112 protein-coding genes, 3 tRNA genes and 1 riboswitch (2 of these 116 running past the window's edge) are annotated in these 111,846 nt (G+C 69.8%); of the genes, 57 read left to right on the top strand and 58 right to left on the bottom strand.

What is annotated here, in order from left to right:
• The 9 genes from AB0I12_RS33300 to AB0I12_RS33260 form a co-directional block, all read left to right on the top strand.
• Positions 1-483: the 3' portion of a bifunctional polysaccharide deacetylase/glycosyltransferase family 2 protein gene (locus AB0I12_RS33300; RefSeq protein WP_359937272.1), read on the top strand. Its footprint begins 1,638 nt before the window's first position; the window shows 483 of its 2,121 coding nt (coding positions 1,639-2,121); the start codon falls outside the window, past its left edge; it ends in the stop codon at positions 481-483.
• Between the two features lie 9 nt (positions 484-492).
• Positions 493-1,263 carry a serine protease gene (locus tag AB0I12_RS33295; protein ID WP_359937269.1) on the top strand — a complete coding sequence of 257 codons (771 nt, stop codon included), beginning with the start codon at positions 493-495 and terminating at the stop codon, positions 1,261-1,263.
• Positions 1,264-1,377: 114 nt separating this feature from the next.
• Entirely contained in the window at positions 1,378-2,958 is a 1,581-nt protein-coding gene (locus AB0I12_RS33290; protein ID WP_359937266.1) for an FAD-dependent oxidoreductase, read from the top strand.
• A complete protein-coding gene (locus AB0I12_RS33285; RefSeq protein ID WP_359937263.1) occupies positions 2,955-3,608 on the top strand; it encodes a Rid family hydrolase in 654 nt (217 codons plus the stop codon). Before AB0I12_RS33290 ends, AB0I12_RS33285 begins: the two co-directional genes overlap by 4 nt.
• Positions 3,609-3,618: 10 nt before the next feature.
• Positions 3,619-3,981 carry a cupin domain-containing protein gene (locus AB0I12_RS33280; RefSeq protein WP_359937260.1) on the top strand — a complete coding sequence of 121 codons (363 nt, stop codon included), beginning with the start codon at positions 3,619-3,621 and terminating at the stop codon, positions 3,979-3,981.
• A gap of 9 nt (positions 3,982-3,990) precedes the next feature.
• Positions 3,991-5,295, top strand: a complete 1,305-nt coding sequence (locus AB0I12_RS33275) for a hypothetical protein (RefSeq protein ID WP_355699835.1) — start codon at positions 3,991-3,993, stop codon at positions 5,293-5,295.
• 75 nt (positions 5,296-5,370) lie between these two features.
• The gene (locus tag AB0I12_RS33270) at positions 5,371-7,140 is read left to right on the top strand and encodes a hypothetical protein (protein ID WP_359937257.1); all 1,770 of its coding nucleotides are present in this window, start codon (positions 5,371-5,373) and stop codon (positions 7,138-7,140) included.
• Positions 7,122-8,267, top strand: a complete 1,146-nt coding sequence (locus AB0I12_RS33265) for a DegT/DnrJ/EryC1/StrS family aminotransferase (RefSeq protein ID WP_359937254.1) — start codon at positions 7,122-7,124, stop codon at positions 8,265-8,267. Before AB0I12_RS33270 ends, AB0I12_RS33265 begins: the two co-directional genes overlap by 19 nt.
• A gap of 11 nt (positions 8,268-8,278) precedes the next feature.
• On the top strand, positions 8,279-8,827 hold the full coding sequence (locus AB0I12_RS33260) for a CYTH domain-containing protein (protein WP_359937251.1): 549 nt from the start codon (positions 8,279-8,281) through the stop codon (positions 8,825-8,827).
• 161 nt (positions 8,828-8,988) lie between these two features.
• On the opposite strand, the gene AB0I12_RS33255 is transcribed toward AB0I12_RS33260, so the two are convergent.
• From AB0I12_RS33255 to AB0I12_RS33215, 9 genes are all read right to left on the bottom strand, one after another.
• Complete coding sequence (locus AB0I12_RS33255; protein WP_359937248.1) at positions 8,989-9,765, bottom strand: ATP-binding cassette domain-containing protein; 777 nt, start codon at positions 9,763-9,765, stop codon at positions 8,989-8,991.
• Positions 9,758-10,735: an ABC transporter ATP-binding protein gene (locus tag AB0I12_RS33250; RefSeq protein WP_359937245.1), complete on the bottom strand. Its 978-nt coding sequence runs from the start codon at positions 10,733-10,735 to the stop codon at positions 9,758-9,760. Before AB0I12_RS33250 ends, AB0I12_RS33255 begins: the two co-directional genes overlap by 8 nt.
• A complete protein-coding gene (locus AB0I12_RS33245) occupies positions 10,732-11,670 on the bottom strand; it encodes an ABC transporter permease (protein WP_359937242.1) in 939 nt (312 codons plus the stop codon). The genes AB0I12_RS33250 and AB0I12_RS33245 overlap by 4 nt, the downstream gene beginning before the upstream one ends.
• Positions 11,657-12,634, bottom strand: a complete 978-nt coding sequence (locus AB0I12_RS33240) for an ABC transporter permease (RefSeq protein ID WP_359937239.1) — start codon at positions 12,632-12,634, stop codon at positions 11,657-11,659. Before AB0I12_RS33240 ends, AB0I12_RS33245 begins: the two co-directional genes overlap by 14 nt.
• 1 nt (position 12,635) lies before the next feature.
• Positions 12,636-14,417: a peptide ABC transporter substrate-binding protein gene (locus tag AB0I12_RS33235; RefSeq protein WP_359937236.1), complete on the bottom strand. Its 1,782-nt coding sequence runs from the start codon at positions 14,415-14,417 to the stop codon at positions 12,636-12,638.
• A 134-nt stretch (positions 14,418-14,551) separates the two neighbouring features.
• Positions 14,552-16,117, bottom strand: a complete 1,566-nt coding sequence (gene aceB, locus AB0I12_RS33230) for a malate synthase A (RefSeq protein ID WP_359937233.1) — start codon at positions 16,115-16,117, stop codon at positions 14,552-14,554.
• A 63-nt stretch (positions 16,118-16,180) separates the two neighbouring features.
• The gene (locus AB0I12_RS33225; protein ID WP_359937231.1) at positions 16,181-17,041 is read right to left on the bottom strand and encodes an LLM class F420-dependent oxidoreductase; all 861 of its coding nucleotides are present in this window, start codon (positions 17,039-17,041) and stop codon (positions 16,181-16,183) included.
• Positions 17,038-17,595: a TetR/AcrR family transcriptional regulator gene (locus tag AB0I12_RS33220; protein WP_359937229.1), complete on the bottom strand. Its 558-nt coding sequence runs from the start codon at positions 17,593-17,595 to the stop codon at positions 17,038-17,040. Before AB0I12_RS33220 ends, AB0I12_RS33225 begins: the two co-directional genes overlap by 4 nt.
• Positions 17,596-17,638: 43 nt before the next feature.
• Complete coding sequence (locus AB0I12_RS33215; protein WP_359937227.1) at positions 17,639-20,512, bottom strand: S8 family serine peptidase; 2,874 nt, start codon at positions 20,510-20,512, stop codon at positions 17,639-17,641.
• A gap of 105 nt (positions 20,513-20,617) precedes the next feature.
• Here AB0I12_RS33215 and AB0I12_RS33210 point away from each other — a divergent pair, with 105 nt between their 5' ends.
• The 7 genes from AB0I12_RS33210 (at position 20,618) to AB0I12_RS33180 (ending at position 27,747) form a co-directional block, all read left to right on the top strand.
• Entirely contained in the window at positions 20,618-23,158 is a 2,541-nt protein-coding gene (locus AB0I12_RS33210; protein WP_359937225.1) for a LuxR C-terminal-related transcriptional regulator, read from the top strand.
• A 103-nt stretch (positions 23,159-23,261) separates the two neighbouring features.
• Positions 23,262-23,921: a hypothetical protein gene (locus AB0I12_RS33205; RefSeq protein ID WP_359937223.1), complete on the top strand. Its 660-nt coding sequence runs from the start codon at positions 23,262-23,264 to the stop codon at positions 23,919-23,921.
• Positions 23,918-24,547 carry a DUF2306 domain-containing protein gene (locus tag AB0I12_RS33200; protein ID WP_359937221.1) on the top strand — a complete coding sequence of 210 codons (630 nt, stop codon included), beginning with the start codon at positions 23,918-23,920 and terminating at the stop codon, positions 24,545-24,547. Before AB0I12_RS33205 ends, AB0I12_RS33200 begins: the two co-directional genes overlap by 4 nt.
• The gene (locus AB0I12_RS33195) at positions 24,523-24,744 is read left to right on the top strand and encodes a hypothetical protein (protein WP_359937219.1); all 222 of its coding nucleotides are present in this window, start codon (positions 24,523-24,525) and stop codon (positions 24,742-24,744) included. Before AB0I12_RS33200 ends, AB0I12_RS33195 begins: the two co-directional genes overlap by 25 nt.
• A gap of 56 nt (positions 24,745-24,800) precedes the next feature.
• Positions 24,801-25,469 carry a Pr6Pr family membrane protein gene (locus AB0I12_RS33190; RefSeq protein WP_359937216.1) on the top strand — a complete coding sequence of 223 codons (669 nt, stop codon included), beginning with the start codon at positions 24,801-24,803 and terminating at the stop codon, positions 25,467-25,469.
• Positions 25,470-25,553: 84 nt separating this feature from the next.
• The gene (locus AB0I12_RS33185; protein ID WP_359937213.1) at positions 25,554-26,606 is read left to right on the top strand and encodes a glycosyltransferase; all 1,053 of its coding nucleotides are present in this window, start codon (positions 25,554-25,556) and stop codon (positions 26,604-26,606) included.
• Positions 26,566-27,747, top strand: coding sequence for a hypothetical protein (locus tag AB0I12_RS33180; protein WP_359937492.1), 1,182 nt, complete (start codon positions 26,566-26,568; stop codon positions 27,745-27,747). The genes AB0I12_RS33185 and AB0I12_RS33180 overlap by 41 nt, the downstream gene beginning before the upstream one ends.
• 4 nt (positions 27,748-27,751) lie before the next feature.
• Here the strand turns inward: AB0I12_RS33180 and AB0I12_RS33175 are convergent, their stop codons facing one another.
• On the bottom strand, positions 27,752-28,321 hold the full coding sequence (locus tag AB0I12_RS33175; RefSeq protein WP_355699815.1) for a TIGR03086 family metal-binding protein: 570 nt from the start codon (positions 28,319-28,321) through the stop codon (positions 27,752-27,754).
• 73 nt (positions 28,322-28,394) lie between these two features.
• On the opposite strand from AB0I12_RS33175, the gene AB0I12_RS33170 reads away from it, so the two are divergent.
• Together AB0I12_RS33170 and AB0I12_RS33165 are read left to right on the top strand one after the other, a co-directional pair.
• A complete protein-coding gene (locus tag AB0I12_RS33170; RefSeq protein WP_359937210.1) occupies positions 28,395-29,345 on the top strand; it encodes an aldo/keto reductase in 951 nt (316 codons plus the stop codon).
• Positions 29,342-29,686 carry a YciI family protein gene (locus AB0I12_RS33165; RefSeq protein WP_359937207.1) on the top strand — a complete coding sequence of 115 codons (345 nt, stop codon included), beginning with the start codon at positions 29,342-29,344 and terminating at the stop codon, positions 29,684-29,686. Before AB0I12_RS33170 ends, AB0I12_RS33165 begins: the two co-directional genes overlap by 4 nt.
• Positions 29,687-29,755: 69 nt before the next feature.
• Here AB0I12_RS33165 and AB0I12_RS33160 read toward each other — a convergent pair whose 3' ends face one another.
• The 8 genes from AB0I12_RS33160 to AB0I12_RS33125 form a co-directional block, all read right to left on the bottom strand.
• Positions 29,756-30,043 (bottom strand): hypothetical protein, encoded by a 288-nt coding sequence (locus AB0I12_RS33160; RefSeq protein WP_359937204.1) that lies wholly within the window; start codon positions 30,041-30,043, stop codon positions 29,756-29,758.
• Positions 30,044-30,056: 13 nt separating this feature from the next.
• Positions 30,057-31,202 carry a VWA domain-containing protein gene (locus AB0I12_RS33155; RefSeq protein WP_359937201.1) on the bottom strand — a complete coding sequence of 382 codons (1,146 nt, stop codon included), beginning with the start codon at positions 31,200-31,202 and terminating at the stop codon, positions 30,057-30,059.
• On the bottom strand, positions 31,199-33,364 hold the full coding sequence (locus AB0I12_RS33150) for a DUF5682 family protein (RefSeq protein ID WP_359937198.1): 2,166 nt from the start codon (positions 33,362-33,364) through the stop codon (positions 31,199-31,201). Before AB0I12_RS33150 ends, AB0I12_RS33155 begins: the two co-directional genes overlap by 4 nt.
• Positions 33,361-34,440, bottom strand: a complete 1,080-nt coding sequence (locus tag AB0I12_RS33145) for an AAA family ATPase (RefSeq protein ID WP_359937196.1) — start codon at positions 34,438-34,440, stop codon at positions 33,361-33,363. Before AB0I12_RS33145 ends, AB0I12_RS33150 begins: the two co-directional genes overlap by 4 nt.
• On the bottom strand, positions 34,437-35,876 hold the full coding sequence (locus AB0I12_RS33140; protein ID WP_359937193.1) for a DUF5691 domain-containing protein: 1,440 nt from the start codon (positions 35,874-35,876) through the stop codon (positions 34,437-34,439). The genes AB0I12_RS33145 and AB0I12_RS33140 overlap by 4 nt, the downstream gene beginning before the upstream one ends.
• Positions 35,877-35,901: 25 nt before the next feature.
• Positions 35,902-37,191 carry an SWIM zinc finger family protein gene (locus AB0I12_RS33135; RefSeq protein ID WP_359937190.1) on the bottom strand — a complete coding sequence of 430 codons (1,290 nt, stop codon included), beginning with the start codon at positions 37,189-37,191 and terminating at the stop codon, positions 35,902-35,904.
• Between the two features lie 163 nt (positions 37,192-37,354).
• Positions 37,355-39,673 carry an MFS transporter gene (locus AB0I12_RS33130; protein ID WP_359937187.1) on the bottom strand — a complete coding sequence of 773 codons (2,319 nt, stop codon included), beginning with the start codon at positions 39,671-39,673 and terminating at the stop codon, positions 37,355-37,357.
• 286 nt (positions 39,674-39,959) lie between these two features.
• Complete coding sequence (locus tag AB0I12_RS33125) at positions 39,960-40,811, bottom strand: LysR family transcriptional regulator (protein WP_359937184.1); 852 nt, start codon at positions 40,809-40,811, stop codon at positions 39,960-39,962.
• An 88-nt stretch (positions 40,812-40,899) separates the two neighbouring features.
• Here AB0I12_RS33125 and AB0I12_RS33120 point away from each other — a divergent pair, with 88 nt between their 5' ends.
• Complete coding sequence (locus AB0I12_RS33120; protein WP_359937182.1) at positions 40,900-41,811, top strand: TIGR03564 family F420-dependent LLM class oxidoreductase; 912 nt, start codon at positions 40,900-40,902, stop codon at positions 41,809-41,811.
• Here AB0I12_RS33120 and AB0I12_RS33115 read toward each other — a convergent pair.
• From AB0I12_RS33115 to AB0I12_RS33100, 4 genes are all read right to left on the bottom strand, one after another.
• The gene (locus AB0I12_RS33115; protein WP_359937179.1) at positions 41,790-42,506 is read right to left on the bottom strand and encodes an amidohydrolase family protein; all 717 of its coding nucleotides are present in this window, start codon (positions 42,504-42,506) and stop codon (positions 41,790-41,792) included. The two genes, AB0I12_RS33120 and AB0I12_RS33115, sit on opposite strands and share 22 nt — an antisense overlap.
• Positions 42,503-43,381: an SDR family oxidoreductase gene (locus AB0I12_RS33110; RefSeq protein ID WP_359937176.1), complete on the bottom strand. Its 879-nt coding sequence runs from the start codon at positions 43,379-43,381 to the stop codon at positions 42,503-42,505. Before AB0I12_RS33110 ends, AB0I12_RS33115 begins: the two co-directional genes overlap by 4 nt.
• A complete protein-coding gene (locus tag AB0I12_RS33105) occupies positions 43,378-44,109 on the bottom strand; it encodes an SDR family oxidoreductase (RefSeq protein ID WP_359937174.1) in 732 nt (243 codons plus the stop codon). Before AB0I12_RS33105 ends, AB0I12_RS33110 begins: the two co-directional genes overlap by 4 nt.
• 95 nt (positions 44,110-44,204) lie before the next feature.
• Positions 44,205-45,137 carry a LysR family transcriptional regulator gene (locus tag AB0I12_RS33100; protein ID WP_359937171.1) on the bottom strand — a complete coding sequence of 311 codons (933 nt, stop codon included), beginning with the start codon at positions 45,135-45,137 and terminating at the stop codon, positions 44,205-44,207.
• Between the two features lie 63 nt (positions 45,138-45,200).
• Between AB0I12_RS33100 and AB0I12_RS33095 the strand changes: the two genes are divergently transcribed.
• A complete protein-coding gene (locus AB0I12_RS33095; RefSeq protein ID WP_359937168.1) occupies positions 45,201-46,262 on the top strand; it encodes a serine hydrolase domain-containing protein in 1,062 nt (353 codons plus the stop codon).
• Positions 46,263-46,284: 22 nt separating this feature from the next.
• On the opposite strand, the gene AB0I12_RS33090 is transcribed toward AB0I12_RS33095, so the two are convergent.
• Positions 46,285-46,467 (bottom strand): hypothetical protein, encoded by a 183-nt coding sequence (locus AB0I12_RS33090; protein ID WP_359937165.1) that lies wholly within the window; start codon positions 46,465-46,467, stop codon positions 46,285-46,287.
• A gap of 129 nt (positions 46,468-46,596) precedes the next feature.
• On the opposite strand from AB0I12_RS33090, the gene AB0I12_RS33085 reads away from it, so the two are divergent.
• On the top strand, positions 46,597-47,088 hold the full coding sequence (locus tag AB0I12_RS33085) for a DNA polymerase ligase N-terminal domain-containing protein (RefSeq protein ID WP_359937162.1): 492 nt from the start codon (positions 46,597-46,599) through the stop codon (positions 47,086-47,088).
• Here the strand turns inward: AB0I12_RS33085 and AB0I12_RS33080 are convergent, their stop codons facing one another.
• The 5 genes from AB0I12_RS33080 to AB0I12_RS33060 form a co-directional block, all read right to left on the bottom strand.
• Entirely contained in the window at positions 47,089-47,736 is a 648-nt protein-coding gene (locus AB0I12_RS33080) for a nitroreductase family protein (RefSeq protein ID WP_359937159.1), read from the bottom strand.
• Positions 47,737-47,749: 13 nt separating this feature from the next.
• Positions 47,750-48,709, bottom strand: a complete 960-nt coding sequence (locus AB0I12_RS33075) for a penicillin-insensitive murein endopeptidase (RefSeq protein WP_359937156.1) — start codon at positions 48,707-48,709, stop codon at positions 47,750-47,752.
• Between the two features lie 79 nt (positions 48,710-48,788).
• A complete protein-coding gene (locus tag AB0I12_RS33070; protein ID WP_359937153.1) occupies positions 48,789-49,406 on the bottom strand; it encodes an L-threonylcarbamoyladenylate synthase in 618 nt (205 codons plus the stop codon).
• 11 nt (positions 49,407-49,417) lie between these two features.
• A complete protein-coding gene (locus tag AB0I12_RS33065) occupies positions 49,418-50,065 on the bottom strand; it encodes a class F sortase (protein ID WP_359937150.1) in 648 nt (215 codons plus the stop codon).
• A gap of 11 nt (positions 50,066-50,076) precedes the next feature.
• Positions 50,077-50,904, bottom strand: a complete 828-nt coding sequence (locus AB0I12_RS33060; protein WP_359937147.1) for a DUF4397 domain-containing protein — start codon at positions 50,902-50,904, stop codon at positions 50,077-50,079.
• A gap of 266 nt (positions 50,905-51,170) precedes the next feature.
• Here AB0I12_RS33060 and AB0I12_RS33055 point away from each other — a divergent pair, with 266 nt between their 5' ends.
• Both AB0I12_RS33055 and AB0I12_RS33050 read left to right on the top strand, forming a co-directional pair.
• Positions 51,171-51,887 carry a hypothetical protein gene (locus tag AB0I12_RS33055; RefSeq protein ID WP_359937144.1) on the top strand — a complete coding sequence of 239 codons (717 nt, stop codon included), beginning with the start codon at positions 51,171-51,173 and terminating at the stop codon, positions 51,885-51,887.
• Between the two features lie 4 nt (positions 51,888-51,891).
• Complete coding sequence (locus tag AB0I12_RS33050) at positions 51,892-53,370, top strand: MFS transporter (protein ID WP_359937141.1); 1,479 nt, start codon at positions 51,892-51,894, stop codon at positions 53,368-53,370.
• Between the two features lie 9 nt (positions 53,371-53,379).
• Here the strand turns inward: AB0I12_RS33050 and AB0I12_RS33045 are convergent, their stop codons facing one another.
• Both AB0I12_RS33045 and AB0I12_RS33040 read right to left on the bottom strand, forming a co-directional pair.
• Positions 53,380-54,087 (bottom strand): DNA alkylation repair protein, encoded by a 708-nt coding sequence (locus AB0I12_RS33045; protein WP_359937489.1) that lies wholly within the window; start codon positions 54,085-54,087, stop codon positions 53,380-53,382.
• Between the two features lie 14 nt (positions 54,088-54,101).
• Positions 54,102-54,845, bottom strand: a complete 744-nt coding sequence (locus AB0I12_RS33040) for an SDR family oxidoreductase (RefSeq protein WP_359937138.1) — start codon at positions 54,843-54,845, stop codon at positions 54,102-54,104.
• A gap of 197 nt (positions 54,846-55,042) precedes the next feature.
• On the opposite strand from AB0I12_RS33040, the gene AB0I12_RS33035 reads away from it, so the two are divergent.
• Positions 55,043-55,426, top strand: coding sequence for an STAS domain-containing protein (locus AB0I12_RS33035; protein WP_359937135.1), 384 nt, complete (start codon positions 55,043-55,045; stop codon positions 55,424-55,426).
• A gap of 43 nt (positions 55,427-55,469) precedes the next feature.
• Entirely contained in the window at positions 55,470-56,198 is a 729-nt protein-coding gene (locus AB0I12_RS33030) for a polyprenol monophosphomannose synthase (protein WP_359937132.1), read from the top strand.
• Here the strand turns inward: AB0I12_RS33030 and AB0I12_RS33025 are convergent.
• From AB0I12_RS33025 to AB0I12_RS33010, 4 genes are all read right to left on the bottom strand, one after another.
• On the bottom strand, positions 56,195-56,860 hold the full coding sequence (locus AB0I12_RS33025) for a hypothetical protein (RefSeq protein ID WP_359937129.1): 666 nt from the start codon (positions 56,858-56,860) through the stop codon (positions 56,195-56,197). The genes AB0I12_RS33030 and AB0I12_RS33025 overlap by 4 nt on opposite strands.
• Complete coding sequence (locus AB0I12_RS33020) at positions 56,860-57,924, bottom strand: hypothetical protein (protein WP_359937126.1); 1,065 nt, start codon at positions 57,922-57,924, stop codon at positions 56,860-56,862. The genes AB0I12_RS33025 and AB0I12_RS33020 overlap by 1 nt, the downstream gene beginning before the upstream one ends.
• A 97-nt stretch (positions 57,925-58,021) precedes the next feature.
• Positions 58,022-58,372 carry a metallopeptidase family protein gene (locus AB0I12_RS33015; RefSeq protein WP_359937123.1) on the bottom strand — a complete coding sequence of 117 codons (351 nt, stop codon included), beginning with the start codon at positions 58,370-58,372 and terminating at the stop codon, positions 58,022-58,024.
• Between the two features lie 17 nt (positions 58,373-58,389).
• Positions 58,390-59,340 (bottom strand): hypothetical protein, encoded by a 951-nt coding sequence (locus AB0I12_RS33010; RefSeq protein WP_359937120.1) that lies wholly within the window; start codon positions 59,338-59,340, stop codon positions 58,390-58,392.
• Between the two features lie 123 nt (positions 59,341-59,463).
• On the opposite strand from AB0I12_RS33010, the gene AB0I12_RS33005 reads away from it, so the two are divergent.
• The 7 genes from AB0I12_RS33005 to AB0I12_RS32975 all read left to right on the top strand — a co-directional run bounded on the left by AB0I12_RS33005 (position 59,464) and on the right by AB0I12_RS32975 (position 62,270).
• Complete coding sequence (locus AB0I12_RS33005) at positions 59,464-60,618, top strand: hypothetical protein (protein WP_359937117.1); 1,155 nt, start codon at positions 59,464-59,466, stop codon at positions 60,616-60,618.
• A gap of 167 nt (positions 60,619-60,785) precedes the next feature.
• Positions 60,786-60,858 (top strand) — tRNA-Glu (locus tag AB0I12_RS33000).
• 59 nt (positions 60,859-60,917) lie between these two features.
• Positions 60,918-60,994 (top strand) — tRNA-Asp (locus AB0I12_RS32995).
• A gap of 46 nt (positions 60,995-61,040) precedes the next feature.
• A tRNA-Phe gene (locus AB0I12_RS32990) sits at positions 61,041-61,113 on the top strand.
• A 111-nt stretch (positions 61,114-61,224) separates the two neighbouring features.
• The gene (locus AB0I12_RS32985; RefSeq protein ID WP_359937114.1) at positions 61,225-61,515 is read left to right on the top strand and encodes a DUF6247 family protein; all 291 of its coding nucleotides are present in this window, start codon (positions 61,225-61,227) and stop codon (positions 61,513-61,515) included.
• Positions 61,512-61,757 (top strand): hypothetical protein, encoded by a 246-nt coding sequence (locus AB0I12_RS32980; protein WP_359937112.1) that lies wholly within the window; start codon positions 61,512-61,514, stop codon positions 61,755-61,757. Before AB0I12_RS32985 ends, AB0I12_RS32980 begins: the two co-directional genes overlap by 4 nt.
• A 42-nt stretch (positions 61,758-61,799) precedes the next feature.
• Positions 61,800-62,270: a hypothetical protein gene (locus tag AB0I12_RS32975; protein WP_359937109.1), complete on the top strand. Its 471-nt coding sequence runs from the start codon at positions 61,800-61,802 to the stop codon at positions 62,268-62,270.
• A gap of 413 nt (positions 62,271-62,683) precedes the next feature.
• Here the strand turns inward: AB0I12_RS32975 and AB0I12_RS32970 are convergent, their stop codons facing one another.
• From AB0I12_RS32970 to AB0I12_RS32955, 4 genes are all read right to left on the bottom strand, one after another.
• Positions 62,684-63,301 (bottom strand): GNAT family protein, encoded by a 618-nt coding sequence (locus AB0I12_RS32970; protein ID WP_359937106.1) that lies wholly within the window; start codon positions 63,299-63,301, stop codon positions 62,684-62,686.
• 229 nt (positions 63,302-63,530) lie between these two features.
• Positions 63,531-63,896: a hypothetical protein gene (locus AB0I12_RS32965; protein ID WP_359937103.1), complete on the bottom strand. Its 366-nt coding sequence runs from the start codon at positions 63,894-63,896 to the stop codon at positions 63,531-63,533.
• Positions 63,897-63,948: 52 nt separating this feature from the next.
• Positions 63,949-64,716 carry a hypothetical protein gene (locus AB0I12_RS32960; protein WP_359937100.1) on the bottom strand — a complete coding sequence of 256 codons (768 nt, stop codon included), beginning with the start codon at positions 64,714-64,716 and terminating at the stop codon, positions 63,949-63,951.
• A gap of 1,222 nt (positions 64,717-65,938) precedes the next feature.
• Positions 65,939-66,253: a hypothetical protein gene (locus AB0I12_RS32955; protein WP_359937097.1), complete on the bottom strand. Its 315-nt coding sequence runs from the start codon at positions 66,251-66,253 to the stop codon at positions 65,939-65,941.
• A gap of 178 nt (positions 66,254-66,431) precedes the next feature.
• Between AB0I12_RS32955 and AB0I12_RS32950 the strand changes: the two genes are divergently transcribed.
• The 3 genes from AB0I12_RS32950 (at position 66,432) to AB0I12_RS32940 (ending at position 69,605) form a co-directional block, all read left to right on the top strand.
• Complete coding sequence (locus AB0I12_RS32950) at positions 66,432-66,869, top strand: hypothetical protein (RefSeq protein WP_359937094.1); 438 nt, start codon at positions 66,432-66,434, stop codon at positions 66,867-66,869.
• Positions 66,870-67,278: 409 nt separating this feature from the next.
• Positions 67,279-68,403 (top strand): helix-turn-helix domain-containing protein, encoded by a 1,125-nt coding sequence (locus AB0I12_RS32945; protein ID WP_359937091.1) that lies wholly within the window; start codon positions 67,279-67,281, stop codon positions 68,401-68,403.
• A complete protein-coding gene (locus tag AB0I12_RS32940) occupies positions 68,400-69,605 on the top strand; it encodes a hypothetical protein (protein WP_359937088.1) in 1,206 nt (401 codons plus the stop codon). The genes AB0I12_RS32945 and AB0I12_RS32940 overlap by 4 nt, the downstream gene beginning before the upstream one ends.
• Here AB0I12_RS32940 and AB0I12_RS32935 read toward each other — a convergent pair.
• The 3 genes from AB0I12_RS32935 to AB0I12_RS32925 form a co-directional block, all read right to left on the bottom strand.
• Positions 69,552-70,025 carry a GNAT family N-acetyltransferase gene (locus AB0I12_RS32935; protein ID WP_359937085.1) on the bottom strand — a complete coding sequence of 158 codons (474 nt, stop codon included), beginning with the start codon at positions 70,023-70,025 and terminating at the stop codon, positions 69,552-69,554. The two genes, AB0I12_RS32940 and AB0I12_RS32935, sit on opposite strands and share 54 nt — an antisense overlap.
• An 88-nt stretch (positions 70,026-70,113) precedes the next feature.
• Entirely contained in the window at positions 70,114-71,187 is a 1,074-nt protein-coding gene (locus AB0I12_RS32930) for a serine hydrolase domain-containing protein (RefSeq protein ID WP_359937082.1), read from the bottom strand.
• A gap of 166 nt (positions 71,188-71,353) precedes the next feature.
• Entirely contained in the window at positions 71,354-72,778 is a 1,425-nt protein-coding gene (locus tag AB0I12_RS32925; RefSeq protein ID WP_359937079.1) for an MFS transporter, read from the bottom strand.
• Positions 72,779-72,886: 108 nt separating this feature from the next.
• On the opposite strand from AB0I12_RS32925, the gene AB0I12_RS32920 reads away from it, so the two are divergent.
• Together AB0I12_RS32920 and AB0I12_RS32915 are read left to right on the top strand one after the other, a co-directional pair.
• The gene (locus tag AB0I12_RS32920) at positions 72,887-73,540 is read left to right on the top strand and encodes a TetR/AcrR family transcriptional regulator (protein ID WP_359937076.1); all 654 of its coding nucleotides are present in this window, start codon (positions 72,887-72,889) and stop codon (positions 73,538-73,540) included.
• A 79-nt stretch (positions 73,541-73,619) separates the two neighbouring features.
• Positions 73,620-73,805, top strand: coding sequence for a DUF1508 domain-containing protein (locus AB0I12_RS32915; protein ID WP_359937073.1), 186 nt, complete (start codon positions 73,620-73,622; stop codon positions 73,803-73,805).
• A gap of 63 nt (positions 73,806-73,868) precedes the next feature.
• Here AB0I12_RS32915 and AB0I12_RS32910 read toward each other — a convergent pair whose 3' ends face one another.
• Entirely contained in the window at positions 73,869-74,231 is a 363-nt protein-coding gene (locus AB0I12_RS32910) for a YciI family protein (RefSeq protein ID WP_359937070.1), read from the bottom strand.
• Positions 74,232-74,326: 95 nt separating this feature from the next.
• Between AB0I12_RS32910 and AB0I12_RS32905 the strand changes: the two genes are divergently transcribed.
• Both AB0I12_RS32905 and AB0I12_RS32900 read left to right on the top strand, forming a co-directional pair.
• Positions 74,327-75,289, top strand: coding sequence for a threo-3-hydroxy-L-aspartate ammonia-lyase (locus AB0I12_RS32905; protein WP_359937067.1), 963 nt, complete (start codon positions 74,327-74,329; stop codon positions 75,287-75,289).
• 271 nt (positions 75,290-75,560) lie between these two features.
• Positions 75,561-75,752, top strand: a riboswitch (cyclic di-AMP (ydaO/yuaA leader).
• Positions 75,752-76,612, top strand: coding sequence for an NlpC/P60 family protein (locus tag AB0I12_RS32900; RefSeq protein ID WP_359937064.1), 861 nt, complete (start codon positions 75,752-75,754; stop codon positions 76,610-76,612). Its footprint overlaps the riboswitch before it by 1 nt.
• A gap of 157 nt (positions 76,613-76,769) precedes the next feature.
• Here the strand turns inward: AB0I12_RS32900 and AB0I12_RS32895 are convergent, their stop codons facing one another.
• Genes AB0I12_RS32895 through AB0I12_RS32885 form a run of 3 tightly spaced genes read right to left on the bottom strand, consistent with a single transcriptional unit; the run spans position 76,770 to position 79,191 of the window.
• Entirely contained in the window at positions 76,770-77,258 is a 489-nt protein-coding gene (locus tag AB0I12_RS32895; protein ID WP_359937061.1) for a hypothetical protein, read from the bottom strand.
• A 38-nt stretch (positions 77,259-77,296) separates the two neighbouring features.
• Positions 77,297-77,953: a response regulator transcription factor gene (locus AB0I12_RS32890; RefSeq protein ID WP_359937058.1), complete on the bottom strand. Its 657-nt coding sequence runs from the start codon at positions 77,951-77,953 to the stop codon at positions 77,297-77,299.
• On the bottom strand, positions 77,950-79,191 hold the full coding sequence (locus AB0I12_RS32885) for a histidine kinase (protein WP_359937055.1): 1,242 nt from the start codon (positions 79,189-79,191) through the stop codon (positions 77,950-77,952). The genes AB0I12_RS32890 and AB0I12_RS32885 overlap by 4 nt, the downstream gene beginning before the upstream one ends.
• Positions 79,192-79,333: 142 nt before the next feature.
• On the opposite strand from AB0I12_RS32885, the gene AB0I12_RS32880 reads away from it, so the two are divergent.
• From AB0I12_RS32880 to AB0I12_RS32870, 3 genes are all read left to right on the top strand, one after another.
• A complete protein-coding gene (locus AB0I12_RS32880) occupies positions 79,334-80,218 on the top strand; it encodes an ABC transporter ATP-binding protein (RefSeq protein ID WP_359937052.1) in 885 nt (294 codons plus the stop codon).
• A 29-nt stretch (positions 80,219-80,247) separates the two neighbouring features.
• The gene (locus tag AB0I12_RS32875; protein WP_359937049.1) at positions 80,248-81,054 is read left to right on the top strand and encodes an ABC transporter permease; all 807 of its coding nucleotides are present in this window, start codon (positions 80,248-80,250) and stop codon (positions 81,052-81,054) included.
• 194 nt (positions 81,055-81,248) lie between these two features.
• Entirely contained in the window at positions 81,249-81,434 is a 186-nt protein-coding gene (locus AB0I12_RS32870; protein WP_355474918.1) for a DUF3073 domain-containing protein, read from the top strand.
• Between the two features lie 173 nt (positions 81,435-81,607).
• On the opposite strand, the gene purM is transcribed toward AB0I12_RS32870, so the two are convergent.
• Together purM and purF are read right to left on the bottom strand one after the other, a co-directional pair.
• The gene (gene purM, locus AB0I12_RS32865; protein WP_359937046.1) at positions 81,608-82,699 is read right to left on the bottom strand and encodes a phosphoribosylformylglycinamidine cyclo-ligase; all 1,092 of its coding nucleotides are present in this window, start codon (positions 82,697-82,699) and stop codon (positions 81,608-81,610) included.
• 27 nt (positions 82,700-82,726) lie between these two features.
• Complete coding sequence (purF, locus tag AB0I12_RS32860) at positions 82,727-84,286, bottom strand: amidophosphoribosyltransferase (protein ID WP_359937043.1); 1,560 nt, start codon at positions 84,284-84,286, stop codon at positions 82,727-82,729.
• A gap of 259 nt (positions 84,287-84,545) precedes the next feature.
• On the opposite strand from purF, the gene AB0I12_RS32855 reads away from it, so the two are divergent.
• Together AB0I12_RS32855 and AB0I12_RS32850 are read left to right on the top strand one after the other, a co-directional pair.
• A complete protein-coding gene (locus AB0I12_RS32855) occupies positions 84,546-85,529 on the top strand; it encodes a LuxR C-terminal-related transcriptional regulator (RefSeq protein ID WP_359937040.1) in 984 nt (327 codons plus the stop codon).
• Between the two features lie 18 nt (positions 85,530-85,547).
• Positions 85,548-86,537 carry a LuxR C-terminal-related transcriptional regulator gene (locus tag AB0I12_RS32850; protein WP_359937037.1) on the top strand — a complete coding sequence of 330 codons (990 nt, stop codon included), beginning with the start codon at positions 85,548-85,550 and terminating at the stop codon, positions 86,535-86,537.
• Positions 86,538-87,437: 900 nt separating this feature from the next.
• Here AB0I12_RS32850 and AB0I12_RS32845 read toward each other — a convergent pair.
• From AB0I12_RS32845 to AB0I12_RS32830, 4 genes are read right to left on the bottom strand one after another with little or no spacing between them, the layout of a single operon-like run.
• Positions 87,438-88,808 (bottom strand): NAD(P)(+) transhydrogenase (Re/Si-specific) subunit beta, encoded by a 1,371-nt coding sequence (locus tag AB0I12_RS32845; RefSeq protein ID WP_359937034.1) that lies wholly within the window; start codon positions 88,806-88,808, stop codon positions 87,438-87,440.
• Positions 88,805-89,110, bottom strand: a complete 306-nt coding sequence (locus AB0I12_RS32840) for an NAD(P) transhydrogenase subunit alpha (RefSeq protein ID WP_355699737.1) — start codon at positions 89,108-89,110, stop codon at positions 88,805-88,807. Before AB0I12_RS32840 ends, AB0I12_RS32845 begins: the two co-directional genes overlap by 4 nt.
• On the bottom strand, positions 89,107-90,228 hold the full coding sequence (locus AB0I12_RS32835; protein WP_359937031.1) for an NAD(P) transhydrogenase subunit alpha: 1,122 nt from the start codon (positions 90,226-90,228) through the stop codon (positions 89,107-89,109). Before AB0I12_RS32835 ends, AB0I12_RS32840 begins: the two co-directional genes overlap by 4 nt.
• Positions 90,229-90,271: 43 nt before the next feature.
• On the bottom strand, positions 90,272-91,606 hold the full coding sequence (locus AB0I12_RS32830; RefSeq protein ID WP_359937028.1) for a dipeptidase: 1,335 nt from the start codon (positions 91,604-91,606) through the stop codon (positions 90,272-90,274).
• Positions 91,607-91,725: 119 nt separating this feature from the next.
• Here AB0I12_RS32830 and AB0I12_RS32825 point away from each other — a divergent pair, with 119 nt between their 5' ends.
• Entirely contained in the window at positions 91,726-92,661 is a 936-nt protein-coding gene (locus AB0I12_RS32825) for a hypothetical protein (protein WP_359937025.1), read from the top strand.
• On the opposite strand, the gene AB0I12_RS32820 is transcribed toward AB0I12_RS32825, so the two are convergent.
• Complete coding sequence (locus AB0I12_RS32820; RefSeq protein WP_359937022.1) at positions 92,658-94,067, bottom strand: serine/threonine-protein kinase; 1,410 nt, start codon at positions 94,065-94,067, stop codon at positions 92,658-92,660. The genes AB0I12_RS32825 and AB0I12_RS32820 overlap by 4 nt on opposite strands.
• A 109-nt stretch (positions 94,068-94,176) precedes the next feature.
• Between AB0I12_RS32820 and AB0I12_RS32815 the strand changes: the two genes are divergently transcribed.
• The 11 genes from AB0I12_RS32815 (at position 94,177) to AB0I12_RS32765 (ending at position 105,115) form a co-directional block, all read left to right on the top strand.
• The gene (locus AB0I12_RS32815) at positions 94,177-95,394 is read left to right on the top strand and encodes a hypothetical protein (RefSeq protein WP_359937019.1); all 1,218 of its coding nucleotides are present in this window, start codon (positions 94,177-94,179) and stop codon (positions 95,392-95,394) included.
• A gap of 66 nt (positions 95,395-95,460) precedes the next feature.
• Positions 95,461-96,606 carry a hypothetical protein gene (locus AB0I12_RS32810; protein WP_359937016.1) on the top strand — a complete coding sequence of 382 codons (1,146 nt, stop codon included), beginning with the start codon at positions 95,461-95,463 and terminating at the stop codon, positions 96,604-96,606.
• A 55-nt stretch (positions 96,607-96,661) separates the two neighbouring features.
• On the top strand, positions 96,662-97,399 hold the full coding sequence (locus tag AB0I12_RS32805; protein WP_359937013.1) for a metallophosphoesterase family protein: 738 nt from the start codon (positions 96,662-96,664) through the stop codon (positions 97,397-97,399).
• Positions 97,400-97,416: 17 nt separating this feature from the next.
• Positions 97,417-98,547: a histidine kinase gene (locus tag AB0I12_RS32800; RefSeq protein ID WP_359937011.1), complete on the top strand. Its 1,131-nt coding sequence runs from the start codon at positions 97,417-97,419 to the stop codon at positions 98,545-98,547.
• 180 nt (positions 98,548-98,727) lie between these two features.
• Positions 98,728-99,942, top strand: coding sequence for a formaldehyde dehydrogenase, glutathione-independent (gene fdhA / locus AB0I12_RS32795; protein ID WP_359937008.1), 1,215 nt, complete (start codon positions 98,728-98,730; stop codon positions 99,940-99,942).
• Positions 99,943-100,035: 93 nt separating this feature from the next.
• A complete protein-coding gene (locus tag AB0I12_RS32790; RefSeq protein ID WP_359937005.1) occupies positions 100,036-100,227 on the top strand; it encodes a hypothetical protein in 192 nt (63 codons plus the stop codon).
• Between the two features lie 28 nt (positions 100,228-100,255).
• Positions 100,256-100,999: a LytTR family DNA-binding domain-containing protein gene (locus AB0I12_RS32785; RefSeq protein ID WP_359937002.1), complete on the top strand. Its 744-nt coding sequence runs from the start codon at positions 100,256-100,258 to the stop codon at positions 100,997-100,999.
• A 17-nt stretch (positions 101,000-101,016) separates the two neighbouring features.
• On the top strand, positions 101,017-101,397 hold the full coding sequence (locus tag AB0I12_RS32780) for a hypothetical protein (protein WP_359936999.1): 381 nt from the start codon (positions 101,017-101,019) through the stop codon (positions 101,395-101,397).
• Positions 101,398-101,418: 21 nt separating this feature from the next.
• Complete coding sequence (locus AB0I12_RS32775) at positions 101,419-102,957, top strand: cation acetate symporter (RefSeq protein WP_355699724.1); 1,539 nt, start codon at positions 101,419-101,421, stop codon at positions 102,955-102,957.
• A 182-nt stretch (positions 102,958-103,139) separates the two neighbouring features.
• Complete coding sequence (locus AB0I12_RS32770) at positions 103,140-103,472, top strand: DUF485 domain-containing protein (RefSeq protein ID WP_359936996.1); 333 nt, start codon at positions 103,140-103,142, stop codon at positions 103,470-103,472.
• 11 nt (positions 103,473-103,483) lie between these two features.
• The gene (locus AB0I12_RS32765; protein WP_359937486.1) at positions 103,484-105,115 is read left to right on the top strand and encodes a cation acetate symporter; all 1,632 of its coding nucleotides are present in this window, start codon (positions 103,484-103,486) and stop codon (positions 105,113-105,115) included.
• Between the two features lie 120 nt (positions 105,116-105,235).
• Here AB0I12_RS32765 and AB0I12_RS32760 read toward each other — a convergent pair whose 3' ends face one another.
• Genes AB0I12_RS32760 through AB0I12_RS32750 form a run of 3 tightly spaced genes read right to left on the bottom strand, consistent with a single transcriptional unit; the run spans position 105,236 to position 107,687 of the window.
• Entirely contained in the window at positions 105,236-106,729 is a 1,494-nt protein-coding gene (locus AB0I12_RS32760) for a CYTH and CHAD domain-containing protein (RefSeq protein ID WP_359936993.1), read from the bottom strand.
• Positions 106,730-106,749: 20 nt separating this feature from the next.
• A complete protein-coding gene (locus tag AB0I12_RS32755; protein WP_359936990.1) occupies positions 106,750-106,890 on the bottom strand; it encodes a hypothetical protein in 141 nt (46 codons plus the stop codon).
• Positions 106,887-107,687 carry a methyltransferase gene (locus AB0I12_RS32750; RefSeq protein ID WP_359936987.1) on the bottom strand — a complete coding sequence of 267 codons (801 nt, stop codon included), beginning with the start codon at positions 107,685-107,687 and terminating at the stop codon, positions 106,887-106,889. Before AB0I12_RS32750 ends, AB0I12_RS32755 begins: the two co-directional genes overlap by 4 nt.
• A 28-nt stretch (positions 107,688-107,715) precedes the next feature.
• Here AB0I12_RS32750 and AB0I12_RS32745 point away from each other — a divergent pair, with 28 nt between their 5' ends.
• Positions 107,716-109,236, top strand: coding sequence for a PLP-dependent aminotransferase family protein (locus AB0I12_RS32745; protein WP_359936984.1), 1,521 nt, complete (start codon positions 107,716-107,718; stop codon positions 109,234-109,236).
• On the opposite strand, the gene AB0I12_RS32740 is transcribed toward AB0I12_RS32745, so the two are convergent.
• The 3 genes from AB0I12_RS32740 to AB0I12_RS32730 form a co-directional block, all read right to left on the bottom strand.
• Positions 109,224-110,195, bottom strand: coding sequence for a hypothetical protein (locus tag AB0I12_RS32740; protein ID WP_359936981.1), 972 nt, complete (start codon positions 110,193-110,195; stop codon positions 109,224-109,226). The genes AB0I12_RS32745 and AB0I12_RS32740 overlap by 13 nt on opposite strands.
• 13 nt (positions 110,196-110,208) lie before the next feature.
• On the bottom strand, positions 110,209-111,495 hold the full coding sequence (locus AB0I12_RS32735; protein ID WP_359936978.1) for an MFS transporter: 1,287 nt from the start codon (positions 111,493-111,495) through the stop codon (positions 110,209-110,211).
• Positions 111,496-111,579: 84 nt separating this feature from the next.
• Positions 111,580-111,846 carry the 3' portion of a sterol carrier family protein gene (locus AB0I12_RS32730; protein WP_359936975.1) on the bottom strand. The gene runs 90 nt beyond the window's last position, so the window shows 267 of its 357 coding nt (coding positions 91-357); the start codon falls outside the window, past its right edge; it ends in the stop codon at positions 111,580-111,582.

Here is a 111,846-nt window from a genome sequence, read left to right as displayed (position 1 = left end):
GCCGTGGCGTGGACCGAGGCGCCGGCGTCACTGGGCGCACTGTGGCGGCAGCGGTACCGCTGGTGTTACGGGACGCTCCAGGCGATGTGGAAGCACCGCGGGGCGATGGTGCAGCGCGGCCGCGCCGGTAAGTTCGGCCGCCGCGGGCTGACGTACCTGATGCTCTTCCAGGTCCTGCTGCCGCTGCTGGCACCGGTTGTGGACGTGTTCGCGATCTACGGCCTGATCTTCCTCGACCCGGTTCGCGTCCTGTCGGTCTGGGCCGGGTTCGTGCTGCTGCAGTTGGCGATGGGCTTCTACGCGTTCCGCCTGGACGGAGAGCGAGCTGGGCCGCTGTGGACGCTGCCACTTCAGCAGTTCGTCTACCGGCAGCTGATGTACCTGGTCGTCATCCAGTCGGTCTTCACCGCACTGGCCGGCACCAGACTCCGTTGGCAGCGCATGGAGCGCTACGGCAGCCTGCAGGCTCCAGTCGTCCGCTAACCTACAGCGATGATCGTTTCACGGAGAGTGCAGGCGGTGCTGTTGGCCGCTGTCCTGCTAGTTGCCACCGCCGGAGCGAAGCCGGTGATCGTCGGCGGGACGGTGGCGAGCACTGCCGAGGCACCGTGGGCGATCGCCCTGAACAACACGCAGTCCGCGGCGTCGGGCGGCCGCTACTGCGGGGCCGCGCTGGTGGCGCCGAACAAGATCGTGACCGCGGCCCACTGCATGGACGAGGCGGTGTCGACGTACTACGCGGTCCAGGGACGGGCGGACCTCGCCGACGACTCGGTCGGGCGGGTGTCGGAGATCAGCAAGGTGTGGATCCACCCGGGCTACAACACGAAGGACAACCGGTACGACGTGGCGGTGCTGACGCTGGCGCGGCCTTTCACCGGCGTACCGGTGCTGCCGCTCGAGACCCGCGCGCGGGCGGATCGCGCGGGCGCCGTACCGACCGTCTACGGATGGGGCGACACGCAGGAGACCGGGCCGGACGAGACCCTGCAGAAGGCCGCCGTACCGGACCTCGGCGACAAGACCTGCCTCGCGAACAAGAGCTACGTGTCCAACGGGTACGCCGCCGCGACCAACGTCTGCGCCGGCTACCTCGCCGGCGGCATCGACGCCTGCCAGGGCGACTCCGGCGGCCCCCTCGTCCTCAACGGCCGCCTGCTCGGACTCGTCTCCTGGGGTCAGGGCTGCGCACAGCCCGGCAAGCCCGGTGTTTACGCCGAGGTCGCCGGGGTAGCGAGGGCGCTGCTCCAACAGGTTCGTTAATCAGAAACATACCTGTCGGTACGAGCGTCGATCCGTCACGATCCTGACACGCTCCGAAAACACCATGTCCTTACCTTTCTGGTCAGCTACCCCGTTGCCCAGTGAGGAGAAGGCATGGCGCAGACCAGACGTCAGTTCCTGCAGCAGGTCGGTATCACCGGTGGAGCGGGGGTGCTGTACTCCACCATGTCGGCGCTCGGCCTCACGGGCGTCGCCGAGACACCCGCGTACGCCGCCCCGTCGCGGGCCGATCTCAACGGCCGCGGCACCAAGCACGTCGTCGTCCTCGGCGCCGGGATCGCCGGGCTCACCTCGGCGTACGAGCTGCTGAAGGCCGGCTACCAGGTCACCCTGCTGGAGGCGCGCACCCGCCCGGGCGGCCGGAACTGGACCGTTCGCGGCGGCACCGTCGAGACCGATCTCGCCGGGAACACCCAGCGCGCGACGTTCTCCCCCGGCCAGTACATGAACGCCGGCCCGGGACGGCTCCCGCAGCACCACGTGACGCTCGACTACTGCCGCGAGCTCGGCGTCGCGATCGAGCCGTTCGTCAACCAGAACGCCGACGCGTACCTGTACCGCGAAGGCACCAGCAGCCTGTCCAACAAGGCGATCCGGCACCGCACCGCCAAGGCGGACGTGTACGGCTACGTCGCCGAACTGCTCGCCACCGCCGCCGACCAGGGAGCGCTCGACGCCAAGCTGACGGCGACCGACAAGCAGGCGCTGATCAGTTTCCTCAGCAGCTTCGGCTCGATCGGCAACAAGGCGTCCGGCTTCGCCTACACCGGCGCTGACGGCCGGCGCGGCTACACGGTCGAGCCCGGCGCCGGAATGGAAGGCGGCACGACGGCCGCGCCGTACGCGCTGAGCGACGTCTTCGCCAGCGGCGTCGGCAACTACTTCTCGTTCGAGTTCGGCTGGGACCAGGCGATGATGATGTTCCAGCCGGTCGGCGGGATGGACCGGATCCCGTACGCGTTCGAGCGCGCGATCGGCAAGGACAAGATCCGGTACGGCGCCGAGGTGACCGGGCTGACCAACACCGGCTCCGGCGTCCAGGTCACCTACAAGAGCGGCCCGCGGACCCGGATGCTGACCGCCGACTACGCGATCTGCACGCTGCCGCCGCACCTGGCCGCGAAGGTGCCGTCCAACCTGCCGGCGCCGATCATCGAGGCGCTCAAGTACGCCCGGCCGACGAACGCGGGCAAGATCGGCATCGAGTACGGCCGGCGCTGGTGGGAGGAGGACCACCGGATCTACGGCGGCATCACCAACAGCAGCCTCGACACCGTGAACACCTGGTACCCGTCGTACGGCTTCCACGGCGAGCGCGGCACCGTGATCGGCTACTACAACACCGGCGCCAACGCGAACCTGTACGGCGCGATGACACCGGCCGGCCGGCTGGAGCGCGCGCTGATGCAAGGCGCCAAGATGCACGGCGACGTGTACGCGAAGGACGTCAAGGCGTCGTTCTCGGTGAACTGGATGGGCACCAAGTACTCCGAGGCGTCCTGGGTCAGCTGGCCGTCGCAGACCGACGGGATCTACGCCCGGCTGCTCGAGGCCACCGGCAACATCTACTTCGCCGGCGACCACCTGTCGCACGCCATCGCCTGGCAGCACGGCGCGATGGTGTCCGCCCGCGCGGCCGTGACCGCCCTGCACAGCCGGGTGGCGAGCCGATGAAGACTCGCCTGATCGCCGGGGCCGTCGCCCTCGTCGTCTCGTTCAGCGCAGGCGCCGGGACAGCGGCCGGCTGGTGGGACAAGCCGAAGCCGCCGAAGCCCGGCACCGTCGTACCCGCACTGCCGGCGGGTCAGGCCAACCCGATGATCGCGACCGGTGTCGGCGTCGGCGCGAACACCCCCGTCTACAAGACCAGCGGCATCGGCCCGTCGGCGCTGAACACGGGCGCTCCGTCCGGGTCCGAGGCGGCGTACGTCGACACCGCGATCTTCCCCGGCGGGACGCTGCCCGCGGGCGTCACCATCACCGAGGCCCAAGGGATCAACGCACTCCGGCGGATCGGCGAGAACCTCGCCGCGGCCGGGCTGTCGTACGCCGACGTCTACACGATGCGGGTCTTCCTGCAGAACCCCGCCGGCGCCACGGTCGCCGACTTCGCCGGGTGGAACCGCGCGTACCGCCAGTACTTCGCCAACACCGACCTCACCACCGGCGCCTACGTCCCGGTCCCGCTCGGTACGGCGCCGCCGGCGAAGCCGTTCGTGGTGAACAAGGCGCGCCCGTCCCGCTTCGCACTGGAGATCGAGAACCTCCCGGTGTCCGGCTGGCTGGTCGAGGTGGAGGTCGACGCCGCGTACCCCCAGCGCTGACACTGGAGGTATGAGCGAGCCAGTTCGTGTGATCAAGGCTGGTGACCTGGTCGCCGCCGACCCGACGTCCGGCATGCTCCGGATGCGAGCCTTCGAGCTCCCGATCCTGTGGGCCGGCCAGGTCATCACCCAGCCCGGTGCGATCTCCGGATGGCACCACCACGACAAGAACGAGAGCAGTCTCTACATCGTCTCCGGCGTGCTGCGGCTCGAATTCGAGGGCTCCGGCGAGTACCTCGACGCGGTCGCCGGCGACTTCGTCCACGTGCCCGCGTTCACGATCCACCGGGAGAGCAACCCCAGCGGCGAGCCGTCGCTGGCGATCATCGCGCGGGCCGGCGGCGGGATCCCGACGGTCAACGTCGACCGTTAATCTGACGAGGTGGCGACGCATGAGCAGGTGACGGTCGGCGTTGTGGGGGCCGAGCAGATCGTGCACCGGATCATGAATCTGGCCCGCGAGCTCGACAACCCCGCGCTGCGGCTCGAGACCGCCGTCTACTCCGACGAGCACGACGCGCACGAGCAGGCGGCGCGGATCGCCTCGCGGGTCGACGCGTTCCTGTTCGCCGGACCGCTGCCGTACGACGTGGCGGTCGCGGGCGGCCTGCCGGTCCCGGCGACGTACGTGCCGAGCGGCGGGCCGGCGCTCTTCTCGACCCTGCTCCGCGGCGTCCTCGAGAAGGTCTTCGACCCGGCCCGGATCAGCGTCGACACCATGTCCCGCCGGGACCTCTCGCACGTGTACGAGGAGATCGGCCTGAGCGCGTCCGGCGTACGGCTGAAGGAGTACACCGGGCCGGAGTCGGCCGGGACGTTCCTCGACTTCCACCGCTCGCTGTACGAGCGCGGCCGAACCACCGGGGCGGTCACCACGGTGCCGACCGTCGACGTCGCCTTGCAGAAGGCCGGAGTACCGGTGCTGCGGATGACGCCGTCGTCGATGACGATCCGGCAGGCGCTGACCACGGCTGTCCTGATGGGCGGCGGCGCGAAGCTCGAGGAGTCCCGGATCGTCACGATGATCGTCCGGGTGCCCGCCGCGTCGCTGCCGGCGCACGCCAGCGCCAGCGCGTACTGGTACCAGGAGCTTCGCCTGTCGCTGCATCGCGAGCTGCTGCGCGACGCCCGCCCGATGGACGCTGCCGTGGTGCCGCGTGACGAGCACAGTTTCCTCATCGTCACGACGATGGGTTCGCTGCGGCTGGCCACCGACAACCTGTCGATGGCGCCGTTCCTGGACCGGATCTCCGAGGAGCTCGGGATCCGGCTGGAGGTCGGCATCGGGCTCGGTACGTCGACCCGCGAGGCGGAGGTGAACGCGCAGTCCGCCGTCGACAAGGCGGCCGGCGGCGACACCGCGTTCGTGGTCGGACCGCACGGCTTCGTGCTCCAGATCCCCGGCGAGCGGACCCGGACCGCCGAGCGCTCCGTCCCCGCGGACTCCCGGGCGCTGCAGATCCTGGCCACGCTCGCCGAGCAGCTGGAGAACGCGAACGACACCGAGCGGGTGGTCGACGCCGAGAAGGTCGCGGAGCTGCTCGGTGTGACGCTGCGGACCGCGCGCCGGACCTTGAGCACGCTGGTCGACGAGGGACTCGCCTGGCCGATGCCGCCGCCTCGCTCGAGCAAGCTCGGCCGGCCGCCGCGCCCGTACCAGTTGCTGGTCGAGAAGATTCCTCGCTAGACCTAGTTATTACGGACGTCCATAAGAGATATTCAGGCCTTGCCGAAGCTATCCGGCTACGGCAGGGTGGTTCGCGTGCCTCTTCATGCAGTCGCAGTGGTGGACGACCAGGCGGCGACCGAGCGGGCCCACCAGGCGGGTCAGGACGCCTGGTGGGTCTACCTGGCCGAGGTCCTCGGGCATCTTCGGGTGCCTTACAGCTCTCTGGCGGCAAGTGCCGCGCCGCCCGGCGACGTCTCTGTGCTGATCCACGCGACCACGCCTGATACCGGTCCGACCGACGAGCTCGAGCAGTGGGTGCACGACGGCGGCGCGCTGATCCTCGTCGGCGACCCCGGACCGCTTGCAGTGCTCGCGGGTGTCTCGGCCGACGGTTCGGTGCCGGAGGATCACGTCGTACTCGCGGACACCCCTGTCTGGTCCTCCCGGCCGCCGGTCGCATTGCACGCCGTCGGCGGGAGCCGGCTCCGCGGTAACGACGTCGAGGTGCTCGCCCGCTGGCAGTCCGATGATGCCGCAGCGATCACGCTCCGCCGGCTCGGCCGGGGTGTCGTCCTGACGTACGGCGTCGACCTGTGGCAGACGATCGTCCGGATCCAGCAGGGGTACGCCGTCACCGCCGACGGTCAGCCGGCCGCGGACGGTACGGCGCCGATCGACGACGGCATCCTCAAGTGCGAGGACGGGATGGTGCTGAGCTTCGCCGCGGATCGGGCGATGCCGCCGGGTGAGCCGCCGCTGGATCCGGCGTTCCAGCATGTCTATCCGCCGCCGAGCGCCGTACCGATGTTCGACCAGCCGCAGGCCGACTGGTGGTGTTCGCTGTTCGCGCAGAGCCTGTGGTGGAGCGCCTCGCAGACCGGCGCCGCGGTGCCCTCGCTCTGGTACTGGCCGTCGGGTGTCGACGCGGTAGCCCACATGTCGCACGACTCCGACCAGAACGTCGAGGAGCACGGTCAGGCGGCGCTCGACGCGTTCGCCGCGGCCGGTGTCGAGGTCACCTGGTGCCACGTCTTTCCCGGCGGGTACTCACCGGAGCTGTACGCCGCGATCACCGCGGCCGGGCACGAGAACGCCCTGCACTACAACGCGATGGGCGACGCGGACCTCGCGGTGTGGGGCTGGCCGTTCGCGCGGGCGCAGTACGCCTGGGCGCAGGCCGTCACGGGCACCGAGCAGATCGTCTCGAACAAGAACCACTACACCCGCTGGGAAGGGTGGACGGACTTCTACACGTGGTGCGAGCGGCTCGGCATCCAGATCGACGAGTCGCGCGGGCCGAGCAAGCAGGGCGATGTCGGGTTCACGTTCGGCGCGTCCCACGTCTCGTTCCCGCTTGCACCCGTTGCCGAGAGCAATCGACTGTACGACGTCCTCAACCTGCCGCTGCACACACAGGATCTCGCCTGGGCCGGGCATGTCGCCGTCCGGGACGTGATCCTGGACGGCGCCCAGGCGGTCCACGGTGTCGCGCACTTCCTGTTCCACGGGCCGCACCTGCATCTGCGCCCGCCGACCCGGGCCGCGTGCATCGAGCTCGCAGCGGAGGCGCGGCGACGCGGGATGCCGTGGTGGACGGCGACCCGGATCAACAGCTGGGAGCGGAGCCGGCGCGGCGTCGAGCTGTCGGTCTCGCCGCACCCGGACGGCCTGGCAGTGCTGGCGCAGTCCGTGGAGGCGGTGCCGAGCGCCGCGGTGCTCCTCGCCGTACCGAATCCCGGGACCGGGCCGGTCGTCAAGGAGGGCAGCGGATCCGCCCGGACGGTGATCCGGTTCGGGCGGCCCTTCGTCGAGCTGACCGCCGATATCGTTGCCGGAGACAACAGATGGGTGATCACACCATGACGTCGTGGCCGCAGTACGGCACGGAAGAGGCCGACGCCCTGCTCGAGGTGCTGAACTCGGGGAAGTGGGGCAGCACGAGCGGTGACGTCGTCGCGACGTTCGAGCGGGAGTTCGCCGCGTACCAGCAGGCCGGGCACGCGGTGTGTCTGGCGAACGGGACGCTCGCCATCGCGGTCGCGCTGAAGGCCGCCGGCGTCGGCATCGGCGACGAGGTGATCGTGCCGCCGTACACGTTCATCGCCACCGCCTCGGCGGCACTGTTCGTCGGCGCGGTGCCGGTCTTCGCCGACGTCGACCCGGACACCCATCTGCTCGACCCGGTCGCCACCGAGGCCGCGATCACCGAGCGGACCAAGGCGGTCGTCGTCGTCCACCTCGCCGGCCGTCCCGCGGACATGGATGCCTTCACCGCGCTCGGCGCGAAGCACGGAATGACCATCGTCGAGGACGCCGCGCAGGCGCACGGCGCGGCGTACAAGGGGCGCGCGGTCGGCGCGATCGGCGACCTCGGCACCTTCAGCTTCCAGAGCAGCAAGAACATCACGGCCGGCGAGGGCGGCGTCGTAGTCACGGATTCTCCGGAGCTGGCCGGTGCGGTGTATTCGCTGGTCAACGTCGGACGGGTTCCCGGCGGTGGGTGGTACCAGCACGAGACCGTCGGGTACAACCTGCGGCTGACCGAGTTCCAGGCCGCGATCCTTCGGGTCCAGCTCCGTCGCCACCCGCAACTGCAGGAGGTCCGCGAAGGCAACGCGCGTCTGCTTACGGACCTGCTCGAGAAGGCTCACGGCATCCAGCTCGCCCCCGACGATCCGGCGATCACCGCCCACGGCCGGCACCTCTTCATGCTCCGGGTCCCCGGTCGGCGCGACGCCGTACTCGAGGCCCTCAGAGCCGCAGGCTTCGACCGAGCCTCCTCCGGCTACGTCCCGCTGCACCGCAACGCCGCCGTACTCCGCGAGTCCCAGGCCATCACCACCCGCCTCGGCCAGCCCTACCCGGAACACCCCTGCCCGAACGCCGACCTGGTCTCCACCGACACCATCTGGCTCCCCCAGCCCTACCTCCTGGGCACCGAAGACGAAACCCGGGCCATCGCGGATACCATCGCCAACGCTGTGAGTTGATCCTTCTCGTCGTGAGGGAGCCGATGGTCATCGAGTTCGAAGCCAAAGTCCTGGACGTCGACCCGCACGAAATCGCCGGCCGAATCCTTGCCCTCGGCGGGCGTCGCGTGGCCGACCGGCTGATGAGGCGCTACGTGTACGACGTCGTGCGGGGTGACGAGTCCCGCTGGATCCGGCTGCGGGACGCGGGCGCCGAGGTGACGTTGACCGTCAAGCAGATCGCCCACGACGGCATCGACGGCACTACCGAGACCGAGGTCGCGGTCGGCGATTTCGAGACCACCAACGAGCTGCTGCAACAGATCGGCTTCCACCCGAAGTCGTACCAGGAGAACCACCGCACCAGCTTCGAACTCCAAGGCGCAGACCTCGAACTCGACCAGTGGCCCCTCATCCCGCCCTACCTGGAAATCGAAGGCCACTCCCGCAACCACGTCCTGGAAGTCGCCAACGCCCTGAACATCTCCGAACACCAGCTGACCGGCGAAAACACCACCAAGGTCTACGCCCGCTACGGCATAAACCTCACCACAATCCCCAACCTCCGCTTCACCAACTAAGCAAGCCGCCCAGCCACGGGTCCCGCCGAGCCGACCAGGCCGGCCTCCGGGCACCCGCCGAGTCGTGGATTTGGGCGCCTTTCGACAACCGTTTCCCACGACTCGTGCCCTCGGCCCAGAACCTTTTGCCACGACTCGACGGCAGTCCGTACGCCGGAAGCTCAGTCCTGGCGGATGGGGAGGACGGCGGAGAGGAGTTGTTGGGTGTAGGGGTCTTGGGGGGCGCGGAACAGGTTCTCGGTGGTGCTTTCCTCGACCAGTTGGCCTTTGTTCATGACGGCTACCCGGTCAGCCAGGCGTTCTACGACCGCGAGGTTGTGCGAGATGAAGAGAAAGGACAGGCCCAGGCGGTTGCGTAGGTCGGTGAAGAGGTCGAGGATCTGGGCCTGGATGGAGACGTCCAGGGACGAGGTCGGTTCGTCGCAGACCAGCAGATCGGGTTCGAGTGCGAGCGCGCGGGCGATCGCGATGCGTTGTTGTTGACCGCCGGAGAACTGCCGTGGGTACAGCTCAGCATGCCCGGTGTTGATGCCGACCAGGTCCAGCAACTCGAACGCTTTGGCACGGCGGGACTCCTTGGAACCTCGGTCGTGCAAGCGCAGTGGCTCCATCACGTTGCCGATGGCACTGAAATGGGGCAGCAGCGAGCCGTACGGGTTCTGGAAGACCATCTGCATCCGCGGCCTGAGCTCGCGCAACTCGCGGGCCGGCAGCGTGCCGAGATCGCGACCGTCGAAGCTGACACTGCCCGACGTCGGCGTCTGCAGTCCCATCATCAGCCGCGCCATCGTGGACTTCCCGCTGCCGCTTTCGCCCACCAGGCCCAGCGTTTCGCCGCGGTGCACGGTCAGCGAGACGTCGTCGACGGCGCGGACCTCGCCGGCCCGCGTCCGGAAGATCTTCGTCACCGATGAAGCGCGAACCAGTTCGTCAGGCATCGACGGCCACCTTCCAGCACGCGGCGTCCCGGCCGGGACCGATGGTCAGGATCTCTTGCTCGGTCGCGCAGCGCGGCAGCTCGGCCCGCGCGCACCGCGGATGGAACGGGCAGCCCTCGGGACGCCGGGACAGGTCGGGCGGGCTGCCGGGAATCGGCCGCAGCGGCAGGTCCCGGCCGCCGACCTCGACGCCGGATCCGAGCAGGCCGACGCTGTACGGGTGGCGCGGATCGTCGAGCAGCCGCCCCATCGGCGCCCGCTCCACCACGCGCCCGGCGTACATCACGACCGCGTCGTCGCAGAAGTAGCGCGCGACGCCCAGGTCGTGCGTGATCATGATGACGCCGGTGCCGCGGTTCTTCAGCTCCGCGAGCAGGTCGAGGATCTGCCGCTGGACGGTGACGTCGACCGCGGTGGTCGGCTCGTCGGCGATCAGCAGCGCCGGCTCGGTCACCATCGCCATCGCGATCATCGCCCGCTGGCGCATCCCGCCGGACAGCTGGAACGGGTACGTGCGGATCCGCTTCTCCGGGTCCGGGATGCCGACGTCGCCGAGCGCCCGGACGGCGCGCTGGCGGGCCTCGGCCTTCGTGCACAGGCCGTGCCACAGCAGGTGCTCGGTCAGTTGACGCTCCAGCGTCAGCGTCGGGTTCATCGCCTCCATCGCGCTCTGGAACACCATCGCGATGTCCCGCCCGCGGACCTTGCGCAGCTCCTTGTCGCCGATCGCCAGCAGGTCCCGCCCGCCGAACAGCGCCTGGCCGCCGGTGATCCGCGCGGTCCGCGGCAGGATGCCCATGACGCTGCGCATGGTGACGCTCTTGCCGCTTCCGCTCTCGCCGACGATCGCCAGCGCCTGCCCGCGGCGTACGTCGAACGACACCCCGTCGACCGCGGTCAGCGGCTCGGCGCCGTCGCGCCGGAACGTGGTCCGCAACCCGCGGACGGACAGCAACGCCTCGTCGCTCATCGCTGTTCTCCACTCGGGTCGAAGGCGTCCCGCAGGCCGTCACCGATCCAGGTGAACGCCAGCAGCGTCAGCGCGAACAGCACCGCCGGAGCGACCAGCATGTGCGGCGCGGCCAGCAGGTACCGGCTGCCCTCGCTGATCATCGCGCCCCACGACGGCGTCGGCGGCTGGACGCCGAGTCCCAGCAGTGCCAGCCCTGCCTCGGCGGCGATCGCGGCCGGGATCGCGAAGCTCGTGGTGACCAGGATCGGCCCGATCGCGTTCGGCAGGATGTACCGGATCGCGATCGTGGTGCCCTTCGCGCCCATCGATCGGGCCGCCTCGACGTACTCGCGTTCCTTCAGCGTCATCACCTGCGCGCGGACGAGCCGCGCCTGCGTGACCCAGGACGCGATCCCGATCGCGACCACCAGCGCGACGATGCTGCGGCCGAGCACCGTCACCATCACGACCGCGAACAGGTAGCTCGGGAACGCGTACATCACGTCGGTGAATGCCATCAGCAACTGTTCGACGCGCCCGCCGAGGTAGCCCGCGAGCAGTCCGATCGCGAGCGCCAGCGCGAGCGCCGTCAGCTCGGCGCCGAACGCCACGGTGAGCGCGGTCTGCAGACCGTAGATCAGCCGGCTGAGAATGTCCCGCCCGAGCAGGTCCGTGCCGAGCAGGTGCCCCGCGGAGCCGGGACCGGCCAGCTTGTGCTGGATGTCGGTCTCCTCGTAGCCGTACGGCGCGATCAGCGGCGCGGCGAGTGCGATGACGATCAGGAACGCACAGAAGACCAGGCTCCCGAACGCCAACCGGTGCTTGCGGAACCGGGACCATGCCCGCGCCCAGGGTCCGCGCGCCGTCGTACCGCGCTCGATCGGCTCCGGGTCGCCGACGGTACCGACGACGGCCGCTTCACCGGCGGCCTCGACGCCCTCAGTGGCCGTCATCGGCCCCACCTCCCACGGTCCGGATTCGGGGATCGAGGAGTCCGTAGATCAGGTCCACGACCAGGTTGGTCACCATCAGGATCAGCGCGAAGAACAACGCCGTACCCATCAGCAGCGGCATGTCCCGGCTGGCGGCGGCGTTGGCGAAGTACAACCCCAGGCCGGGGATCCGGAGCAGTGCCTCGACGAACACGGTGCCGGTCATCAGCGCTGCCAGCAGCGGTCCGGCGACGGTGACGAGCGGGATCAGCGAGTTGCGCAGCGCGTGCCGGACGATGACCGTACGCCGCGGACCGCCTTTGGCGAGCGCAGCGGTGACGTACTCCTCGCGCAAGGTCTCCAGCATGCTCGACCGCACGTACCGCGCCAGCACCGCGGCCGGCCCCAGGCTCAGAGCGAGCACCGGAAGGACCAGGTCCTCCGGGCCGTTCCATCCGCCCGACGGCAACAACTTCAGCGTCGCGGAGAACAGCAGGATCATGAACGCCGCGGTCAGATAGCTGGGCAACGCGTGCCCGAGCGTGACCGCGAACATCGTCGCGTGGTCGCTCTTGCTGTTCTGCCGCAACGCCGCGAACACCCCGACCGGTACGGCGATCAGCAGCGCGAGCAGCACCGCCAGCACCGCCAGCGTGGCCGACACCGGGAACGCCTCCGCGATGATGTCCTGCACGTTCCGGCTGGCGTACTTGTACGACGGCCCGAAGTCCCAGACGACCGCGCCCTTCATGAAGATCAGGTACTGCTTCCAGACCGGTACGTCGGCGCCGTACCGGGACTCGAGCTCGCCGACCATCGACTCGGTGCCGACACCGCCGAAGTTGGTGGCCCCGCTGTTCACCCGCTGCAGGTCGGCGAAGTTGCCGGGCGCCAGCTGCAGCAGGGTGAACGTCAGGATCGAGACCGCGACCATGGACAGGACCAGCCGGACCGCCCGCTTGCCGATGTAGACGGCGAGCCCCACGTCAGCTCTCCACGCTCAGCGGCTTGAGGTAGAAGTAGTCCGGATAGGCCCGCAGCTGCAGGCCCTGCACCTTCGGCTTGACGGCGTGGAACAGGCTCAGCCAGAGCACCGGCAGGTACAGGTACTGCTCCTCGCGCAGCTTCGCGGCCTGCTTGTACAACCCGAGTCGCTTCGCGTCGTCCGGCTCCTTGGCGGCCTGGTCGACCAGTGCGGCGATGTCCTGCGCGGGCTTCGAGGCGTGCGCGGCGAGGATCGCCTTGAGCTGCTGGGTCTTCTCGGCCGGCTTCAGGTTCTTGTTGTCCTGCACGGCCTGGTACGCCTGCCACTGGTCGCTCGGCAGGCTGATCTCCTGCACGTTCTTCGGCGACCAGAGCGAGCCGACCATCGTCGGCCAGGTCGGCAGGCCGGCGAAGGTGCCGTAGTAGAAGCCGATGTAGTTGCCCTTCTGCACCTGCCAGCGACGCTCGGTGTACACGCCGGCCTCGACGTGGTCGACGCTCGCCTTGATGCCGAGCTGCTTGGTCCAGCTGTCCACCATCGCGTCGGCCAGGGTGGTGTCCGGTACGCCGACGAGGATCCGCACCGGCGGCAGGCCCTGGCCGTTCGGGTAGCCGGCCTCGGCAAGCAGCCGCTTCGCCTCGGCGACGTCTTCCTTGATCGCGATGCTGTCGTCCCAGCCGGCGGTCCGGCTGGTCACCAGCGAGACGCCCGGCTGCTGGCCCGGCTGCACACCGGCCAGCGTCTTGCGGTCGAGCGCCAGCGAGAGCGCCTTGCGGACCCGGACGTCCTCCATCGCCTTGTGCTGGCTGCGGAGCTTCGCCAGGTAGAGGATGCTGTAGTTCTCGGTCTGCTTGAGCTGCTTCGACAGGTCCGCGTCCTTCTGGAACCGCAGTACATCCGGCCCGGAGAGCTGGACCAGATCGGTCTCGCCGTTCTCGTACGGGACGGTGGCGGTCGCGGCGGCGCTCGGCTCGACCAGGTTGACCTGGATCCGGCCCAGCTTGACGTTGTCGCGGTCCCAGTACTTCGCGTTCGGCGTCAGGATCAGCCGCGAGTTCGCCACCCACTCGGTCACGGTGTAAGGCCCGTTGGACACGTAGTTCGGCGGGTTCTGCCAGTCCTTCGGCTTGCTCTCGACCAGGTCCATCGGCAGCGGCAGCATCGCCGGATGGGTCAGCGCGAGCAGGAAGTCCGGGTTCGGGTTGGACAGGGTCAGCACGAGTTCGTGCTCCCCGGTCGCCTTCACGCCCACCTGCGCCCAGTCGGTCAGCACACCGGCCAGGAAGTCCTGGGCGCCCTTGATGCCGGTGGCGGTCTGATAGCTGTTGGCGCCGAGCGTCGTACCGCCCGCGGAGCCGCCGGCCGGCGTGAACAGCCGCTTGTACGTCCGCTCGAAGTCCTGTGCGACGACCGGCTTGCCGTCCGACCACTGGGCGTTGTCGCGCAACGTGAACGTGTAGGTCAGGTGGTCGTCGGAGATCTTCCACTCGGACGCGACGGCCGGTACGACGCCGTCGCCCTTCTCGTTCTGGGCGACCAGACCCTCGGAGATCCCGCGGCTGAGGATCCACATGCCGTTGGTGATCACCTGCGGGTCGAGCACTTCGACGGGTACGTAGTCGATCTTCAAGGTGGACTGGCCGTCGGCCGCTTTGGAGTCATCACCGAACAGACCGCATCCGGTGAGAGACCAACTGCCGCCGATCGCGGCCAGGGTCAGTCCGGACAGTCGCAGGAAATCACGCCGGGTCTGACCGGCCAGGGGAACCGAGCTCGCGCGCAATGGAGTGCCGCCTTTCTGGCGTCCTCAACTCGACTTATGGCGCGACCGTAGGGCCGTCGGAGCGTCGATGTCAACGCTTTACGGCCATTACCGTAATTGATCCAGACCGGTCCTGCCTGCGCGCGGCCTTCTGGTCAGCTGAAGCGTTCGTACGCCGGCAGTGTCAGGAAGTCGACGTACTCGTCGGCGAGCGCCACCTCCAGGAACAGCGCACGCGCCGCGTCGTACCGCTCCGGCGTGCCGAGTTTGCCGATCTCCTCGTCGGCGATCCGCTCGACCAATTCGGTGCTGACCGTTTCCCCGGTGTCGAGGGTGACCTGGTTGCGGCGCCACTGCCAGATCTGCGAGCGCGAGATCTCCGCGGTGGCCGCGTCCTCCATCAGGTTGAAGATGCCGACGGCGCCGGTGCCGTCGAGCCAGGCGGCCAGGTACTGGACGGCGACGCTGACGTTGCTGCGCAGACCGGCCTCGGTGATGTCACCCGGCGTGGCCGCGACGTCGAGCAGCTGGTCCGCGGTGACCGCGACGTCCTCGCGGAGCTTGCCGACCTGGTTCGGCTGGTCGCCCAGGACCGCGTCGAAGACCTTCCGGCAGGTCTCGACCATCCCGGGGTGCGCCACCCACGAGCCGTCGAAGCCGTCGCCGGCCTCGCGGGTCTTGTCGGCCTCGACCTTCGCGAACGCCTGCTCGTTCACCGCCGGGTCCTTGCTCGGGATGAATGCCGCCATACCGCCGATCGCGTGCGCGCCGCGCTTGTGGCAGGTCCGCACCAGCAGCTCGGTGTAGGCACGCATGAACGGCACCGTCATCGTCACGCTGTTGCGATCCGGCAGCTGGTAGTCCGTGCCGCGGGTCCGGTGCGTCTTGATCACGCTGAACATGTAGTCCCAGCGGCCCGCGTTCAGACCCGCCGAGTGCTCGCGCAGCTCGTACAGGATCTCCTCCATCTCGAACGCGGCCGGGTACGTCTCGATCAGCACGGTCGCGCGGACCGTCCCGCGCGGGAGGCCGAGCACCTCCTGCGCTGTCACGAACACGTCGTTCCACAACCGCGCCTCGAGGTGCGACTCCATCTTCGGCAGATAGAAGTACGGCCCCTGGCCACGGTCGAGCTGCAGCTGCGCGCAGGCGCTCAGGTAGAGCGCGAAGTCGACCAGCGAGCCGGACGTCCGCTCGCCGTCGACGAGGATGTGCTTCTCCGGCAGGTGCCAGCCGCGCGGCCGGACGACGATCGTGGCCAGCTCCGCATCCGGCTTCAGCGCGTAGCTCTTCGTGTCCGTGCTGAAATCGATCCGCCGGGTGATCGCGTCCAGCAGGTTCAGCTGGCCGCCGACGACGTTCTCCCAGGTCGGCGTGTTGGCGTCCTCCTGGTCGGCCAGCCACACCTTGGCGCCCGAGTTCAGCGCGTTGATCGTCATCTTCCGGTCGGTCGGTCCGGTGATCTCCACCCGCCGGTCGACCAGCCCCGGGGCGGCGGTCGCGACCCGCCACTCCGGGTCGTCCCGGACGTCCTTCGTGTCCGCCAGGAATCCCAGCGAGGCCCCCGCCGCGATCTCCGCGACCCGCTGCTTGCGGCGCTCCAGCAGCTCGCGGCGCCGCCCGTCGTACGCACGGTGCAGCGTCTCGATCAGGCCGAGCGCGCGCTCGGTGAGGATCTCGTCGTACCGCTCGCCCATCGGGCCGGTGACCTCGACTGCCACTGGGGAACTCCTCAATACTTCGTGATCGGTGATCCGGTCTACCCCGACCGTACTGCGGCGCCGTCAGTCGCGCAGGCGCGGCAGTACGTCGCGGAGGACCTGGGCGTGCTCCTCCGGCCGGGACAGCCCCATCTTCATCGTGTTCACGCCGAGGTGGGTCGCACCGAGGTCGCGCCAGCCGTCGGCGAAGGCGCGCCAGTCCTGCTCCGGGACCGCACCCAGGGTGAGGCGCGCCTCGATACCGATCGCGGCGGGGTCGCGGCCGGCCTCTTCGGCTGCTTGCCGGATGCGGGCGATCTGGTCGCGCGCCGTCTCGTCCGGCGCCGACTGCGGCATCCAGCCGTCGCCGATCCGCCCGGTCCGTCGCAGTACGGCGTCCGCGCTGCCGCCGAACCAGATCGGGATCTCCCGGCCGGGCAGCGGGTTCAGGCCGGCCTCCTCGATCTCGTGGTACTTGCCGTCGTACGAGATCACCGGATCCGCCCAGAGCCTGCGCAGTACGTCGACCTGCTCCTCCAGCAGCGCGCCGCGCTGCCGGAACGGCACTCCCAAGGCCTGGTACTCGACGTGGTTCCAGCCGATGCCGACACCGAGGCGAAGACGTCCGCCGCTCAGTACGTCGACCTCGGCCGCCTGCTTCGCCACCAACGCGGTCTGGCGCTGCGGCAGCACGAGCACGCCGGTCACGAGTTCGAGCTCGGTGGTGATGCCGGCCAGATAGCCGAACAGCACGAAAACCTCGTGGAACAAGGACTTGTCGGTGTACCCGGTCCATCCGGGGCGGTTCGCCGGGTCCGCACCGAGCACGTGGTCGTAGGCGAGCACGTGGTTGTAGCCCGCGTCCTCCACGGTCGTCGCCCAGTCGCGCACCACCTTCGGGTCCGCGCCGATCTCGAGCTGCGGAAACACCGCACCGATCTTCATTTCGCTCCCAGCAAGTCGATCAGCCCCTGGACGGCGAGCTCGAACGGTTCGGTCGAGTCCGCGGCACGGGCGAGCACGTACCCGCCCTGCAGGACCGCGGCGATCGTCGCGGCGGTCCGCTGCGGGTCGAGCGACTCCGGGAACTCGCCCGTACGCTTGCCGTCAGCAACCACCTCGGCCAGCCGGTCGCGCAACCACGCGAACGTCTCCGCGACCGGCGCCCGCAACTCCGGATCCGCCACCACGTCGGGATCCGCCGCCAGCCGCCCGATCCGGCAGCCGCGCAGCACGTCCCGCTCCCGCCCGAGATACGCGCTGATCCGCTCGGTCGCGGTCCCGTCGGCCCCGAGTTGCTCCTCGGCCGCCACCCGCAGCTCCGCCCCCGACCGCTCGATCGCCACCTTCGCCAGCTCCGCCTTGCCGGTGAAGTGGTGGTACATACTCCCCTGCCCGGCGTCGGCGGCCCGCTGGATCGCCTTGGGCGAGGTGCCGACGTACCCCCGCTCCCACAACAACTCCTGCGTGCTGCGAATCAACCGCTCCACCGTCTCCACCCACCTAACTGTACCCAGAGGTACAGTCAGGTGGGCGGGCCGCTCAGCCGACGGTGAGGATCTTGTTGACCGTGTACGCCGGGGCGTGGTCGGCGTCGCCCGGGAAGTAGACGCGGTAGGCGATCTGCCCGCGCACCGCGGGCTTGATCCCGAACGCGTACTTCCCGGAGGTGCTCAGCTTGACCGACGCGATCGACTTCCACACCTTGCTGCCGTACTGCTGCAGGTAGACGATCTGCCCGGCGTGGGCCGGAGTGACGTAGCCACTGAACGCCGTCGTACCGCCGAGGCGGATCGACGCCGGTGACAGCGCGGCCGAGATCACCGGCCTGACCTGGACGGTGACGTCGGCGGTACGGGTGCCCATCAGCATCTCGTTCCCCGGGAACGTCAGCATGTAGACCGACGACACCAGCGGCTTGTGCGTCAACGACAGCGTCCCGGTCGACGAGGTCTTCAACGCCGCGAGCAGCGTGAACTTGGTCGAGTTCTTCGGCCGCACGTACACGTTCACCGGCAACCCGGCGTACGCCAGATTGTCGATCCGCAACGTGCTGCCCTTGATCGTGATCGCCCCGCCGTAGTTGAGCAGCGTCGACGTCACGCTGATGCCGGACTTCATCCCGAGCAGCTGCTTGACCGCGATCGGGCTGTAGTGCCCGGTCCGGTCCGTCACCCAGGCCGCATACGTGTACGTCGTACCTTGTGCGAGACCGGTGTTCTTCACCGAGGTCCCGGTGCCCGCAGAGACGAGGGTCCCGGTCGTCGGCGTCGGCGCCTTGCTCCCGACGTTGCGCCGGACGATCACCTGGTCGAGATCGTTGGTCGGCGGGATCTTCCAGGCCAGGTTCGCGGCCAGGTACGTCCCACTGCCGGTGAAGGAGGTCAGCGCCTGCGGCGCCAGGTCGGCCGTGCTGAAGACCGTTCCGAACGACGCCGGTTCGTGGTCGGCGTCGTGCAGGTAGTAGTTGCCCTCGATCTTGTACGGCCGGTTGTCGAGCAGCGGCTGCTGCGGGGTGATGGTCGCGGTCCGCGTCGCGGCGTCGTACGTCGTGATCGCGTTCACCTGCTGATCGGTCGTGCCGTCACGCAGCATCACGGTACCTGTGGTCACGGATGCCGCGTCCATGTCCCGCGCGAAGGTCACCGTCGGCTTCACCGACGCCGGCGCACCGGCCGACATGTCGGCGGGGAACACGTCCCGCAGCGGGTACGCCGTACCGGTCGCCACCGCACCGGCACCGCTGCTCCCGATGCTCACCGTGTACGACCGGTTGACCTTGGACCCGTTGTAGTTGCGCACGGCCACGTAAATCGTCCCGGCAGGCGCCTTGACGTCTGTCAGCGCGGTCAGCGGGCCCCACTTCGGGCCGGTGTTCGGGTCGACGACCGGGAACTCGTTCTCACCGTGACCGAGGAACTTCAGGTTCGAGTCGTAGACGTCGACGACCGGGCCCAGGTTCGCGGAATAGAACCGCTCGTCGAAGGACGGGCCCGCGACCACGGCCCGGACGTCCTGGTCCGAGCCGATGTCGACCGAGTACCAGTCGACGTCACCCTCGAAGTCGATCGCACCCGTGGCCGAGCCGAACCCGGTCAGCTTCTTGGCACGGATCGGCTGGTCGTTGCCGTCCGCAACCGCCGGCGGGAAGTCGGCGGCGAAGCGGCCACCCAGGGCCGCGTACGCGTCCAGGATGCCGTGTCCGTAGTACGAGTCGGTACCGCGCGGACCGGCATCCCGGGCGGAACCCTCGAGGCGCTGGGCGACCTGGTCCGGGCTGAGCGCCGGCCACTTGTTCTTCACCAGGGCTGCGACACCCGCGACGATCGGCGCCGAGCAGGACGTACCGGTGCAATACCAGTACGGCAGGTAGTCCGGATCGGTCAACGCGCGCGAACCGGTGGTCAGGATGTCCCAGCCCGGCGCCGCGATGTCGACCCAGGCGCCGTAGGAGCTGAAGTCCGTCAGCCCGCCGCTCGCGTCGGTCGCCGCGACCGCGACGACCTCCGGGTAGGCCGCCGGGTACCGGAAGTCGGCACTGCCGTCGTTGCCCGCGGCCGCCACGACGGTGACGCCCTCGCTGACCGCGTAGGAGACCGCGTCGTGCAGGATCGGGTCGTCGCCCGCCCCGCCGAGCGACATGTTGATCACATCGGCACCGTTGTCGACCGCCCAGTAGATGCCCTCAGCGACGTCCGCGTCGTACCCGTCGCCCTTCGCGTCGAGCACCTTGACCGGCATCGCCTTCACGTTCCAGCCCACGCCCGCGACACCCTCGACGTTGTTCGCGGCGGCGGCGATGATGCCCAGCGTCATCGTCCCGTGCCCGTTGTCGTCGACGGGGTTCGGGCGGGTGCTGGACACCGCGTTGTAGCCGGGCACCAGGTGCCCCACGAGATCCGGGTGGCCGGCGTCGACGCCGGTGTCGAGGACGGCGACGACCTGGCTGCCGGTCGACTTGGACAGGTCCCAGGCCTGCGGCATCCGGATCGTGTTCAGGTAGGCCGCCTGGTCGGTGCCGTAGAACTCGTCGTTCGGTACGGCGGTCGCGCGGCGCTTGTAGTTCAGCGCGGCGAGCGCGACGTTCGGGTCGGCCTTCAGCTTCTTCAGCAGCTCGGGCGCCGACGCTTCGCCCTTGATCTTCACCACCTTCGAGGACACCGAGTCCTCGGCCGTCGCACCGGCCCGGGCGACCGCGGCCCTACGCGCCGCCGCCGTGGCCTTGGGCTTGAACTTCACCAGCACGGTGTTCGGCTCGAACTCCGCCTTCGCGGCGGCGTGCTTCGCAGCGAAGGGCGGGCGGTACGGATGGCGTGGCTCGGCGGCGGAGCCGGACGAACCGGTCAGCGCCACCAAACCGCCGGCCACGACGGCCGCGGGCACGGCCAGGCGCAGCAAACGAGTACGACGGGACAACGGGGACCCCCAAGGGAGCATGTGGGAACCGACCACTTTCGGTCCTTGCCCTAAATCGTTGGAGCGACCCTCGGCGTTACAGGTCGCCGGATCTATCATCCAGAGGTGTCGACGACGGTGCTCGCCACGAAGCTGTTCCGGCCCGCTCGGCGGTCCGGGCTGGTGGCACGACCCTGGCTGCTGGAGCGTCTGGACGGCGTCCTGACGCCCGGTCATCGGCTCGCTCTGGTCTCCGCACCGGCCGGGTTCGGCAAGACGACCCTTGTCGGTGAGTGGGCCGCGCGGCACGAGCGGGTGGGCTGGTTGTCGCTCGACGACGGGGACAACGCCCTCCCGCGGTTCCTGGCGCACCTCTGGGCGGCCCTGCCCGGTCTCCGGGTCGCACCGCCCGCGGCCGACGTACCGACGGTGGCCGCGCTGACCGCGGTCGTCAACGACTATGCGGATCGGGACGGCGGGCCGACCGTGCTCGTGCTGGACGACTATCACGCCATCGAAGCGCTCGACGTGCACGAGGCGGTGGCGTTCCTGCTCGACCACCTTCCGGATCAGCTGCACCTGGTCCTGTCGACGCGCGCGGACCCGCCGTTCCCGGTGGCTCGGCTGCGTGCTCGCGGGCAGTTGACGGAGATCCGGGTCGACGACCTGCGATTCGCCGAACCGGAGGCAGGCGCTTTCCTCAACGACGTCATGGGGCTGCGGCTGGCCGGGGACGACGTACGGGCCTTGGAAGGGCGGACGGAGGGCTGGGTCGCAGGGCTTCAGATGGCCGCGCTGTCGCTGCGTGGCGCGCCTGACGTCGCAGGATTCATCGACGCTTTCACCGGCAGCCATCGGTTCGTCATCGACTACCTGGCCGACGAGGTGCTGGCACGGCAGCCTGCCGACGCCCGCGACTTCCTGCTGCGTACGGCGGTTCTCGACCGCCTCACCGGCCCGCTGTGCGACGCGGTCACCGGCCGGACCGGGAGCAGTCAGGTGCTGGACGAGCTGGATCGCGGCAACGTCTTTGTGGTCGCGCTGGATCCGGACCGGGTCTGGTACCGCTACCACCACCTCTTCCGGGACGTCCTGCGAGCCCGCCTGCTCGCCGAACACCCGGAGGCGCTGCCGCGCCTGCATCGTGCCGCGAGCGACTGGTACGCCGCGCAGCACCTGGCCCCTGAGGCAGTACGGCACGCGCTGGCGGCTGACGACCACGAGCGGGCCGGACGGCTGATCGAGGAAGCCCTGCCCGAGGTACGGCGGGCGCGGCAGGACGCTGTGCTCCTCGGGTGGATCAGGTCGCTGCCGGAGTCCGTCGTCCAACGGAATCCGGTGCTGTGCATTGCGGCCGCCTGGTCGTCGATGATGGCCGGCGAGCTGGACCGGATGGCGCGTTGGCTCGACGCCGCGGAGGCCGCGCTGCAGGCCGGAGCGCAGGATCCGGAGCTGGCCGCGACCTGGGCGGACACCGAAGATCTGCGGACCGCTCCGGCGATGCTCCTGATCTACCGGGCCGCGCTGGCGCAGGCGCGGGGCGAAGTGCAGGCCACAGTGGAGTCCGCGCGGGGCGCGCTGGATCTGGCCGCGACCGAGGACCACTTCGTTCGCGGGGCCGCCGGCGGGTTCCTGGCGCTCGCGGCGTGGGCGGCGGGCGACGTGGAGGAGGCGCTGGCGACGTTCTCGACGGCGGTTCGCGAGCTGCACGCGGCGGGCAACTTCGTCGACGAGCAGGACAGCACGGTGGTGATGGGTGATCTCTGGCTCGCTGCCGGGCGGCCGTCGCGCGCGCGGCAGGGGTTCGAGCAGACGCTGGCGGCGGCGACCCGCAACGGCGAGCCGTATCCGCGGGTCACGGCGGATCTGCACGTCGGCCTGGCCGAGCTCGACCGGGAGCTGGACGATCTCGACAGCGCGGAGGCCCATCTCGAGACCGCGCGGGTCCTCGCCGCGCAGGGCTCGATCACCGAGAACCGGCACCGCTGGTACGTCGCGATGGCGCAGGTCAAGGTCGCACGCGGCGACTTCACGGCCGCTCTGCAGTCCCTCGACGAGGCGGAGAAGCTGTACCGGCGCGGGTCGTATCCCGAGCTGCGGCCGATCGCGGCGATGCGCGCCCGGGTACACCTCGCGGCGGGCGACCTGGTCGCGGCCGAGGCGTGGGTCCGCGACATCCCGGACGCGGTGTCGTACTTGAACGAGTACGGCCAACTCACGCGGGCCAGGCTGATGATCCGCCGCGGTGAGGACGTGCAAGAGCTGCTCGATCGGCTGCAGGCCGATGCCGACGGCCGGCGCGCGGGCAGTCTGCTCGAGATCGGCGTACTGCGGGCCCTCGCCCACCAGACGCGCGGCGACCACGCGGCGGCTCAGGCCGTCCTGCGCGAGACGTTGGACGCGGCGCCGGAGCCCGAGCAGTACCGTCGTCTGCTTCTTGACGAAGGACTGACGCCTGCCCAGACCACCTTGATCGAACCGCTGACCGAGCGGGAGCTCGACGTACTGCGGCTGCTCGACACCGAGCTCACCGGTCCGGAGATCGCACGACGGCTGTACGTGTCGCTGAACACGCTGCGCACGCACACGAAACGAATCTTCACCAAGCTCGGCGCGACCAACCGCTCGGGCGCCGTACGCCGGGCCCGCGAACGCGGTCTGCTCTAGCTGTCACCACGTGAATCACCACATGTTGTGACGCCGGCTCACCACCTCGCGACCTACGTTCCGAACATCCGCAAGAACAAGCGCGAGCAGGGGGAGTTCGGACATGACCATCACCAGCACCACACTGACCAAGGCCTCCGCGGCCGCCGCAGCCGCCGCCGGGCTGACCTTCATCGGCGTCCAGATCGGGCACCCGCACCTGGACCTCACCTCGATCGTCACGACCGAGCTCGCCGTCCGGAACACACTCAAGCTCGTGATGGCGGCGCTGGCGCTGGCCGGGATCAGCGGGTTGTACCTGAGCCAGGTCCGCCGCAACGGTCTCCTCGGGCTGATCGGGTACGTCGTCCTCGCCGTCGGCTACCTGTCGATCCTCTGCACCACCTCCGTATCGGCGTACGTCCTGCCGTCGATCGCGGACACGAACCCCGGCTACGTGCGCGACGTCCTCGAGGCGGCGTCCGGCGGTCACCCTGCCGGCGACATCGGCGCGCTGGCGACGGTGCTGCGCGTGCAGGGATTCGCGTATCTGGCCGGTGGGTTGCTGCTCGGGATCGCGCTGTTCCGCGCCCGGGTGCTCGCTCGCTGGGCCACTGTGCTGCTGGCCGTCGGCGGACTCGTCTCGGCCGCGCTCACCGTGATGCCGGACGCCTTCTACCGCCTGCTCGCCTACCCGAACGGGATCGCGATGATCGCGCTCGGCGTCTCGCTCTGGCGCACCACGACGACGTCGACGCCGCAGCCGGTCGCGGTGCAGCGATGAGCGGGTACGCCGCGACGCGGGCGCGATCGGACGCCTGGATCCCGTTCGCGCTGGTGCTGCTCACGATCGTGCCGCTGGTCTTCGGGACGCTCCGCCTGGTGGAGATCGCCGGCGGGCCGGTCGTGATGCCGGACAACCCGCGCGTGGACGCCTCACCGGCGCCCGTCGTCGTCCACGTCGCCGGCGCGGCGGTGTACGCGGTGGTCGGCGCCTTCCAGTTCTCGCGCCGGCTACGCCGTACGCAGATCGGCTGGCACCGGCGCGCCGGACGGATCCTCGTCGCGGCCGGGCTGCTCGTGGCGGGCTCCGGGCTGTGGATGACGCTGTTCTACTCCGGCGCACCGGGCGGCACCCTGCTGTGGAGCGTGCGGCTGGTCGTGGCGAGCGCGATGGGGGCCTCGATCGTCCTGGGCTTCGCCGCGATCCGCCGGCGCGACGTCGCCGTACACCGGGCTTGGATGATGCGGGCGTACGCGCTGGGGCTGGGCGCCGGCACGCAGGTCTTCACACAAGGCGTCGGGCAGGCCCTGTTCGGGACCGGCGAGTTGAGCACCGCGGTCTCGGTCAGCGCCGGGTGGGCGGTCAACGCCGCGATCGCCGAATGGCTCATCCGGAGGCGGCGTTGACCGTGTACGAACTGAAGGTCGCCGGCCGGCTCGACCCCCGCTGGTCCGGCTGGTTCGCCGACCTCACCCTCGCCGCCGGCCCCGACAGCACCACCGTCCTCCGCGGGCCGATCACCGACCAGTCCGAGCTGTACGGCCTCCTCGCCCGAATCCGCGACCTCGGCCTCACCCTCATCTCCGTCGTACCTGTCGACTAGGGCCTGTACGGCGTGGCGGGGCGACCTGCGGTGCGGCGCTTTGCAGAATGACGAGGGTGTCTGATCGGGCGGCAGTCTCGCGGTGGTGGCATGCGGCGATCGCGGCGGTGATCCTCGTGTCGCTGGTGATCCAGTTGGTGCTGATCTTCACCGGGGGCGCGGACGCCAACTCCGGTGACAGCGGTACCGAGATCGGTCTCGGGACGCGGATCTGGCGGTTGTTCAGCTTCTTCACGATCCAGAGCAACCTGATCGTGCTCGCGGTCGCCGTCGGGCTCACGCTCCGGCCGGCCCGGGACGGGGCGCTGTGGCGCGTCGTACGGCTTGACTCGCTGCTCGGGATCGTCATCACCGGCCTGGTGTTCGCGATCGTCCTCGCCCCGCAGGTCGACCTCACCGGCTGGGCCCTGGCGGCGACGATCGGTTTCCACTACATCTCCCCGTGGGCCACCCTCGCCGCCTGGCTCGTCCTCGGCCCGCGCCCACGCCTGACATGGCAGGCAGTCGGCTACGCGTTTGTGTGGCCGATCGCGTGGCTCGTCTACATCTTCACGCAGGGCGCCTTCACCGACTGGTACCCGTACCCGTTCCTCGACGTCACCGACCTCGGCCTCGCCACCGCCCTGCGCAACGCCGGCCTCGTCCTCGTCTTGGGCCTCGCCCTGGCCGCCGGCTTCAAGACCCTCGACCGCAAGCTCCCCACCCGCGTCTACTCCGAGGTCTGAGGGACTACGTCTTTCACGATCGGCGCCGGAACTCACACGAGTTGGACGAGCGGTTGTTGGGTGGGACCGATAGTCTCGGGCGCCATGAGCATGAGTGTCGCCATTGCGGTGATTACCTTCAGGCGACCTGCTCTGTTGCGGGGGTTGTTGACGAGTTTGCAGGCGCAGGAGCTGCCCGCGGACGGGGATTACGCGATCCGGATCGTCGTGGTGGACAACGACGCGGAGGGGTCGGCCGCGCAGGTGCTGGCGGAGTTCGCCGACGGTACGCCGTACCCGGTCGAGTCCGTGGTGGAACCGGAGCCGGGGATCCCCTTCGCCCGGGAGCGCTCCGTCGAGCTGTGCTGGAACGACGACGCGCTGATCTTCGTCGACGACGACGAGGTCGCCCCGCCCGGCTGGCTGCGGACGCTGCTGGAGGCGTGGGAGTCGACCGGCGCCGACGTCGTCACCGGCCCGGTGAAGGGCCACCTCCCGCCCGGCGCCCCGCCCTGGAACCACTACAGCGACGTCCACGACTCCACCGGCCGGCACACCACCGGCGAGGAGCTCCGCAAGGCGTACACGAACAACACCCTGGTCAGCCGCCGCGTCTACCACGCGGTCACCCCGGGCTTCCATCCCGCGTTCCGTTACACCGGCTCCAGCGACCTGCACTTCTTCCTCCGCGTGCACCGCGCCGGCTTCCGGATCGTGTGGTGCGAGGAGGCCTGCATCAGCGAGGAGGTCCCGGTCGGCCGCACCACGCTGCGCTGGCTGGTCCGGCGCGCCTTCCGCTCCGGCAGCGGGGACACGATCAGCCGGCTGCTGATCCGCCCGGGCGCGATCAGCTACGTCCTGGTGCTGGCCTATGCTTCCGCCCGGGTGATCTCGGCGATCGGGTTCGCCCTCGCCGGGCTGCTGCTCGGCCGGAAGACGCACCTGCTGAAGGCAGTCCGCCGGTTCTTCTCGGGCGTCGGTAGTCTCGCCGGGATAGTAGGGATCAACCATGACGAGTACCGGGAACGGCACGGTTCGGCCGACGGTGGCGGAGCTGTGCGCGGCGATCTGGACGGTGGAGAACGATCTGGATCTGCTCGGGTGGCAGGTCAAGGGGATGCATCCCTGGCCGATCATCCGGATGCGCGTCTTCCATGAGCTGACCCGCCGCACCGGGATCCACGGCGCGTCCCACCCGGTCCGGCGGACGCCGTACGACAAGGCCGCGCTGGTCGGGAAACACGTCGCCGGCATCGTCACCCGCACGCCGTTCCCCGGCCGGTACGACGCACTCGTCGTACCGCACCCCCGGAAACCGAACGGTGTCGAGATCTACACCGATGAACTCCGGGCCGCGCTCGGCGACCGCGCCCTGATCCTGGACTCCGGGATCAACGGCACCCCGCTGCCGGGCAGCAAGAACCTGGACTTCTTCACCTCCGCCGCCGGCGCGGCCCACCGCCGGACCGCCGACGACCGCGGCATCGCGGACGCACTCGAGAAACTCACCGGTGTCCGGATCCCGGTCGGCGCGCTGCTGGCCCGCGAGGTCCCGAAGCACCTCCGGCTGCGCGCGCTCTACCGCGCGCTGCTCCGGAAGCACCGGATCACGACCGTCTACCTGGTCGTCGCGTACTTCCACCAGCACATCGTTGGCGCCGCCCGCGATCTCGGGATCCGGGTCGTGGAGCTGCAGCACGGCGCGATCAGCCCGTTCCACCTCGGGTACAGCTACCCCGGCCGGCCGGTGGTCGCGGACCAGCCGGACGAGCTGTGGTGCTTCGGGTCGTACTGGACCGACGTCGCGGACCTGCCGGCCGGGATGCGGACCGAGGTGATGGGCGCGCCGTTCCTGCCGAAGCCCGGCCCGAAGGACCCGCGCCGCGTGGTGTTCCTGTCGCAGGGAACGATCGGCACCGAACTGGTGAAGGTCGCGGACGCGGTCGCCAAGGAACGACCGGACCTGGAAGTCCTGTACCGGCCGCACCCGAGCGAGCGTCCCGCGGACTACACGATTCCGTCCGGCGTGGACCTCTCCACCGGCGGCAGCACACTGGACCTGCTGGCGACCACGACGTACCAGGTCGGGGTGTCCACCACCGCGCTGTTCGAGGGGATGGCGCTCGGCTGCCGTACGGCGGTCGCGGACCTCCCGGGGCACGAGTACCTGGACCCGGCGATCGCGAAAGGCCACGCCCTCCTGATGCAGGACCCGGCGCAGCTCGCCGCGGCCCCGATCTGCCCCGACCCCGCGGCGTACTACGCCCCGAGCAACCTCGCGCGGCTCCTGAGCGACTGATCGGTCAGGGCTCGCGGCCGAGGAGTCCGAGCAGGCGGTCCTGCAGCGGAGCGTCCGGCGGCACGGGCACTTCGGCGCCGTACACCTCGATGCCCTCGCCGAACGCGCCCGGCGTCCGGTACTTCGCCATCAGCTCGGGCGGGATCGCGACCGCGGTCGCCCAGAGCCGCTCGAGGTCGACCGGGTCGATCGTCTCGTCCTGCTCGGTGGCGCGCGCCAGGTCCCAGCCGTGCAGGACGAGGTCGTCGGACACCACCTGGTCGATGTGCTGCTCGGTCGTCAGCCGCCCGCCCGGTGTGTCGGTCTCGGTCAGCGCGGCCACCGGATCGTCGAGGACGTCCTCGATCGCGGCCCGGGCCTCCTGGAACGCGGTCAGCGGGTCGTCGGCCGGCTCCAGCTTCCGCGCGACCGGCGTCAGCATCGCCCCGTGCATCGTGACGACATGCTCCACCACGTCCCGCGCGGTCCACTTCGCGCACGGTGACTGGTTCCCCCACTGGTCCGGCTGCACCGCCGCGACCTTCCGCTCGAAGGCCTCGGCCCGCCGCCGGTACCGCTCCGCGATCTCACCCATCTCCGCATGGTCCCGCGCCCGCGTCCGCCAAGGGAAGGGGCCGTCTGTCGGTGGCGCCTTCTACGGTCGGGATATGCGGACGGTGGAGTTGGGGCGGACGGGATTGCGGGTCAGCGAGCTGGGGTTGGGGCTGGCCTCGATCGGGGGGATGTTCGCCGCGGTGCCGCAGGCGCAGGCGGTGGCGACGATCGATCGGGCCTGGGAGCTGGGCGTGCGGCTGTTCGACACCGCCCCGGTGTACGGGTACGGGTTGTCCGAGCAGCGCGCCGGGCTGGCCTTGCGCGGGCGGCCGCGGGACGAGTTCGTGCTGTGCAGCAAGGTGGGGCGGCTGATCGAGCCGGGCGGCCCGGACCTGCAGCCGATCTGGGCGGAGCCGCCGGCCGGGCTGGGGCCGCGGCTGGACTACTCGTACGGCGCGACGATCCGGTCGTTCGAGGCGAGCCTGGAGCGGATGGGGATCGACCGGATCGACGTCCTGCACATCCACGACCCGGAGCTTGACTTCCCGGTCGCGTCGACCGAGGCTCTCCGGGCGCTCACCGAGCTGCGCGGGCGCGGCACGATCCGGGCGATCTCGCTCGGCGTGAACCACGCCGACGTCGCGGCCCGCTTCCTCCGCGAGACCGACGGCGGCCCCGACATCGTCCTGCTCGCCGGGCGGTACACGCTGCTCGACCAGTCCGGCGCCGACGAACTGCTCCCGCTGTGCGAGAAGCTCGGCATCGCCGTGCTCGCCGCGGGTGTGTTCCACGGCGGCGTGCTCGCCGACACCGCACACGGCGCCCCGAACGGGTACGAGCGCGTGCCGAGAGACGTGCTGCGACGCATCGACGTACTGCGTGAGCTCTGCGGCGCGTACGGCGTACCGCTGCTGGCTGCTGCGGCGCAGTTCCCGCTGAAGCATCCCGCCGTACCGGCCGTGGTGGTGGGCGCGCGCAGCCCGCGGGAGATCGCGGAGGTGGCGGCGTGGCTCGATCACGAAGTGCCTGAAGCGTTCTGGAGCGCACTAAGGTCGGCGCTATGAGGTACATGCTGCTGCACAAGACCAACGACAGCCTGGAGGCCGGCAACCCGCCGGATCCGGAGATCCTCGAGCGGGCGGACGCCGTTCTCGAGGAGATGCGTCAGGCCGGGGTGCTGGTGCTCGGCGAGGGCCTGATGCCGAGCTCGCGCGGCGCCCGGGTCACGTTCCCGACGCCGGGTCAGCCGCGGGTGATCGACGGCCCGTTCGCGGAGACCAAGGAGCTCGTCGCGGGCGTGTCGATCATCCGCGTCGACAGCAAGGAGGAAGCCGTCCAGTGGGCCCTCCGCTTCGCCGAGGCCGACCCGTACACCCCGATCGACATCCTGGAGATCGCCGGCTAGCAGGATCGGGTACGGCTTGCCGGTCGAGTCGTGCCGCGGTCGCATCGCGGGTCGTGGGTGTCAGGCGAATTACGGGGCGCTGACGCCCTCTTCGGCGACGACGAGCGAATCGATGGCCGCGAAGAACCGCGCGATGCCCGGCAGGTTGGCGCCCTTGTCCCGCGACGCCGCGAAGTCCGCGGGCGTCGCCCAGTCGACGATGTCCAGCCACTGGTTGTCCGGGAGCTGCACGAGGCGCGCGCCCAGGAACCCGGCACGGTCGGCCTCGAAGTCCTTCAGCATGTCGGCCCGCGCGGCCAGCAGCTCGTCCGTGCGCTCCGGCAGGACACGGAAGCGGGTCAGTTCGACAGTCGACATCAAACAGGTCCTCTCAGGTGATGTTGGTCGCGGCCCAGCCGGCGATGTCGTCGTGGCGGATGGCCGCGGCCATCAGGTCGGGAAACTTGTCCGGGGTGCAGGCGAACGCCGGTACGCCGAGCTCCGCCAGCGCGGCCGCGTTCTCGGCGTCGTACGACGGCGAGCCCGAGTCCGCGAGCGCGAGCAGGGCAACCACCTGTACGCCGGACTCCACCAAGGAACGCACCCGCCGCAGCATCTCTTCCCGGATGCCGCCCTCGTAGAGGTCCGAGATCAGCACGAGCACGGTCTCGGCCGGCTTCGTGACCAGCTCCTCGCAGTACGCGAGCGCGCGGTTGATGTCCGTCCCACCGCCCAGCTGGGTCCCGAACAGGACGTCGACCGGATCGTCCAGCTGGTCGGTCAGATCCACCACCGCGGTGTCGAACACGACCAGAGAGGTGCGCAACGTCCGGATCGACCCGAGCACCGCACCGAACAGCGCCGCGTAGACGACGGACTCCGCCATCGACCCCGACTGGTCGATCGCCAGCACGATGTCCCGCTGCACGCTGTGGTTGCGGCGTGCATACCCGACCAGGCGGTCCGGCACGATCGTCCCGAGCGCCGGCGAGAAGTGCTTGAGGTTCGCCCGGATCGTCCGGTCCCAGTCGATGTCGGAGTGCCGCGGCCGCGCCGTTCGGCCGGCCCGGTCGAGAGCGCCGGTCACCGCGGCTCTTGTCCGCTCCGCGAGCCGCGCCTCGAGCTCGGCCACCACCCGGCCGACCACGTCCCGCGCGGTCTGCTTGGTCTCCTCCGGCATCACCTCGTTGAGCGCGAGCAGCGTGGACACCAGATGGACGTCGGGCTCGACCGCGCCCAGCAGCTCCGGCTCCATCAGCATCCGCGTGATCCCGAGCCGCTCGACCGCGTCCCGCTGCATCACCTGGACGACGGTGTTCGGGAAGTACTGCCGGATGTCACCCAGCCAGCGCGCGACCCGCGGCGCCGACGAACCCAACCCGGAGGCACGTTGCGTGCCCGAGCCCTCCTCCGCGTCGTACAACGCCGCCAACGCCGCATCCACGGAGCGATCGGCGGCCGACAGCGTCGTACCGGTCTCCTCCTCCGCTTCACTGCCGAGCACGAGGCGCCACCGGCGAAGCCGCTCGTCACTCATGAGACCCCCAGGAGTCGCGCGACCACGGGCAGCGCGGTCGCGGCCAGCTCGGCGTCGAGGTCGTCGTCATCGGCGACGACCGCCGCCGGGTCGCTCAGGACGCGGGCCCGGGCGCCGATCGACCGCCGCTCCGGTGCCGCGAACGTGCCGAACGTCCGCCGAAGCAGCGGCAGGACTTCGAGGAACGCATCGTCCGGGATCGCCGCCAGCCACCCGTCCACCATCGCGAGCAGCCGCTCGTCGTGGACCAGCAGCAACCCGCCGCCGGCCAGGAAGCCCTCGACGTACCCGGCCGCGTCCGCCGTCGGCGTACCGGACGACAACGAACGTCCCAGCCGCAGCGCGACCTCGTGGTCCGGCAGCCTCGACGTGTCCAGCATCAACCGCGTCAGCCGGCCCCGGATCAGCGGCGGCACCGAGGCGCGATCGCTCAACCCCTGCAACGTGTTGAGCCACTCCGAGCGTATGTCGTCGGCCAGCAGCATCGTCGCGTCCTGCACGCCGTCGATCAGCTCCTGGACGGCGGCCGCCGCGTCCGGGTCCAGCCCGTGCACGGTCCGGGCGAGACCGGCGCACACCCGCGACACCATCCGGCCCGCGACCGAGGCCAGCCCGGCCGTGTCGGTCCCGCGGACGTCGCCGTACCGCGAGGCTCGGGCGAGCGCGGGGAGCGCCGCCATCAGATGCCCGACATCGGCATCGGCCGCCGCCCTGGTGTCGATGCCGCGCAGCAGCGGCGGCAGCGCCTCCGCGAGGTCGGCGAGCAGCGACTTCTCCAACGCGGCCGTGACGTCGGCCAGCGTCGGCGAGTCGGCGTCCTTCAGCATCACGGACGTCGCGGCGCCGAGCACCGTCGTACCGTGGGCGCCGGCCGCGACCAGCTCGACCTCCAGGCCCGGATCCCACGCCAGTCGCCACATCTCCCGGAACGTGCCCTGCGCGCGCCGCTCGTCGGTGGCCGGCACGCCCCACTGCACGCCGAGGATCCGCAGCCGGTGCAGGAGCCTGGACTTGTCCAGGTCGTTGGGCTTGCGCAGGTCGAGCTCGATCACGCGCTCGGTCGGATCCCGCTTCATCCGCAACCGTCGCGCCTGCGCCGCGAGGTCCGCGGCCACCGGCGCCTGCGGCGTCTCCCCCGGCACCGATCCGAGCAGCTCCCCGACGACAGCCTCGCGGGTCACCAGATCCAGCAGTACGTCGTTCCCGCCGCAGAGCACCGCCCGCGTCGCTTCGGTCACTTCGCTGAGCCCGGCGAGTGGACGTTCCCGGAGCGCCGCCAACGTGTCGGCGAGGCGGACCGCCTCGATCACATGCGCACTGGACACGGGCAGGTCCTCGTTGCGCAGTACTTCGGCCACCTTGGCCAGCCAGCGGGTCGTGATCTGGTCCGGTGCGGTGAAGAGATGGTGGTACCAGCCAGGTGACGTGATGCCGGCGCCGTACCCGCTCGCCGCGGCCAGCCGGCCGTGCGTCCACGGCACCCAGGTGCAGGCGACCTTGCGCTTCGGCAGGCCCTTCAGGATCCGCTGGTCATGTGTTGCCGGAGGCAAGGGCAGCTCGAGCGCGGGAACGTGCCAGGCGCCGCAGATCACGGCGATCCGCTCGAAGCCGTCCCGGATCGCCTTACGCAGCACGGTTCTCATGTACGCCTCGCGCTGCGCCTCCCGGCCAACCGCTTCCTCGCCGTGCCGCAGCTCTCGCATCGCGTCCGCGATCACCGTGAACGGTTCGGCGCCCCCGCGGCGCGACTCGATCACGTCGTCCCACCAGCGCTCCGGGTCGTCGTACCCGCCTGCCTCGGCCAGTGTCGCCAACGGGTCCATCGACACGGATCGGCCGCCCGAGGAGCCGAACTGCTGCGCGGCGGGCAGGTCGCAGAACCGCACCGGCACCCCGGCCGCCAGCCCGTACCTGATCGCCTGCCACTCCGGGCTGAACACCGCGAACGGCCAGAACGCCGCGCGCGTCGAGTCGTCCACCGCGTAGGCCAGCAGCGCGACCGGCGGCTCCATCTCCTCCGACGCCGCCAGCTCGACGATCTTGTCGGCCTCCGGCGGTCCCTCGATCAGGACGATGTCCGGCCGCAGTTCGGCCAGCGCGGCCGCCACCGCCCGCGCCGACCCCGGTCCGTGATGCCGGATCCCGAGCAGGTGAACGGTCATCCGGAGATCTCTCGGCAGGCGCGGTAGAACGGAGCCCAGTCGTCGCGTTCCCGGACCACGGTCTCGAGGTACTCCGACCACACGACGCGATCCGCCGACGGGTCCTTGACCACCGCGCCGAGGATGCCGCCGGCCACGTCCGTCGGCCGCAGCACGCCGTCGCCGAAGTGCGCCGCGAGGGCGAGGCCGCCGGTGACGACGCTGATCGCCTCGGCGGTGGAGAGTGTGCCGGACGGGGACTTCACCGCGGTCCGACCGTCCTCGGTGCGGCCGGAGCGGAGCTCGCGGAAGATCGTCACCACCCGGCGGATCTCCTCCAGCGCGTCGTCGGGCTGCGGCAGCTCGAGCGCCGAGCCGAGCTGGGCGACCCGGCGGGAGACGATCTCCACCTCGTCCTCGGCGGAGTCGGGCAGCGGGAGGACGACGGTGTTGAACCGCCGACGGAGCGCGCTGGAGAGTTCGTTGACGCCCTTGTCGCGATCGTTGGCGGTGGCAATGACGTTGAATCCCTTGCGGGCCTGGACCTCCGTGGCCAGCTCGGCGATCGGCAGCGCCTTCTCGGACAGGATCGTGATCAGCGCGTCCTGGACGTCGGACGGCATCCGGGTCAGCTCCTCGATCCGGGCGATCTTCGCGTCCGCCATCGCGCGCTGGACAGGACTCGGCACGAGCGCCGCCTCACTGGGGCCCTGGGCAATCAGCTGCGCGTAGTTCCAGCCGTACCGGATCGCTTCCTCGGCGGTGCCCGCGGTCCCCTGCACCAGCAGGGTCGAGTCGCCGCTGATCGCGGCCGCGAGGTGCTCGCTGACCCACGTCTTCGCCGTTCCCGGTACGCCGAGCAGCAGCAGCGCGCGATCCGTCGCGAGCGTGGCGACCGCGACCTCGATCAGCCGGCGCGGGCCGACGTACTTCGGTGAGATCTCGGTGTCACCGGCCTTCCCGCCGAGCAGATACGTGACCACGGCGGCCGGCGAGAGCTGCCACGCCGGCGGTCGCGGCCGGTCGTCCGTCGCGCGCAGCGCTTGCAGCTCGTCGGCATACTCGACCTCCGCGTGCGGGCGCAGTACTTCGTTCATGTGAGCTCCTCGTACATCTCGCGGCGGAAGGTCAGGGTCTCGACGAGGCGGCGAAGCCAGGTGTCTTCCTCGCCGGTCGGTTCGCGGGTGATCGGATGGTCGAGTACGTCGGGCGGCACCGCGCGGGCCGCGATACTGGCGAGGCGGGCCCAGGCGCGGTTGGTACCGACCTTGGCGAGCTGGTCGAGAATCATCCGGCCCAGCGGAGCCGGCCACGGTACGGGCAGGCCGCCCACCAACTCGGCGACGTCGACGGACTTGCGCAGTACGTCGACGGCGCTCGCCCACTCGTTCGGTGGCAGCAGACGGAGCAGCTCGGCCGGACCGCGGCTGCCGAGGTCGGCGTTCGCCAGCAACAACTCCCGCGCCCATTCGGCGGCCCGCCCGGCAGTGTCGTCCGGCTCCGAACCGACGGCGCCCTCGCGGATCGCCGCCTCTGCCCAGCCTGCTTGCAACACCCCGGGCGCGCATCCCTCGACAGGTGTGCGCAGCCAGGCGATGTCCATCGCCGCCAGGGGCGTGTTGGCGACGATCTGCTGGAACCACCAGGCCCGTTTGCCGACACCTTCCGGGTTCTGCGAGTCGAGACCGTCGCGTTCCATCGACTGGGTCAGCCGGCGCGGCAGGTCGACCGCGAGCACACCCTGCGCCGGGGTCAGGTGAGAGTGCAGCCGCTCGGTCATGCGCACGCCGTACTGCGATCCCGGCAGGCGGGCGAGCAGTCGCGCGGCCAGCCGCCGTACCTCGCGGGAACGGTCGTCGAGCGCGGACTCCAGGAACTCCTCGTCCGGCAGCGCGAGGTTGTCGGCGAACAACCCGAGGAAGTCCGCGCGGGTTGCTGCGGACTCGGCCGGCCAGACCTCGACCAACGCTGCGTGGGCAGCGTCCGGATCCTGACTGCGGGCGGCGCGCAGCCAGGTCCGCCGCTGGATCGCGTTCCCGTGCGTCCACAGCTCCGGATCGTTGCTCTCAGCAACCGCCGCGTGCAGGAACCGCCATTCGGGGTTGAGTTCCGCGAGCCACCGCGCGCGACGCCCGGCCACGGCGATGACGAGCGGACGGTACTGGGCACGGTTGCGCGCGTAGTCGGCGAGCGCGGGCAGGTGTTCGGGCGGCACACCCCACCCGTTGGCGTCCGCCGTCCGCAGCCACTCACCCAGCGCGGACGTCTGGAATCCGCCCAGCATCGCGGCCAGTCGTCGCACCGCCCCGGGTCGCGGCAAGGGCCGGTCCTCGCCGGGCGCGGCCGGGAGCGGTTCGAGACCACGCAGGGGTCTGCGACCGGCCCGCTTGTACACGGTCGCGAGCGCGGCGGCGTCGAGTAGGTTGCCTTCCCCGAGGCGCGCCTGGATGTGCTCCGGCAGCTCCTCGAAGTGCACCGGCCGCCGGTCGGTGCCGAGCAACGCCGAACTAACCAGGCCGTCCCAGCCCTTCACGCTGCCGCCATCCGATCGTCGCTGGTCACAAGATCACCGGCCGGTCGTCACGCCAGCAGGTCATCGGGCGGAGGCCGGCGCGGTTCCATTCGCCGGCCACGGTGACCGGGTCGCCCGCCGACACGGCCAGCAGCTTCATCGGATCCCACCCCGGCAGCAGTTCCAACCCGTCGCCGTCGGCGTCGACGAGCGCCCACCCGTCGCCGTACGGCGCTGGGCGGACATCCCGCAGGACCAGCGGCCAGCGCTCGTTCCACGGGTCGGCGGCCAGGGACTCGACGTACGACGCCAATGCCTGGCGGACTGTGAGACCAGCTGGGCGCGACGCCGGCCGCCGCGGATCGGTCTGGGTCAGGAGGGCGCGCATCGGCAGCGCCCCCGGGTAGAACGAGAGCGCGCCCGGGACATACTCGCCGGGGCGGGCGGGCAGCGGGTCCAGCGGTCGCCCGGCGGCTGCGAACGTCAGGATCAGCCCGATCCGCCCGGTCGTTGCCCCGCGCAACCACACCCGGCGGACCGTGAGCCGCTCGTCCGGCTCGACCACCCGGCCGAGCATCAGCCAGTCGTCCTCGACCTTCTCGCCGTCCGCGAGCACGCGCGCGGTCTCGGTCGTCCAGCCGATGCGGCTCTGCACAGTGTCGGCGAGGGACGGCGGAAGGTCCGCGAGGCGACCGTGCGCGGCGACGACCAAGTGGATCAGGGACAGCTCTTCGAGCAGCTCACCCGGCCAGCCGTGACCGCGCCCGACGGCAGCCGCTGCCCGGCGTACCGCTCCTGCCACTCCCGGCGCCTGCGCGTCGACCATGCGGGCCGCCAGCCGGCTCAGCTCGGCGTACGCCCGCTGGTCGAATCCGCCGAGGCCCTGCCGGACCTGGTCGTCCAGCCAGCCGGCCAACTCCGCCAGGCCGGCCGACACCCGGTCCGCCCGCCGGGCGGCCCGCTCCTGTGCCGCGACGGGGTCGGCGACCTCGCCCGGCTTCCGCTCCGGCCGCTCGGCACGCTGGCTGATCCAGGTCTGCACCCAGTCCGGCTCGCCCGCCGCCGGCACCTCGCCTTTCGCCCACAGCAACAGCAGCCCGAGCGCGTGCTTGCAGGGGAACTTCCGCGACGGGCAAGAACACTTGTACGCCGGGCCGCTCAGGTCCACGCCGGTCTGGTACGGCTGCTGTCCACTCCCCTGGCACAACCCCCAGACCGCACGATCCGTAGCCCCCGCGCCCGACCACTTCTCCCCCCGAGCCAACCCCTGCCCGGCCTTCACCGACGCGGCATCAGGCGCGAGCCCCACCACCTGCTCCACGTCCCACAACCCCACACCCGCTCCTCACCCGACGCCGTACCCCGAAGCATGCCACCCCGCTCCGACAGCCCCGTCACCCCGGCCGTCCTCCGCCGAGTCGTGGAAGAAGGCTGCCCGCGGCGACCATTTCTCACGACTCGGCGAAGCGGGCCGGAGCCTTTCGCCACGACTCGGCGGGTCAGCCAAAGGGTTGGCGGTCGGCGGCGTGGTCGGGGTAGCCGTTGCCGGAGGCGGAGGTCGGCGCACCGTCGGGGGAGGTCGGCGCATGGGTCGGCCGGGCGGGGCTGGGTGCGAAGGTCTGATGCGCGGAGGCAGGGCCGGGTGCCGGCGGGTGGGCGGAGGCGACCGGCTCGGGCGTCCGGGTGGGGGCTGCTGGGGTGGTGGCGAGGTTGGTGCGGATGGTGCCGAGGAGGCGATCCTCCACGGCTTCCAGCTCGGCGATGCGGGTGCGGATCTCCTGTTCTTCCGCGCGGGCTTCGGCGAGGAGCTGCTTCGCCTCGGCGTGTGCGGTCTCGCGGAGGTGGTCGGCGGTGCGCTGGCTGGCGCTCAGCACGCTGAGCTCGTACCGGCGGAGTTCGTCGACGAGCTCGCCGGCCGGGCGCTGCGCGTCGAGGATCGCGGCGGCGGGCTCCGGGAGGTCGGCATCGGGGAGCGTGTGCTCGAGCGCGGCGATCTGCTGGTCCACGCGGGTGAACAGGTCCGCGACGTCGGTCCGCATCTGCCGGATCGTGTGCGCGGCGGCCTGCACCCGTTCGCTGGCCTCCCGCTCGCGTTCGCGCGCCGTACGCTCCGCCGACGTGATCACGTCCAGCGCGACGACGGCAGCCCGCTCGGCCGGATCGTCGGAGATCTCCTGGTACGACGGGGCGCCGGCCTCTGCGTCATCGGTCCGCATCGCCACCGTCTGCCGCAGCGGGACCTCGCGGATGAACAGCACCGCGAGCAGACTCACCACGGCGGCCCCGGCGGCGATCACGAAGATCCGCCCGGTGGCGTCGCCGTACGCGTGCCGGACGATCTCCTGGACCGGGGCCGGCAACGAGTTCACGTCCAGCAGGCTGCCCGAGCCGCCGGAGGCCGCGGCCGGGCCGAGGTCGCGCAGGTGCTCGGTGATCAGATCCGTCACCCGGGTGGCGAGGATCGCGCCGAGCACGGACACCCCGACCGCGCCGCCGAGGCTGCGGAAGAAGGTCACCGTCGCGCTCGCCGCCCCGACCTCGCTGACGTCCACCGTGTTCTGCACCGCGAGCACCAGGTTCTGCATCGTCATGCCCATCCCGATGCCCATGGCAAGCATCCCGAGCCCGACGTACCAGTACGGCGAGGTGTGGTCGATCGTCCCGAGCAGCCCGAGACCCGCGGTCAGGAACAGCGCGCCGACCACCAGGTACCGCTTCCACTTGCCGAACCGCGTGATCAGCTGCCCCGACCCGACCGACCCGAGGAACGAGCCGAACATCATCGGGATCGTCAGCAACCCGGCCTCGGTCGCGCTGTACCCGCGCGCCACCTGGAAGTACTGCCCGAGGAACACCGCACTGCCGAACATCCCCATCCCGACCGCCACGCTGGCGACGATTGCCAGCGCCGTGGTCCGCTCCCGGACCACCCGCATCGGCACCAGGGGCTCGGCGGCCCGGGTCTCGACCACCACGGCCAGGATCGCGAGCACCGCCGTACCGCCCAGGTACGCGCCGGTCTGCCACGACCACCACGGGAAGTGCGCACCCGCGAACGACACCCAAATCAGCGGCAGGCTGGCCGCACCCGCGATCAGCACCGCGCCGAGATAGTCCATCCGGACGCGACGCTTCACCACCGGCAACTGCAGGAACCGCTGCAGGACGATCAGCGACACGACGGCGAGCGGCACGCAGACGTAGAAGCACCACCGCCAGCCGAGCCACGAGGTGTCGACGATCACCCCGCCGACCAGCGGGCCGCTGACGGTCGCGAGCGCCATCACAGCGCCCATGTACCCCGAGTACCGGCCGCGGTTGCGCGGCGGGATCGCGGCGCCCACGATCGCCTGCGCGAGCGCCATCAGCCCGCCCATCGCGAGCCCCTGCAGGACCCGCGCCCCGATCAGGAACGGCACGTTGTGCGCGGCGCCGGCCAGCATCGAGCCGATCACGAACAGGATGATCGCGAGCTGAACGAGTAGCTTCTTGCTGACCAGGTCGGACAGCTTGCCCCACACCGGCGTGGACACGGTCATCGCGAGCAGGCTGGCGGTGACCACCCAGGTGTACTGCGTCTGCGTGCCTTCGAGGTCCGCGATGATCGTCGGCAGCGCGTTGCTGACGATGGTCGAGCTGAGCACCGCGGTGAACAGCGCGGCGAGCAGCCCGGCGAGGATCTCCAGGATCTCGCGGTGCGAGAGCTCGGGGTCACCGGATGCGGCCGGCGGTGGTGCGGCCGGCGCGTCGGCGGCGTACCGCGAGCGGTACCGGGTCGGGGTGGCGCCGGGGGCCGGCGGGGTCTGGGTGGCAGACATCGGTTTCCGTTTCGTACGGCGGGAACGCTACGACCGGGGGCAGCGACGTGCGCTGTCCCCGAGGCGGAAACGGCTGACTTGGGTCCTCACCCAGCCCGGTATTTGGTTGCGACTACCAACTTTAATCCCGCACCGTCAGCGATCGTGCACCGGGAGCCACCGAAAGTTCCCTGACCAATTATGAGACGGACCCTCCTCGGAACGCGATTTCCACCGTACGATCCGGTGCTTGTTGAGTAATCAACACCCGGCCTCCGGCGGAGCTGTCAGGGCCCGCCGGAGGTCCTCATCCGAACGCCGCGACCAGTAGGTCGACGCACTCGGACGACTGCCCCGCCACCGTCAGCAGGTTCCCGGGGGCCGTCCTGGGCGGATTGAGCGGTCCCATCCACAAGGCGCCCTCGGCCGCCTCGCACGCCGTTCCGTACACCACGGTCCACGCCGGCGAACCCGTCGACATCTCCACGACCGCCGCCTCGAAGTCGTCGATGGGCCGCCCGATCCGCGGCTCGAACCCGGCCTCCCGACAGGCCGTCACGAGGTGGTCCTGCAGCCACGGGTCGTCGGGCAACCGCAGCGGTAGTCCGGCCAGGTCGATCAGCTTCACACCGTCGTCCGCGCGGTACGCCGTCGGGACCAGCACGGACAGCGGATCGCGCCAGAGCTCGATGACCCGCAGGTCCACGGCCGCGACCTCACCGCGAACGAACGCGACATCCAGATCCCCCGAACGCAGCGCAGTCAGATACTCCGCCGTCGACCCGGAGCTCACCTGGATCTCGAGGTCCGGCGTGTGCGTGCGGAGGGTCGCAAGGCCGCGCTCGAGGCGGTCGCGAAGGCCTGGGGCGGTGCCGATGCGCAGTACGCCGGAACGCCCGGACGCCAGCTCCGCGGCCACCTCCGAAGCACGATCGGCCGCGGCCAGGACGGCCCGCGCCTCGCGCACCATCCGCTCGCCGTCGCCGGTCAGCCGCACGTGGCGCGACGAGCGGTCGAGGAGCCGCAGGCCCAGCTCACGTTCGAGTCGGGCGACCTGCTGACTGACGGCCGGCTGCACGATGTTCAGCCGCTCGGCGGCCCGTCCGAAGTGCAGTTCCTCGGCGACGGTGACGAAGTACCGCAGCTGCCGCAGCTCCATCGGACACCTCCGGCGATCACGATCCCTTATCGCTGCACAGCGTAACTGCGTCTGGGTCGGCGGCCGCCGCTTCCGTTGACTGGTGGACATGAGAATCGGACTGTGGATCGACGAAGAGGGCCGGCCTGTCGACGAGATCGGCGCCGCGGCCAAGGCTGCCGAGGACGCGGGCATCGACCGGATCTGGTTCAGCCAGCGGCTCGGCTGGGACGCGCTGACGCTGATCGCGGGCGTCGCGCCGTACACCTCGAGCATCGGGTACGCCGTCGGCGTCGTTCCGGTGTATCCGCGGCATCCGCTCGCACTGGCGGCCCAGGCGCTCAGCGTGCAGGTGCTGACCGGCAACCGGCTGACACTCGGCGTCGGCTCGAGCCACCCGCACATGGTGGAGGGCATGCTCGGCCTGTCGATGGACCGCCCGGCGGCGTACGTGCGCGAGTACGTCGAGGCACTCGGGCCGCTGCTCGCCGGTGAGCCGACCGACTATGCCGGCGAGCGGCTGACCGCCCGCGGCCAGTTGGACATCGCCGGCGCCGAGGCGCCCGAGCTGATCCTGGCCGCGCTCGGCCCGCGGATGCTGAAGACCGCGGGCGAGCTGACCGCCGGTACGACGACCAGCTGGGCGGGCCCCGAGGTGATCGAGGACTTCATCCGCCCCACGATCGACCGGGCGGCGGCCGCGGCGGGGCGTCCGGTACCGCAGGTGGTCGCAGGCGTCTGCGTCGCGGTCACGGATGACCCGGACGGCACGCGGCAGTGGATCCGCGAGCGGTTCGGGGCCGCCGGTGAAATGCCGGCGTACCGCGCTGTCCTGGACCGTGGCGGCAAGGCGGGCCCGGAGGACACCGCGGTGCTCGGTGACGAGGAGACGGTGGCCAAGGAACTGCAGCGCTTCGCGGACGCCGGGACCACGGAGTTCCTCGTCTGCCCGGTCGGAACGGACTCCGAGGTGGAACGGACCACCCGGTTCGCTCTCGACTACGCGACGGCGCAGCAGTAGCCGCTGCCGCCAGCCGGGCACAGTGGCGGCAGCGTCACTCCGGACAGCCGCTCGATGCGTTGAGCCAGCGGGGCCAGCAGTTCGTCGTCAACCACGATGACCTGGACGTCCGGGTGACGTGTGAGGACTCCAGTGAGTGCCAGGTCGGCGACTGCTCGCGCGATATCGAAGGGAAACTCGATCATCGCGCGGGGTCGGTAGAGGGCGACCTGGCGCCACTGCGGGGGCGAGGCCGGGTGCAGCAGCACCGTCGCGGACCTGTCGTTCAGCGTTCGCCACAAGGGTTCCCAGGAGGGGTCGCCCGGGTACTGCCCGCCTGCGTTGCTGAGCAGGACGACGCCGTCGGCGTGCAGTGCGTCGTACGCGTAGCCGGCCTCGGCCACCGCGCCCTCGACGTCCGGCAACGGCAGACTGGCGTAGAAGCCGAACCGTCCCGGATGGTCGCGCGCCAGCTCGGCCGCGGCTTCGTTCATCCTGCGGGACAGCACCTGGGCGCGGAAGTCGTCGCCGAAGTGGACGCCGGGCGACGGGACCGACAGGACCGCCTTCTCGGTCCCCGCCGCGTCCATCGCCGCCAGGTGCTGCCGGACCGACCACTCCGGCCAGCGGGACATCCCGTCCGGCCGGAGGTGGCCCGCCCGCTCCGCCGCCGCGACGTACTCCGGCAGCAGGAAGTGGGCGTGCCGGTCGATCACGCGACCGGATGCAGCAGGTCGTCGAGGCCGACTCGGCGCAGGAACTCCGCACGGATCCGGTCGGCCACCGCGTTCACCACGACCGCTCCGTCGTCGGACGGGTCGTAGCTGACCCGGAACGGCCGCTTGCCCTTCTCGGTGCCGACCACCTCGGCGATCAGCGTCGCGACCTCGGCGACGTCCGACCACTCCGGTTCGAGCTCGGCCAGTCGCTGACCGACCTGGTCCATCAGTCCGGCGTACTGCGTCTCGTACGCCGCGACCACGTCGGCGTCGGCCGGCGTTCCGCTGTGCAGGAAGTGGTTGGTGCCGTGGGTGAACGCGCCCGGGACGACGATCGTCGTCTCGATCCCGAACCGGGCCAGCTCCAGCGCGTAGCTCTGCGCCATGGCGTCCATGCCGGCCTTCGCGGCGAAGTACGGCGCGAGGTACGGCGGTGTGCCGCCACGGGTGCTCGAACTACCGACCCACACCACCAGACCGTCGCGCTGCTCGCGCAGCACCGGCAAGGCGGCGCGGTTCAGCCGCTGGGTGCCGACGACATTGGTGTCGTAGAGGTCGAGCAACTGCTCCGGCGTGAAGGCCTCGGCCGGACCGGTGACCATGTGACCGGCGTTGTGGATCAGTACGTCGAGCCGCCCCTGTTCGCCGGCCACGGTGCGGACCGCCTGCTGGGTGGACTCGTCCGAGCTCACGTCGAGCTCGATCGGCCGGAGGTCGGCGCTGTACTGCTTGGCGCCGGCGGCGGCCGACGCGTTCCGGCCGGCGATGTCGCGCATCCCGGCGTACACGGTGTGCCCGGCGTCGGCGAGGGCCCGGGCGGTCAGGGCCCCGAAACCGCTGGACGCGCCGCTGATCAGAACGACCTTGCTCATGCTGCCGAACCTCCGTTGGCGTAGATGACCTGGCCGTTGATCCAGCGCGCCGGGCCCGCCAGGAACGCGATGATCTCGGCGATGTCCTCGGGCCGGCCGAGGCGCTCGAGCGGCGGCTCGGCGGTGATCCGGTCGATCAGCTCCTGCGGCTTGCCGTTCAGGAACAGCGGCGTCGCGGTCGGGCCGGGGGCGACCGCGTTGACGGTGATGTTCCGGCCGCGCAGCTCGCGGGCCAGGATCAGCGTGATCGCCTCCACGCCGCCCTTGCTCGCGGCGTACGCCGAGTACGCCGGGCGCGCGAGCAGCGTCAGCGAGCTGCTGATGTTGACGATCGCGCCGCCGTCCCGGACCCGCCGGGCAGCCTGCTGGTCGACCACGAAGGTGCCGCGCAGGTTGGTCCGGACGACCTGGTCGAACACGTCCAGGTCGAGCTCGGCCATCGGCGCCAGCGGCATGATCCCGGCCGCGTTGACGACCACGTCGACACCGCCGAACTCGGCCTCGGCCCGGTCGAACAGCGCGCTCACCGCGGTCTCGTCGGCCACGTCGGCCTGCGCCGCGATCGCGCGGCCGCCGGCCTGCTCGACCTCCTTGACGGTCTGCTCGGCACCGGCCCGGCTGCCGCCGTACCCGATCACCACGGCGAAGCCGTCGCGGCCGAGCCGGATCGCGGCCTCGCGGCCGATCCCGCTCGACGCACCGGTCACGATCGCCACTCGTTCAGTCATCGTTCCTGCTCCTGATCTCGATGTCGTGTGCTGCTGACATCTCGATCGTGCGCCGCTGGATGGATCAAATCCAACGAATCAAAACGATGCGAAGATCAATTCTGTTGATCCAAGTCCCGGCCGAGCTCGGTGCCGGGCGGCTGGTTCAGGTGACTGCCCACCAGGCCGAGCAGAGCACGCAGCGCGGCGGTCGGTTTCCGCCGCTTCAACGTCGCCATGTACAGCGACCACTGGAACGTCTCGTCCGCGATCGGCACGGCCCGGAGCGCGTCGACGCCCGCGACGGCGTACGCCGGAAGGATGCCGAGGCCGACCCCGTGGGACAGGAACTGCACGCCGTTCTCGATGCCGATCGCCTCGACGACCACGCGCCGCTCGATCCCGGCGGCCTCGAACCTCTGGTCGATCAGCGTCCGCGTCCCGAAGCCCGGCGGGAAGTCCACGAACGCCTCGTCGGCCAGGTCGGCCACCCGCACCGACCGCCGGCGGGCCAGCCGATGCCCGACCGGTACCGCCAGCACCTGCGGAACCCGCAGCAGTTCCCAGGCGGTCAGCTCGCGCGGCACACTGCCCTGCGCGACGCCGAGGAAACCGACGTCGATATCGCCGTTCCGGAGCCCGACGACGACGCCGGCGGACCCTTCCGGCTCGACCCGCAACTGCAGCTCGACGTTCGGATGCCGGCGGCGGAACTCACCCGCGGCTGCCGGCAGGTCGATCAGCCCGAGCCCCGGCAGCAGTCCGACGCGCACGCGCCCGCGCATCCCGGCGCCCAGTTCGTCGACGACGTCCCGGGCGCCCTGGACCGCGTCGAGCACGGCGAGCGCCTCGGGGAGCAACGCCGTACCGGCCTCGGTCAGCACCACGCGCTGCGCGTTGCGCTCGAACAGCGTGACCTTCAGGTCCTTCTCCAGCGCGGAGATCGCGGCACTGACCGCGCTCTGCACCACGTGCAACCGGCGGGCGGCCAGCGTGAAGCTCCGCTCGTGCGCCACCGCCACGAAGTACTCCAGCTGCCGCAGTTCCACCAGCGCAGTGTGTCAAAAGCTCCGCCCGGTCTCCGACGTACCCGCGAGAGAGAGGATGGACGGATGGATCTTCAGGACCAGGTACAACGGCGGATCGACGAGCTGGCCGGGACCGAGCTCGGTCTGCAGGTCGCGGTGTACCGGCAGGGCGAGCTGGTCGTGGACGCGGTCGCCGGCGACGGCGTCACGCCCGAGACGTTGTACTTCGCCGCGTCCACCGGAAAGGGCGCGTCCGCGACGGTCGCCAACGTGCTGGTGGATCGCGGTGTCCTCGACTACGACCGGCCGATCGTCGAGATCTGGCCCGAATTCGGGGCGCACGGCAAGGACACGGCGACGTTGCGGCACGTGCTGACCCATTCGGTCGGCCTCCCCGCACTGCCGCCCGGAACAACCCGGAAAACGCTGTCTGAACAGGCGGACCGCCTCGCCGCCGCGGAGCCCTGGTGGGAGCCTGGCACGAAGATGACGTACCACGCCGAGACGTTCGGCATCCTGGTCGGCGAGATCGTCCGGCGCGCGACCGGCCGGACGATCTCCGAGGTACTGCGGGAGGTCCTGACCCCGCTCGGCATCGAGGAAAACGTGTTCTTCGCCCTGCCCGGGAACCAGCGGCACCGGCTCGCGCAACTGGTGGAGCCCGAGGGCGCCGAGGAGACATTCGCGATGCTGGCCGGAATGTTCGAGCAGGTCGTCCCGCGCGCGATGCAGCCGCGGGCCGCGGTGGTCAACCGGCCCGAGCTGCTCGCGATCGAGGACGCGTCGAGCGCGATCCTGACCGCCCGCGGAATCGCCAAGCTGTACGCCGCCCTGATCGGCGAGGTCGACGGAGTGCGACTGGTCCGGCCGGAGGCCGTGCCGGTGATCACCGGGCCGGCACTGGTCGCGCAGGACGAACTGCTCGGCAATCCGGCGACGCTGGCGCTCGGCTACTCGATCGGGCGGTTGGGGTCGAGCGCCGAGGAGAGCCCGGCGACCTTCGGGTGGCCAGGCATGGGTTGCAGCGTCGCCTGGGCGGACACCCGCTCAGGCGTCACGTTCGCGTTGACCCGGACGCTGTTCGACCCGAGTGGGTCGGCGTCCGCGATCGAGATCGGTAACCTGGTTGCGAAAGCTCTTTGCTGAAAGCCCTTGTCCGTAAGGGGTTTCAGCTTCGGGACTCGCGGACCTGGTGCTGGTCGATCCAGACGAGATGGCCGTGGTGACTGACGAGAACCTCGTCGGTCCCGGCCGCTCCGGTCCGGCGGCCCAGCTCCTGACCCGCGATCCAGCGTCCGCCGATGCGGATCTGTACGGCGATCGGCCGCGCCGGTGAGGGGGCTACGGGCATGGCACCTGCTTCGTGACAGGGGCGGATGATGGAGGAGAGTGTGGAGGGCTGGTTGCTCAGCCAGGGGCCAGCCTACAACCGCAAGATGACAGACCGTTAGCGGTAACTCGAATTCGTCAGGAGCCACCGTTGGCCAGGCCGATCTTCGTAGTGCAACTGCATGATGCCCGGCGCTTGCACTACGACGTACGGCTGGAGGTGGACGGGGTGCTGAAGTCCTGGGCCGTGCCGCGCGGGCCGTCGCTGGACCCGATCGTGAAGCGGCTCGCGGTGTTCACGAGCGACCACGACCTCGAGTACGCGTCGTACGAGGGTGTGCATCGTGACGCGCAGTACGGCAGCGGTGCGGTGATCGTGTGGGACGCCGGCGTCTACACAAACCTGACCCGCGACGACCGGCAGCAACTGGTCGACCCGGCCGAGGCGATCGACCGCGGACACTTGAAGGTGCAACTGCACGGCGTCAAGCTCAACGGCGCCTGGGCATTCACCCGCACCGGCGGCGACTGGCTGCTGGTGAAGGTGAAGGACGCCGACGCCGACCCGGACCTCGACCTGACCGTCACCGAGCCCCGGTCGGTCCTCAGCGGCCTGACCATCGAGGAGATGGCGGCGTCCTGATCACCAGCCGTCGACGTGCAGGACGTCGTCGAGCGGCTGCCGGGCGGCTGGCTTGAAGCCGGTCCCGAGCGTGTACGCCGTGGGGATCAGCACCGTCTGCCGGATCTCCTCGGGCAGCCCGAGCAGCTCGGACACCTCCTGCTCGTAGGTCAGGTGCAGCGTCGTCCACGCCGTACCGAGGCCGCGGGCCCGCGCGGCGAGCATGTAGCTCCACGCCGACGGCAGGATCGAGCCCCACAGCCCGGCCTGGTTTCCGGCCGGCAGCTTCCGCACCTCCAGGCAGGGAATGACCAGCACCGGCACCTGCCCCATCCGCTCGCCCAGGTAGGCCACACTGTCGCCGACCCGGCGCTGGACCGGCCCGCGCTTGGGGTCGTCGGCGTGCAGCTTGCCCGCCGCACCCGGTCCGGCCAGGTACTGCTCGACGGCCCGCCGGTAGTACTCGCCGACCGCGGCGCGTTTCTCGGCATCCGTGATCACCAACCAGTGCCACGTCTGCCGATTGCTGCCCGACGGGGCCTGCAACGCGATCTCGATGCATTCCCGGATCAGCTCCATCGGCACCGGCCGCTCGAGGTCGAGCCGCTTGCGGACGGTACGGGTCGTGGTGAGCAGCTCGTCGGGGTTCAGATCGAGGGTGTAGGTCACGCCGGACAGTGTGTCAGCAGACGTAGGTGCTGTTCGGGTGGACCTTCTCGCAGTAGCGGAGGTGCAGGTGGTTGTCGTGGGCCGGCCACTGCTGCGTCAGGCCCTCGCTGATCAGGGTCGGGTCGTTGAACCAGATGTACTTCACATGGCCCGGCGCCGCGGCGCGGACGGCCTGGATCAACTGGCGGGTAGCGGCCCGGTCGTACGTCGTGGACTCCCAGGTGATCCGGCCCGCGGTGCACTGGCCGTTGTCGGTGCGGATCGGCCAGATGTCGATGTCCATCCCGTTGTCGTGGCTGGCGTGGCCGGGGATGTCACCGCCGTGTTCGAAGCCCGCGTCGCCGTACGGGACCTTGCCTTGGCTGGTGGATGCGAACGAACGAGCCGCGGCTTCCAGCTGCGCTACCGGCGCAGCGGCTGCCCAGTTGGCCGCCGTACCGTTGCCGTCCGGGTCCTGGTCGCACAGGTTCGCGCTGAAGTCGGGGTAGTCGTAGTGCCAGGCCAGATTGCGCCAGGTGATCGGGCCGACGATGCCGTCCGCGCCGATGCCCGCGTGCGACTGGAACGACACGACCGCGTCGCGGACCGCCGTACTGAAGACACCGTCGACCGGGAGGCTGAGGCGGCGCTTCGCGTTCAGCTCGGCCTGCAACGCCTTCACCGCCGCGTTGCTGTCACCGGAGCGGAGCGTCGGCGTCAGCGCTCCCCACGTCTGCGGTCCGACGATCCCGTCGACGCCCAGGCCCTTGGCGGCCTGGAACGCCTTCGCGGCCGTGACCGTGGTCGCGCCGAAGACGCCGTCCGCGTCGACGGACTGCCCGGCGTACTGCAGCAGGAACTGGATCGCCTGGACGTCGGCGCCGCGGTTGCCGCTGCTCTGGGTCGGGAAGAAGGCGTTGGCGTAGGCCTGCGCGGAGGCCGGCAGCAGCGCGGTGAGGAGCAGAACGGTCAGGGCGAGCAGAGCACGTCGCATGAGTCCCTCCGGGGCGGGTGAGGTAACTGACTAACGCTCACCCGCCACCATCAGGCAGTTTCTTGCGAATCGCAAGGGTTCACTCGAACGGGGCCGGGTCTCCCGAGCCCACCCGGACCACCTCGGGGCCGTCGTCGGAGAAGTCCACGACGGTGGTCGGCTCGGTGCCCGCCTCGCCCTCGATGACCGCGTCGATCTGGTTGTCGAGCTCTTCCTTGATCTCCCAGCCCTGCGTCATCGGCTCCTCGTGACCCGGGAGCAGCAGGGTGCTGGAGACCAGCGGCTCGCCGAGCTCGGCGACCAGCGCCTGCGTGACCACGTGGTCCGGGATCCGCACACCGACGGTCTTCTTCTTCGGGTGCAGCAGCCGGCGCGGGACCTCCTTGGTGGCCGGCAGGATGAACGTGTAGCTGCCCGGCGTGGCCGCCTTGATCGAGCGGAACACCGCGTTGCTGATGTGCACGAACTGACCGAGCTGCGCGAAGTTCTCGCACACCAGGGTGAAGTGGTGCCGGTCGTCCAGGTGCCGGATCGTGCGGATCCGGTCGATCCCGTCCCGGTTGCCCAGCTGACAGCCGAGCGCGTAGCAGGAGTCGGTCGGGTACGCGATCAGCCCGTCCCCACGCAGCAGGTCCACCACCTGCCCGATCGACCGCCGCTGAGGGTTCTCGGGATGGATGTCGAAATACCTGGCCATGACGGCCGAGCCTACTGGGCGAGGCCTGTCGGTAACGCGGTCACCACCAGGTTGTCCTCGTACCCGCCGCGGGAGGCGTCGTACGCGCCCGTGCAGGTGATCAGTACGAGCCGGTGGTCGACGGTCTGGTCGAAGGCGCCGCTCTTCGTCGCGAGCGCGTCCTTCCGGACGGACACGACCGAGACGACCCGGTACGACGCCGTGTGGCCGGAGCCCCGCAGTACGACGACCTCACCGCGCCGCACCTCGGGCAACCGGGCGAAGAACCCGAGCCCCTCGGTCTTGCTGTCGACATGCCCCGCCAGCACCACCGAGCCGAACGGATCACCTGCCTCGGCGCCTCCGTCCCACCAGCCGACGTGCTGTGCCGTCGGCACCTGGAGTTGGCCGGCGACCGTCGTCGCCGGGAGAACGGACGCGTTCGCGCCGCCCGGCAACACGATCCGTTGCGGCACGAAGCGGATCCGCTGGCTCGGAGCCGGCGTGCCGATCCGCCCCGGCGGCGCCGACAGCGGCGTGGTCGACAGCGGTGCGGCCGGCTCGGCGACCGACGGCGGACGGCCGACCGTGAAGCTGAACGTAGCCGTGGGCGAAGGCGTCGCACTGCCCGCCTCGGCCGCACAGCCGGCCAGGGCGAGGCAGCACAACGTCGTACACACCAACTTCCGCTTCAGCGACGAACCACCTTCCGGCCGGTGACTACCGCCACGCCGAGAGCGGCGAGGAACACCACGACCCACAGACCGGACTGGCCGGCAGAGCTCTGCACCTGGTTGAGCCCTGCTGCCTGCCCGCCGGTTCCGGTGTTCACCACACCCGGTTTGTCCGACCCGGTGGCCGGAACCTTGATGGTGCCCAGCGCGACGGTCATCGTCTTCTGCGCCGGGGCGCCGATCGCGAACACCCGGGTCAGGTACCCGGCCTGCACCGGCAGGTCGAGCGGACCCAGAACCACCGGCGACGTCGCGCCGGTCGGCACGATGTCGACCTTGTAGGTGGCGGCCGGAACGACCACGTCCAGGGATTCCCCGTTCGCGACGTTCTGGAACAGCACCTTCCCGTTCACCCGGATGTCGGCCGGACCGACGGCCGCGTCGTGTGCGACCCGCAGACCGCCCTTGTCCTTCGGCACCGCGGTCAACTGGTTCACGTACGTCGTGATCAGCGGGGCGCCCGTCGGCGACACCGGCTGATGGATGACAACGTCCAGGCTCGCCCCGGACCCGGCGGACACCTCGCGCTGGATCACCAGCTTCCCGTTCTGCCGGGCGGTCACCATCCGCTTCCCGGCGGCCACCCCGAACGGCCCCACGAGCTTCCCGCCGGCCACCCCGGTCGCGACCTGGCGGCCGTCGACGCTGATGTCCAGGGTGCGCCCCGGCAGGCCCTGGACGAAGTACAGGTTCGCGCCCGCGGCCGCCTCGGCCGGTGCTGTGAGCAGCGCCGGAGCCGCCGCGACCAGCACTGCGAGCAGCACTGCGAGCAGCAGCGGAAGCACCCGCCGAATTACCGGACCATGAATTCTCGAAACACCTGTGTTGACCGCCCGGGATTGCCCGGGCACACTCCGTCCCCGCATTCTTCTCCCCCTCCGAAGTTCATCGGAAAATAGCGTCAAGAATTGCCCGCCCCCGAGAATTGGGGCGTATCGTATGCGGAAGTCCGACCCGATCGCCAGGGGAAACGGTCAGGTCCGTTTTGGGGGGCGGTGGCCGCGTGGCAGGAGAGGGGCGCCCCGGGTTCCTCCCGGCCAGCACATCGGGGGTGGAGGAACCCCGGCGCACCGGCACCAGATACCTGGCGGTGGCCGCACTGTTGCTGGGGTACGGCGCGATCGCAGCCTGTTCGGGCGGGTCCGTCAAGCCGGCTGCGCCGAGCCCGGGCCTGGGCACCTTGCCGCCGTCCGCCCCGGCCGCCCGGAACACGACGCGGACACCGGGCACCGGGCAGCAGACCGCCGGTATCAAGCTGACCGCCGTGCCGCGCCCGGACGGATCGTTCGACGTCACCGAGAACCTGCTATTGCCCGAGGCCACCGACATTCTGCCGCTGCAGGTGCCGGCGACCGGTGAGCACCTGCCCGGAATGATGGCCCGGACGACGCCGCGGGTGACAAATCTGAAAGTGGTCGCCGACAACCAGTCGGTGCCGCTCGGGAGCACCACACTGACCGCGTCCGACTACATTCCGTTGACGGTAGCGGCGACCCGGATCCAATTGACGTACCGGCTGTCCGGCTCGACGGTGCTCGCCAGCCCGTCGGAGCCGACCCGGGCCGGGGCGGCCATCCGGCCACTGACCGCCGGCGCCGAGAACACGCTGCCGACCGACCTCACCGTCACCAGCGGACTCCTCAACGCGGTCTGCCCGCTGCTGACCGAGACCCGGTGCGCGGTCGGCGATCCGCCGCACCTCGCGATCCGGTCCGGGATCCCGGCGGACAAGGCGCTCGTCGTACTGCAACTGGATCTGCCACGCTGACCGTATGACTGAAGAGCGGATCGCGCTGGGTACCGCGCGGGGCCGGTGGGTGCTGGCCGCGACGGCGCTGGGCTCGGGGATGGCCTTCCTGGACGGGACGGTCGTCAACGTCGCACTGCCGGCGATGGGCGAGGACCTGAACGCCGGTATGGCCGGTCTGCAGTGGATCGTCAACGGCTACATGTTGATGCTCGCCTCGCTGGTCCTGCTCAGCGGCTCGCTCGGCGACCGGCTCGGGCGGCGGCGGACGTTCGTGGTCGGAGTGATCTGGTTCGCGGCGGCCTCCATCGTGTGCGCGATCGCACCGAACCTCGAGGTGATGATCGCGGGCCGCGTCCTGCAGGGCATCGGCGGCGCGCTGCTGACACCGGGCAGCCTGGCGATCCTGCAGACCACCTTCCAGCACTCCGACCGCGGCAAGGCGGTCGGCGCCTGGTCGGGCCTGACCTCGGTCGCGGCGGCCGTCGGTCCGTTCGTCGGCGGCACGCTGGTCGACCGCGGTTCCTGGCAACTGATCTTCCTGCTCAACGTGCCGCTCGCACTGGCGACCGTGCTGGTGACGCTGCGCCACGTCCCGGAGACCCGCGACGAGGAGGCCGCCGGCAAGCTCGACATCACCGGCGCGATCCTGGCGACACTGGGTCTGGCCGCGCTCACGTTCGGCCTGATCAGCGCCGGCGACCACGGGTTCGGCGATCCGATGGTGCTGACCAGCCTGGTCATCGGAGTCGTCGCGTTCGCGGCGTTCGTCGAGGTGGAACGGCGCGGCAAGCACCCGATGCTGCCGTTGAGCATCTTCGCCAACCGCCGCTTCACCGCCGCGAACCTGGTCACCGTCGTCGTGTACGGCGCGCTCGGCACGGCGACATTCCTCGTCGTGGTTTACCTCCAGACCGCGTTGCACTACTCCGCCCTCTGGGCCGGTGCGTCGCTGCTGCCGATGACCGTCCTGATGCTCGTCCTGTCCGGGTACGCCGGTGGCCTCGCCGACCGGATCGGCCCGCGCATCCCGATGACCGTCGGGCCGCTGCTGATGGCGGGCGGCTTCCTGCTGATGTTGCGGATCGACACCGGCACGAGCTACTACAGCGCCGTACTGCCTGCCGTCGTCCTGCTCGGGCTGGGCCTGGTCGCGACCGTGGCGCCGCTGACCGCGACCGTGATGGCGTCGGTCGAGGACCACCACGCCGGGATCGCGTCCGGGGTGAACAACGCCGTGGCACGGACCGGGCAGCTGATGGCGGTCGCGGCCATCCCGATGGCGGCCGGCATCACCGGCGACACCTATCTCGATCCCGTTGCCTTCCACAACGGATTCGGCCGTGCGCTGTGGATCTCCGCCGGACTCGCGGCGGCCGGCGGCGTGATCGCGTGGGTGACGCTCGGCGACCGGGACAAGCCGCGCGAACCGCACCTCGTCGACCACCACGTGCATTGCGCGCTCGAGGCCCCGCCGTACGCCCAGGCCCGGACGGAGAGCTGATTTGTCGACTTATCGCGCGAGATAGGCCTTGCGGCTGACCGGGTCGAGTCGCTCGATGGCGTAGCGGAGCATGGTGCGTGGCATGCGGGTCGCGTACCGGTCCAGGAAGGCGCGCAGTTCGTCCTCGGACACCCGCTTGCCTGCCTCCCGCAACATCCAGCCGGAGGCCTTGTGCACAAGGTCTTCCCGATCGTCGAGCACCTCGGCCGCCAGCTGGTAGGTGTCGGCGGTCTGTCCGGCGCCGATGAGGTGCAGCGTGGCGACGAGCGCGATCCGGCGTTCCCAGAGCGAGCTCGAGCGAACCAGTGTGTAGAGCGGGTCCCGCGGCTTGTCGAGCAAGTACCCGCCGACGATCTGGGGAGCGCTGCAGTCCACCAGATCCCAGTTGTTGATGTACGGCGTACTGCGCAGGTACAGCTCGTAGATGGCGGCGAGTTCGTGCGCGTCCGCGGTCCGCGGCTTGAGACTGCGGGACGCGCGATCGGCCAGCAGGCAAAGGATCGCGAGGCGATGCTCGTGCACCGGGCTGGTCAGCGCCTGCTCCAGTTCGGGCAGCGGCAGACCGGCCCGCAGGTACGGCTTGAGAATGCCGCGGATGGTCGAGAGCTTCACGCCGATCATCCGGTCGCCGTGACCGTACCCGCCGGGCTGGAGCTGGAAGTAGCGCGCGAGAATTTCCGCGACCGCGGGGTCCGCGGCGGCGTCGACCTCGGCGATCAGGCTCGTGGTCGTCAGACCAGCATCCCTCCGGTCGCGCGCAGGTTCTGCCCGGTCATCCAGCGGGCGTCCGGACCGGCGAGGAACGCGACCACGTCCGCGACCTCGGCCGGTTCGCCCATCCGGCCGAGCGCGGTGATACCGACCAGCGCCTCCTCGGCCGCGGGCGGGTTGTGATCGTGGAACATGTCGGTGTCCGTCGCGCCGGGCGACACCGTGTTGACGGTGATCGCGCGCGGCCCGTACTCCCGCGCGGCGACCTTCACCAACTGCTCGAGCGCGGCCTTGCTCGCGGCGTAGAGCGAGATCCCGGGGCCCGGCACCACGGTGTTCAGCGTCGACAGTGCGACGATCCGGCCGCCGTCGGGCAGCACCTGGCCGGCGCGCTGGATCGCGAAGTACGGACCTCTGACGTTGGTCGCGAACAGCTGGTCGTAGTCCTCGACCGTGACGTCGGCGATCGGCTTGACCAGCGCCTGCGCCGCGTTGCAGACGAAGATGTCCAGCGTCCCGGTCGGCTCGGCCGCCTGGGTGAACAGCTCGTCGATCGCGGACAGATCGGCCTGGTCCGCCTGGACGGCGATCGCCCGGCCGCCGGCCGCCTTGACCTGCGTCACGACATCGGCCGCGGCCGCGTCACTGCTCGCATACGTGAACGTCACCACGGCGCCGTCCGCGGCGAGCCGTCGTACGATCGCGGCGCCGATGCCCCGCGACCCTCCGGTGACCAATGCAGCCTTGCCATCGAGAACGCCCATACCGCTGTGTCTATCACCGTTGTGGGTCCGACGTTCGCTTCAATCCGAAGCGCCTGCAACCGGGAGGTCACGCTCCGGGGTCCATCGGTGGCAGACCCGTTGTGAGGCTCGCAGGTTGGGGCATACGGTGGGAGCGCAGGGCAGTTCCATTTCCGCCAGGACCCGCGTTCGTGGCGCTACCCCGGGGGAGAACCCGCGTGACCAGCCACCCAGAGCCGCGGGACGGCGAGATGATCCGCACCACCTTCGACGCGGTCACCGAGGAACTGGCGCCCGACGTCCTGCTGGTCCGGATGTCCGGCGAGATCGACATCGCGAGCACCGACTTCGCCGCCGAAGCGATCCGCACCGCGGTCGCACCGCCGGCCCGGCTGGTCCTGATCGACGTCTCCGCCGTGACGTTCTGCAGCTCGGCCGGCCTCGGCAACCTCGTCGAGGCCCGCAACCTGGCCGGCGAGCACAACATCAGCCTGGCGCTGGTCGGCGTCGGCCGGCCCGTCGACCGCCCGTTGAGCATCACCGGGCTGGGCGGACAGTTCCAGATCTACAGCACGGTCGACGAGGCACTCGCCCAGCTCTGACCGCGGATGCGGTAGCTTTCGGTGTCTCCGACGAAGGAAAGTCATGGGTGAGCTAGCCAAGATCGTGGTCGTCGTACCGACCTACAACGAGCGGGAGAACCTGCCCGTGCTGGCCGGGCTGCTGTCCGACCTGAACCTGCCCGGCCTGGAGCTTCTCGTCGTCGACGACAACTCCCCCGACGGTACGGGCGAGGTCGCCGACGAGCTGGCGAAGGCGTCGCCGGAGACGGTCGGCGTCCTGCACCGGACCGTGAAGGACGGCCTCGGCCGCGCGTACGTCGCCGGGATCACCCGCGCGCTCGACGAGGGCGCCGACATCGTCATCCAGATGGACGCGGACCTGTCGCACCCGGCCTCGGTCATCCCGACCATGGTCGAGATGCTGCGCACCACCGAGGCCGGCGTGGTGATCGGCTCGCGGTACGTGCCGGGCGGCTCGGCCGCGGCCGAGTGGGGCTGGCACCGGCGCGCACTGTCCGCGTTCGCGAACGTCTACGTGAACGCGATCCTGCGGCTGCACGTGAAGGACGCGACGGCCGGGTTCAAGGCGTGGAAGGCGGACACCCTGCGCTGGATCGACGTGGCATCGATCCAGAGCAACGGGTACTCGTTCCAGGTCGAGATGAACTACCGCACGGTCAAGCGCGGCCTGAAGATCGCCGAGACCCCGATCCGCTTCGAGGAGCGCACCGAGGGCGTCTCCAAGATGAGCCTGAAGGTCCAGCTCGAATCCGCCCTGATGCCCTGGAAACTCCTCTTCGGCCGCTCCTAGATCGACCGGGCCGCGCTCGCGATCATCTGCTCGACCTCGGGACGCACCGTCCCGAGGTCCTGCACGTACGCCGCCCAGCAGATACTGATGCTGATGTCGTTGGTCCGCGGCGCACCGCGCAACCGAACGCACTCACCGGCCAGCGAATAGGTCGCGCCGCCCTCGGTACGGCGGCCGGTGAAACTGATCGAGCCCGCCTCGGCGATGTTGCGGTTGGGTGGCGGCAGTACCCGCGCCCGCCCGGCCCGGAATCCGTGGATCGCCTGCACCTCCGCGTACCCCTGCGCGTCGGTCAGCAGCAACGGCAGCGAGGGCATCGGATGGATCGCCACGTTGAAGCCCACGTACGCGCCACGGTCCCAGGAAGTCGCGTCGAGAACATTGGTGTACGCACGTGCCGTCCAGGAGCCGGGGACCTCGACGAAGACACCGTGGCCGATGGGCATGCCGCGGTCGACGTCGGGCTCGAAGCGGGGATTACGCCACGGTGTGACCGACGACGTGACCGACGGTACGACCGACGGCGCTACTTCCGGGGCAGCCGCAGGCTCGGACTGGTGCACCAGCCGCCCGGCGAGTGCGAAGACACCGACCATCAGTAGCGCGAGGGCCGCCGTCAGCAGCACCACGGTCCCGGCGCTCGCCGGATTCCGGGGTGGCATCAGATCGAACGGGCTACGGAGGCGAGCATGCGGTCGGCGGCCCTGAAGACTGCCGTCTTCGACTCCTTGGTCGCCGCGGTGCACAGCGTGACGGTCACGTTGTGCACCGTCTCGACGCCACTCATCGTCGTACACCTGGCCACCAGGGACACGACGACGCCGTTCGCGGTGGTGACGCGGCCGGAGTACGGCTGCTCGGCCTGGGAGCCGATATTCGAGTTCGCGGGCGGCATGGTGCGGACGTCGCCCTTCTTCACACCCTTCATGCGATCCGCGGCGATCATCTCGTTCACCGCCTGCGCGACGCCCAGCCGCGCAGGCCAGCCGGCCGGGCTGACGACGACCAGAACCGCACCGGGCATGGAGGAGGTCTCGAGCACCACCGAGCGCGTCGTGGAGTCGGTCTTGCGCCAGCCCTTCGCGGGGGCGACGTAGATGTCGTCGTACACGGCGATGCCGACGTCGATGTCCTTGAGCGTCCGGCGCCGCTCGCCAACTCCTGGTGGGGTGGAGGGCGGCTCGGTCGTGGGCGGATCGGTGGACGGCGGAGTGGTCGTCGGCGGATCGGTGGTGGGCGGCTCGGTGGTGGGGCTGACGCCGGGTGTGGTGATCCCGTCGGTGTAGGTGGCGGTGGCGCCGGGAGCGTCGGCCTTGGCGGTGTCGTCTCCGCGGGTCAGGAGTACGACGGCACCGCCGACGAGCGCGAGTACGACCGCAGCGGCGGCCGCCGCGAGCCACGGGCCCTTGGGACGCTTGGCGGGTGGCTCGGCGCGGTACGGGTCGTACTGCGGGGGCCGGCCGCCGTACTGCGGTGGTGGCTGGTGACCGTACTGCGGTGGAGTGTCGTACTGCGGTGGAGTGCCGTACTGGGGTGGAGTGCCGTACTGGGGTGGGAGGCCGTGCTGCTGCGGCGGCCGGCCGTACTCGGGCAGCGGGGCGGTCTGAGGTGGTGGGGCGCCGTACGGCTGGGCAGCAGGCGGCTGTGCCAGCGGGTACTGCTGCGGCGGGGCGCCGTACGGGGTGGGGTTGTCCGGGTTCCAGGCAGGCGGGTGCTGATCGCTCACGGGCGAAGGCCTCACTAGATCGTTCAAAAGAGTAGGCGGACCGGTCCCCGAAACCGGCCGCCCGAGGCTACCCCACCGAACCGCGATCGGCCTACGGTCAGCCGTACCCGAGTTCGTGCAGCCGAGCGTCGTCGATGCCGAAATGGTGCGCGATCTCGTGCACCACGGTGATGTTCACCTCGTCGACGACGTCGTCGAGGGTCTCGCAGATCGCCAGCGTCGGGTTCCGGTAGATGGTGATCCGGTCCGGCAGGACGCCGCCGTAGTAGTGCCCGCGCTCGGTCAGCGGGATGCCCTCGTAGATCCCGAGGAGGCCCGGGTCACTGGCCGGCGGCTCGTCCTCGACGAAGACGGCCACGTTGTCGATCAGCGCCGCCAGCTCCTCCGGCACCTCGTCCAGCGCCTGCGCGACCAGCACCTCGAAGTCCGCCCGGCTCATCTCGATCACGCTGCCAGGGTAGTGAGTCAGAGCCAGCCCTGACGTGACGCCTGAACGCCGAGCTGGAACCTGGTCTGGGCGCCCAGCGCCTCCTGGAGCCGACCGATCCGGCGGGCGATGGTGCGCTCGCTGACGCCGAACTCGCGGGCGATCGACTCGTCGGTGAGCCCCGCGCTCAGGTAGGTCAGCAGCCGTTTCGCCTCCAGGCTCGGACCGGCCGTCACGTCGTTCAGTTCGGTCCTGCTGGTGATCGGTACGGCGATCCGCCAGAGCGCCTCGAAGATCCGCTCCAGGCCGCCGAGCAACGGTGAGTCGTGCACGACCAGCGCGACGAACTCGGGTCCCCGGCGTACCTCTGTCCGCGCGCCGACCAGAGCCCACCGCTCGTCGACGATCGTGATGTTGAGCGGTACGTGCGGGAACACCCGTGCCTGCTCACCCGCGTCGATGCACTCCTGCACCAGATGCAGCGCACCGGCGTCCTGGAGGACATGCGCTCCGTAGATGACGTCGTACCGAACGCCACGGCGCAGCGCCTCGAACAGGCCCTCCACGATCCGGAGCTCGCGAGCAGCGATGTTGCCCATCGTCATCGCCCGGACCTGCGCCTGGGCGTCGGTCTGGACCGAGTTGAGCACGGACTGCGCGGCGTCGTACGTCGGCAGCACCTCGAGGTAGTCCTGCTTCCCGGCCGCCGTCTTCCAGAGCTCGGTGAGCAGATCGGCGCTCTCACGGGCCAGCGCGGCCCGGCTGATGTGCCGCTCCGCCACAGCGTCCATAGCCAGCCGGGGTGGACGGACCACCAGTGAGCCGTCAGCCCGCTCCACCAGCCCCAGTGCGGTCAGCTCGGCCAGACAGGCCTCGATGTCGCCGTAGCGCGCCGTGAGCGCGTCCCGCGTGCTCCCCGGGTTCTGCAGGAGGTCGAGGTACAGCGTCTCGGCCGGGCCCGAGACACCCAACGCCTGGAGCGACTCCATGGCCTCTGTGTATCAGCAGGCGACAGGTTCTCGCCATGCCGGATTCCGACAGGTTCAAGACCTCGTGGCCGGCCTCCGCGCCTGCCAATACTGATGCCCCCTCGGTCCCCTCTAGGAGTGTTCATGAGAAAGAGCCTGGTCTGGTCGGCGGTAGCGGCCGTCGGCCTGTCACTCGGTCTGACGGCCGCACCGGCATCGGCTGCTGTTGCGACGCAGACCCTGTCGCCGGAGGTTCAGCAGGTCGTCGACAACCTCCCGGCCATGCGAGAGCGCGCAGAGGCGGTCAGGGCCCAGCTCGGGCTGCCCGACAGCCCGGTCCGGGACGCCCTGCTCGCGGCCATCGATCCGACGCAGTACGAGTGCTCCAGCGCGACGCCTCCCGTCGTGGCGGCGATCCTGCCCGACGTCACGTCGTGGACCTTCGAGCAGCGTCTCGCCGTACTGCACGTGCTGCTGTTCGACATGGCGATGCTGGACGCCGTGTACTTCCCGCAGAGCGGCCCGCTCAGCTACGGCGTACAGGGTGAATTCACTCACACCGTGAACAAGACGTTCGGGAAGCTGAAGGGGTTCTGGGACATCCCGTCCAGCGACGTGGAGCTGGTGCCGGCGCACGGGCGCGTCATGCTGGACGCCGAGCGCGACTACCGGGTGTTCACTGTCCTGTACGGCGCCGACCCGGCCGCTTCGCGGGTCTCGGCCGACTTGGTCGCCCGTGAGCTCAACAGCGCAGCCCTCGGGTACGGCGACCTGCCGTTGTTCACGTTCAACGCGTACGCCGCTCCGGGCGGCGAGAGCGTCCCGGGGTACGGCGCCTCGCACCGGCGGATCGTGTTCGGCGACGGCGTCCTGGAGGGCTTCGCGAAGGTCGGACTGAGCGACGTCGCGCCGCAGGCGATCCTGGCGCACGAGTTCGGTCACCAGGTCCAGTACTCCAACGGGCTGATGCGGACCGACCTGCCCGCGCCGGAGTCGTCACGGTGGGCCGAGTTGATGGCCGACGCGTTCAGTGCGTACTTCCTCACACACGCCCGCGGCGAGTCGATGAACTGGAAGCGGGTCCAGGCCTTCGGCCAGATGTTCTACCAGCTGGGCGACTGCGGCTTCACCGGCGCCGGCCACCACGGCACCCCCAACCAACGGATGCGGTCCGCCCTCTGGGCCTACGGCCTCGCAGACGCGGCCCGGCCACAGGGCTTCGTCCTGCCCGCGCTGAGTTTCCATAGCCTCTTCTCCGCCCAGTACACGCAGCTGATCGCCCCCGACGCGACCACCTGACGTCGCGCGATCAGCTGTCCTGGCCGGTCAGTCCCACCCGGCCCGGGGCGCCGTACGCCGACCTCCTCCCCGGCGTACGGCGCCCTGTCAGGAACTCGTTTTGGAGCCTGACAACATGTCCTCTATGCTTACGGCTGTCCCTGGAGCTTCGGCTCCCGCGGGTCCGAGTCCCCATCGTCTAGTGGCCTAGGACGCTGCCCTTTCAAGGCGGTAACGCGGGTTCGAATCCCGTTGGGGATACGGCCGAAAGGCCGGTGCAAGAAGTACCTCGAAGATGCTGTAAGATCATCGAGTCATCTGGCCCAGTGGCGCAGTTGGTTAGCGTGCCGCCCTGTCACGGCGGAGGTCGCGGGTTCGAGTCCCGTCTGGGTCGCCAGGAGAAGGCGGCGGTGTCCACAACACCGCCGCCGAGTTTTCTCCCCGGTCAGGTAGCTCAGCTGGTAGAGCGTCCGCCTGAAAAGCGGAAGGTCGGCGGTTCGAGACCGCCCCTGACCACCCTTCTCACCTGCGGTTTCTCGCTCTGAGAATCGCCAGGACCGTCAGTCAGTTCGGCGGGGTGTGGATAGCTTCGCTACGCCGTGCGTCTGCTGAGAGTAATCTGGTGCCATGACTGCTCAGCCGATGCAGAGCTCGCCGGACGACCCCAGCGAGATCCTCCGCCTGTTGCCGGCGAAGTGGCATGAGCAGTTCCTCAGCGAGTACCACGGCGCTCTGGATGCTGCCCACGAGGTGTGGCGCTTCCAGCAACTGCGGGACGTGTTGCACCTCTGGCGCCTGCGGGCGGTCGCGTACTCCGGTCCGGGCTTCGATGATGCACTACAAGCGACCCGCGAGGATCGACCTGACGAGTTCGTTTCGGCCGAGCAGGCGATACCGGGCTGGTCCGATCGGCTGTGAGCTATCGCGTGGAGTTTCACGCATCCGCATTGGCCCAGCTGCAAGGACTGCCTTCATCGGCATTCGACGCTTTGGTCGAACGTGTCAGCAAACTGGTCGGTGCGCCGTGGGAGACCCAAAGCCTCGATCGAGATGAGCCGAGCTTTCGGCAATGCACCTTCGGTGGCCTCGGGCTGCTGTCCTTCCATGTCGACGACGATCGCGAGCAGATCCGGATCTTCGACGTGACTTGGGTCGGCTGAGCAATGACTCGTCTACCGTTGGTCCTCACGGGTGGACCCGCGGTGGGTAAGAGCGTAACGGCGCGCACCCTCGCGGAACGTCGCCCGAGGTGTGCCTTCATCGATGTGGATGACGTGCGCCAACTCGTCGTCACCGGTGCTGCCGCTCCGTGGGAGGGAGAGGAAGGCCGGGAACAGCAATGGCTCGGCGTGACAAACGCCTGCAGCCTGGCACGCAATTTCCTGACCATGGGAATTGAGGTCGTCGTCACTGACGTGCTCACGCCAGAGACCTGCGACCTGTACAGACGCGAGCTACCCGGGTGCCTGATCGTGCACATGACGGTCGGTTTGCCAGAGGCGATGCGGCGTGCGGCGTCCCGTCAGGTCTGGCTGACTGACCATGAATTCCGAATGCTGCACGAGGCGGACGCAGCGAACCCCCCGGCCGCCGACCATCGCATCCAGGTCGACACACTCGACTTGGAGAACCAGGCCGAGAAGGTGGCAAGACTCTGGGGAGCAAGTCGATGATCCGCCCGGAGGCGATCGAGGATGTGCAGGACCGGTGTCGACTGACCCCGGCGGGTGCCGAACGACTCGGTGTGAATGGCATCGAAGAGGTCGTGAGCCGCCCGAGATTGCGCTGCTAGCCGACCGCAACGAGGACCGCAACGGCCAACGTCAGCAACCGACCTCGCCATACGGAGCGACTCACTGAGCAACTGTTCTCGTAGGCAGCCCGACAGCCGCAGTCGAACTGAAAAGCGGAAGGTCGGCGGTTCGAGACCGCCCCTGACCACCATCTCCAAGCGTGAATCGGTCCGATCTGGCCCAACCCGCCAGTCCCGGTGAATCCCCCTGAACGACCATCCGTAGTTGCACGGATGTTGCACGCCTCCGATCGACAGCCGGTGGCCACAGTCCGGCTCCGATCGCGTTGCACATCACGCTGGTTCGTGCGGCTCGCGCATCGCCCATTCGAGCGGCAGCGCCGCAAACCACATCACGTCGATCCGCTCACCCTGCCACACGCTGTGTGCGCGCATCGTTCCCTCGTGCACGAACCCCGCTCGGCGGGCCACCGCAGCCGACGCTTCATTGTCCGCCTCGACCGTCAGGAAGGCGCGAGCTGCGCCGAGCTCGAACAACCACCGTGTGAGCAGAACCACCGCCCGAGTCGCGTACCCGCGCCCTCGCGCGCCCGGCCCGATCCAGTAGCCGAACTGCGCTACGTCTGCCTGCGACCAGTCATCGACGCCGCAGCAGCCGACCAGGCCACCAGAGGTTGCGTCCGTGATCGCGAATGCAACACCTGATGGTGGCTCCGCCGCGCCGAACGCCCGCCAGCTCGACGCGAACTCGTCGATGATCGCTTCAGCGTCCTCGATCGAGAGCGGCGGACCCGGTCGTCCGAGTCGGTCGTGGGGCCCGTTGTAGCGTCGGATCGACGGATCGACGAATGCTTCCGCCATGAACCCGGCGTCAGCTTTCGACCAAGGTCGGAGAGTGACCACGCCATCCGAGAGCGACACGACCGGAATATCGGCATCCGCTTCACGCACGTCTATCGGCACCTTTCGCTCAAAGTTGCTGATCGGCCGTCGAAGGTCGCCACTCTGGCACACTCGAGACGTGGATCCTGACGACCGCCGGGCCGCCATGCGCGACGAACACGAGGTACCGTGCGACGCGTTCTGACCTGGCCGTTCGATGAATGGTGCAGGACGTCCGTGCGTGCTCCCGGAGAACGTCGGGAGAGCGCGGCCTCTCCCGACGGTCTGCGGAGCTCGGTCACGTCTGGCGGATCGCGACACCGTCGATCTGAACGAGCTTGCCGGTGGACCTGGTGGCGATCCGTAGCGTGCCGCTGATCGCCGAGGTCTGTGCCGGAATACCGATCAGCACTTGACGCTGAGTCGTGGCGGCATACAGGTTGATCGTCGTGAGGTACCGGGTGCCGAGATACACCGCCACGACTCCGCAAGTGGAGCACTTGGTGGCCAGCAGATAGCCGCGCTTCATCTTGATAGTTCGGGCCAGGGACGCGCCGTACGTGATGCTCGAGGTTGAGGTGCTGTAGTACAGGCCCGCCGCCGTACCGCGGACCCAGCCGGTGCCCGCACTCAGCGAACGGTCGTCAAGCGGCCTGGAAAACATCAGCATCCAAGGTTGCTGCTTCAGCTCCCTACGCGGGGCAGTTGCTGACCGTCTACCTGAGGTGTGGGTAGAGGGTGAGTCTGGCGCCTGTGGTGGCGTTGATGATGGGGCGGGCACCGGCAGGCTCGGTCAGGGTGATGGTTGTGGGGGTGCTGATACCTACGGCCCTGCAGCCGCCTTGGACGGGGTCATGGGTTGCGCCGATGAGGATCATGTCTTCGTGCTCGATGACGTGGGATCGGAGGTTGGGGTCGCACTGGCCGTGGTGGAGGCTGAAGGTGATCGTGTTGCCTTCGATGCGGGTGAGTCTTCCTACGGTGGGGAAGTCGCCGTCGGGCTCGGTGAGGCCGGGGGGCGGGGTGGGGTCGGGGACGGGTTTGAGCAGGGTCGCGGAGATGGCTACGGCGACGATCGGTCTCGACAGGCCGCGAACTGTGAACGACCAGGTGGGGACGGTTGCGCGGCCTCGGCTTGTCTCCACTTCGGTTGTTTTCAAGGACCCGGCGGTGATCGTGAGGGTGCACTTCGATGGCGGTACGGCTAGGTGGCCGCAGTTGTCGTACGGCGTTCCGATCGCGTCGGTCAGTGCGCGCCGCGGATCGAGGATGGTTGCCGGGACGTTCGAGCCGTCGGCGAAGTCGATGCGGGTGGCGCCGCCGGATCCGAGTTTCACACCGGGCGCGATGGTGACGTGTCCGGCGCCCCAGGCGGCCTTCTGTGCCGACGTGTCGAAGGCGAGGCCTGGTGTGCGGGACGAGTACAGGAAGGTCCCTTCGGGGGCTGCCGGGATCCCTGCTGAGCGGACGGCTTTCTCGACCACGCGCGCGCGGTCGAGAAATGCCGGAGTCGGAGGGGCTTGAGGGATCGGCTGAGCGGTGGGCGTTGCAGGACTCGGAGCAGAAGTCGACGGCACCTCGTTCCCGCACGCCGGCGCTGCGAGGAGGACGAGTACGACAGCAGAGTAGGCACGAAACCTTCGCCTGATGAGGATCACACTTTGTAGACGCTTCGAGCCCCGCCAACCGCTGCGATGGGCGCGCGGGCGACGAACCGTTGCAGGAGGACGCGTCAGCAGGGCCGGCGCCAGGTAACGCTTGGCTGACGGGAGCAACGATGCCGCGCCGGCACCGGCTCAGCGAGAGTCGTACGCGACGGCCAGCTCAGCCACCAGAGGAGCAGCGCTGTTGCCGAACCATGGGTGGCTGCTACCGCCGTTGACGAAGTCAGAGATGTCGTCACGCGAAGGCCCGCCACGGAAGAGCGGTCCGCTCGTTGGACCGACTGCATCCACCAGCCGCGACAGACGCCGGTTCCGTGGACGGATGCTGCGCGACACCCGCGACTCCGCCACCGCCCGGCGCCACTCACTCAGTACGAGCTGCGCACGCCGCTACCGCTGCACCTCGCCGGCAGCCGTGGGCGCCGTGCCGCTGTCAGCATCGAAGACGTCCGCCCGCAGATGCTCCACCGAAGCCCCGCGCAACGGCACAACCTCAGTGAACACGGACGAGTGCAGTGTCAGCACGCCCGGCGCCTGTGCCTCGCCAGAGCGACGGTCGACGAGGCGCACCATTAGCCGATCAGCCACGACGGGCGACGGTCGTGGCGTGAACGCAGGTACGACGACGCGCACCGCCGTCCGTTGCGGGACAGCGATCAGTTGGACGTCGCCCACGACGACACGGGCAGTTGTCGAGGGTCAACACGTCAGCCAGCCTCACGGCAGGCGCGGCGACAACAGCCGAGGTCGACGTATAAGCAGGCGACGCCCGCTCCCCCGCCGTTCGTACGGCGGCAAGCACCGCGTCCGGCCCGTCGACCTCACTAGCTGGCGACGTGTACGTTGACCAGCCGGGAAATCCGGAAACGAGTGCCCTAGGCAACGAGTTCCCCGACAACTCGCTCAGATACGCACAGACGTCATCGGCCGAGCGACGCGCCAGCACGAGAGCACGGTCGACGAACGTACGCCGCAGCGCCGCAGACCGCAGCGACCGCGCCGCCCGGGCCCGGACGATCGCCCGCTCGGCGCCCAGCAGCCCTTAACTCACAGGGCACCAGTCCAGCGCGTCGATGACCGCGAGCCGCCGCCAGACCGCGGCCGGCGCGACCTCGAGCGGTACGCCGGCCGTCGCCCCGCCCGACGCGAGCGCATCGGTCACCTCCCGTACCGCGGCAGGCCCGAGCACCCCGTCGAGCAGCTCCCGGTCCGCCGCGGCCCAGCGCCGTACCTCGACCGAATGCCACCGCGATGGGTCGGCAAGCCAGCCCCACCACGATTCCCGACTCGAGTTCAGTCGTCCGCACCAGGTCGGCGATGTCGGGCGAGAAGAGCCGTACGTCGGGGCGGCCCGCATCGTTGTCAAGGTCAACGATCACGAACAACGCACCATCGGAAAGACGATCCCCACAGGTTACGGCCGAAGCCGACCATCCGCGCACCACTGCGGGCCGGGCAGCTCGCCGGCGCCGGCGAATCCGTCCACGGCGGCGCGAACCGCTCCCCCAGCTCCAGCAACGCCAGCCGCGCAGACCGTGGAAGCCGCCTGCCCGGACCCACACAGTCTTCGTCATCGTTCCGGACCGCGGCAGCGGCAGCTGTCGCAGGTCGGTCGCGCTGCGCAGGAACCCTTCGCCGCGCCGATCGCGCAGCTCGCCGATCTGCTGCCCGACGAGCGGCCGTCCCTCGTCGACGGCCAGTTCGGTCAGGCCGGTCTCGAGATCGAACTCCAGCCTGGGGAGGTACTCGACGAAGGCGAGGGCCAGGATGTGCCGGTCCTGCGGCGGATCGTCCGGTACGCCGGTCCGCTGTGCTCCGGCGGCAGCGCCAGCCGGGCGACATCGGTGGTCAGCATCGGTACGCCGGGCGATACCGGCCGCTGCGACCCCGAGCGTCTCCCGGCCCGTCCGTGCTCACCAGCCGCGCGGAACGCCATCGCGCGCGCCACCGTCCGCAGGTTCGCCGCGAGATAGGCGTCGCGGCCGGCACCGAGCACTCGCAGCGCGGCTCGCCACTGCCCCGATTCCAATGCCTCGGTGCGGCTGCTGATCTGCGCATCGGGCACCTGCTCAGGTCGTGTCGAACACCCCGTCCGGCTCCTCGGTAGCTCCTGTTCTCCGCGCGTCCCGTGGTTTCAGTTGGCTTCAGGTCGACTTCAGTATTACGGTAGATCCACGGTGTAACTGCGGTCAATCGCCAGTTTGTCAGGAGCAATGGCGATCGGAGCCGTACCAGAGAGCCCCCAGTCCTACGGCGACAACGCCATCGGGTGACCCCCGGCGGCGCGGAGTACAGCGGGGCTCGGTGGAGTCAGGTAGAGCGGGGTACCGGATCGGCCGATCCGGCGCCCCCGCAGTTGGTCGACCATTTTCGGGAGTGACAGTGGCCCCCTCTCCAGAGGCCGTACGACTCGCCAGGCGACTCCGGGACCTCCGGGAAACCGCGGGACTGACCCAGAAGGACGTGTCGCAGGCGCTCAGCGCCGACGTCCGGGTCGCGGTGGCGACGATCAGCTCGTGGGAGTCGCAGAGCAACCCGAAACTTCCCCCCGAGGACCGGCTGCGGTCGTACGCGCTGTTCTTCGCGATGTCCCCGACCCTCGAGCGGCTGCCGCGCGAGCAGGACCTGAGCCCGGCCGAGCGCGAGCGCTTCAGCAGCCTGCAGCGGGAGCTGATGACGCTGCGGGACGACGTGCGCCACCAGCAGAGCGGTTCGTCGTCGTCCAACAGCTCGTACACCTTCGACTTCGAGTCCGGCCGGATCACGCTGATCTGCCCGGAGGTGCCGGAGCTCGGCCGTTCGCCGCTCGCGGACGAGGACAACCCGAACCACACCCGGTTGTACAAGTACGCCGACCTCGACGCGCTGATCGAGATGTGGGGGCACGTGCGCGCCTCCAACCCGGAGCTCCGGGTGCGGCACCGGCTGCCGTCCGAGGTGACCGCGGACCACATGTCCGGCCACCTGATCCTGATCGGCGGTATCGCCTGGAACCGGGTCACCAGCCGGCTGCTGCGGGTCCTCGACAACCTGCCGATCCGGCAGATGTCGGTCCCGGACCTGGCCGACGGCGAGATCTTCCGGTCACGCGACGGTCGTGAGTACCGGCCGCTCTGGGAGGAACGCAAGGGCGCCGCCGAGGACGACGCGCCGAGCAAGGCCGAGCTCGAGGCGGACCAGGCGCAGGACGCCTGGAAGGGCGACACTCCCCGGGAGCTGGTCGAGGACGTCGCGCTGTTCGCGCGGCTGCCCAACCCGTTCAACCACAGCCGGACCATCACGATCTGCAACGGCGTCTACAGCCGCGGCGTGCTGGGCGCGGTCCGGATGCTGACCGACGACGCCGTCCGGGAACGCAACGAGATCTACCTCGCCAACAGATTCCCCGGCGGCGTGTACGGCCTGCTGATGCGGGTGCCGGTCATCAACGGCGAGGCCGTCACCCCCGACCTCGAGATCGAGGACAACCGGCTCTTCGAGTGGTCGCCGGAGGACGAGGACGCATGAGCCGTCGCACCAGACAGATCAAGGCGTCCCACGCGGGCCTGCTCTTCGACGGATCCGCCCCGGTAGCAGCTTCGGCGAACACGCGCCTGGACGCGATCGTCGTACCGGCCGCGAGGCCGGCGTCGGAGCTGCAGAGCGTCATCACGCTGTCCGCCGAGCTGGGTGTACCGCTCGTTGTCCTCTGCAGTCACAGCGCACAGGTCGGGCAGGTCGTCCAGCGGGTGAAGGACACCTTCGGCGCCCAGGCGCTCGTCATCGACGTCCCCCAGGGGTACCGGCCGCCGTGCCCGGCCCCGAAAACCTCCGCCGAGAAGTTCCAGAACGCCTCGGCCGGCCGCGCGAGCGACCTCAGCGCGAAACGCAACATCGGCCTGTTGCTCGGCCGGCTGCACGGCTGGAACAAGATCATGTTCGTCGACGACGACATCAGGCAGCTCAAGGCGCGGGACGTCCGGCGCCTCACCGGGTATCTGGACCGGCACCCGGTCGCCTCGATGGTCAGCTGGGACTTCCCGGACAACTCAGTGGTGTGTCACGCCCGCCGCCTGGTCGGATCCCAGGACGTGTTCGTCAGCGGCGCGGTCCTCGGCGTGGACCTGCAACGCCCGGAGCTGTCCTTCTTCGCCGACATCTACAACGAGGACTGGTTCTTCTTCGCCCGGCACGCGGCACGGCGGGCGATACCGAAGATCGGCGAGGTCCGGCAGCTGGAGTACGACCCGTTCGCGGATCCGGACCGGGCGGCCCGGGAGGAGTTCGGCGACCTGCTGGCCGAGGGGCTGTACGCGGCGTTCGAGGGCCAGTCGGGCTCGACCTTCGAGGAGCAGCTGCGGATCGCCATGGAGCCGTCGTACTGGGACTACTTCAAAACCGTCCGGCTGAAGACGATCACCGAGACGCTCGCCGACGTCCGGGCCGCGAAGTCCTCGTTCGACGACATCGAGTACCGCCGCATCGAGAAGTCGCTGGAAACCGCGAAGACCTGGGCCCTGAAGATCTCCTCGAAGCTGTGTGTGGAGTTCATCGAGAGCTGGCAGGAGGACGAGGAGCTGTGGCAGAAGATGCTCGGCAACCTCCCGGCCCGGCTGAGCAAGCAGGAGGCCCTGCGCCACCTCGGCCTGTCGAACTGGATGTCCTGCGGCTACGGCCTACCGACAGAATCGGAGACGGATCTCGCACCGGCCGGAGTGGTCTTCCAGTAACTGACGTTCGCCGGTGGGGCTGAACCCGAGCCGGTCGTACACCTGGCGTGCGACCGCGTTCGTGTCCAGCACCCACACCCGCCACTCGGTGACGTCGGGTTCGATCGCCGCGAGCTCGGCGAGGACGGCCCGCAGTACGCCGGTCCGGCGGTACCGCGGGTCGACCCAGACCGACTCGACATGCCGTTCGTACGCCGGGCGATCCAGCACCCGCACCGAGCTGGCCAGGGCGATGATCCGCGCCTCGTCGCGGGCGACGACCCACCGCATCCGGGTGAAGCGCTCGCGCCAGCCGTCCTCACCGACGGTCACCTCGACCTCGTAGTCGGCGATGTACGCCGACGGTGAATCCTTCAGGGCCCGGAGGCGCACCTCCCGGGCGATGGGCCAGTCGTCGGCACCGAGCATGGCGAGTTCCAAGGTCCCGGACCCCTTCGGGAGATGGCAACAAGGCATCCATACCAGTGTCGCCGTTTCCCAGGATCACCAAACCGCAACGCGGACAATGTCACATCGGGTGACCGGTTTCCCGGCAGATCACCCGGTCGACGAACGCGTCGACGGACGCATCCGGGTTGTCCGGGAGGTGCGGGGTGACGGCAACCGTGACCTGCCGCCGGGCGTCCTCGGTCGCGAACGAGTAGGCCTGGTACGCGAGGGCGTCACCGTCGTTGCCGTACACCCGCACTTTGCAGGCCGTGTCGTGCCACGACAGCCCCAGGCCGTACCGGCCGTCCGGAGTGCCCGGCGTCTTCATCGCGTCGAGCAGCCGGGCCGGGAGCAGGTGCCCACCGAGCAGCGCGGCGAAGAACCGGTTCAGGTCGCGGGTCGTGGAGATCATGTCGCCGGCGGCACCGAACAGCGTCGGGTTCAGTTCGGTGAAGTCGACCAGCCCGCCGTCCTTGGGCACGTAGCCGTGCGGGTGCGGTCCCTTGATGTACGGCGACGTCCCGGGCAGCGTCGTACCGTGCAGGCCGAGCGGGCGGATCAGCCGCTGCTCGATCTCCTCGGCGTACGTCCGGCCGGTGACCTTCTCGATGATCTCGCCGACGAGCAGGTAGTTCGTGTTCGAGTAGTCGTACTGCGAGCCCGGCGTGTCGAACACCGGCGGCTGCGCGAGCGCCCGCTCGATCTGCTCGGCCGCGGTCCAGGTCCGGTACTGGAGCGCGTAGAAGTCCGGGCTCGGCGGCATCGGCAGCGTGTCCTTGAAGTCGTACAAACCGCTGGTGTGGTTGAGCAACTGGCGCACCGTGATGTTCGCGCCGTTCGGGACGACGCCCGGCAACCAGCGCTGCACCGGGTCGTCGAGCCGGATCCGCTGCTCGGCGACGAGTTGCAGCACGACCGTGGCGACGAACGTCTTCGTGATGCTGCCGGCCCGGAACCGCCCCGCCACCGGGACCTTCCGCGAACTCCCCAGTTCCGCAACTCCGCTGCTGCCCCGCCAGACCTGCCCGCCGTCCCGCACCTCGGCGAGCGCGCCGATCGCGACAACGCCGTCGAGGCCCTGCTGCAACTCCTGCGGCGAGTTCACCGAAGGAACCACGGCCATCGCCGCAGCTGTCACCAATGCCACCAGCATCCTGATCTCCTCATGTGTCCGTCCGGTCCCCCAAGCCTTCAGCTCAGGGGGCCGCGCACACATCAGGGATCACCCGGTCAGGCGACTACGAAACCCACCCAGTTGTCCAGCAGCCACCCCGGCGGCCTCGGCGGCGGCGAGGCCGGCGGGTGTTGCTGGCAGCAACTTATGCGGCGGCGGTGGCTTCGGTGAGCTGCTCGGAGGTGGGCTGGAGTTGCGGGGCGGCGAAGGTCAGCAGGATGTTGGCGACGGCGAAGGCGGCGGCCGCGAGCAGACCGCGCTCGTATCCCGACTGCAGCGCCTGGAGCTGGGTCGCGCCGTGAGTCAGCTCGTTGGTGGTGTGCGTGATCGACAGCGTGGTGACGATCGCCAGACCGAGCGCACCGCCGACCTGGTACATCGCGTTGACGACACCCGACGCCGCACCGGCCTCGGCGGGACGGACCTCGGAGACCGCGCTGATCTGCCCCGGTACGCCGACACCGATGATGCCGAACCCGAAGATGATCAGACCGGGCAGCAGCTCAGAGCTGTAGCTACCGGTCGCGTCGGCCTGCGACAGCAGAAGCAGCCCGGCGACGCTGAGCACCGCACCGGCGACCTGAACCGTCCGCGTTCCCCACCGCTGCACCAGCTGCGAGGCGAGGACCGCGCCGACGATCGCCGCGCCGCCCATCGGCAGGAAGTGGATCCCCGCGTCGAGCGCACTGTCCCCACGAACCTGCTGCAGGTAGATAGCAGTCAGGAAGAACATCGACAGGAACCCGGCGCCGTTCAGCGCCAGCGACGCACCGGACACGCTCAACGCCCGTGACCGGAACAACCGCAACGGGACGAGCGGCGCTGCCGACCGGGATTCCACGATCACGAACGCCGCCAGCAGGACGACGCCGGCCGTCAGTACGCCGACAACCTCGAACGAACCCCATCCAGCAGGCTCCGAGCGCACCACACCGTAGACAACGGCCATCAGGCCGGCCGTGCCCAGAACAGCGCCCAGCGTGTCGAAGGTACGGCGACCCGTCGCGTGCCGCACGTCGCGGACGAACACCGGGATCAGCGCGATCAGTGCGATCACGATCGGCACGTTGACGAAGAACACCCACTGCCAGCTCAGCGAATCGACGAGCACGCCGCCCGCGACCACCCCGAGGGTCCCGCCCAGGCCGGCGAGACCGCCCCAGACGCCCATCGCGATGTTGCGCTCACGCCCATGGGCGAAGGTCATCGTCAGGATGGCGAGCGCCGCCGGAGAGAGCAGAGCACCGCCGAGGCCTTGGACAGCGCGGGCGCCGATCAGGAACTCCGGCGAGTTGGACAGCCCGGCGACCAGCGACGTGACGCCGAACAGCACCAGGCCCGCGGTGAACACGCGGCGCGGACCGAGCAGGTCGGCCATCCGCCCGCCGAGCAGCAGGAAGCCGCCGAAGAGCAGCGTGTAGGCGTTGATCACCCATTGCAGGGAGTCGGCGGAGAAGTTCAGGTCCGCCTGGATGTGGGGCAGCGCGACATTCACGATCGTCACGTCGAGCACCACGATGAACTGCGCGAGGGCCAGCACCGCCAGGGTGGCCCAAGGACTGCGTCGCATCGCCGTACCTCATTCAATAAGTCAGGTCTACCCTGTGTTGTCTACACCGTATGTATACGGCGTAAGCTTACGGAGTAGACATTAGGTCTACGGTGTAAACTTGTCAACGTGATCACCAAAGAGCGCCTCGACCCGGACAAGATCGTCGACACCGCGCTGGCCATCGCGGACGACGAGGGACCGGCCGCGATCTCGTTCCGGAAGCTGGCCGCGCAGCACGACGTCACCCCGATGGCGCTCTACCGGCACTTCAAGGACAAGGACGACCTGCTCGCGGCACTGGGCGACCGGTTGCTCGCGGACATCGTGCTGCCGGAGCCGACCGACGAGCCGTGGGACCGGCAGCTGCACGCGCTGCTGTCCGCGTTCGTCACGGCCTTGCGGGCGCACCCGCGGCTCGCGGACCTGACGCTCGCTCGGATCCTGGTCGCCGAGCCCGGCCTCGCCCTGGCGGAGCGGGCCCTGGAGCTGCTGGTCGAGGGCGGATTCTCCGTCGACGACGCGGCCGAGGTCGGCCGACAGTCGATCTGCTCGCTGATCGCGCTGGTCACCACCGACCCGATCGTCCGCGAGTTCAGCGACCCGGTGGCCCGTGAGGCGTCACTGCGCCGCAAGCGCGCCGCGCTCGGCGCACTGTCGCCCGAGCGCTACCCGCTGATCACCGCGTCCGCCGGCTCGCTGATCTGCTCGTCGTCCCAGGAGCAGTACTACGCCGTCGGCATCGACCTTGTCGTCGGCGGCATCCGCGGCGTCCTCGCATAGGCGTGTGCGCCTGTCGGTTGCGTCACGAGAGGACTACGCTCCGAAGCGGAGCGATACCACTCTCTATGGAGGTACACCGATGGCGGGGAAGTTCGAGCTGTACAAGGACAGGTCCGGTGAGTTCCGGTTCCGCTTGAAGGCCGGGAACGGCGAGGTCATCGCCACCAGCAGCGAGAGCTACGGCACCAAGGCCGCCGCAATGAACGGGATCGACTCGATCAAGCGGAACGCTGCCGAGGCGAACGTCGACGACCAGACGGACTGATATCCCAAGAAAACAAGGGGGTTCTCCACAGCCTGTGGAGAACCCCCTTCGTCGTCGGGGCGGTCAGAGACCGTCCGCGAACTCGACGCCGCGGACCTCGACACCGAGGCCTTCGATCCCGGCGTCCGGGATCATCGCGGCCAGCTCGCAGGCACGCTCGCGGGACGCCACGTCGACCAGATAGTAGCCGCCGAGGAACTCCTTCGACTCCACGAACGGGCCGTCGGTGACTGCCGGCAGCCCGTTGCGGACCCTGACGACCGCCGACTGGGCCGGCTGCTGCAGCGCGACCGTGCTGTGGAACTCGCCGGACGCCTTGATCGTGTCCATGAACTTCTGATGCCCGCTGCCGATGGCCTGCTGCTCCTCCTCGGGCAGCGCGGCGATCACGTCGGGGTTGACGTTCAGGACCAGTAGGTACTTCACGATGTCTCCTTCACCAGCGGCCCCCGGTGTGGGCGCCTCTCAACCATCAGTACGGAGCGCTCCGGCCGATCTTGACATCGGTATAGCGTCACCCCATGTCGCAGCTGAGTCTCACAGATGTCCGGGCCGCGGCCGATCGCCTCGCCGGGGTCGCGCACCGGACGCCGGTCCTCACCTCGCGGACGCTCGACGAGCGGGTCGGGGCGCAGGTGTTCCTGAAGGCGGAGAATTTCCAGCGGATCGGGGCGTTCAAGTTCCGCGGCGCGTACAACGCGATCAGCAAGCTCTCCCCGGAGCAGCTCGCGACGGGCGTGGCGGCGTACTCGTCGGGCAATCACGCACAGGCCGTCGCACTGGCGGCCCGCCTCGCCGGGACGTCGGCGGTGATCCTGATGCCCGAGGACGCCCCGCCGACGAAGCTGGCCGCGACCCGCGGGTACGGCGCCGAGGTGGTGACGTACGACCGGTACACGCAGGATCGGACCGCGCTGGCTCACGAGCTGGCCGCGGAGCGGGGGCGGCCGCTGATCCCGCCGTACGACCACCCCGACGTGATGGCCGGGCAGGGCACCGTCGCTCTCGAGCTGATCGAGGAGGTCGGGCATCTCGGCGCACTGCTGGTCCCGGTCGGCGGCGGTGGACTGATGGCCGGCTGCGCGACCGCGGCGACGCTGATGTCCCCCGGGATCCGGATGATCGGCGTGGAGCCGGCCGCGGGCGACGACCACGTCCGGTCGCTCGCGGCAGGCGAGCGGGTCGAGATCGCCGTACCGCGGACCATCGCGGACGGGCAGGCGGTCTCGGCGCCCGGCGAGCTCACGTTCGCGGTCAACCAGCGGCTGGTCGAGGCGTTCGAGCTGGTCAGCGACGAGGAGATCGTGGCCGCGATGGCGTTCGCGTTCGAGCGGCTGAAGATCGTGCTGGAGCCGAGCGGGGCGAGCGCGCTGGCCGCACTGCTGGCCGGACGGATCCACGGGCTGCCGGAGCGCGTCGGAGTGGTCCTGTCGGGCGGGAACGTGGGGCTGGAGCGCTTCCACGAGCTGCTCGGCAATAGCTGAATGCGCAAGGACTTTAGGACGCCCTGACCACCCTCTGTGCCCGTTGTCACAGAAAGCCACCACCAAATGTGGCGCAGATCACATCAAAGCCTTCATTTGCCGCCTGTGCCCCGCTCAGACGCGCTCAGGACACCTGGTGTTCACCCCGGCTTACTGAGCCGTCAGGGGCCCTCTCGGGCCCGTTTCAGAACGACTCTGTGGATCTGAGGGTTTGCGTCGTGATCCTTCTGTTATACAGTCGTCGGCGGTTCGGTAAACAACACGAACCGCACACGAGTCAACGCCGAGCTCCGCCAGGCTTGTGTGCTCCCCTCGAACAACCAAGGCGGAGGTGGGGGACCCAGGAGGTTGGGTCTCGACCGTGAGTGGTCGGAACCCTGGGGTGAAGTCCGCGGGAGCGGACCGGGCTATGAATCCCAGCCCGAACCCGACAGCTAACCTCGCAGGCGTCGGGAGACAACCATGCCCGTCACTGCCCGACGGACGTCGCTTCTGCGCGCCGTCAGCCAGACCGCTGAGTCCAGTACCGACCGGCCCACGGGCCGGACCCTGGCGAAGCACCGCAAGACCACCCGTCCGGGTGCGCCCCGGGCCGCAGCGGCCGTTCTTTCCGTCGGCCTCGCTGTCGGCGGCGGCGCCGCACTGTCCGTGACGACCACGTCGGCCGCCTCGGCGTCGACCAGCTCCAGCACCGCGACGACCACGCCGCGTGGGTACTGGAGCGTCGCGAGCAAGCCCCTGCTCCGGTACGGCGACAAGGGCACGACCGTCAAGTACGTCCAGCGGGCCCTGCACCTGGGTCCGGACGGCTACTTCGGCACCAGCACCGTCCGGGTGCTGAAGAAGTTCCAGACCTCCTGGGGTCTGAAGGCCACCGGCTACACCGACAAGAAGACCTGGGGCCGGCTGACCTGGGCCGCCAAGCACAAGGTGCTTTACGGTCCCTACGGCAAGTCCACGGGTTCCGTCGGGACGTTCCGGGCCAAGGTGCTCCGGGAGGCGGCCAAGCTCAAGGGCACGCCGTACCGCTACGGCGGCACCAGCCCGCGCGGCTTCGACTGCTCCGGCTACACCGGCTACGTGTACAAGAAGGCCGGCAAGAAGCTGCCGCGCACGTCGCGCCAGCAGTACAGCGCGACCAAGCACATCAGCCGCAAGGCCGCCAAGCCGGGCGACCTCGTGTTCTTCCGCAGCGGTGGCGGCGGTGTGTACCACGTCGGCATCTATGCCGGCGGCAACATGCTGTGGCACGCCTCGAAGCCGGGTAAGCCGGTCGCGAAGGCGAAGATCTGGACCAGCAGCGTGGCCTTCGGCCGCGTCTGAGTCCTGACCGGTCGGCGTCCTACCCCCCCCAAACTGGGCGCCGCCGGTCGTCAGCGTCCTCATCCCCCCCAGGCACGCTGACTTCCGAAACCGGCCCGAACCGTCGCCCCCACCCCTCCGACGGATCGGGCCGGTTTCCTGTCTCCAGGTATCGCGCCTACGCCAAAGCTGCGTTCACGGCCGCCAGCAGATCCTTCGGCCGTCGGGCCGATACCGCCAGCAGCTCAGGAGAGCCCGTACGGCGGACCACGATCCACTGCACGCCGCGCCCCAGCCGGCCCCACGCTCCACCGACGATCCGCACGCCGGTCTCGCCGACGACATCGCTCGCGGTCTGGGTGTTGAGCCTGTCCAGCTGGGCTTTGCTCAGCACGGCTTCGGCCGGATGGGCACCGAACGACCGATCCAGGTCACGCAGGACCAGCATGTGCTTGCCGACCACCAGCTCCTGGCGAGTGACGCGGACGTTCCCGTAGCGGGCGTGCGCGAAGAAATAGATCGCCACCGGGAGTAGCACGACGCCGGCCACCAGGAGGACCGGCTGCGCGATCAGACTGCCGATACCGATCAGTGCGAGCGCCGCGACGGCCAGGCCGCCGTACACCCACTGGTTGCCCATGCCCTTGCGATACAACGTCTCGTCCACGGCGCCAACCCTAAGGTCGAGCAGGTGTACGCGCTCTGCTAGCCGTCGAGCAGGCCGGCCTCGTGGGCCAGGATCGCGACCTGGACGCGGTTGGTCGCGTCGAGTTTGACCAGGGCGCGGGACACGTGGGCCTTCACGGTCGCCTCGCTCATGAACAGCTTCCGGCCGATGTCGGCATTCTGCAGGCCGCGGCCGACCTCGACGAGCACCTCACGCTCCCGCTCGGTGAGCTTGCTGATCCGCTCCTGCGCGGCCCGCTTCCGGTCGGCGCGCGGATCGCCCGCGAAGTGCCCGATCAGCCGCCGGGTCACCGCCGGCGACAGCATCGCGTCCCCGGCCGCCACCACCTTGATCGCCTGCACCAGCTCACGCGGCGGCGTGTCCTTCAGCAGGAACCCGCTGGCGCCCGCCTGCAAGGCCCGGAACACATAATCGTCCAGGTCGAACGTCGTCAGCACGACGATCTTCGGCGGATCGGGCAGGGCCTGCACCTCCCGGGTCGCGGCCAGGCCGTCCAGCCGCGGCATCCGGATGTCCATCAGCACGACGTCCGGCCGATACTCCTTCACCATCGCGGCGGCGTCCGCGCCGTCCTCCGCCTCGGCGACCACCTCGAGCTCGGCGTCGGACTCCAGGATCATCTTCAGCCCGGCCCGCACCAGCGCCTCGTCGTCCACGATCAGCAGCCGCGTCATCGCTCCCCTTCATCTCCGTCCAACACCGCGTCGCGGTCCAGCACCACGCCTCCTGGCAGCCCGGCAGCGCCGGGTAGCGCGTCGTCGTCGCGGCCGTCCGGCCAGGGCAGCCATGCTTCCACCCGCCAGCCGCCCTCCGGTGTCGGCCCGATCCAGAGCCGCCCGCCGACCAACTGCACCCGCTCCCGCAGGCCGACCAGCCCGGCACCCGCTCCAGGCAGCAGTGAACCAGCAGCCACCGGCCGGACGTTCGCCACCCTGACCGTCACGCCCTGACCACGAGCGCCATGGACCTGTACGTCGGTCGCGGCGCCACGGGCGTGCTTGTGCACATTGGTCAGCGACTCCTGCACCACCCGGTAGACGGTCCGCCCGACCGACACCGGTACGTCATCCGGCAGCGTGACGTCGTACCCCACGGTGACTCCGGCGTCTCGTGAGGCCTTGATCAGCCGCTCGAGGTCCGAGGCCTTCGGAACGGGGGTCAGGTCGGCCCCGGCGACGCTGACGTCGGTCCGCAGGACCCCGAGCACCTCCCGCAGGTCTTCCATCGCCTGCCGCGCGGTCTCGCGGATCAGCCGGGCGGAGCCCTCGACCTTGTCCGGCCCGACGGCCGGGTTCACCTCGAGGCCGCCGGCGTGCAACGCAATCAGCGAGACCTTGTGGGCGAGCACGTCGTGCATCTCCTGGGCGATCCGGGAACGCTCGCCGAGCCGGGCCTGCTCGCTGCGCAGCTCGCGCTCGGCCTCGGCCCGCTCGGCGCGGTCCCGCAACGACGCCATCAGGTCGCGGCGGGCGCCGACGTACGCACCGATGGCGATCCAGGTCCCGACCAGGAACGGCCCGGTGAAGACGGCCACCCAGATCTGGTTCACGTTGCCCCAGCTGTTCAGGACATACGCGGCATACCCGGCGAGGCCGAGGATGGCCAGCGCGAGGTCGCGCCGGCGGATCGCCAGCGTCAGCAGCGCGAGGCCCATCGGGACGAAGATCCCGCCGGTCAGCATCGCCAGCACGGTGACGGCGGTGACGGTCACCGGGAAGCGCCGGCGCCAGAACAGGACGACCGAGGCAACAATGCCGGCGCCCAGCACATACCAGTCCTTGACCGACCACCCGTTGCCGCCGGACGCGGCCTGCAGCACGATCGTGAGCAGGCTGAAGCCGACGTACAGGATGTCGCGCAGGCGCGGGGCATGCCTGGCCCACCAGGCGTACCACCTCCGCAACCGTCGCATTCCGTCACTGTAGTTCGACGGTCGACGCGATCACGTCCCCCTTCCGGGTGGGTTCCGGAGCCGATCGGACGACTTTCGTAGGGGGTCGGCGCAGCCGCTCGTCCGATGTGCGACCGGGGGCGGAAACGGTTGACTCGTTGCCATGATCACCGTCGAGAACCTGACCAAGCGCTACGGCAGCACCACGGCTGTCCAGGACGTGTCCTTCACCGTTCAGCCGGGCAGCATCACCGGCTTCCTCGGCCCGAACGGCGCCGGCAAGTCCACCACGCTGCGGATGCTCACCGGGCTGACGCCGCCGACCTCCGGCACCGCCACGATCACCGGCAAGCGGTACGCCGACCTGCCGAACCCGGGCCGGGTCGTCGGGGTCATGCTCGACGCCGCCGCGCAGCACCCGGGCCGGACCGGCCGCGAGACGCTGCTGCTGAACGCGAGCCTGCTCGGGGTGCCGAACACGCGCACCGACGAGATGCTCGAGGCGGTCGGGCTCAGTCACGCCGCGAAGCGCCGCGTCGGTCAGTACTCGCTCGGTATGCGCCAGCGGCTCGGCATCGCGAGCGCACTGCTCGGCGACCCCGCCGTCCTGATTCTCGACGAGCCCGCGAACGGGATGGACCCGGAGGGCATCCGCTGGATGCGCGGGCTGCTCCAGGACTTCGCCGCCCGGGGCGGCACGGTGGTCCTGTCCAGCCACCTCCTCGGTGAGGTGCAGGCGACCGTCGACCGGCTGGTCGTCATCGGCGGCGGCCGGATCGTCGCGAACGGCTCGCTGGAGGAGCTGCTGGCCGGGTCCGGCACGCTCGTCCGCGGCCTCGACCCGGTCGGCCTGAACGAGGCTCTGACCGCGGCCGGGCTGCAGCTCGAGCCCCTGTCCGACGGCTCGCTGCGCGTCGACGCCACCGCCGAGCAGGTCGGGCGGGCCGCCGCCGCGGCCGGCCAGATCCTTCTCGAGCTCCGCCAGAGCGACGGCGCCGGCCTGGAGGACCTGTTCTTCCAGCTGACCGCCCAGCCTGTCGCCGCCTGATCACACCTACTTTCTTCTGGAGACCTTCGATGACCACCGTGACCGACGTCGCACCCACGGCGCCCGCCAAGCACCGCGCCGAGGTGGCGACCAGCCTGCCTCCCGCGCGCGGCCAGTCCTTCCTGAAGCTCGTCGCCCTCGAGCTCCGCAAGTCCGTCGACACCCGCAGCGGCCGGGTCCTGATCGCCGCGATCCTGCTGCTGGCGGTCGCCGCGATCGCCTGGCAGCTCACCCACCTGCCGCAGGGGACGGTCGGTTTCGAGGGCTTCCTCGGCGCCGCGTCCGCCGGTCCGATGCTGATCCTGCCGGTGATCGGCGTGATGGCGATGACGTCGGAGTGGACGCAACGCACGGCGCTGACCACGTTCACGCTGTCGCCGCGCCGGGTGCGCGTCCAGCTGGCCAAGTTCGTCTCGGCGGTCGTGCTCAGCGCGGTCGTGACCACGGCCGTCGTCCTGCTCGCGTTCGCCGGCACCGCGCTCGCCGGGGCGACCTCCGGCCGCGGTACGTCGTACGCCGGGCTCGGCGGGCAGCTCGCCGGCGGCTACCTGACCGTCGCGCTGAACGTGGTGATGGGCGCGGCCTTCGGTGCCGTGATCGCGCAGACCGCGGTCGCGATCCTGGTCTACTTCATCGCGCCGACTGCCTGGTCGCTGGCCGGGCCGGCGCTGTTCAAGGACAACGCGAACTGGCTGGACGTGTTCGGCGCGCTCGGCCGGATCGCGGAGCGCGACCTGCACGGAATGGTGCCGGAGACGCTCACCGCGGTGGGGGTCTGGATCGTCCTGCCGACCGTCGTCGGACTGTGGGCTAGCTCACGTCGCGAGGTCAAGTAGCGGTGGTGAGCACGGCGGGGCGAGCCGGTTTGAGGGGACCGGCCCGCCCCGCCCGCTGTGTGATCGGACCTCTGCCCGGGGGCGGTGCGTGTGTCGATCCCTGGCTCCGGGTATCCTTGAACCACGATTACTGACGACTGATCCGTGGGCGCCACGCAGCGTACCCGGTTGACTTGTGCGAGGGGGTCGACGCTATGGGGCGCGGCCGTGCAAAGGCCAAGCAGACGAAGGTCGCACGCGACCTGAAGTACCGCACCTGGGACACCGACTTGGACCAGCTCAAGCGAGAGCTGTCCGGTGAGCAGGGTGGGAACAGTTCTGCGAACGGCGACAACGACGGCGACGACTACGACGCCGACGACTACCACCCCCGTCGGTAAGCATTTCAGCCCGGCTGAGCTGCTCAGTGCCCCTCGGGGTGCCTGAGCAGTTCACCGTGCGCCCGACGAACTGACACACAGCACCGCCTGTGGCGGATCGACGATTCAGCAGCCCGAGGCGTCGGACGGCTCCATCGTGACCCGCTCACAGGCGGCCGCTGTGCACCCGGGCTCTACTTGGCGTAGGTGCCTTCGAGCGTGACCGTGCCGCCCGGCGTTGCGGTGACCTCACCGCACACCCAGGCGGGGATGTCGCGGGCTGCCAGTGCCTGGATCGCGGCGTCGGCGGACGACGGATCGAGGACGGCGACCATGCCGGCGCCCATGTTGAGCGTCTTCTCGAGCTCGGGCAGCGCGACGTCGCCGAGCAGGCCGACGAGTCCGAAGACCGGCGCCGGCGTCCACGTCGAGCGGTCGATCCGCACGGACAGCTGGTCCGGGATCACGCGCGCCAGGTTCGCCGCGAAACCGCCGCCGGTGATGTGCGACATCGCGTGCAGCGCCTTCTCTCCGCGATGATTCAGTTCGTTGGCGCCGTTCAGCTCCTGGATCAGCTCCAGGCAGTGCTTCGCGTACACCCGCGTCGGCGTCAGCAGCACCTCGCCGAGCGTCGTCCCCAGCTCCGGCACGACCCGGTCGAGCGTCCACTTCGCCCGGTCGAAGAACACGTGCCGCACCAGGCTGTACCCGTTCGAGTGCAGTCCCGACGACGCCATCGCCACGACGACGTCCCCCGCGCGCACCCGCTCCGCGCCGAGCACCTCGTCCGCCTCGACGACACCGGTCGCCGCGCCCGCCACGTCGTACTCGTCCGGCTCCAGCAGCCCCGGGTGTTCCGCGGTCTCGCCGCCGACAAGCGCCGTACCGGCCTCGACGCAGGCCTCCGCGATGCCCTTCACGATCTGCGCGATCGTCTCCGGCACCACCTTGCCGGTGCAGATGTAGTCGGTCATGAACAGCGGCTCCGCGCCGCACACGACCAGGTCGTCGACGACCATCCCGACCAGGTCGAACCCGATCGTGTCGTGCTTGCCGAGCTTCTGCGCGATCGCGACCTTGGTCCCGATCCCGTCCGTCGACGTCGCCAGCAGCGGCCGCCGGTACGACGTCAGCGCGGTCGCGTCGAACAGCCCGGCGAACCCGCCGAGCCCGCCGACCACCTCGGGGCGGGTCGCCTTCGCCACCCACTCCTTCATCAGCTCGACGGCCCGGTCACCGGCCTCGATGTCAACCCCGGCAGCGGCGTAACTCGCGCCTTGACTCACTGTGTTCTCCCTGTTGGGTACGGCGTACTACGGGCGGCTGAGCGCGTCCGCGGCGCCGCCACCGCCGGAGACCGTGGCCAGGCCGTCCGCGTCGGTCACCGGCAGCTCGAGCAGGTGCTTGCCGAGCTGCTCCGGATCGGGCAGCGCGACCGGGTACACGCCGTCGAAGCAGGCCCGGCAGAGCCGCTCCTTCGGGACCGTGGTCGCCTCGACCAGACCGTCCAGGCTGATGTACCCGAGCGAGTCGGCGCCCAGCGAGCGGCAGATCTCCTCGGTGTTCAGCCCGTTCGCGATCAGCTCGGCGCGGCTGGCGAAGTCGATGCCGTAGAAGCACGGCCACTTCACCGGCGGCGCCGTGATCCGGACGTGGATCTCCTTGGCGCCGGCCTCGCGCAGCATCCGGATGACCGCGCGCTGGGTGTTGCCGCGGACGATCGTGTCGTCCACCACAACCAGGCGCTTGCCCTCGATCACCTCGCGCAGCGGGTTCAGCTTCAGGCGGATGCCGAGCTGGCGGATCGTCTGGCTCGGCTGGATGAACGTACGGCCGACGTAGGCGTTCTTGACCAGGCCGGAGCCGTACGGGATGCCGGACTCCTCGGCGTACCCGATCGCGCCGGGCGTGCCGGACTCGGGCGTCGCGATCACCAGGTCGGCGTCGGCCGGGTGCTCCTTGGCGAGCTTGCGGCCGATCTCGACGCGGGTCGAGTAGATCCGCTGGCCGGAGATCTGGGTGTCCGGGCGGGCCAGGTACACGAACTCGAACAGGCAGCCCTTCGGGTCCGGCTCGGCGAACTTCGTCGAACGCAGCCCTTCGGCGTCGATCGCGACGATCTCGCCCGGCTCGACCTCACGGATGAAGCTGGCGCCGACGATGTCGAGCGCGGCGGTCTCACTGGCGATCACCCAGCCGCGCTCCAGCCGGCCGAGCACCAGCGGGCGGATGCCCTGCGGGTCACGAGCGGCGTACAGCGTGTTCTCGTCCATGAAGATCAGGCTGAACGCGCCCTTGACCTTCGGGAGGATCTTCGCCGCGGCCTGCTCGATCGTCAGGTCGGGGTACCCGGCCAGCATCGAGGTCAGGATGTCGGTGTCGCTGGACGCACCGTGCTTCGCGTTCGCCTTGGCGTGATCGACGTCGGCGTCCAGACCGAGATCGAGATCACCTTCACCGTTCAGGCTGGCGGCGAGCTCACTGGTGTTGGTCAGGTTCCCGTTGTGACCGAGCGCGATCGAGCCGGTCGCCGTACTGCGGAACGTCGGCTGCGCGTTCGCCCACACACTGGACCCGGTCGTCGAATACCGGCAGTGACCGATCGCGATATGCCCCCGCAGCGACGCCAGCGTCGCCTCGTCGAAGGCCTGGCTGACCAGCCCCATGTCCTTGTAAACGAGGATCTGACTCCCGTTACTGACCGCGATCCCGGCCGACTCCTGCCCTCGGTGCTGCAAGGCGTAGAGCCCGAAATAGGTGAGTTTGGCAACCTCTTCCCCCGGCGCCCAGACCCCGAAGACGCCACAAGCGTCCTGCGGACCCAGATCCTGCGGGTCGAGTTCATCAGTAAGCCGACCATCGCCACGAGCCACACCCGCAGTCTACGGGACGCCCAGAGGGCCGAAGACCATCGTCCTACCAGCAGGTCATTCCATGGCAGTCTGGCATCTCGCTGACTGCCGACGCCGGGATCGCCGTTGCTACTACAAGCAGTAGCGCGGAAGCGGCTACACTCAGCAACTTCTTGATCACTTTTCGACCTTTCGAAATAATCCGGACCGACCGTTGTGTCCTCTTTGTCGACGCTGTCTGTATATGGTCGGTTCCGACAAGTTCTGGAGGAGAAGGATCGTGCTGGAGCCGCTGGGGGTGGACGAAGCCACTTTCGCGGTCTATCACGCCCTTCTCAGCCACCCAGACAGTACGCCCGAGCAGATAGCGGCGCTAGTAGATCGCTCGCCGGCTGAAGTCCAGCAGTTGATGGACAAGCTCCGCCGGCTGGAGCTCCTGGTGCCGACCTGGACCAACCCCGAGGGTGAGCACGCGGTCCATCCTCGCGTCGGGCTGACCGGCCTGGCCGAACGGCGCCGTACCGAACTGAACAAGGCACTCGGCGAACTCAAAGAGGCTGAGGCATCTGCCGAGGTCATCGCAGAGCAGTACAACGAGCTGCTCACCTCGCGTAGCAGCGGCGATGTCGAAGTACTCAAAGGCCGCGCGAACGCATCGCGTCGCATCGAAGAGCTCGCGCTGAAGGCCAAAGACACCTTCTGGGGTCTGGTACCGGCGCACTTCGACGACTCTGTCCCGAAATCGGAGCGCTCACCGGACTTCGAGCACCTGGGACGCGGCCTGAAGATGCGGACCGTGTACCTGCAGAGCATGACCGCGTCGAAACAGGCAGTCGAGTACGCCTCGACGATGCACAGGCTGGGCGGCGAAGTCCGGGTGACCCCGACGCTGCCGATGCGCCTCCTGATCTTCGACCAGGAGATCGCGATCATGCCCATGGACCCGGAGAGCCCCACCGCCGGAGCCGTCATCCACCGCACGCCCGCCGTGGTCTCGGTCGCCCTAGCTCTCTTCGACGCCTACTGGTCCAGGGCAACAGAAATGTTCGACCCCGACGACCGAGACGACGAGACTCCCCTCACCCCCCACGAGGCCGAAGTCCTCCGCCTCCTCGCCGGCGGCGCCAAGGACGAGCAGGTAGCCCGCCTCCTCGGCATCTCCCTGCGTACGGCCCGCCGCATCACTGCCAACCTCTCCGAACGGCTCGACGCCGCCAGCCGCTTCGAACTCGGCGTAGCCGCGGCCAAGCGCGGCTGGGTCTGACGACAACGCGAGACCTACGTGTTCGATTCGTTGGGCTTTAGTGAAACGACGCTGCTCGTCTATCGCGCCGTACTGCAGCAACCGCTCCTTGCTCGACGCTCAGATATGCCGGATCTTTGCCTGCAGCTCGGCCTTTCGGAAGAGACGATTCAGGCCGAAATGGACAGGATGCGGGAACTAGGTCTTATCGTGCCGCGCTGGACCGCGGTTGACGAGGACTATCCGCTGCACCCCGCAATCGGGTTTGAGCGTCTGGCCGCCAAGCGACAAGAACAGATCGACGAGATGGCGGGTGCTCTCCGCAGCGACCAGCAGGCTGCGGGACGATTCATCGCTGATTACAGCGAGTTCCTGCAGCAGACGTCATCTCATGAGGTCGAGGTCTACAGGGGTCGCGATCGCGCACACCAGCGGATGCAGCACTTCCAGCCGACCAAATCAGTGTGGGGGCTGCTCACAGATCCGGAACCGTCCGACCGCGAACCCAGCGATTCGCCGGACATCCCTCTCCTTGAGCGCGGCGTCGAGATCCGCACCATTTATCCGGAGTCAGCGCTCAAGCACGCGTCCATCCGAAAATACGCTCGGTACGTGATCGATCGCGGCGTGAAGATTCGAGTTACGCCGTCCTTGCCGATGAAGATCCTCATCTTCGACGGCGAGTCAGCGGTGATGGGCATCGACCCCGACGACACCGCTGTTGGTGCGGTGGTACACCACAGCCGAGCTGTGGTGCGTGTCGCAGAAGAACTCTTTCTCAGCTACTGGCACAAGGCCGTCGATCCGTTCGAGTTGCCGTACACCAAGGCCGACCGCGAGATCACGGCGCAGGAGTCCGAGTTCCTTCGGCTCCTGGTTCAGGGCGGGACTGATGAGCAGGTTGCCCGGAAGCTCGGGGTTTCGCTGCGTACAGTCCGGCGGATTGCGGCGAAGTTGAGTGAGCAGGTGGGGGCTTCGGGGCGGTTTGAACTGGGGGTTCGGGCGGCGCAGCGGGGGTGGGTGGATTAGCCCCAGTCCCAGCCTCGGGTAAGGGGTTTCTTGGGGCGGGTCAAAGTGATCTCCTCGAGTGGGTCTGGCGTTGAGAGGAATGGGTGCGCCGCCCGGCCTCTCGGCATCGGAAGTCAAACAGAGGAAAGCCGTTCCGGACAACGGACGGCACTGGCCGGGGGAGGTCGTTGGCCGGGGGCGGCCACCCGCACAGCAGCCCGCGAAATTGAACGCGCGGCGGGGCGCTGCACCTCGGCGTACCGGGACCTGGCACACGACGCGCCCTGTCAACCGCGCCGCACAGCGCCTCCACCCGTCATCGCCGTACGCCGGCGAACCGGGCACCGCCGTACAGCACCAGCCGCCTGGCCAACAACCGCCATACGACCGTTCGCCGTGGCCCGCGGGGCCTGTGGCACGTCGGCATGTACGGCCGGTTCCCAACGACGGTCGTCCGACGGTTGGCGGGCGTGGTGAGCTGCAGTAGGCGCGATCGGTTGTCAGCGTCGTACGTCGGTTGGCGACGCCATCGTCATCCGACCCGGCTGCGGCGTTCGTGGTGCGCCGGCGTACGGCGGCGCAGTGGCGAACGGTCGCACGCCGACCTCTCGCCGACGGGTACCCGCGTACCTTCCGACCACCAACTCCAGCGCCATCGGTTGGCGTACGGCGCGTTGCTCCAACCGAGGCGCAGAGCCGTACGACCACACTCGCGACCGTCGTACCACTAGCTGGTGGACCTGCAGCGCGGAGGGACAAGGCTTCGCCGTATGTTCCCACCGCCAGCCCCGGTCGTCGCCGTGCGGCGGTTCGCCGGGACCATCGCCAACGCCGTTGACGCTGTACGGCTGCAGACCCCGGCATCGCGCCGGCGTACCGCCAGCCGATCTACGCGTCGGCGTCGGCCTGTCCCGATCCGCCTCAGACGGTTTTGAGTGCGGCGAGGAGTTTGGTGAGCGAGTCTCGGGCGTCGCCGAACAACAATGTGGTTTTGGGGTCGTAGAGGAGTTCGTTTTCGATGCCGGCGAAGCCGGGGCGCATGGAGCGTTTGAGGAAGATGACTCGTTGGGCTTCGTCGGCGTTCAGGATGGGCATGCCGTAGATGGGGGCCGACGGGGTGGTGCGGGCGGCGGGGTTGACGACGTCGTTGGCGCCGACGACGAGGACGACGTCGGTGGTCTTGAAGTCGCCGTTGATGTCGTCCATCTCGCGGAGCTGGTCGTACGGGACCTGGGCCTCGGCGAGCAGGACGTTCATGTGGCCGGGCATCCGGCCTGCGACCGGGTGGATGGCGTAGTCGACCTTGACGCCGCGGCCCTGCAGTTCTTCGACGAGGTCGCGCAGGGTGTGCTGGGCCTGGGCGACGGCGAGGCCGTACCCGGGCACGATGATGACCTTGTTCGCGTACCCGAGCAGGATCGCGACGTCCTCCGGTCCGGCCGAGATCACCGGCCGGTCGGACGCCGTGCCGCCGCCGAGGGTGGACCCGCCGCGGACGGCGCCGAAGAGGATGTTGAAGACGGACCGGCCCATCGCGTCGGCCATCAGCTTGGTCAGCAACGTACCGGCCGCGCCGACCAGGGTGCCCGCGACGAGCAGCAGCGTGTTGCCGAGGACGTAACCGCCCGCGGCCACCGTCAGACCGGTGAAGGCGTTCAGCAACGAGATGACGATCGGTACGTCGGCGCCGCCCACCGGCAGCACCAGCATGACGCCGATCGCGAGGCCCAGCAGGCACAGCAGTACGCCGACCCACACGCGCGGGTCCGACACCAGCCACACCGCGAGGGCGACGCCGCCCAGCAGCGAGGCGACGAAGAGCACCGGCAGACCGGGGAACGTCACCGGGCGGGTCGTCATCAGCTCCTGCAGCTTGGCGAACGTCACCACCGAGCCGGAGAAGCTGACCGCGCCGACGACGATCGTGAACGCGGTGGCGATCGCCGAGACGGTCGCGTCGGACGAGATCTCATCGAGCTCGAGCAGCGCGACCAGCGCGGCCGCGCCGCCGCCGACACCGTTGAACAGGGCAACGAGCTGCGGCATCTGGGTCATCTGCACGCGCCGCGAGCCGACCACGCCGCCGACGGTGCCGATCGCCAGCGCGATCAGGATCGGCGCCAGGTGGTCCGGCTTGTAGGCGGCGAACGTGATGATCACCGCGAGCACCGCACCCGCGGCGCCGATCAGGTTGCCGGTGCGTGCGCTGCGCGGCGACGAGAGTGCCTTCAACGCGACGATGAAGCAGACCGCGGAGACCAGATAGCCGATCTGGGCCCAGGTGGGGATCACTTGTGCAGCTCCTTCTTACGAGCCCCCGGACCTTTGAACATCTCCAGCATCCGGTCGGTGACCACGAACCCGCCGACCATGTTGACGGTCGCGAGCACGACGGCCAGCAGCCCGACGGCGACCACGATCGCCGAGTCGGCGGCGCCGGTGACGATGATGGCGCCGACCAGGATGACGCCGTGGATGGCGTTCGCCCCGGACATCAGCGGGGTGTGCAGCGTCGAGGAGACCTTGCTGATCACCTCGACCCCGACGAACGCGGCGAGGACGAAGATCGTCAGCAACGCGATGGACTCACTCATGCCTGTCCCTCCAGAAGGGCGCGGGTCGGCTCGTGGAGCACGCTGCCGTCGTGGGTGACGCAGCAGCCGCGGACGATCTCGTCGTCGAAGTCGGGGTCGAACGCGGCGTTCCGCGTCATCAGCCGGATCAGGTTGGCGATGTTCTGACCGTAGAGCCGGGACGCGGGTCCGGCCATCTGCGACGGGACGTTCGCCCCGCCCCAGACCAGCGCGTCGCCGATCGTCAGCTCGGTCCCGGCGACGGATCCCTCGACGTTGCCGCCCTGTTCCGACGCGAGGTCGACCACGACCGAGCCTGGCTTCATCTGTTCGACCATCGACCGCGTGACCAGCATCGGCGCCGTCCGGCCCGGTACGGCGGCGGTGGTGATCAGGGCGTCCGCGGCCGCGACGTACGGCGTGAGCAGTTCGCGCTGGAGTTGGGCGCGCTCCGGCGTCATCTCGCGGGCGTACCCGCCGGGGCCGTCGAGGGTGCCGAGCTCGAGCTCGATCGGTACGGCGCCCATCGACGCGATCTCCTCCGCGGCGGCCGTGCGGACGTCGTACGCCTTGACGACCGCGCCGAGGCGTTTCGCGGTGGCGATCGCCTGCAGGCCGGCCACGCCGGCGCCGAGGACGAGGACCTGGGCCGGCGGGACGGTGCCGGCCGCGGTCATGTTCAGCGGGAAGAACCGCGGCAGCCGTTCGGCGGCGACGATGGCGGCCCGGTACCCGGCGACGAGCGCCTGTGAGGACAGCGCGTCCATCGACTGGGCCCGGGAGATCCGCGGGATCAGCTCCATCGCGAACGCCGTCAGCTTGGCCCGGGTTGCGGTCCGGACCACGTCTGGCGGGTTCGTCGGCAGGAACGACATCAGCGCCGTACCGGCGTGCAACCGCTGCAGGCGCTCGCGTTCGAGCGGCTGCACCGACGCCACCACGGTGGCCGCATGGTCGGCGCCCCAGGCCACCTCGGCGCCGGCCTCGCGGTACTGGTCGTCGGAGAACAGCGCCCGCTCACCGGCGGCCGGCTCGACCGCGACCTCGTAGCCGAGCTCGATCAGTTTCGCGACATGTTCCGGCACCAGGGCGACCCGGCGCTCGGCCGGTCTGGTCTCCCGTACGACTGCGATCTTCACTCGCCGAAACCTATGCCAAACTGTGGGTCGCCGGAAAGCCCGATCACGCCTGGTTGGCCAGGTTCTGAAGGAGCAGGGCCTCCGCGAGGCAGACCTTGCGGAACTCGGCGAGGTGCAGACCTTCGTCGATACCGTGCGCGCGGGTGTCCGGGTCCTCGACGCCGGTGACCAGGATCGTGGCCTCCGGGAAGGCCTGCTGGAACTCCGCGATGAACGGAATCGACCCGCCCATACCCATGTCGATGGGCTCGACGCCCCACGCTTCCTGGAACGCCGACCGGGCCGCCTCGTAGCCGGCGCCGCGGGCGTTCACGCTGCATGGCTGACCGGTCTGGCCCTCGGTCACGGTCAGCTGCGCGCCCCACGGGACGTTGCGCTCCAGGTGCTCGGTCAGCGCCGCGCTGGCCTTCACCGCGTCGTCGCCCGGGGCAACCCGCAGGCTGATCTTGGCGCGGGCGGCCGGGATCAACGTGTTGCTGGCCTCGGCCACCGACGGCGCGTCGATGCCGACCACGGAGATGGCCGGCCGGGTCCACAGCCGGTCGACGAGCGACCCCGTACCGGTCAGCCGGACCGAGTCGAGCACCGAGGACTCCGCGCGCAGCCGGTCCTCCGGATAGGTCACATCCGCCGCCCGCGAGGCGTGCAGACCGTCGACGGCGACGTCGCCCTTGTCGTCGTGCAGCGTGGCGAGCAGCCGGATCAGCGCGGACAGGGCGTCCGGGATCGGCCCGCCGAACAGGCCGGAGTGCACTGCGTGCTCGAGCGTGCGGACCTCGACGTACGTCTCGACCAAGCCGCGCAGCGAAACCGTCAGCGCCGGCCGTCCGACCTCCCAGTTGCCGGAGTCGGCGATCACGATCGCGTCCGCGGCGAGCTCCTCGGAGTACTCGTCCAGCAGCTGCAGCAGGGTCGGCGAGCCGATCTCCTCCTCGCCCTCGACGAACACCGTCACGCCGACCGGCAGGTCGTTGCCGAAGGCCCGTACGGCGGCCAGGTGCGCCGCGATCCCCGCCTTGTCGTCGGCGGCTCCCCGCCCGTACAGCCGGTCGTCGCGCTCGGTCGGCTCGAACGGGTCGGAGGTCCACTGCTCGACCGGACCGGTCGGCTGGACGTCGTGGTGCGCGTACAGGAGTACGGTCGGCCTGCCGGCCGGGGCGGGCTTCTTCGCGATCACCGCCGGCGCGCCGTCGCCGACCCGGACGATCTTGGCCGCAAAGCCCTCCGCCTCGAACAACGCCGCGGTCGCCTCCGCGGACCGCTGGACGTCGGCCGCACGGGCGGGGTCGTAGCTGACCGAAGGGATCCGGATGAGGTCCTCGAGGTCGGCACGGACACTGGGCAGAACGCGGTCGATCGCCGCGGACAGATCGGTCATGCGACAACCGTACGGCGTCCGTTCGGCGAACCGACGCCCAGTCAGCCCTCGCGCGTTACTCATTGGCGATCTACTCTGAAAATCTCGTAGGTTTTCGCCCACAACCGAAGAGGATCACCATGGTCAAGCGCCCCCTTGCCATCGTCATCACGGCCCTGGCCGCGGCACTCACGGCGGCCACGCCGGCGCACGCCGCGATCAGCTGCGACACCTCCACCAGCGGAGGATCGACCTTCTACGACGGACCGTCCGCCTCGTACAAGTACGACGCCCGGTTCAGCAACAGCGCGAGCATTCCCAACCTCGGCACGCACACTCCGCAAGGCGCAGGCACTTGGTACAACTGGGACGGCTCCGGCAAGAACCTGATCCTGATCGCGGCATACCGCGACGGAGCCGACTCGCAGATCTACGGCATCGACCCGTCCACCGGCTCGACGGTCGGTGTGGTCGCGATCGCCGAGTCCCACGTCGGAGGGATCACCGTGAGCAAGGGCTGGGCGTTCGTGTCCGGCCAAGGCAGCAGTATCCGCAAGTACCGGCTGACGGAGCTGCGGGACGCGTTGAAGGCCGCTGGTACGCCGTACCTCGCACAGGTCGGTACGGCGCGCGACGTGGCCGGCTCGTCGTTCATGGGGAGCTACGGGGACTCGTTGTTCTCCGGGACGTTCAACGAGACCGGCCGCGGGACCATGTACGAGTACAAGATCGCCGACGACGGCACGCTGACCACGGTCGCCGGCGCCTGGGAGATCCCGACGAAGACGCAGGGGCTGACGGTCACCGCCAACCACTTCATCTACAGCACGTCGTACGGCCGCGGGAACCGCAGCAACATCTACGTGGTGAAGCGCGGCCAGAAGGACCTGGACGCCGCGGCGCTGAGCTGCTTCCGCGCCCCCAGCATGACCGAGGGCATCACGGAGCTGAACGGGACCGCGTATCTGGTCTACGAGTCCGGCTCGTACCTGTACGCGTCCGACCCCGCCACGCTGAACGTCATCCCCAGGATGCACAAGGCAACCATCTCGTCGCTGACGTCGCTGGTCCCTTAGGAGCCGTACTTCGCGGAGTCCAGCACTTCCTGGCGTTGCGTCGGGTTGTCGTCGCGGACCTGAACCCGAAGCAGGGTCGTGTCGTTCACCTTCCGGTACTGCTCGATGACGGTTGGCACGTCGTTGCAGTTGTATCTGAAGGTGGCGACATCCCGGGACGTCTCCGGGGTGTTTCCGGTGCAGCCCTCGGGAGGCGTGGCGGTCGTCGGCAGCTCGGTGGCGTTCACCAGACCTACGAAGACGCCCTCGGTCTTCGGATCGGTCCGCCAGGTCGACGTGTTCGTGCTGACCAGCAGCGACTGGTCACCCGCAGCCTGCTGGCCCCATTGCCGTGGGACTACTACGGACAACTGTCCGCTCTCCACCTTCACGGGGCGTGTGAGCACGTACTGGTAGCCGCCGTAGCCGCCGGCCGCTGCCAGCACGACCGCCGCGAGCACTGTGAGGACACCGGCCCGCCGACCACGCTTGGGCTTCACGGCGACGGTGGACTGGTTTGCGCTGGCTAGTGCGGTGGCTTGGTCGACCGGGCCGGTGGCGGCGGCCGGGGTGGGCATGTCGGCGGCCGGCACGAGGCCTGGTGGGACCTTGCCGGTGGTGTGGGCCTCGCGGAGGGCGTTGAGGAAGCTGTCGAGGTCCGGCCAGCGCTTGTCCCGGTCCGGCTCGAGCGCGCGCCGTACGACGACGTCGATCGCGTCCGGCACGTCCTCGCGCAGGGTGGTCATCGAGGGCGGCGGTGCGTCGATCTGCATCACGGCGCCGAGGCTGACGACGCCGTGCGGCGCCTGGCCGGTGAAGGCGGCGTACGCGACCGCGCCGAGCGAGTACAGGTCGGCGCGGTGGTCCAGCCGCTCGCCCATGACCTGTTCGGGAGCGACGTACGCCGGGGTGCCGCCGGGCATCGTGATGCGGGACACCTCGGCGAGCGACTTGCCCAGCCCGAGGTCGGACAGCATCGCGCGGTCGCCGCTCGGGTCGGTGCGGAACAAGACGTTGGCCGGCTTCACGTCGCGGTGCAGGACGCCGCGCGCGTGCAGGTGCTTCAGGCCGCGGCCGACCTGGGTGATGATCCGGACCGCCTCGGCGAACTCGAGCGGACCGGCCTTGATCCGGTCCGCAAGCGTGCCGCCGTCGGCGTAGGTGAGCACCATGAACGGGCGGCCGTCGTCGGCCTCGCCGATGTCGTGCACGCCGACGACGTACAGCGAGTCGACCCTGCGCAGGAACCGGCCCTCGGCCAGGAACCGGCGGCGGACGTCCTCGTCCTCGACCCAGTTCTCGGACAGGATCTTGACCGCGACCTCGGCGTCGAGTTGCTCGTCGCGCGCCAGCCAAACGGTCGCGAAACCTCCGGCACCCACCCGGCGGACCAGGGAGTACCGGCCGATCCGGGGTGGCTGGTCCATGGCGTAATTATGCTCGATCCGTTCTGCGACCCGTTCGCCGCACCGAACAAACCGGCCGCCCGCGACGTCAGAAGGGCAATTCATGGGGGACGACGGAGGGGGCCCGCCGATGCGGCACACGAACAGGCGGCTGGTGATCCTGGTCAGCGCGATCGCGGTCGCGGCGGTCGCGATCGGCGGCGCGCTCGCGTATCGCACGGGGCCTGCCGAGGCCGAGGGCCTGGCCGCGCCGCTCAGCGGCTCGCCGTCCCCGAGCCCGACGCCCACTCCGGCTCCGACTCCGACACCGGCCGCGAGCCGCACCCCGATCGTCAGCCGGACCCCGTCCGTGCCGCCGCCGACCGCCAAGACGTCCAGTCCCAGCGCGACGACCACCGGCCCGACCAAGGTCACACTGACCGTGGGCAAGCTGTCCGAAGGCCGTGAACCGCAGGTGCCCTACCTCGTCGACCGCGAGGTCCGCGGCGGGTCCGGCTCCGTGGTCCGGCTCCCGGGCACCGGCGGGGTGATCGCACTGGGCCGCCTGGACGCGGATGTGCTCGCGATCGTCCAGGACGGGAACGACGGCACCGAGCTGCTCAAGACGCAGAACGAGCAGGTCGTGCGGCGTACGCCGGGTGTGAGCTCGCTGGTGACCACCCGCGACCAGTCGGCGGCGGCCTACGCGGTGGCCCGGATCAGCTCGATGGGCCAGGCGACCAAGGGCGGGATCGTGTACGCCGAGACGATCAGCTCGCTCAAGTCCCTGAAGCTGCCCGACAGCTGGAACCTGCAGGTGCTCGCCTTTGCCGACGGCAAGGTCTACTACCGGGCCGCGAGCAGCGAGGACGGGGCCTGGACCTTGTACTCCTGGACGCCTGGTGCGGCGGCCGGCGTCAAGGTCAAGACCGTGGTCTCACCGACCGCCGTGTCCGCCAACGGCCGGGTCGCCGCGTCGATGGGAACCCTCAACGACAGCGGCAGCTGCTCCAGCATCGTCGAGGTCGGCAGCGGGCGGCAGCTGTTCCGGACCTGCGACAACCAGGTGTCGGGATTCACCCCGGACGGCAGTACGGCGATCGGCGGATCGGCGTACGGCGACGGGTTCTGCGACACCGTGCAGGTCGCGCTCGACGTCACCACCGGCAAGCTGATCCGGGAGTGGAAGGGCTGTTTCCACCAGTCGGTGGCCGAGGACGACCAGCACGTGCTGATCGTGGCCGTGGCCTCCGGAGGCGGCGGCGACCCGGGGACGAAGAGCGCGATCATCCGCTGCGCGATCACGACCGGCGCCTGTGAGCTCGCCACCTCGATCAGCACCGACAAGGCGCTGCGGATCGGCACCTGATCCAACCAACCGGAGCCGTCCGGCGTCGAAGATGTGGACAGGCCGACAACGGACAGGAGCGTGTCGATGCGGCACACGAACAGGCGACTCGTGATCATCGTCGCCGCGATCGCCGTCGCCGCGGTGGCGACCGGCGGGGCACTCGCGTACCGCCAGGGACCGCGCACCGACGACACCGCCGACGCGGCCCCGCTCTCCAGGTCGCCGACGCGGTCCGCGACCACCGAGCCGACGAGGACCACGGCCACGCCGAAGCCCTCGAGCCCGTCGAGCAGCGCCCCTGCCGGGCCGGTGAAGACCAAGATCGACCTGCAGAAGCTCACCACGGGCCGGGCACCCCAGATCGCGTACCTGGCCGGCCGCACGATCCGCGGCGGCGCCGGCGGCGACGTCAAGGTCCCCGGAACCGCGCAGATCCAGGAGGTCGCACGGCTGCGCTCGTCGGCCCTCGCCGTGGTCACCAAGGGGTACGGCAGCGAGATGCTGACGATCGACTCCGGGGGCAAGGTCACGCGGCGGACGCCGGACGTCACCCAGATCGCCACCACCGAGGACAGCACGGCCGCGGCGTACGTCGCGACCCAGCTGAAGGACACCGGCGAGGACCTGCCCGGGGCGACCGTCTACGCAGAGAGCGACAGCATCCACAAGGTCACCGTCCCGGGCATCTGGAACACCACGCTGCTCGGTTACCTCAACGGCAAGGTCTACTTCGACGCGTCGACCACCCAGGAGGGCACGACCACTCTGTACGAGTGGACGCCAGGTCAGCCGGCGGCCACGCTCGTCAAGCCGATCCCGAAGGCGATGGCGGTGTCCAGCGTTGGTACGGCGGGTTCGCTGACCACGCTGTCCGACCAGAACAGCTGCAGCAGCCTGCTGACCGTGCCGACGGGCAAGCGCCTGTGGCGCACCTGTGACTACCAGATTGTCGGTTTCACACCGGACGGCGCGACCGCGATCGCCGGCCCGATCTACCAGGACGGGTACGGCAACGGCATCGCGGCGGTGCTGGACGCCAAGAAGGGCACGCTCCTGCACGAGTGGTCCGGCGTGTTCCGGCAGTGGGTCCCGGAGGACGACGAGCACCTCTTGCTGCTTGCTGACACCGGCGAGGGCACCGCGGCGTCGATCGTCCGCTGCACCATCTCGACCGGAGCGTGCGAGCTGGCCACACCGCTCGCCAAGGGTGAGCTGCTGATCGGCGCCTGATCTGCCCTGGGCAGATCATCCTTCGACACAAGGCTCTACGCGGCAGACTGCAGCTATGACAACAGTTGCTGTCCTGGCTGACATCCATGGCGTGCTGCCTGCACTTGAGGCGGTCCTGGCCGAGCCTGATGTCCAGGCGGCGGACAGAATCGTGCTGGCCGGTGACATCGCCAGCGGGCCGCAGCCTGTCGAGACGTTGGATCTGCTGACGACGCTGGGCGACCGGGCGGTGTGGGTGCGCGGCAACGCGGACCGGGAGCTCGTGGAGATGGCTCGCGGGCAGTTCGACAAGCAGCCGCCCGACGCGGTGAGTCCGTGGGCTGCGGAGCAGCTCAGGCCGGACCAGGTCGAGTTGCTGGCCGGACTGCCGACGACGGTGACGATCGGGGACGTGCTGTTCTGCCACGCCACTCCGCGCGACGACGAGGAGATGGTCCTGGTGGACAGTCCGATCTCCCGGTGGGCCGAGGTGTTCAGCGGGCTGCCGGACGAGGTCAGGACGGTGGTCTGCGGGCACACGCACATGCCGTTCGCACGACAGGTCGACAGGCGGCTGGTGGTGAACGCCGGCAGCGTCGGCATGCCGTACGGCGCCCCTGGTCCGAGTTGGGCGCTGCTCACCCAGGACGGCGTGCAGCTGCGCCGTGCACCGCTGGACGCAACCAAGGCTGCGGAGCGGATCGTCAGCGAGTCGACGTACCCGGGACGGGCGGAGTGGGTCGACGAGTACGTCCTGCACACCTACTCCGACACGGAGGCGCTCGAGGCGTTCCGGCCGCGCACGGAGGCCTGAGCAGTTACCGTCATGGAGTGTTCACGCGCCGGCGGAAGCATTTCGGGACTCCGGCCGACAAGGCGACGTACGCGACCCTGCATACCGCCTCGTTGGCCAGCCCGCACCTGCGCGAGGGCCTGACACCCGCCGCGGCCGGCAAGGCCAGCCGTCACCTGAGAGACCTGCTGGGTACGGCGGCCATCGCGATCTGCGACTCCTCCGGCGTCCTGGCGTGGGACGGCGTCGGCGGACCGTACGAGAGCAACCACCGCCGCGACGCCAAGGACCTCGCCGCGGTGACGCTCCGCTCCGGCCGGACGGCAGTCCTGGGTGCGCACGACGTGGCCTGCGGCGACCCTCAGTGCCCGATCCGTGCTGCCGTCGTGGCGCCGATCGTGACCGAGGAGCGCGTGGTCGCCGTCCTGGTCGCATACAGCAACAACACCTCCGCGGCGCTTGTCAGAGCGACTGAGGAGGTCGCGAGGTGGGTCTCCGGTCAGGTGGAGCTCGCAGAGCTCAACAAGGAGCGCACCCGCGCCATGGAGGCCGAGCTGCGCGCACTGCGCGCTCAGATCAGCCCGCACTTCATCTACAACGCTCTCGCGGCCATCGCCTCGTTCGTCCGCACCGACCCGGAGCGGGCGCGTGAGCTCGTGCTGGAGTTCGCAGATTTCTCCCGCTACGCCCTGCGGCGTGGTGGCGAATTCACCACGCTCGCGGACGAGCTCCGCAACGTCGAGCGCTACCTGGTGCTGGAGCAGGCCCGCTTCGGCGACCGTCTCAAGGTGTCGCTGCAGATCGCTCCCGAGGTGCTGCCGGTGGTCATCCCGTTCCTGGTCGTCCAGCCGCTGGTGGAGAACGCCGTACGGCACGGATTGGAAGGTACGACGGGGGTCGGCCACATCACGATCCGCGCCCGGGACCAGATCAACGAGGCGGAGATCAGCGTCGAGGACAACGGCTCCGGCAGCGACCCGGAGGTCATCCGGGCGGCCCTGGCCGGCGAGTCGGGCAGTGACTCGGTCGGCCTCGGCAACGTCGACGCCCGGCTGCGGCAGGTGTACGGCGACGCCTACGGGCTGGTCGTGGAGACCGCCGTGAACGCAGGCACCAAGGTGACCTTCCGGATCCCCAAATACTCCTCAGGCGTGCATGCCTCGCCGTAGAGTGCTTTGTTTCGTTGACGGTTCGGGCCGGTCGGACTAGCGTCGGCATCATCCCCCCGCTGACATCGACGGGGCAGGCGACGACCGGATCGCCTTGTCTCTCCCCATGGCGATCGCGGCCCGCGGTAGTGGACGTTTCCACCGTCGCGCGGTGGAAGATCCTGCAGAAGAGGGGCCCTCATGCCAGGAAACAGGGCAGTCATTTACAAGGGACCAGGCTCCGTGGCGGTCGAGACCATCGACTACCCGACCCTGGAACTCAAGGACGGGCCGGGGGTCAACCCCGCGAACGTCGGCCGGCAGGTTCCGCACGGCGTGATCCTGAAGGTGGTGGCGACCAACATCTGCGGCAGCGACCAGCACATGGTGCGCGGCCGGACCACCGCACCGCCCGGTCTCGCGCTCGGCCATGAGATCACCGGTGAGGTGGTGGAGGTCGGCCGGGACGTCGAGTTCATCAAGACCGGCGACCTGGTGTCGGTGCCGTTCAACATCGCCTGCGGGCGGTGCATCAACTGTAAGGAGGGCAAGACCGGAGTCTGCCTGAACGTGAACCCGGACCGGCCGGGATCGGCGTACGGCTACGTCGACATGGGCGGCTGGGTCGGCGGTCAGGCGGAGTACGCGCTGGTGCCGTACGCCGACTGGAACGTGCTGCGGTTCCCCGACAAGGACCAGGCGATGGAGAAGATCCGCGACCTCGCGATGCTGGCGGATATCTTCCCGACCGGCTACCACGGCGCGGTCACCGCCAACGTCGGCACCGGATCCACGGTGTACGTCGCGGGCGCCGGCCCGGTCGGATTGGCCGCGGCCACGGCCGCACACCTGCTCGGCGCGGCGGTCGTCATGGTGGCGGACCTGCAGAAGGACCGGCTCGACCAGGCACGTTCCTTCGGATGCGAGGCGATCGACGTGTCCCAGGGCGATCCGAAGGACCAGATCGAGCAGATCCTCGGTGAACCCGAGGTCGACTGTGCGATCGACGCGGTCGGGTTCGAGGCGCACGGCCACGGCAGCGACGCCCAGGCCGAGCGGCCGGCGACAGTGCTGAACACCGTCATGGACGTCACCCGGGCCGGTGGCGCGGTCGGCATCCCGGGCCTCTACGTGACCGGTGACCCCGGGGCCAGTGACGAAGCGGCCAAGACCGGCTCGCTGTCGATCCGCCTGGGCCTCGGCTGGGCGAAGTCGCTGTCGTTCACCACCGGGCAGTGCCCGGTGATGCGCTACAACCGCCAGTTGATGCAGGCGATCCTGCATGATCGGACGCAGATCGCGAAGAACGTGAACGCCACCGTGATCTCGCTCGACGACGCACCCCAGGGGTACGCCGAGTTCGACAAAGGCGCGGCCCGCAAGTACGTGCTCGATCCGCACGGAATGATCAAGTAGCCGGCAGCCCGGCGGGAGCAGGCACCGACCGGCTCCCGCCGGCGCCGAGGCTCCGGACCATGACCGAGCGCCTGCCATGACCGAGCGCCTGCGATGACCAGCGACAGCCGGCTGGACCTCGAGTTCGCCTACACGAGCCACGACGACTCGTGCAAGGACCTGTATTCGCCGTACTACTACTGCCGCCGGCCACGCGGGCACGACGGCGTACACGCCGCGGGCTTCGGCTCGCACCGGCTGCGTTGGGAACACCGTCCCGACCACCCACCGCGCATGCTGACGTAGAGGCCGCTCGTCTTCTAGTGTTCGCTGTATGGCCGACACTCCCCTGCGTGCGCTGGTCGCCGACGACGAGGAGCCTGCCCTGGCCGAACTGGTCTACCTGCTGCAGCAGGACCCCCGGATCGGCTCCCTCCGGACGGCCTCGGACGGAGCCGAGGCGCTGAAGATCCTGCAGGACACCGACCTGGACGTGGTGTTCTGCGACATCAAGATGCCCGGTCTGGACGGGATCGACCTGGCGCGGGTGCTCTCGAAGTTCGCCAGCCGCCCGCAGATCGTGTTCGTGACGGCGTACGACGAGCACGCGGTGGCGGCGTTCGACCTGGAGGCCACCGACTACGTGATGAAGCCGGTCCGGCCGGAGCGCCTGGCCGAGGCGGTCCGCCGGGTCGTCACCCAGGGAGCCCCGGTCGGCCTGCAGTCGCCGGAGGAGTCGGACGACGAGGTGATCGCCGTGGAGCTGGCCGGCGTCACCCGGTTCGTGCAGCGCTCCACGGTCCGGTACGTCGAGGCGCAAGGCGACTACGCCCGCCTGCACACCGGTCAGAACTCACACCTGGTCCGGATCCCGCTAAGCACGCTGGAGGAGCGCTGGCGGGACGCCGGCTTCACCCGCATCCACCGGAGCACCCTGGTCGCCCTGCAGCACGTGGACGAGATGCGGGTGGACGGCGGCCGCTGCTCGGTCCGGGTCGGCGAGGACTGGCTCCCGGTCAGCCGCCGGCACACCCGCGAGCTGCGTGACCTGCTGGTCCGCTCGACCTCACTGAAGTGACCTGAGGCCGAGCTGACATGAGTACGCCGGAAGGACCGCGCAGGGTCCGCGTCACCAGCCCCCGGACCAGCGCGGCCCGGCGGCCGATCATGCCCACCGGCACGCGGGAGATCGACGAGCAGACCCGTCTCGGCCAGGTCTACATGCAGTCGCTGATCCAGTCCCAGCTCCGGCTCACGCTGGCCGTCATCGGCGGCGTCGTACTCGTCCTGGGCAGTGTCCCGCTGCTGTTCTGGCTGGTCCCGCCGGCCCGCACGCTGTCCGTCGTCGGCCTGCCCCTGCCGTGGGTGATCCTCGGCATCCTGGTGTACCCGGTGGTGTACGTCGCCGCGCGCATCTACGTCCGCAACGCCGAGCGGATCGAGGCCGAGTTCACCGAGTTCGTGGGGCGGCAGTAAATGCCCGCCGGGAGGCACTGAATGTCGCCGGCGCTCAGCCTCACCGCGATCGGCCTGGTGGTCGTGGCGACGATCGGGATCGGGCTGTTCGGTCTGCGGATCTCCCGAACCACCAGCGACTTCTACGTCGCCAGCCGCGCGGTCAGCCCGCGCTGGAACGCATCGGCGATCAGCGGCGAGTACCTGTCGGCCGCGTCGTTCCTCGGCGTCGCCGGCCTGGTCCTGGTGAACGGCGCCGACATGCTGTGGTTCTCCGTCGGCTACACCGTCGGCTACCTGATGCTCCTGGTCCTCGTTGCCGCTCCGCTACGCCGGTCCGGTGCGTACACGTTGCCGGACTTCGCCGAGACCCGCTTCGAGTCTGCCGCCGTACGGCGGATCTGCGCGGGGCTGGTGGTGGGTATCGGGACGCTGTACCTGCTCCCGCAGCTGCACGGCGCCGGGCTGGCGGTCCAGACGGTCACCGGTGCACCGCCGCAAGTGGGCGCGGCGATCGTCGCGGTGATCGTGGTGATCAACGTCGCCGCGGGCGGCATGCGGTCGATCACGTTCGTCCAGGCCTTCCAGTACTGGCTCAAGCTGACCGCCTTGGCGACGCCGATCTTCGTCATCCTGCTGATGTGGCACCAGCCGGTCGGCGTCCTGGACTCGTTGCACGGAGCCGCCGCCGAATGGGCCGAGCCGTTGTCGCGCGCGGGCGGCCGCGACCACCCGCTGTACGCGACCTATTCGTTGCTGCTGGCCCTTTGTTTCGGGACGATGGGTCTTCCGCACGTCCTGGTCCGCTTCTACACCAACCCCGACGGGCGCGCGGCCCGGCGTACCACCGTCGTCGTCCTGGCGCTGCTCGGGCTGTTCTACCTCTTCCCGCCGATGTACGCCGTCCTCGGCCGGACGTTCGCGCCGGACCTCGTCACGACCGGCGGCGACACCGTTGTCCTCGAACTGCCCGGCCGGGTTTTCCCTGGTACCACAGGGGATCTGCTCGGTGCGCTGGTCGCGGCGGGCGCGTTCGCGGCGTTCCTGTCGACGTCGTCGGGGCTGACCGTCGCGATCGCCGGAGTGATCGACCAGGACCTGTTGCGCAGCCGGCTGCACCGGTGGACCGGCGGTGACTACGTCGCGGTGAACAGCTTCCGGATCGCGGCGCTGATCTCGATGATCGTGCCGTACCTGGCGTTCACGGTGACCGGGTCGCTGAGCCTCGCGGACACCGTCGGACTCGCGTTCGCGGTCGCCGCGTCGACGTTCTGCCCGCTGCTGGTGCTGGGGATCTGGTGGCGGCGGATGTCGACGACGGGCGCCGCGGCCGGCCTGGTCGTCGGCGGGATCGCGGCCAGCGCGGCCGCGCTGGTGAACGTGGCCGGCGCACCGCAGGGCGGCTGGCCGCGGGCGCTCGTCGGTCAGCCGGCCGCGTGGACGATGCCGCTCGCCTTCGTCACCGTCATCGTCGTCTCCAAACTCACCCCGCACCGCATCCCGGCCGGCGCCGCCCGCTCAATGGTCCGGCTGCACACACCGGAGGCCGTCGACGTCGACCGCGGGCTGCCATCCCGATGAGACCGTTCGTCGTGTGATTCCTACCGCTCAGCGCAGTTCAGCGATCCACCGAGCGACTGGTGTGCTCCGCTGAGCGCTCGACGCGCGTTGGTGCTGTCGACAGGGTCGTGACGCGCGCCACAGTACGGGGCACAGCCGGCTCCAAAACCGCCCGGCGATTTCCCCGTCTTGGAGGTCCCGCGATGAGTGACATGCGCGATCGCGAGCTGACGACGTACCGGGATGTCCAGTTGTCACCGGACTTCTCCGAGTTGCGTCGCCGCTTCCGGCGCTTCGTGTTCCCGATGACCGCTTTGTTCCTGGTCTGGTACTTCGTCTACGTCCTGCTCGCCGACTACGCCCACGACTTCATGTCCACCAAGGTCGCCGGCAACATCACCGTCGCCCTGCTGTTCGGGCTCGGGCAGTTCGTGTCGACGTTCGCGATCACGATGATCTACGTCCGCTGGGCCGACCGGCGGATCGACCCGGACGCCGAGAAGTTGCGCCACCAGATCGAGGGAGAACCGCAGTGACCGCCCCGCTGATGTTGCCGCTGGCAACCGACATCGGTAACCCGACCGTCAACTTCGTGATCTTCGGCCTGTTCGTGGTCGCCACCCTGGCGATCGTGTTCCGGGCGTCGCGGAACAACAAGACCGCGGCCGACTTCTACGCCGGCGGCCGGTCGTTCACCGGCCCGCAGAACGGCATCGCGATCTCCGGCGACTACCTGTCCGCCGCGTCGTTCCTCGGGATCGCCGGTGCGATCGCGCTGAACGGGTACGACGGCTTCCTGTACTCCATCGGCTTCCTGGTGGCGTGGCTGGTCGCGCTGCTGCTGGTCGCCGAGCTGCTCCGGAACACCGGCCGGTTCACGATGGCCGACGTGCTGTCGTTCCGGCTCAAGCAGCGGCCGGTCCGGATGGCGGCCGCGATCTCGACCCTCGGCGTCTGCTTCTTCTACCTGCTGGCGCAGATGGCCGGCGCCGGGGGTCTGGTCGCCCTGCTGCTCGGTGTCTCCGGGCGGACCGGGCAGAGCCTCGTGATCGCGGTGGTCGGCATCCTGATGATCACCTACGTGCTCGTCGGCGGCATGAAGGGCACCACCTGGGTGCAGATCGTCAAGGCGGTGCTGCTCGTCATCGGCGCCGGGATCATGACGATCTGGGTGCTGGCGAAGTACACCTTCAACCTGTCCAGCCTGCTCGGTGCGGCGGTCGACAACAGCCCGGCGGCCGGCGAGAAGCTGCTGAGCCCGGGCCTGCAGTACGGCGCCACGGGCATCACCAAGCTCGACTTCGTCTCACTCGCACTCGCGCTCGTCCTCGGCACCGCCGGCCTGCCGCACGTGCTGATGCGGTTCTACACGGTGCCGGACTCCAAGGAGGCGCGGCGCAGCGTCAGCTGGGCGATCTGGATCATCGGCATCTTCTACCTGTTCACGCTGGTCCTCGGGTACGGCGCCGCCGCGATCGTCGGCCCGGACGCGATCAAGGCGGCCCCGGGCAAGGCGAACTCGGCCGCGCCGCTGCTTGCCTTCGAGCTCGGCGGCGAGGTGCTGCTCGGGGTGATCTCGGCGGTCGCGTTCGCGACGATCCTGGCCGTGGTCGCCGGTCTGACGATCACCGCCAGCACGTCGTTCGCGCACGACATCTACGGCCAGATCATCAAGAAGGGCCAGATCTCCGGCGACGGCGAGGTCCGGGTCGCGCGGTACACCGCGGTCGTGATCGGCATCGTCGCGATCATCGGCGGCATCTTCGCGAACGGCCAGAACATCGCGTTCCTGGTGGCGCTCGCGTTCGCGGTCGCGGCCAGCGCGAACCTGCCGACGATCCTCTACTCGCTGTTCTGGCGGCGCTTCAACACCCGCGGCGCCCTGTGGAGCATCTACGGCGGTCTGTCCTCGACGATCATCCTGATCATCTTCAGCCCGGTCGTCTCCGGCAAGGTCGACGCCAAGACCGGCAAGAGCCTGTCGATGATCACCGACACCAGCATCGACTTCCACTGGTTCCCGCTGGACAACCCCGGCATCGTGTCGATCCCGCTGGCGTTCCTGCTCGGCTGGCTGGGCACAGTGACCAGCAAGGAGCAGGTCGACGTCGACCGCTTCGCCGAGATGGAGGTCCGCTCGCTGACCGGCGCCGGCGCCGAGAAGGCGGTCCAACACTAAAGACCTGTCAGGCAGGCCCTGCTGAACCGACGCGGACCTGCCTGACAGCCCCAATCCATCCGAACCGCGGGCGGCCAGGTAGGCGAGCACCTGACCGCCCGCACTCCTGTCCGGGGCGCGTCAAAGTTTGAACTTGAGGGTCGGCCAGAGCTCGTAGAAGGTTTCGCGGGAGGTGTTCCCGCGGGCCTCTTCGGTGGCATGCAGGCGGCCGAAGGTGAAGGTGTTGCCGCCTTCGGCGTACACCATGAGGGCCAGGTGGTGGAGGAGCTCGCGGGAGACCACCGAGTCCTGGTGTGCGCCGAGGATCTCCTGGACCTCTTCGGCCCGCGCGGCCAGGTCCGCGGCGTCGTCGCCGAGAACGGGTACGGCGGACTCCGCGGCGTACCGCAGTCGCTTGGCGGCCTTGCGGACCTCGTGCAGCTCGTGGTCCTGCTCGGCGACATCCGGCGCGGCCTTCGACCGACGCACCGCCTTGCGCATCCGCCGGTAGTCGTGCGAGAGCACGTCCCCGATCTGCTTGCTCGCCTTGCGGTCGTCGCCGATCACCGGCGGCTTCGCGACCAGCTCGTCCAGGGCGTCGAGCAGCCGGAAGTACCGCGGACTCTCCAACGCGGTCAGAGCCCCGGCACGACCCTTCTTGTACACTTCACGCAGATGGTCGTCGATCCGCCCGGCGACCCGCCCAATCACCAGCTCGACCGGCTGCTCGGCGACCTCGGCCGCGAAGTGCTCGCGCTGCACCTCCGCATCCCGGGCGACCCCGAGCTCACTGGCCAGCCACTTCAGCTCGGCCCGCAGCGCGTCCCCGGCCTCGCGATCGATCACCGGACGGTACGTCGCCAGCGCCGACCGCAGCCGCCGGGTCGCGACCCGGAACTTGTGGATCGAGTCCGGAACGTCACGCCGTACCTCGGGGTCCCGTTCGCGGATCGCCTGCACCTGCGCCCCGGCGTACGCCCGGAACAGGTCCGACGTCCGCGGCTTCTTCGGAAAGGTCCAGTCGTCGTACGACGGGACGCGGTCGCCGAGCGCCCGGGCGAGCTTGCTCGGACCGCTGGCGGGACGGGCTCCCGCGGCCGTCAGCAGCTCACCCGCGTCCTCGAGCAAGGAGCTCTCGCCGCCGAGGAGCTCGACCTCCCACTCACGCCAGGTCTGCGGCTCGCCGCCCTCGACCGTCGCCGTCACGTGGTCGTCGGCGAGCTCGGCGAGGACCGCACCGTCGGCGTCGAGCAAACGATGGACGATGCGCCGGGTCCGCAGCGTCACCACCGGAATCAACGGCCGGTCGCGGACGTGCACGCGGACCGTCCGCAGCACCGCGATCGGCACGGTGCGCGTCGACCGCCCGAGCGGATGATGCACCTCGAGCCGCTCGCCGGACGACACCGGGAACTTCACGTGCCACCCGTCGTCCTCGCCGCCGGTACGCCGGCGCAGGGTCACCTTGTGCGCGGCGAGGTCCAGGTCGGCGGTGTCGTAGTACACCGCGTCCAGGTTGAGCTCGACCGGTTGCGCGACACTCGCGACCCCGGGCAGCTCATGCAACGCCGGGAGGATGACGCTCGCGGCGACGTCGTACTTGGTTTCGATCTCGAGCTGCTCGGTCGGGCCCATGCTTCTTGTTTACCAGGCGTTCATGAACGCGTCCGCAATTCGTCGACCAGTCGTTCCAGATCGCGATCAGTAACGCCGCCCACCGTGGGCCGCAACTGCCTGCGCCGATTGCGATTCAGACCCCAGCAGACCAGGGCGATCAGGACGAGGAAGGCGATCATGTCCGGCCCACTCCCTTGAAGAACGTGTAGTGGAAGGTGCCGCCGGGTTCGGCGGACTTCTCGAGATCGCGGACGCCCGCGGCCCACTCGGCCGCGGTGCACAGGCCGGCCGCGATCGCGCGGTCGCGAACGGACTCGACCATCGCGATGAAGGTCTTGCGGGTGAAGCCGTCGACGAGGTGCGGGAGGGTCTGGTCGGCGTACACGGTGCGCGGCCCGACCTGCACATCGTCGTACCCGGCCTGCTCCAGCAACGGCTGCAGCCGGCGGCCGATGAGCGAGTCGCCGCCCGCCGCGGCCTGGAGGTCGACGAGGCAGTCGATGACGGCCTGGGCGCGCGGGCTGCGCGGGTGGAAGAAGGCGGATTCGTGATCGCCCTCGATCACCGTGATCGTGCCGCCGGGGTTCAGCAGGCCCCGAAGCCGGACGAGAGCGGCAGCCGGGTCGGCGAGGTGCTCCAGGACGAAGCAGACGAAGACGTGGTCGAACTTCTCGCCTCGCAGGTCGTGGAGGTCCGCGTGCCGCCAGTCGACGGTTGCGTCCGGCGCCTGTTCGGCGACCCGCGCCTTGGCCTGGGCGAGCGAGGCCTCGGAGATGTCGATCGAGACCAGGTCGATGCCCGGGCTCCGGGTGACGAGCTGCACGGTCTGCGCGCCCACTCCGCAGCCGGCCTCGAGGACCCTGCTCCCCGGTGGGTAGCTGGTGCCACCGTGCAGCAGGTCGGCCAGCGTGCCGGCCTGGTCGGTCAGCCGGCGCGTCTCCGCCGGGGTGTAGCCGTGGACGTAGTCGATTCCCATAACTCCACGGTCGCGCCACAATGGTCCTGTGAACAGGTCCAATCCGGCAACAAGTGGCAGGTCCAAAGGCGGCGCGGACTTCCTCCAGCTCGACCCGGGCGAGGCGCCGCCCGGCGGCCTCGCGGACTGGCTCACCGAGCGCCTCCGCTCGGCGATCTCCACCGGCCACCTGCCGGTCGGCACCCGCCTCCCCGCGACCCGCACCCTCGCGATCGACCTGGGCATCTCGCGCGGCGTGGTCACCGAGACCTACCAGCGCCTCACCGAGGACGGCCACGTCGCCGGACGCGGCCGCTCCGGGACGGTCGTCGTCGCCGCGCCTGGTGTGGACCGAACGACAGGACGTACACGTCTACGTACATCGGCCCGCCCGCCTGCCGCGCCAGACGTCGAGGGCAATTCGGCGGACACCTCCTGTCGTTCGGTACCGAACCTGCGCGACGCCGGGCTCGACATCTTCGACAACCTGCGGGAGCAGCCGTCGCGGATCGACCTGACACCGGGTGTGCCCGACCTGGCGGCGTTCCCGCGCAGCGCATGGCTGCGCGCGGAGCGAGCCGTGCTGACGGATCTGGCCTCGACCGAGTTCGGGTACGGCGACCCGGCCGGGACGCCGACGCTGCGCCGCGCGATCGCGGCGTGGCTGGCGCAGTACCGCGGGATCGCGGCGGATCCGGAGGACCTGATCGTCGTGGCCGGTGTGGCTCAGGCGATCGGACTGGTGGCGCAGATGCTCGACCAGCACGACGTGCACGCGATCGCGGTCGAGGACCCCGGCTCGCTCGGCTCCCGGCAGCACCTGCAGAACTGGGGCATGCGGACCCCGCCGATCCCGGTCGACGACCGCGGCCTGCGGGTCGACGTACTGCGGGAGTCCGGCGCGAGCGTGGTGATGGCGACGCCGGCGCACCACTTCCCGACCGGTGTCGTCCTGGACGGCGAGCGCCGGCGTGAGCTGATCCGGTGGGCGGCCGACGGCGGGCTGATCATCGAGGACGACTACGACGCCGAGCACCGGTACGACCGCCCGCCGGTGCCCGCGCTCCGCGCCATGCTGCCCGACCAGGTGATTTACACCGGCAGCGTCTCCAAGCTGCTCGCCCCGGCGCTGCGGATCGGGTGGATGCTGGCGCCCCGGCGGTACCAGGAGGAGCTGATCGCCCGCAAACGGCTGGCAGACCTCGGCAACGCAAGCCTGCCGCAGCTCACCCTCGCGCACCTGATGGAGTCCGGCGAACTCGAACGCCAGCTGCGCTTCCTCCGCCGCCGGCATCGCGTCCGCCGCGACGCGATGGTCACCGCCATCCGCGACCACTTGCCTGAGGCAACCATTCACGGCGCCGCCGCGGGCTTGCATCTCACCATCACCTTCGAGACCGGAGACGACACCGCCCTGGCCGCGGCCGCGCTGGACGCCGGGGTCAAGACCCACCCGCTGTCGTGGCACTGCCAGCTCCCGCACCCGCCTGGGTTGGTCCTCGGCTACGCCGCCCGGCACCCGACCGAGATCACCGAAGCCATCGCCACGATCGCGGCTCAGCGGGTGTAGAGCGGGGACATCGCGAGCGCGAACTGGGTCATCAGGTCCGGGTTGACCGCGCGCTCCGGGAGCGGCACCAGATCGACGAGCTTGTCGTCGCCGACGCGGATCGTCGTCCGGCCGGTGGCGGTGTCGACGTACGCCTCGTCGCCGAGCGGGATCGACTGCGAGGTCGGGGCCTTGCGGATCGGGGCCATCAGCGCCTCGGCGTCCGGCTCCCGGCGGACCGAGGTGGACAGCGCGCTCGCCGGGCCGATCCAGCCACAGACCAGGTCGCCCACGAGGGTCTCACCGTCGCGCCGGGCCACCGGCGGCGCGCCCATCACCTTCTCCGCCGCCTGCGAACCGCGGTCACAGTCGGGGCGCGTGATCAGCCGCTCGGGTTCGTCCAGCCCGGGGGCCTGACGGGCGACCTCCTGGCCGAGGGCAACGTACTTAGCGAGGGTGGCCTGCGGCCCGGTGAGCTTGTACAGCTTGCCGTCCAGGAGGAACACCACGAACGTGCTCGTCCCGAAGCCGCCTTGCCCGAGCTTGGCGGGCTTGGCGGGCTCGCGCGGGTGTGCGGCGTACGCCTTCTGGGTCGCCGCCAGGGTGGCCGCCGTGGCCGGGAGCACCGACACGCCGACTCGCAGCACCGAGGCCCTCGGACCGGTGCCGAGCGTGAACTGACAGACGTCGTACGTCGGGACGCCGAACTCGGCCGGCGGGTTCCTGGGCTGCATGGTCGCGACCGGCACCGCGAGCGCGGTCTGCACCACCGTGGGATCCATCCGCGTGCACAACGTGTCCGCGACCTTCGAGGTCTCGGACGGCGTCGCGGAGGGGGTTTCCGACGGCGTCTCCGACGGCGGCGCGCTCGTCGACACCAGCGGCGGGACGCTCGGCGCGGTCTCCGACCCGGGACCTGAGCAGCCCGCGAGCAGGACGGAGGCCAGCGCGGAAATGGTCACTACCCGGCGGATACGCATGATGGCAGGAACTCTAACCGGCGGCCCGGAGCTCCCTTTCGCGGACGGCGTGTTCGTCGGTACGCGAGTCGTACCGCCAGAACTCACGCAGCCAGACGGCCGTGGCGACCACGCCGACCACGCACATCACGCCGCCGCTGACGATCGCCGTGCGGACCGTGGTGAGGTCGGCGACGAGCCCGGAGCGGGCCTGGCCGCCGAGCGGGCCGAGCGAGTAGCCGAGCATCTCGATCCCGGCCAGCCGCCCGCGCATCTCGTCGGGGATGGTCTGGTTCCAGATCACCGACCGGAACAGCACCGACACCATGTCGGCCGCGCCGGCCAGGGCGAAGAACCCGATCGCGAACCAGATGTTCGGCGCCAGCCCGGCGATCCCGACCGCGGCGCCCCAGCCGATCGTGGCCAGCACCACCGCCCGGCCCTGGTGGTGCACATGTTTGGCCCAGCCGCTGGTCAGGCTGGCGCACATCGCCCCGATCGCCTCGGCGCTGTACAGCAGCCCGAGCAGCCTCGGTTCCTGGAGGATGTCCGTCGCGAACGCCGGGAACAGCACGATCGGCATCGCCAGGAACATCCCGACCATGTCGACCAGGTACGTCGCCAGCAGGTCCTTGCGGCGGAACGCGTACACGATCCCGCCGCCGATCGCCCGCAGACTGGGCGCCGTGGAGTGCTCGCCGGCGCGGTACGACCCGAGGCGGGCGTAGAGCAGCGTCGCGAAGACGATGCCGGCCAGCTCGACCGAGAACGCCCAGGTCACGCCCACGGAACCGACCAGCACGCCGCCCAGCGCGGGCCCCGCCAGCTGGCCGACCTGCGAGGTCAGTGAGCTCAGCGCGACCGCGGCCGGGATCTCCTCGTGCTTGACCACCCGCGGCAGGAGTGCCTCCCGGCTCGGCCGCTGCAGCGACGATGCGACCGCGTTCAGCGCGCCGCAGACGTAGATCAGCCAGACCTGCGGGTTCGGGAGCAGCGTGTTCGCGACCATCAGCGCGGAGATCACGACCTGCGCGAGACCGGTGCCGACGAGCAGCTTGCGGCGCTCCACATGGTCGGCCAGCGCGCCGCCGTACAGGCCGAAGACGACCAGCGGGACGATCGTCACCAGGCCCATCGCGCCGACAGCGAAGTTCGAGCCGGTGAGTTGGTAGAGCTGGTACGGCAGCGCGACGTACCCGACCATGCCGCCGAGGAAGAACACCGACCCCGACACCAGCAGGATGCGGAAGTCGCGGGAACCACGCCACGGAGTCAGATCCACGCGCAACCGGGCCAGCCGCGCGCGAAGACTTGCTGCCACCGCCCCATATTGACAGTTCCGACCGGCCTGGACGAACCTGTTTCATTTTCGGGCCGCGGGGGCGCCGGTTCGTTGCCGAGGGCGTCAATCGAGAGGCAGCAGGGCGGACAGGTCGGTGCGTTCGCCGCTGGCGCGGAGTTTGCCGGTCAGGCGGGCGTCGGGCCAGCTGATGCGGCCGAGCGCCACGTCGATCCACAGCTCCGGGGGCATCTCGATCACCGCGCCCGGCGTCCCGCGGGTGTGCCGCGGGCCTTCGATGCACTGCACTGCGCCGTACGGCGGGACACGGACCTCGACCGCGTGACCCGGCGCCTTGGCGACAAGACGTTTCAGCAGTTCCTTCGTGAGCAG

It is taken from the genome of Kribbella sp. NPDC050459, from assembly GCF_040655315.1.
Taxonomy (GTDB): domain Bacteria; phylum Actinomycetota; class Actinomycetes; order Propionibacteriales; family Kribbellaceae; genus Kribbella.
Note: the sequence above shows the minus strand (reverse complement) of the source record. Positions and strands in the feature narration are given on the sequence as shown.

What these genes read in the sequence shown, in the direction of transcription:
- AB0I12_RS32915 (WP_359937073.1), top strand. Translation starts at nt 73,620, where the DNA reads ATGGCGGGGAAGTTCGAGCTGTACAAGGACAGGTCCGGTGAGTTCCGG.
- AB0I12_RS32770 (WP_359936996.1), top strand. Translation starts at nt 103,140, where the DNA reads ATGAGTGACATGCGCGATCGCGAGCTGACGACGTACCGGGATGTCCAG.
- AB0I12_RS32760 (WP_359936993.1), bottom strand. Translation starts at nt 106,729, where the DNA reads ATGGGCCCGACCGAGCAGCTCGAGATCGAAACCAAGTACGACGTCGCC.
- AB0I12_RS33120 (WP_359937182.1), top strand. Translation starts at nt 40,900, where the DNA reads ATGAGAATCGGACTGTGGATCGACGAAGAGGGCCGGCCTGTCGACGAG.
- AB0I12_RS33195 (WP_359937219.1), top strand. Translation starts at nt 24,523, where the DNA reads ATGGCTCATCCGGAGGCGGCGTTGACCGTGTACGAACTGAAGGTCGCC.
- AB0I12_RS32815 (WP_359937019.1), top strand. Translation starts at nt 94,177, where the DNA reads ATGCGGCACACGAACAGGCGGCTGGTGATCCTGGTCAGCGCGATCGCG.
- AB0I12_RS32775 (WP_355699724.1), top strand. Translation starts at nt 101,419, where the DNA reads ATGTCGCCGGCGCTCAGCCTCACCGCGATCGGCCTGGTGGTCGTGGCG.
- AB0I12_RS32765 (WP_359937486.1), top strand. Translation starts at nt 103,484, where the DNA reads ATGTTGCCGCTGGCAACCGACATCGGTAACCCGACCGTCAACTTCGTG.
- AB0I12_RS32965 (WP_359937103.1), bottom strand. Translation starts at nt 63,896, where the DNA reads ATGTTTTCCAGGCCGCTTGACGACCGTTCGCTGAGTGCGGGCACCGGC.
- AB0I12_RS32875 (WP_359937049.1), top strand. Translation starts at nt 80,248, where the DNA reads ATGACCACCGTGACCGACGTCGCACCCACGGCGCCCGCCAAGCACCGC.
- AB0I12_RS32870 (WP_355474918.1), top strand. Translation starts at nt 81,249, where the DNA reads ATGGGGCGCGGCCGTGCAAAGGCCAAGCAGACGAAGGTCGCACGCGAC.
- AB0I12_RS32805 (WP_359937013.1), top strand. Translation starts at nt 96,662, where the DNA reads ATGACAACAGTTGCTGTCCTGGCTGACATCCATGGCGTGCTGCCTGCA.
- AB0I12_RS33040 (WP_359937138.1), bottom strand. Translation starts at nt 54,845, where the DNA reads ATGGGCGTTCTCGATGGCAAGGCTGCATTGGTCACCGGAGGGTCGCGG.
- AB0I12_RS32890 (WP_359937058.1), bottom strand. Translation starts at nt 77,953, where the DNA reads ATGACGCGGCTGCTGATCGTGGACGACGAGGCGCTGGTGCGGGCCGGG.
- AB0I12_RS33010 (WP_359937120.1), bottom strand. Translation starts at nt 59,340, where the DNA reads ATGGAGTCGCTCCAGGCGTTGGGTGTCTCGGGCCCGGCCGAGACGCTG.
- AB0I12_RS33050 (WP_359937141.1), top strand. Translation starts at nt 51,892, where the DNA reads ATGACTGAAGAGCGGATCGCGCTGGGTACCGCGCGGGGCCGGTGGGTG.
- AB0I12_RS33110 (WP_359937176.1), bottom strand. Translation starts at nt 43,381, where the DNA reads ATGAGCAAGGTCGTTCTGATCAGCGGCGCGTCCAGCGGTTTCGGGGCC.
- AB0I12_RS33185 (WP_359937213.1), top strand. Translation starts at nt 25,554, where the DNA reads ATGAGCATGAGTGTCGCCATTGCGGTGATTACCTTCAGGCGACCTGCT.
- AB0I12_RS33075 (WP_359937156.1), bottom strand. Translation starts at nt 48,709, where the DNA reads ATGCGACGTGCTCTGCTCGCCCTGACCGTTCTGCTCCTCACCGCGCTG.
- AB0I12_RS32740 (WP_359936981.1), bottom strand. Translation starts at nt 110,195, where the DNA reads ATGCGTATCCGCCGGGTAGTGACCATTTCCGCGCTGGCCTCCGTCCTG.
- AB0I12_RS33265 (WP_359937254.1), top strand. Translation starts at nt 7,122, where the DNA reads ATGGGTGATCACACCATGACGTCGTGGCCGCAGTACGGCACGGAAGAG.
- AB0I12_RS33090 (WP_359937165.1), bottom strand. Translation starts at nt 46,467, where the DNA reads ATGCCCGTAGCCCCCTCACCGGCGCGGCCGATCGCCGTACAGATCCGC.
- AB0I12_RS32955 (WP_359937097.1), bottom strand. Translation starts at nt 66,253, where the DNA reads ATGCGGGCCGCCCCGACGTACGGCTCTTCTCGCCCGACATCGCCGACC.
- AB0I12_RS33030 (WP_359937132.1), top strand. Translation starts at nt 55,470, where the DNA reads ATGGGTGAGCTAGCCAAGATCGTGGTCGTCGTACCGACCTACAACGAG.
- AB0I12_RS32785 (WP_359937002.1), top strand. Translation starts at nt 100,256, where the DNA reads ATGGCCGACACTCCCCTGCGTGCGCTGGTCGCCGACGACGAGGAGCCT.
- AB0I12_RS32830 (WP_359937028.1), bottom strand. Translation starts at nt 91,606, where the DNA reads ATGACCGATCTGTCCGCGGCGATCGACCGCGTTCTGCCCAGTGTCCGT.
- AB0I12_RS33200 (WP_359937221.1), top strand. Translation starts at nt 23,918, where the DNA reads ATGAGCGGGTACGCCGCGACGCGGGCGCGATCGGACGCCTGGATCCCG.
- AB0I12_RS33250 (WP_359937245.1), bottom strand. Translation starts at nt 10,735, where the DNA reads ATGAGCGACGAGGCGTTGCTGTCCGTCCGCGGGTTGCGGACCACGTTC.
- AB0I12_RS33175 (WP_355699815.1), bottom strand. Translation starts at nt 28,321, where the DNA reads ATGGGTGAGATCGCGGAGCGGTACCGGCGGCGGGCCGAGGCCTTCGAG.
- AB0I12_RS32820 (WP_359937022.1), bottom strand. Translation starts at nt 94,067, where the DNA reads ATGGACCAGCCACCCCGGATCGGCCGGTACTCCCTGGTCCGCCGGGTG.
- AB0I12_RS32825 (WP_359937025.1), top strand. Translation starts at nt 91,726, where the DNA reads ATGGTCAAGCGCCCCCTTGCCATCGTCATCACGGCCCTGGCCGCGGCA.
- AB0I12_RS32750 (WP_359936987.1), bottom strand. Translation starts at nt 107,687, where the DNA reads ATGGGAATCGACTACGTCCACGGCTACACCCCGGCGGAGACGCGCCGG.
- AB0I12_RS32790 (WP_359937005.1), top strand. Translation starts at nt 100,036, where the DNA reads ATGACCAGCGACAGCCGGCTGGACCTCGAGTTCGCCTACACGAGCCAC.
- AB0I12_RS33290 (WP_359937266.1), top strand. Translation starts at nt 1,378, where the DNA reads ATGGCGCAGACCAGACGTCAGTTCCTGCAGCAGGTCGGTATCACCGGT.
- AB0I12_RS33095 (WP_359937168.1), top strand. Translation starts at nt 45,201, where the DNA reads ATGGATCTTCAGGACCAGGTACAACGGCGGATCGACGAGCTGGCCGGG.
- AB0I12_RS32985 (WP_359937114.1), top strand. Translation starts at nt 61,225, where the DNA reads ATGACTGCTCAGCCGATGCAGAGCTCGCCGGACGACCCCAGCGAGATC.
- AB0I12_RS33160 (WP_359937204.1), bottom strand. Translation starts at nt 30,043, where the DNA reads ATGTCGACTGTCGAACTGACCCGCTTCCGTGTCCTGCCGGAGCGCACG.
- AB0I12_RS33130 (WP_359937187.1), bottom strand. Translation starts at nt 39,673, where the DNA reads ATGTCTGCCACCCAGACCCCGCCGGCCCCCGGCGCCACCCCGACCCGG.
- AB0I12_RS33165 (WP_359937207.1), top strand. Translation starts at nt 29,342, where the DNA reads ATGAGGTACATGCTGCTGCACAAGACCAACGACAGCCTGGAGGCCGGC.
- AB0I12_RS33205 (WP_359937223.1), top strand. Translation starts at nt 23,262, where the DNA reads ATGACCATCACCAGCACCACACTGACCAAGGCCTCCGCGGCCGCCGCA.
- AB0I12_RS33285 (WP_359937263.1), top strand. Translation starts at nt 2,955, where the DNA reads ATGAAGACTCGCCTGATCGCCGGGGCCGTCGCCCTCGTCGTCTCGTTC.
- AB0I12_RS33125 (WP_359937184.1), bottom strand. Translation starts at nt 40,811, where the DNA reads ATGGAGCTGCGGCAGCTGCGGTACTTCGTCACCGTCGCCGAGGAACTG.
- AB0I12_RS32885 (WP_359937055.1), bottom strand. Translation starts at nt 79,191, where the DNA reads ATGCGACGGTTGCGGAGGTGGTACGCCTGGTGGGCCAGGCATGCCCCG.
- AB0I12_RS32940 (WP_359937088.1), top strand. Translation starts at nt 68,400, where the DNA reads ATGAGCCGTCGCACCAGACAGATCAAGGCGTCCCACGCGGGCCTGCTC.
- AB0I12_RS33280 (WP_359937260.1), top strand. Translation starts at nt 3,619, where the DNA reads ATGAGCGAGCCAGTTCGTGTGATCAAGGCTGGTGACCTGGTCGCCGCC.
- AB0I12_RS32840 (WP_355699737.1), bottom strand. Translation starts at nt 89,110, where the DNA reads ATGAGTGAGTCCATCGCGTTGCTGACGATCTTCGTCCTCGCCGCGTTC.
- AB0I12_RS33245 (WP_359937242.1), bottom strand. Translation starts at nt 11,670, where the DNA reads ATGACGGCCACTGAGGGCGTCGAGGCCGCCGGTGAAGCGGCCGTCGTC.
- AB0I12_RS33105 (WP_359937174.1), bottom strand. Translation starts at nt 44,109, where the DNA reads ATGACTGAACGAGTGGCGATCGTGACCGGTGCGTCGAGCGGGATCGGC.
- AB0I12_RS32755 (WP_359936990.1), bottom strand. Translation starts at nt 106,890, where the DNA reads ATGATCGCCTTCCTCGTCCTGATCGCCCTGGTCTGCTGGGGTCTGAAT.
- AB0I12_RS32925 (WP_359937079.1), bottom strand. Translation starts at nt 72,778, where the DNA reads ATGCGACGCAGTCCTTGGGCCACCCTGGCGGTGCTGGCCCTCGCGCAG.
- AB0I12_RS33295 (WP_359937269.1), top strand. Translation starts at nt 493, where the DNA reads ATGATCGTTTCACGGAGAGTGCAGGCGGTGCTGTTGGCCGCTGTCCTG.
- AB0I12_RS33145 (WP_359937196.1), bottom strand. Translation starts at nt 34,440, where the DNA reads ATGAACGAAGTACTGCGCCCGCACGCGGAGGTCGAGTATGCCGACGAG.
- fdhA (WP_359937008.1), top strand. Translation starts at nt 98,728, where the DNA reads ATGCCAGGAAACAGGGCAGTCATTTACAAGGGACCAGGCTCCGTGGCG.
- AB0I12_RS32930 (WP_359937082.1), bottom strand. Translation starts at nt 71,187, where the DNA reads ATGCTGGTGGCATTGGTGACAGCTGCGGCGATGGCCGTGGTTCCTTCG.
- AB0I12_RS32905 (WP_359937067.1), top strand. Translation starts at nt 74,327, where the DNA reads ATGTCGCAGCTGAGTCTCACAGATGTCCGGGCCGCGGCCGATCGCCTC.
- AB0I12_RS33180 (WP_359937492.1), top strand. Translation starts at nt 26,566, where the DNA reads ATGCATCCCTGGCCGATCATCCGGATGCGCGTCTTCCATGAGCTGACC.
- AB0I12_RS33025 (WP_359937129.1), bottom strand. Translation starts at nt 56,860, where the DNA reads ATGCCACCCCGGAATCCGGCGAGCGCCGGGACCGTGGTGCTGCTGACG.
- AB0I12_RS33170 (WP_359937210.1), top strand. Translation starts at nt 28,395, where the DNA reads ATGCGGACGGTGGAGTTGGGGCGGACGGGATTGCGGGTCAGCGAGCTG.
- AB0I12_RS33155 (WP_359937201.1), bottom strand. Translation starts at nt 31,202, where the DNA reads ATGAGTGACGAGCGGCTTCGCCGGTGGCGCCTCGTGCTCGGCAGTGAA.
- AB0I12_RS32780 (WP_359936999.1), top strand. Translation starts at nt 101,017, where the DNA reads ATGAGTACGCCGGAAGGACCGCGCAGGGTCCGCGTCACCAGCCCCCGG.
- AB0I12_RS32900 (WP_359937064.1), top strand. Translation starts at nt 75,752, where the DNA reads ATGCCCGTCACTGCCCGACGGACGTCGCTTCTGCGCGCCGTCAGCCAG.
- AB0I12_RS32880 (WP_359937052.1), top strand. Translation starts at nt 79,334, where the DNA reads ATGATCACCGTCGAGAACCTGACCAAGCGCTACGGCAGCACCACGGCT.
- AB0I12_RS33150 (WP_359937198.1), bottom strand. Translation starts at nt 33,364, where the DNA reads ATGACCGTTCACCTGCTCGGGATCCGGCATCACGGACCGGGGTCGGCG.
- AB0I12_RS33005 (WP_359937117.1), top strand. Translation starts at nt 59,464, where the DNA reads ATGAGAAAGAGCCTGGTCTGGTCGGCGGTAGCGGCCGTCGGCCTGTCA.
- AB0I12_RS32810 (WP_359937016.1), top strand. Translation starts at nt 95,461, where the DNA reads ATGCGGCACACGAACAGGCGACTCGTGATCATCGTCGCCGCGATCGCC.
- AB0I12_RS33225 (WP_359937231.1), bottom strand. Translation starts at nt 17,041, where the DNA reads ATGAAGATCGGTGCGGTGTTTCCGCAGCTCGAGATCGGCGCGGACCCG.
- AB0I12_RS33255 (WP_359937248.1), bottom strand. Translation starts at nt 9,765, where the DNA reads ATGCCTGACGAACTGGTTCGCGCTTCATCGGTGACGAAGATCTTCCGG.
- AB0I12_RS33070 (WP_359937153.1), bottom strand. Translation starts at nt 49,406, where the DNA reads ATGGCCAGGTATTTCGACATCCATCCCGAGAACCCTCAGCGGCGGTCG.